Here is an 88,042-nt window from a genome sequence, read left to right as displayed (position 1 = left end):
AAGTAACCAGAAGCCGAACAAACAGTGAAGCTGACACCACATCATCGGACCGAAACCCTAGTGGCGCGATATACAGACGTTGATCCATCGAATGAACCAAACCGCCCACATATCTCTTCAGATATATATCAATGTCAAAGAGCGTAGAGACAAAAGTGACTGAGATGCGCCCTATCTTACCGGCGCGCCCCGCCTCAAATACCTCTGATTTTATCGTTCCGCCTCGTCTCGAAACTTCGCGTCTCCACTCCGTCCCGCCCGTCTGGCGCCCCCTTGGTGCATCTCTGCGCCGCCGGTGAGGGGCTATTTAGGGAAAGCCCGAGAGAGTCGCAAGCACCTTTTTCAACAAATCTCGAAAAAACTTCACCCCGCCGGTTTTTTCGGCAAATCACGCGACCTGTGCGACGGGCCTGCACCCCCCGCAGCGCGATGATAGCATGGTTCAGACGGGTGTTAGGCCCGTTTTTGTGACAGATCCCGGCAAGCCGCATTTTTTCCCGTCGCGGCCATTGCCCGACGCGCGGCGGCGCATGTGCGCCCCGTTCACCCCTGCCCCGCGAGAATCCCCTCGATGAGGATCTGCACCCGCAGCGCCTCTTGCGGGGTGGCCAGGAGATGATCGTGTCCCGCCATCATCCGCGCCACCTGATCAAGCTGCGCACGCAGGCTGTCGGCGCGCGGATCGGCCGGGTCCGCGCGCACCGGCTCCCAGGGGCCGCCGTCCGATACGGCCTCGCGGAAAAACTCCGATATCCGGTGCGACGTGGCGCTGCCCTTGATCGTCAGTTCCTGCCGGTCCGGCTGCGCGCCGCCGACGCTGACCATCAGCGTCACGGGCTGGCCAGACGCCGTTTCGAGCCGGGCGGCGACATGGGTTTCGCACAGCGCGGGATCGGCGGGATAGGTCGGGTGCGACCACGCCAGGCGCAGCGGCCCGAGGATACGTTCGGCGAAGAACACGAAATGCGAGACGACCTCGCGGGTCGGTCCGCCTTCGTCGCGAAAGCGTAGCCAGTCCGCTGCCGCCTGCCAGCCGCGGGGCCAATGAGCATAGGTGACCACGATGTCGGCCCCTGCCAGATCGCCCATCGCCCCGCTGTCGCGTGCCTCAACCACGCCCGCCATGGCCAGCCCCGCCGCCTGCACGAAGTTCACGGCGGCAGGCACGCCCGACTGCTCCAGCAGCGCGACCAGATCGCGGCTCTGCTCGATGTCCACGCCCAGCGGCTTTTCCAGAAACACCGCCTTGCCCTGCTCGGCCGCGGCAAGCGCGTAGGTCTTGCGCGGCGCGGGCGGGCAGGCAAGGTACACAAGGTCAGCCCCTGCGATCGCCGCCTCGGCGCTGTCGGTCACCGTGACGCCCGGCACCATGTCGCGCGCCAGCGCGCAGGCGGCGGCGTCCGGGTCCCAGACGGTGGCGGGGGCGAACCCCTCGTGCCGGTCCATGTGTTCGAGCATCCGGCGGCCCATGATGCCCAGGCCGATGATCGCGGTCGTGATGGTCATGTGTGTGACTTGTCCGTCTTGGGCCGCAGCGATGCGGCGGATTGATTGAACAGAACGGTGTTGTTGTCGGCCCGGTGCCGCCCGCCGTTCTGTTGGGATTTGTGCAGGTCGATGGCCCGCTGCACCGCAGGACGCGATTTGATCCGCGCCCGCCAGTCGGCCACGCGCGGGAAATCGTCAAGCGACGCGCCCAGCGGCTTGGCGATGAACGCCCAAGGGAAGGCCAGCATGTCGGCGATGGAATAGTCGCCGAGGATGTAATCACGCCCCTCCAGCCGGTTTTCAAGCACGCCCAGATTGCGGTCGTATTCGCCCAGGTAGCGTTTGAAGCCGTAGTCGCGCTGCCCGTCGGGCGCGTAATTGCGAAAATGGCTGAGCTGCCCGCCCATGGGCCCCTGGTTGCCGACCTGCCAGAACAGCCATTCCATCAGCGCCTTGCGCCCGCGCAGATCGTCCGGCGATGGCGCGAATTGCCCGGTCTTGTCCGCCAGATACAATAGTACCGCGCCGGATTCGAACACCGTCACGGGCGCGTCGCCCCAATCCGGCCCCGGCGCATGATCGACGATGGCCGGCATCTTCGCGTTGGGGCTGATCGACAGAAACCCGGGCGTGAACTGATCACCCTCGCTCAGCCGCATCAGGATCGCGCGATACTCCAGACCGCATTCCTCCAGCATGATGGCGGCCTTCCAGCCGTTCGGTGTGGGCGCGAAATACAGGTCGATCATTCGGGCGATCCTTGCGTGTCGGTGGCGACGCCTTCGGCGATCAGCGTGGCGATGGTGCCCGCGTCATAGCCCGCCTGCGCCAGAACGGCGGCGGTGTCCTCGCCCAGGCGCCGGGCGGGGAGCGGCACATCGACGGGCGTCGCGGTGAACCGCGCGGGGCTTCGGGTCTGACGGACGCGGCCGGCCTGCGGGTGGTCCAGTTCGATAACCGTGCCATTGGCCCGCACCTGCGGATGGTCAAAAACCTGATCGCGGGTCAGCACAGGCGCGCAGGGCACGTCATGCGCGCTCAGCCGCCGCATCCAGTTCTGCGTCGTATCCTCCAGCAGCGCCTCCTGCGTCAGCTCCAACCGGGCGGGTTTGTTGTCTTCGCGCGCGGCCACGGTGGCAAAGCGCGGATCGTCAAGCCATTCGGGCCGCCCCACCGCCGCGGACAGCCCCGTCCACGTGCTGTCGGTATGCGCCGACACCGCCATCCAGCCATCCGCCGTCTGATAGATCAGCTCGACGAAACTTTGCGCGTCGGCGCTTTTCTTCGGCTCGGCCTCGTCGCCGACAAAGGTGTAGCCCGCCATGTCCGAGCTCCACAAAAACGCCAGGACAGTGTCCAGCATGGAAACCTGCACGTGGCTTCCCTGCCCGCTGCGCGACCGCGCCAGCAGCGCGGCGGTGATCGCCTGGCTGGTCTGGATCGCGGTCAGCTTGTCGGGCAGGATCGTGCGCACCAGCCGGGGGCGGGCATCATCCGCGCCGCCCTGCACGCTGGCCAGCCCCGACAGCGCCTGGATCAGCGGGTCGTACACCGGCTTGCGCGCCCAGTCGCCCTCGAACCCGAAACCGGCGATCGAGGTATAGATGATATCGGGCCGCACCGCGCGCACCGCATCCTCGCCCAGGCCGATCCGCCCGGCCACGCCGGGGCGGAAATTCTGTACGAAGACATCCGCCGTTTCGCACAGTTTCAGCGCCGCCGCGACGCCGCGCGGATCCTTGAGGTTCAGCGTCACCGACCGCTTGCCCCGGTTGTTGTTGAGAAACGAGGCCGAAAAGCCGCCGCGCCGCCCTGTCACCTGGCGGCTGTGATCGCCGCCTTGCGGGTGTTCGATCTTGATCACCTCGGCCCCCTGATCGGCCAGCGTCATGGTGGCCAGCGGGCCAGAGATCATCGTGGTCAGATCGATGATGCGAAATCCGTGCAGGGGTCCTGCCATACTGGGGTCTCCGTCTTGGGGCGCGGGCGCGCGTTCGGGGGCACCCTAGCGGGCGATCCGCGGCATGGCCACCGCCCCCGCAGGCGCGGTTTTACAGGGCCTCGATGATCGTGACATTGGCGATTCCGCCGCCTTCGCACATGGTTTGCAGGCCATAGCGCTTTCCCCGGGCATGCAGGGCATGGACAAGCGTGGTCATCAGCCGTGCGCCCGATGCGCCCAACGGGTGGCCCAACGCGATCGCCCCGCCGTTGACATTAAGCCGCGCAGGATCGGCGCGGGTGTGTTTCAGCCAGGCCAGCGGCACCGACGCAAAGGCCTCGTTGACCTCGAAAAGATCGATGTCGTCGATGCTCATGCCGGCCCTTGCCAACGCCCGGTCTGTCGCGGGCAAGGGCTCTTCGAGCATGATCACCGGGTCGCCGGCCGTCACGGTCAGGTTCACGATCCGCGCACGCGGCCTGAGGCCAAGCCGTTTCAACGCCGCCCCGCTGACCACCATCACACCCGCCGCGCCGTCGCAGATCTGCGAGGCATTCGCCGCCGAGATCATGCCGTCCTCCTCCAAAAGCCGCACCGCGCCGATGCTGTCGGCCGTCGCGTCGGGGCGGATGCCCTCGTCGCGGGTATGCCGACCGCCGTCCACCGCAAGTGACACGATTTCATCGTCGAACGCCCCCGATGCCGTGGCCGCCGCGGCGCGCCGGTGGCTTTCCAGCGCAAAGGCATCCAGCTGCGCCCGGTCGAAGCCATGCTTGCGCGCAATCATCTCGGCGCCGCGAAACTGGCTGAAATCGCGTGTGCCATAGCGCGCCGCGATCCGGTCGCTGAAGGGCCCCTCGCCCAGCCCCGCCTTGGCGTGCAGCGCGACGTTGGAAAACATCGGCACGCGCGTCATGCTTTCCACGCCCATCGCGATCACCACGTCCTGGGTGCCCGACATCACCGCCTGCGCGGCGAATTGCACGGCCTGTTGCGAACTGCCGCATTGCCGGTCGATGGTCACCGCCGGCACGCTTTGCGGCAACGTCGACGCCAGCACGCAGTTGCGGCCAAAGGCAAAGGCCTGTTCGCCGCCCTGCGTCACGCAGCCCACGATCACGTCATCCACCGCCGCCGGATCGATGCCGCTGCGCGCGATCAGCGCGTCGATCACCTCGGCCCCCAGGTCGGCGGGGTGCCAGTCGCGCAGCGCGCCGCCCCGACGCCCTCCGGCGGTGCGGGCTGTCTCTACGATGTAGGCGTGCGGCATGGTCAGTGTCCCTGTCTGAAATCGGCGGCACGGCGTGCAATGACGGCGGCGATGCCGATCCGCCGCGGCCCAGTTTCGCGCGCCGCGGCGGCGGTCGCAAGCATGCGGTTCGCCCGGCGGTGGCCGCCGTCGCACTGGCAAGGCGCCCGCGCGCGCCCCGGCCCCGCGGTGCCGCGCGCCATGCCGGGCGCCGGTCTGCCCGTCACCGGCAGGCCTCCGCCGCCGCGACCGCAAGGCCGACCAGCCGCGGATACTGTTCCACCCGGGCCGCAGAATGGGCCGACGCCGCCGACCCGCGGATCACGCGCCCCTTGATGCCGTGAAAGATGGCGGCCATGCGGAAGAAATTGAACGCGATGTAGAAATCGTAATCGGGGATGCCGTCGCGGCCCGTGTTGGCGCAATATTGCGCTGTGTACTCCGCCTCGCCGGGAATGTTCAGATCGGCCGGCGTCACGTCGCCCAGCCCGGCAACGATGTCGGGCGGCATCCGGTACATCATCGCGTGATAGGCGAAATCCGCAAGCGGATGGCCCAGCGTGGACAACTCCCAGTCCAGCACCGCGATCACGCGCGGCCGGGTGGGATGAAAGATCAGGTTGTCACAGCGAAAATCGCCATGCACGATCGTCGTCTCGTCGCTGTCGGGGATGGCGGTGGGCAACCAGTCGATCAATTCGTCCATGCCCGGATCGCGGCCCGCGTCGGTGTCGGCCAGGTAGGATTTCGTCCAGCGGCTGATCTGGCGCGCGAAATAGTTGCCCGAACGGCCATAGTCGCCAAGCCCTGCCGCTTGCGGGTCGATCCGGTGCAACTGTGCCAGCGTCGCGTTCATCGCCGCGAAATACGCCGGGCGTTCGGATGCGGACACCTCGGGCAGCGCCGCGTTCCAGAAGATCCGGCCCTCGACCATCTCCATCACATAGAACCAACTGCCGATCACCGCGTCATCGGTGCACAGCCCATGAACATGCGCGACCGGAAAGCCCGCGCCGCCCAGCGCGGTCAGCACGCGCGCCTCGCGGTCCACGGCATGGGCCCCCCTTGCCAGATCGCCGGGCGGTTTGCGCCGCAGGACATAGGCGCGGCCCGGCGTGGACAGCTTGTAGGTCGGGTTGGATTGCCCGCCCTTGAACTGCATCACCGTCATCGGCCCGGCAAAACCGTCGACATGCTCCGCCATCCAGCGCGCCAGCGCCGCCTCGTCAAAGCGGAACCCGTCGCGCACCGGCGCCACCCCGAGGTTCGCGTCGGCGCTGGCGGCTCCCCTGGTCATGCTTCGGCCTGCGCCTTCCACTCGCGCTTGATCTTCTTGGCAAGGCTCCATTTGTGGACCTCGGTCGGGCCGTCGTAGATGCGGAAGGCACGGATTTCACGGAACACCTGTTCGACGATGGTGTCGGCGGTCACGCCCTGCCCGCCCATGCACTGCACGCAGCGGTCCGCGACACGCATCAGCGCCTCGCTGACGGCGACCTTTGCCATGGAGCTTTCGGTGGTCCCCGGCGCGCCGGTGTCCAGAACGTCGGCGCACCAGTAGATCATCAGCTCGGCCTGTTTCAGGTCGATCCGGTTTTCCGCCAGCATGAAGCCGACGCCCTCGTGATCGACCAGCGGCTTGCCGAAGGCCATCCGCCGGTTGGCGTAATCCGTGGCGATCTCATGCGCGCGGATGCAGGCCCCAAGCCAGCGCATGCAATGGCTGAGCCGCGCGGGCGCCAGCCGCACCTGCGCATATTTGAAGCCCTCGCCCGCCTCGCCCAGCATCTGATCGGCGGGCACGCGCAGGTTGTCGATGGCGATCACCGCATGTCCGCCGGGCATCGAGCTGTCGATGGTGTCGAGCACCCGTTCGATCCGGATCGCGGGGTCCGGCAGATCCACGAGGAACATGCAGGCGCCATCGCCGGATTTCGCCATGATGATTCCCATGCCCGCACCGTCCGCGCCGGTGATGTAGGTCTTGCGCCCGTTAATGACCCAGTGGTTGCCGTCCATCCTGCAGGTGGTCTGCATCATCGACGGGTCCGAGCCCGCGCCGCCCTCCTCGGCGGGTTCGGTCATGAAGAACGCGGACCGCATGGAGCCATCGACCATCCGCCCCAGAAAGCGCTCCTTGAGCTCGGGCGAGCCGACCTTGCCCAACAGGAACATGTTGCCCTCGTCGGGGGCGCAGGTGTGGCACGCGAGCGGCCCCAGCGGCGACAGGCCCGACCGGATCAGCACCGCCGCCGTCTCGCGCTGGGTCAGGTGGCCGCCCCCCTCGAGGATATGCGGCGTCATCACTCCCGCCGCGCGCCCCAGCGCCTTCAACTCATCGGCCAGCTCTTCCGATGGGCCATGCGCGCCCAACCGCGGGTCGCGCTCGAACGGCACGACCTCGGCCCGGACAAAGGCCTCGACCTTGTCGGCGATTTCGAGGGCGCGGGGCGATATGCCGGCGGTTTCCAGATGTGTATTCATTTCGGAGCCATCCTGATTGCGCCGTCCAGACGAATTGTTTCGCCGTTCAGCATTGGGTTGTCGATGATCGCCGCGACCATGCGGGCGTATTCGCGCGGATCGCCAAGGCGGTTGGGAAACGGCACCTGCGCGCCCAGCGACGTCTGCGCCTCGGGCGGCAGGGAGGCCAGCAGCGGAGTGAGGAACAACCCCGGCGCAATGGTCATCACGCGGATGCCGTGGCGGGCGAATTCGCGCGCGATGGGCAGGGTCATGCCGACGATGCCGCCCTTGGACGCGGAATAGGCGGCCTGGCCGATCTGCCCTTCGAAGGCGGCGACGGACGCCGTGTTGACGATCACGCCGCGTTCCTCGCCCAGCGGCTCGGCGCGGTGCAGGGCCGCGGCGAATTTTGACAGCACGTTGAAGGTGCCGATCAGGTTCACGTTGATGACGTTGGCGAATTCCCTCAGCGGGATGGCGTTGCCGTCGCGGCCCACGACCTTGGCGGGCGGGCCGATCCCGGCGCAATTGACCAGTATGCGCGCGGTGCCATGCGCGGCCTCGGCGCGGTCCACCGCCTTGCTCACCGCGGTCTCGTCGGTCACGTTGACGGGAAGAAACAGCCCGCCCAGCGCGCGCGCCTTCTGCGCGCCCAGGTCTTCGTTCATGTCGAAAATCGTGACCTTGGCGCCTGCCTGCGCCAGCATGTCGGCGGTTGCCCCGCCCAGCCCCGAAGCGCCACCAGTCACGATGGCGGATTGACCTTCGATGTTCATGTCACGCACTCCTTGGATATGGCGGGATCGGGTTGCACGCCGGGGTCACGGGGTCTCGAAGCCAAGCTCTTGCTTGATCTGGCGCTTGAGGATCTTTCCGTTGGCATTGCGCGGCAGCGGCTGCTCGCGCAGCGTATAGCTTTCGGGGCACTGGTAATCGGCCAGTTGCGCCGCGCAATGCGCCACCAGCGCGGCCTCGTCCACCGCGCCCGGGGTGATCGACACCACCGCGTGCACCCGCTCGCCCAGAATTGGGCAGGGCTTGGCGACCACCGCCGCTTCGATCACGCCGGAACAGGCGGTCAGAACGCTTTCCACCTCGGCCGTGAACACCTTGTGGCCGCCGCGGTTCACCAGGTCCTTCTTGCGGTCGTGGACATAGACGAACCCGTCGGCATCGACCGATCCGATGTCGCCCGATTTCCAGAACCCCGCCACGAATTCGCGTGCGTCCGCCTCGGGGTTGCGCCAGTAGCCCGGCACCACCATCGCGCCGCGGATCCAGATCTCTCCGGGCGCGCCCGCGGGCACCTCGCGGCCCGCGTCATCCATCACGCAGATCTCGGCGCCGGGCATGGGGCGGCCGACCGAAAGGCGGCGGTGCGCGGTCTGGTCTGCGGGCATGATCGTCGCGGGTGATGTGACCTCGGTCGCGCCATAGGCGTTCATCAGCCCCAGACCCGGCAGGGCCGCGGCCAGCCGTTCGATGGTGGCGGCGGGCATCGGCGCGCCGCCGTAGCCGCCCACCCGCCATGCGGACAGGTCATAGTCCGACAGGTCGGTCTGGTGCAGGCAAAGGTTGTACATCGCCGGCACCATCAGCGAACAGGTCATCCGCTCTGTCGCGGCACAGTCCAGGAAATGCGCCGCCTTGAACGCGCGCTGGATCACGATGGTGCCGCCCGCCCGGATCAGCGTGTGGATCCCCGCGATCAGGCCGGTGACATGGTTCATCGGCACCACGACGATGGTCCGGTCCTCTGGACCCAGCGCCATCGTGCGCACGAAATTGGTCGCGGAATGGACGATGCCCAGCCCGGTAAGGGTCGCGCCCTTGGGCACGCCGGTCGTGCCGGAGGTATAGAGGATCGTTGCCACGTCCTCTTCGTCCGCTTCGGCGGGCTCGGTCGCGGCGGGGTCGGCGGCGCGCAGGCTCTCGTAGTCGGAAAAGCCCGATGCCGGCCCCACGGCGATGCGCGCGCGCAAATCCGGCGTCTCGCCGGGCGGCGGCACGATGTCGGCCAGATCGCCTTCGGCAATCAGTGCCACGGCCTGTGAATTCACCAGCGCGTGGCGGATCCCCGGCCTCTGGTCGCGAATGCTCAGCGGGACGGTGATCGCGCCCAGACGCGCGGCGGCGAAGGTGACGACGACAAAGGGCACGCCGTTGCCCAGAAGCATCGCCACGCGGTCGCCCTGCGCCACGCCCAGCGCGGCAAGACCCGCGGCCACATGCGCGATCTCTGTGTCGAGCGCGGCATAGGTCAGCCGGGTGTCGCCACTGACCAGCGCGGTGTTCAGCGGGTGTGCGGCCACCGCCTCTTGCAGCATCGCGTGAACGGTGCGCGGGCGCGTGGCATAGCAGGCGACGACGCGATCGCCGAAGTGATGCTCGCGGCGCAACTGCGGATCGGCGCTCATGATGCGACGTCCCTGCGCAGGGTCCGGCGCGCCCGGCGTGGCAAAGCGGCGCGGCGCATCATGCCTCCCCCTGGCCAAGGTCGGCCAGGCGGGACGCGACCCCGTCGATAGGCGCATCGAGCGGCAGCCCAGCCTGAATGTAGCCGCGGCGGAAATCGTCGATGTGGCGGCGCATCCAGTCGCGCGCGCGGTTGGGGTCGCGGGCGCGGATCGCATCGATCACATGGGCGTGCGCCACCACCTGCCGCGCCATGGCCTGCGGCAATTCGGGGATCAGCGCGTCGATCCCGCTGTAGAGCAGGAACCCGATGGGCTCGCGCGCGAGTTGCAGTACACGGTTCTTGCTGGCGGCGGCCACCCGCGAATGAAAGGCGGTGTCGATCTCGACCGAGACGCGGCCTTCGCCCTCCGCCGCCTCGAGCGCGGCCTGCATCTCGTCGAGCGCGGCCAGGTCGTCCCGGTCGGCATGTTGCGCGGCTAGGGCCGCCGCCAGCGGTTCGGTCGCGACGGCCACATGCCACAATTCGTCAAAAGTGACATCCAGCATGCTCAGCGCGCGTGTCTGGCGCGACGACAGTTCGGCCATGCGTGGAATACTGACCGCCATCTTGCGCGGCGAGATGCGACGGACGAACCCTTCGCATTCCAACCGGCGGATCCCCTCGCGCACGGTGGATCGGTTGACGCCGAACATGCCCGCCATCTCGACCTCGCCCGGCAAAGTGTCGCCGGGCTTCAGCGAGCCGCTCAGGATCTGCGCCTCGATCTCGTTCGAGACCTGTTCATAGGCGTGCTGGACACGCAGGGCTTTGGGTTTAAGCGCCATCGTCACCGGGTCGCCTCTGTCTCGATGCGGTGCGGAGGGTCCTCGTGGCTTGCATCCTGGCTTGCATCGTGTCGCCGCCCCTTCGTCAGGCCTGCGCCGCCGGTTTGGCGTCGATCACGTTGACCTTGATGATCTCGCCACGCTCGATGACGCATTCGCGCTGCAACAGGTCCAGCGAATGGCTCAGTTCCGACTGCGCGATCAGCACCGAAAGCCCCTCGCCCCGCAGCGATGTGATCACTTCCGATATCCGCTTGGCCAGCGCGGGCGCGACGCCCTCGAACGGCTCGTCCAGCAGCAGCACCCGACGGCCCGCGATCAGCGCACGGCCCAGCGCGACCATCTTTTGCTGCCCGCCCGACAGCAACAACGCCTTGCGCGCGGCCATCTGCGTCAGTTCCGGCATCAGGTCATAAACGAAGGCAAGCCCGGTATCGCCGTCGATGTCGCTGTTGGCCCATGCGGGCAGCAGCATGTTTTCCTCGACCGTGAGGTCCGGCACCAGACGCCGATCCTCGGGCATGTAGCCGAACCCGAGGCGCGCGCGCTCGCGGGGCGGCATCTGGGATATGTCCTCGCCGTTCCACGACACGCGGCCCCCCGCCAGATTGGCCAGCCCGGTGATCGTGCGCATAACGGTGGTCTTGCCCGCGCCGTTGCGCCCCACCAGCCCGAGGCGTTCGCCATTGCCCAACTCAAAGCTGACGCCGCGCAGGATGGGCGCGGCCTGAATGGTGACTTCGACGTTCTCAAGGGTCAGGGTCATGCCGGCGCCCCCGTCACGTAGCGGCGCACATCGGCGTCCGACAGCACCTCGTCGGGGGCGTCGTCGGCGATGATGCGGCCATCGTAGAAGGCCAGAACCCGTTCGGAATAGCGCGTCACGATATCCATGTCATGCTCCACGAAGATCACTGTCACCCCCTCGGCGCGCAGGGCCTCTATCACCAGATCCATGATCGGGAATTTCTCGTCCGCCGCCACGCCCGAGGTGGGTTCATCGAGCAGCATCACCTTGGTGTCCCCGGCCATCGCCATCGCGATATCCAGCAGTTTCTTGACCCCGCCCGACAGTTCCGGGATCAGCCTGTGGCGGTGCTCGGCGATGCGGAATCGCTCCAGCGTGGCGACGGCGCGTTCGCGGGCCCGGGCGTCATGCGCGCTGCGCAGGAACGACGGGCGGCCGCTGGCGTGAATGGCGCCGGCCACCAGCATGTTTTCCTCGACCGTCAGTTCGTTGCAAAGCTGCGCGATCTGGAACGAGCGGTGAATGCCCAGCCGCGTGATCTGGCGCGGTGCGAGCCCGGTGATGTTGCGCCCGCCAAAGGTGATCGACCCGGAATCGGGTTTGATATAGCCGGTGACCATGTTGACGAAGGTCGTCTTGCCCGCGCCATTGGTCCCGATCAGCGAATAGACCGCTCCCTCGGGCACAGACACCGATATGTCCTGAGCCGCGGTGACCGCGCCGAAAGACTTCTGCACGTCGCGGACATCCAGTACCGATTGGCTCATGTCGCGTCCTCCTTGCGGCGGCGCACCAGCGATCCCAGCCCGTTGGGCAGCATGACGATGACCGCAAGCAGGAAGATGCCAAGCGCCAGTTGCCAGGTGTTGGGAAAGTAGAGGTTGGAAAACGACCGCACCATTTCGAGGATGATCGCCGCCACGAAGACCGCCGGGACCGACAGGTAGCCCGCGAGGATCGCCACGAAGACGAACTCGCCCGAGGTCGTCCAGAACGCGAACTCCGGATCGACGTGGCCCAGCGCCAGCACGGCGATGGTTCCGCCGATGCCGCCCAGGACCGCGCCGAAGACATAGGTATAGCTCATGACGTTGCGCACCGACGCGCCGAGGTATTCGACCCGCAGTTCGTTGTCGCGGGTGGCCAGCGTGATCAACCCCTGTTCGCTGTCGAAAAAGATCCGCATCAGGGTGCCCGCGATCACCACCAGCGCCGTGACATAGATGTAGAGCGCCGTCTGCAGCGGGCGGCCTTCGGGCGCCCAGCCCAGAAATGTGGGGGCCGCGATGTTCAGCCCGTCGGTGCCGCCGATAAAGGACATCTTGGACAGCGATCCGTACAGCACCATCGACAGCGCCAGCGACAGCATCGCAAAGAAGATCCCCCGGTAATTCGCCAGCAGGGGGCCGAAGGCCGCGCCCACCAGCAGGCAGACACCCGCGCTGAGCAGCGTCAGCAGGAAGATGTCGGAGACCCCGAAGCTGCCTGCGACGAGTGTCGCGGTATAGGCGCCGAGGCAATAGTAGAGCCCCTGCCCGAACGACACGAGGCCGCCGCGCATCATGCCGACGATACCGAGGCAGACCAGCCCCTTGGCCAGCGCCATCGCAAACAGGAACATCGCCCAGTCGGGCAGGATCACGGAGCCAGCGGCGAGCACGGCAAACGCCCCGAACGCACTGAGCAGGAGGTTGGAACGCATCATATCTTTCTCGCCTGTGTTTTCGCGAACAGTCCTTCGGGCCGGAACAGCAGCACGATGGCCATCACGAAATAGATGATGAACAGCTCGGCCTCGGGCACGAGGTGGACCGACGCCGCGCGGCTGATCCCGACCATCACGGCCCCGATGGCCGCGCCCGGCACGGACCCCAGCCCGCCGATGATGACCACCGCAAAGGCCACGATGATCACATTCACCCCAAGCCCCGGCGTGACCGAGATCATCGGCGCGGTCAGCGCGCCGCCAAGCGCCGCGAGGAACGCCCCGGCCATGAAGGCGCCCAGGTAGATGCGCGGCACGTTCACACCCATTGTCTCGCTCATTTCCGAATCGTGGATCACGGCCAGAACGATCTTGCCGATCTTGGTACGGTTGAGCGTGAGCCAGACCGCCAGCCCGACCACGATGGCCGCGCCGATCACCGCGAAGTCGTAGCCGACATAGAACAGCGGCCCGATCTCGACATCGCCCAGAAGGGTGTAAGGCTCATACACGAAATAGGGGTTCACGCCCCAGATCAGCTTCATCACGTCCTCGAGGATCAGGAACACGGCATAGGTCACCAGCACGTTCAGCACCTCGTCGCGACCGTAAAAGAACCGCAGCAGACCGCGTTCCAGCAGCGGCCCCAGCACCAGCGCCACGAGAACGGCGGCAAGGATCAGGGCGGCGTAGCTGCCCCACGGCACGGCGTCACCGCCCGCGGCGAAATACAGCCCGACCAGCGAAGCCGAGGCATAGGCGCCGATGGCGTAGAGGCTGCCGTGCGCGATGTTGAGAATATTGAGCACGCCGAAGACGAGCGTCAGGCCGACGGAGACGATGAACAGCCAACCGGCGTATATCAGCCCATCGACCAGGATGGTGGCGACTAAGTCCATAACTCGGGGATCCGTGGGTTTGGTCGGGAAGGAACGCCCGCCGCGACAGGGGTGGCGGCGGGCGGGTGGGTCAGGGCTTCAGGCCTCAGTCACACTTGGCGCCGGGGAACCCCTGGGCCAGCCATTCCTGCGCCTTCATACCCTCGGGCGGGTTGACGCACCGCGCATCAAAGTACTCCACGTCGACCAGTTCCATCCGCCCTTCCTCGGCATTCCACTTGGTCGTGCCGATGGCGTTGGGTTGGATCGCCTGGTGTCCGTCGGCCAGGGCCATCTCGATGTGACCCGAAGGCGCATCCCACTCCAGCCCCTTCATCGCCGCGGCCAGTTGCTCGTCCGTGGGCTTGGTGCCGCCATTGTCGGCCATCGCCTTTTCGACGGCCGTCTTGAGACCCAGCAGCGCCTGCCACATCCGGAACGGCGCCTGCACCGGGAACACGCCGTATTCCGCCTCGTAGGCGTCCCACAACGTGTCGGTCAGCTCCTGCAATTCGCCGCCGCGCGCCTTGGCCGCCAGGCCGTTGACGCCGCGCGCGCCAAGGATGACGCCGTCGGGCATCTTGTCCTGCAACTGCGGGATGACGTGATCGCCCGCCGCCAGCGCCAGTTGCGAGCGTTCATGCAGCCCGCGCGCCGTGGCCTGGATCAAGAACCCCTGCAGATCGCCGCCCCAGTTCGAGGAGTGCACGACCGCCGCGCGTTCGCGCAGCAAGGCGGAGATCTCGGTGCCGTACTGGCCCGCGCCGAATTTCGGGAACAGGGCGGTCTTGACCTCCGCATCCGGGAAAAGCTGCGCCATCGAGCCGGTGAAATCCGCCCAGCTGTCCTGGCCCCAGGCGTAGTCCTGGTTCAGGCCGGCAAAGCTCGGCACGTCGAAATTGCGCGACTTGAGGTAGCGCGCCAGGCTGACGTTATCCATGGTCGCGTGCGCCGCGGTGCGGAACACGTACTCGAAACTGCCGTCCTCGAACACGCGCGGCGTGCCGCAATCGTAGAGGATGGTGAAGGCCTTGAGTTCATCCGCCACCGGCGGGATCGCCAGGCAATCGCCCGAGGACACGTAGCCCACGACCGCATCGACCTCTTCGCGCTGCACCAGGTTGCGGAATTCCTGTACCTGCTTGGTCGCGCCGCCCGCCTCGTCCACGACGACGACTTCGATGTTCAACCCGCCAAAGCCCTTGGTGTCGTAGGGCGCGGGCATCTTGCCGCCTTCGTTCAACATCTCGACCAGCAGCTTGCCGCCGTTCCAGGCCGGCACGCCAAAGCTTTCCGCCGCCTGCCCCGACAGGAAGGTGATCACCCCGATCTTGAAGGTGTCGTCCTGTGCCGCCGCGGGCCCGGCCAGTCCGGCCGCCACGGTCAGTGCGGCCAATGCGCCGCCCATTCTTGTGCTCTTCATCGTCATTGTCTCCTCCCTAAGACAGTCACGGATGCCATGATCCGTTCCCAGTTGGTGCCGCGCCGCGCAACAGGTTGCGGGCACGGATCAATCGGTCTGCGGCCGGTGTCCTCCTCCCGGACTGGGCCGCGCCGATCGTTATTGTCTGTTTGTACGACACTGTTGCGCGGATGCCGTTGCGTCAACAAGATTCTTGCAGTGACCCCGCCGAACCGAAATGCCGAAACGCCGTGCCCGCAACCGCCCGCGACTGGACGCAGTCAATGCAGGATCGCAGTGTTGCATATTGATTTTCATCAATTTTTCGAAAAATTACGCCGGGTGCGCCCGGGCCTGCCATTGCGGGCCGCACCGAGCCCCAAAACGGTCGGGACGCGCACGCGCGCGCCATGCACACCCGTGCCCCTTGCCGCCGTCACAGCGCGGTCGCGGGCACGAGAATCACCATTCACCGTGCCGAACGCGCCGCCCCGTCGCTTAGCGTTGCCCGATCTTCATGTCCCGGAACAGCGTCTTGAATTCACGCGGTTGAGAACGCCAGTACTGCTTTGGAGCCGACACCTCCGCGCCCAGTTCGGCGGCGGCGTGCCACGGCCAACGCGGATCGTAGAGCATCCCGCGCGCCAGCGCCACGGCATCGGCCTTTCCGGTGGCCAGGATCTCTTCGGCCTGCGCAGGATCGGTGATCAGGCCAACGGCGATGGTCGCAAGACCGGTCTCGGCCTTGATCCGTTCGGCAAAGGGCACCTGATAGCCCGGCTCAAGCTTGATCTGCTGCCGGGGCGACACCCCGCCCGAGGTGACGTGGATCGCGGCCGCGCCCCGATCCCGGACCGCTGCCGACAGCGCCAGCGTGCCGTCCATGTCCCAGCCGCCCGGCACCCAGTCGGTGGCCGAGACACGGATCCAGACAGGAATTTCTGAGGGCACGGCCGCCTTGACCGCGTCGAACACCTCGAGCGGGAACCGCATCCGGTTGTCCAGACTGCCGCCGTAGGCATCGTCGCGCCGGTTCGCCAGCGGCGACAGGAACTGATGCAGCAGATAGCCATGCGCCATGTGAAGCTCGATGCCGCCAAGGCCAAGCCGGACCGCGCGCTGCGCCGCGCGCACGAAATCCGCCTTGACCCGCGCAAGCCCCGCCGCGTCCAGCGCCACGGGACTGTCCTCGCCCTCCGCATGGGGCAGCGCCGACGGCGCTTCGGTCTTCCAGCCGTCCGGCGCATCGGGCGCGATCTGCGCGCCGCCGTCCCAGGGGGCAAAGCTCGATCCCTTGCGCCCGGCGTGCGACAGCTGGATCGCGACCGGCATGTCGGAATACCGCGCGATGGCGGTCAGGACCCGCGCCAGCGCCGCTTCGTTGTCGTCCGAATAGAGCCCCAGGTCCTGCGGCGAAATCCGACCTTCCGGCGAGACCGCGGTCGCTTCGAGGATCAGCAGCCCGGCGCCGGACAACGCCAGGTGCCCCAGGTGGATCAGATGCCAGTCCTGGGCGTTGCCGTCGATGGCGGAATATTCGCACATCGGCGCGATGACGATACGGTTTTCCAGCGTCAGATCGCCAAGCGACAGCGGTTGAAAGAGGTGGTTCATTTGGGGGGAATCCTATTTCGGGGGTTGGGGCCGCGCGGTCGCGCGCGGGCCGGGTGAGAACGGTTTGGAGTGGGAGCGCGCGGCCCTGTGCGGACCTGGCGGTGCGCCTACCACGCGGCTTCGTAGATGGCGCGGGCATCGCGCTCGGACAGGGCGCGCGGGTTGTTCACCAGCAGCCGCCCCTGAAGCATCGCATCCGAGGCCATCTTGCCGATCGCGTCCTTGGGAATGTCGACGTCGCGCAACCGCGGCGGCAGGCCCAGCCGCCGCGCCAGATCCGCGAGGGCATCGATGAAGGCGACGGTGCGCGCCTGCGATCCCTCGACCCCGGCCAGATGCGGAAAGGCGTCCGCCGCGATCTCGGCATACAGCGCGCCGGCGTCGGGCGCATTGAAGCGCAGCACATGCGGCAGCACCAGCGCGTTCGACAGGCCGTGCGGGATGTGGAAGGTGCCGCCGATGGGATAGGCCAGCGCATGCACCGCGGCCACGGGCGAATTGGCAAAGGCCTGCCCCGCCAGCATCGAGCCCAGCAGCATCGCCTCGCGCGCGTTCCGGTCGCCGCCCTGCGCCACGGCGGTTTCTATGTTGGCCCCCAGCAGCCGCAGCGCCTCGCGCGCGAGCAGTTTCGACATCGGGTTGTTGTTGGCGTTCCGCGAGGCATAGGCCTCGATCGCGTGGACCATCGCATCGACGCCGGTGGCGGCCGTGATCGCGGCGGGCAGGCCCATCGTCAGCTCGGCATCCAGCACTGCGATGTCGGGCAGGATCACGGGCGACGACACGCCGCGCTTTTCCTCGGCGCCCACGGTGATGATCGACACCGGCGTCACCTCTGACCCGGTGCCGGCGGTGGTCGGCACCAGAACCAGCGGCAGGCGCGGCCCCTTGGCCTGCGCCACGCCCCAGGCTTCGTCCAGATCCTCGCCCGAGCCGAGCAGCAGCGCGGCCAGCTTGGCCACATCCTGCGAGGATCCGCCGCCAAAGCCCAGCACCCCGGTCACGCCCGCCGCGCGCCCCGCCTCGACCGCCGCCATCAGCGTCGCGCGCGAGGGGTCGGCCTCGACCGCGTCGAAGATCGTGACCGCGTGGCCCGCCGCGCGCAGCGATGCGATGGCCGGATCGCACAGACCCAGGTCGCGCAGCCCCGGATCGGTGACCAGCAGGCATGACGCCCCCAGGGTGGCCCCCGCCACGTCGGCAAGCCGCGCCGCCGCCCCGGTTTCAAAGACGATGGATTTCGTGGTGTTGAAGGTGAAGGGTGTCACGGCGGGGTCTCCTGTGGCTGTCTGCATCACGGCGGCCCGGCAAGGGCGCAGCCGTGCCACGATGGACCGTCGCGCGGCGCGAGGTCCAGAGGTAATTGCGGCCCGCCTGATCGGCCCATGCGGCACAACGCCCGGCGAACCCATAGAAAAAAGGGGCCCCGAAGGACCCCTCAAAGTTTCGCCGTTCAGGCTCAATGTGTTAACCGCTCGGTATTTTTCTGCCTGCGGCCTGAACGTCGTCGGGGGCGAGCGCACCCGCCCCGTGTCAGGTGGGAAGGAACAAAGTACCGTTCCCACCCATCTCGTCGGGGATCTGGCGCCTTGGGTCTGGCCAGATCCCCTGCACGCCCCCTCGTGGTACGGGGGCGCGTGATCTCTCTTAGCTACACCCCGACGTGCCGCCGCAGGTGTTGCACTTCATGCAGGTGCCGTTGCGCACCAGCGTGTAGTTGCCGCATTCGCCACAGGCCTCGCCCTCGTAGCCCTGCATCTTGGCCTTGGTGCGCGCATCCAGGCTGACCGCGCCCGACGACACCGAGGTGCTGGCCGCCATCGCCACCGCCACGTTGCCGGTGGCGACTTCGGGCACCAGCGTGTGCAGCGCGCTGGACGCGTCGATCGCCCCTGCCCCGCCTTGCAGCACCACCAGTTCCTGCGGCAGTCGGTTGCGCAGATAGCCGGTCGAGCTGATCTGGCGCAGCACTTCGAGCGACTTGCTCGCCGCGCTGTCGCTCAGCTCGGAGACGTTCTGCACGCCTTCCTCTTCCTCGCCGCGACCGATGCTGTCGAAGGACGCGCCCTCGGGCTGCACATGCGCCAGGTCGGTGCGGTCGAGGTAGCTGACCGCCAGTTCGCGGAAGATATAATCGAGGATCGAGGTCGCGTTCTTGATCGTCTCGTTGCCCTGCACCATGCCCGCCGGTTCGAACTTGGTAAAGGTGAAGGCGTCGACGAACTCCTCCAGCGGCACACCGTATTGCAGGCCGACGCTGACCGCGATGGCGAAGTTGTTCATCATCGCCCGGAACCCCGCGCCCTCCTTGTGCATGTCGATGAAGATCTCGCCAAGGTTGCCGTCTTCGTATTCGCCGGTGCGCAGATAGACCTTGTGCCCGCCGACCATCGCCTTCTGGGTATAGCCCTTGCGGCGCTGCGGCATCTTTTCGCGGTGCGACTTCACGATTTCCTTGACGATCACCTTCTCGACGATCTTCTCGGCCAGCACCGCAGCCTTTTCGTGCAGGGAGCCCGATTCCAGCGTCTCGGCCGCCTCGTCGTCGTCCTCGACCAATGCGGCCGCCAGCGGCTGGCTGAGCTTGGAGCCGTCGCGGTAGAGCGCGTTGGCCTTGACACCCAGCGACCAGCTGAGTTCGTAGGCTTTCTGGCAATCCTCGATCGTGGCGTCGTTGGGCATGTTGATCGTCTTGGAGATCGCACCCGAGATGAACGACTGCGCGGCGGCCATCATGTGGATGTGGCTGTTGACGCTCAGATACCGCTTGCCGGTCTTGCCGCAGGGATTGGCGCAATCGAAGATCGACAGGTGCGCCTCTTTCAGGTGCGGCGCCCCTTCGAGCGTCATCGTCCCGCAGACGTGATCGTTGGCCGCGTCGATGTCCTTTTTCGAGAACCCGAGGCTGCGCAGCAGATCGAAGGTGGGATCGTTCAGCTTGTCCGCCGGAATGCCCAGCACGTTGGTGCAGAATTCCTCGCCCAGCGTCCACTGGTTGAAGACAAAGCGGATGTCGAAGGCCTGCGCCAGCGCCGCGTCGACCTTGGCCAGTTCGTTGGGGCCGAACCCGTGGCCCGCCAGCGTGGTGTGATTGATCGACGGCGCGTTGCCGATACTGCCGTGACCCACGGCGTGGCTGACGATTTCCTCGATCTGGGCAGAGCCGTAGCCCAGCTTTTCCAGGGCCGCCGGAACCGACTGGTTGATGATCTTGAAGTATCCGCCGCCGGCGAGCTTCTTGAATTTGACCAGCGCGAAATCGGGCTCGATTCCGGTGGTGTCGCAATCCATCACGAGGCCGATGGTGCCGGTGGGCGCGATGACGGAGGTCTGCGCGTTGCGGTAGCCGTGCGCCTCGCCCAGCTTCAGCGCCTCGTCCCAGGCGGACATGGCGACATCGACCAGCCCCGGTTGCGGGCAGTTGCCATGATCGAGCGGCACCGGCTTGACCGCCAGCGCCTCGTAGCCCGCCGTTTCGCCATAGGCGGCGTTGCGGTGGTTGCGGATGACGCGCAGCATGTGCTCGGCGTTCCTGGCATACCCAGGGAAGGCGCCCAGTTCGCCCGCCATTTCGGCGGAGGTGGCATAGGACACGCCCGTCATGATCGCGGTCAGCGCACCGCAAAGCGCGCGGCCTTCGTCGCTGTCATAGGAATAGCCCATGTTCATCAGCAGCCCGCCGATGTTCGCATAACCCAGCCCCAGCGTGCGGAAGTCATAGGACCGCTGCGCGATCTCCTTGGAGGGGAACTGCGCCATCATCACGGAGATTTCCAGCGTCACGGTCCAAAGGCGGGCCGCGTGCATGTAATCCTCGACCATGAATTCGCCATCCCGCAGGAAGGTCAGCAGGTTCATCGATGCGAGGTTGCAGGCGGTATCATCGAGGAACATGTACTCCGAACAGGGGTTGGAGCCGCGGATCGCGCCATCTTCGGGGCAGGTGTGCCAGTCGTTGACGGTGTCGTGGTACTGAATGCCCGGATCGGCACAGGCCCAGGCGGCATGGCCGACCTGCTCCCACAGATCGCGGGCCCGGATCGTCTTGGAAACCTTGCCGTCAACCCGGTCGATCAACTGCCAGTCGGCATCCTTTTCCACCGCCGTCAGAAAGGCGTTGGTGACGCGGATCGAGTTGTTGGAGTTCTGACCCGAGACGGAGTTGTAGGCCTCGCTGTCCCAATCGGTGTCGTAGGTCGGGAATTCGATGCTGGTGTGGCCCTGCTTGGCGTAATCCAGCACGCGCTTGACGTAAGTCTCGGGGATCGCGACCTTTTTCGCTTCGCGGATCGCCTGCTTGAGCTGCTCGTTCTTGGCGGGGTCATAGGCGTCGGCCGCGGCACCGTCCCAGCCCTTGATCGCGGCGAACAGCAGGTTCAGCTTTTGCTCGTGCATCTTGGAGCCGGCGACGATGCTCGCCACCTTCTGCTCTTCGAGCACCTTCCAGTTGATGAAATCCTGAATATCGGGGTGGTCGGCATCCACGATCACCATCTTGGCCGCGCGGCGGGTGGTGCCGCCCGATTTGATGGCCCCTGCGGCACGATCGCCAATTTTCAGAAAGCCCATCAAACCGGACGACTTGCCGCCGCCCGACAGCTTCTCGCCCTCTCCGCGGAGCGATGAAAAGTTGGTGCCCGTACCTGAGCCATACTTGAAAAGACGTGCCTCGCGGACCCACAGGTCCATGATGCCGCCGTCGCCCACCAGATCGTCGCGCACCGATTGGATGAAGCAGGCGTGCGGCTGCGGATGCTCGTAGGAGGATTTCGACCGTGTCAGCTTGCCGGTCTTGTAGTCCACATAATAGTGGCCCTGCGCCGGACCGTCGATGCCGTAGGCCCAGTGCAGGCCGGTGTTGAACCACTGCGGGCTGTTGGGGGCTGCGCGCTGGCTGGCCAGCATGTGGCGCATCTCGTCGTAATAGGCCTGGGCGTCTTCCTCGGTGGTGAAATAGCCACCCTTCCAGCCCCAGTAGGCCCAGGCGCCGGCCAGTCGGTCGAACACCTGCTTGGAGGAAGTCTCGCCGCCCATCTCGGTGTCGTCGCCGTCGGGCACCGACCGCCACAGGAATTCGGGAACGCCCTTTTCCTTGACCTTTTTCAAGCGCGCGGGAACACCGGCCTTGCGGAAATACTTCTGCGCGATCACGTCGCTGGCGACCTGGCTCCAGCCCTGGGGCACTTCGACATTGTCGAGCTTGAACACGACGGTGCCATCGGGATTGCGGATTTCGGAGACCGTGGAGACGAAATCCAGATCCGCATAGGCGTCCTGACCGGCTTTTGTGAATTTACGTTCAATTTTCATGTCGCTGCCTCATTTCCAGCTTCTTCAACCCCAGAGCCGTTCCCGTCATTGCGGATCGTCCCCACCTTTTTCGCCCAATGACGCCCGGCCGCACGCTCCACCCCGGCCCCATGAAACATGAGACTGCGGTGTCATCAGATGTGATGTTATGGTCGTGTTTTTCGTCCCTGCGCCCCGGAGCCGCCCTGCGTGTTTTATCACTACATCTTGTGGCGTTACCGTCGGCCTCCACAACCTGACGTATTTGGACGGGTTGGGTCAACGCGTTTTTTGCGAAATTTTCAAAACTTCTGACTTGACCGGATTGCTTTCATCAATGCGCCCCGATGGTCACGTGATTCAGGCACAGGGCTATCCACATGCCACCGGTTGCGCCCCTGCCCCGGTCGCCATCGGAAAACCCAAACATAACTGGCGCTTTGGGGGGACGCGCTCGCCGTGGCACTGAAATTACCCACAGTCCGCACCCCGCGTCGCGGGGCCTATGGGGCGGGGTGCGGGCCGCGGACCGAAATGCGCAAAAATGTAACACCGGCGTGTCACCGGCCCTGCGCCGCGATGTTTGCGGCACACTCCATAGTGGCCGAGACCCCTTTGATGCCGAGAGTCAGCACAAGATGTAGTGGAGTTGTCATCGCGGGGGGATTCGGGTGACTCACGCTCCGGCGGTGCATTCGTGTCGTGCTGTCGCCTCGCGATCGCTCTGCCGAGGGGCGGATCCGTCCGGCCATGCCGCCGCGATCGGGGCGGGCGACCGGCAAGATCATCGCCACGCCCCCCGCCAATCGTCATGCCTTTGCAGCGTCGCGCGATGCCGGCCCGTATGGGTGACATCGCACGACAGGGCCAACGCCCCCAAACCGTCAGGTCACTGCGCGACGCAATCGGCAAAGTAGCGGGTCACGCCATCGCTGCCGACCTCTTGCACAAGGCCGTGGATATCGGTTTCGAACCCCGGACATTCGCGCGCGAACTCGCGGTTGAACTTCAGGTATTCGACGATCTTCCTGTTGAACACCTCGCCGGGGACCAGCAGCGGAATTCCCGGCGGATAGGGCGTGACGAGGCTGGTGGTGATGCGGCCCTCCAGTTCGTCGATCGGCACGCGCTGGGTCGTGCGCTGCGCAATATGCGCAAAGGCGTCGCTGGGCTTCATCGCCGGGGTATGGTCGCTCAGGTAGATGTCGGTGGACAGGATCGCGACATCGTACTTGGCATAAAGCGTATGCACATGCTGGCACAATTCGCGCAGGCCCATCCCCTCGTAGCGCGGGTGCTTGGCACAGAATTCCGGCATGGTGCGCCACATCGGCTGGTTCTTGGCATAGTCGTCCTTGAACTGCTGCAACGCCGTCAGCAACGTGTTCCAACGGCCCTTGGTGATGCCGATGGTGAACATGATGAAAAAGCTGTAGAGCCCGGTTTTCTCGACGACGACGCCATGTTCGGCCAGGTATTTCGTCACGATGGACGCGGGAATACCGGTGTCCTCGAACCGTCCGTCAAGGTTCAGTCCGGGCGTGATGATCGTGGCCTTGATCGGATCGAGCATGTTGAAGCCCGGCGCCATGTCGCCAAAACCGTGCCAGCTTTCCTCGCCGTCCGCTTCCTGCACCCCGTCGGCGTCGGTGCGCCTGAGCACCCAGGTCTTCGAATCGTATTCACCTTCGGTGCCCAGATCATCGGGCCCCCAGACCTGGAACCACCAGTCGTCCTCGCCGAATTCGTCGTCGACCTTGCGCATGGCGCGGCGGAAATCGAGCGCCTCGGCGATGCTTTCCTCGACCAGCGCGGTGCCGCCCGGCGGCTCCATCATCGCCGCGGCGACGTCGCAGCTTGCGATGATGCTGTATTGCGGGCTGGTGGAGGTGTGCATGAGATAGGATTCGTTGAACAGGTGGCGGTCGAGCTTGGTGTTCTGGCTGTCCTGCACCAGCACATGGCTCGCCTGGCTGATGCCCGCCAGCAGCTTGTGGATCGACTGTGTGGCATAGGTCACCGATTGCATCGGCCGCTCGCGCCTGCGCCCCATGGCATGAAAGCTGCCGTAGAATGGATGAAAGGCGGCATGCGGCAGCCAGGCCTCGTCAAAGTGCAAATTGTCCACATAGCCATCCAGGACATCCTTGATCGCTTCGGTGTTGTAGAGCACGCCATCGTAGGTGGATTGCGTGAGCGTCATGATCCGCGGCTTGACCGTATCGGCGTCGATGCCCTCAAGCAGCGGATTGGCGCGGATCTTGGCCTTGATCGAGTCGATTTCGAATTCGGCCTTCGGGATCGGGCCGATGATGCCGTAGTGGTTGCGCGTCGGCTTGAGGAACACCGGCACCGCGCCCGTCATGATGATGCTGTGCAAGATGGATTTGTGGCAATTGCGGTCCACCACGACCACGTCGCCGGGGGCCACCGTGTGGTGCCAGACCATCTTGTTGCTGGTCGAGGTGCCGTTGGTCACGAAATAGCAGTGATCGGCATTGAAGATCCGCGCGGCGTTGCGCTCGGACGCGCCGATGGCGCCGTTGTGATCCAGAAGCTGGCCCAGCTCCTCGACCGAATTGCACACGTCCGCGCGCAGCATGTTTTCGCCGTAGAACTGGTGATACATCTGCCCGATCGGGCTTTTGAGGAAGGCCACGCCCCCTGAATGCCCCGGACAATGCCAGGAATACGACCCGTCTTCGGCGTAATCCAGCAGCGCCTTGAAGAACGGCGGCTGGATCCCTTCGAGATAGCTCTTGGCCTCGCGGATGATGTGGCGCGCGACGAATTCGGGCGTGTCCTCGAACATGTGGATGAAGCCGTGAAGCTCGCGCAGGATGTCGTTGGGCAGGTGGCGGCTGGTCTTGGTCTCGCCATAGATATAGATCGGCACGTCGGCGTTCTTCCAACGCACTTCCTCGATGAAATTACGCAGGTTCAGCACCGCCGGATCGAGATCCGGGCCGGGGCTGAACTCCTCGTCGTCGATCGACAGCAAAAAGGCGCTGGCGCGCGACTGCTGCTGCGCGAACTGCGACAGATCCCCGTAGCTGGTCACCCCCAACACTTCGAAGCCTTCGGTCTCGATGGCCTGTGCCAGGGCGCGAATACCCAGACCCGACGAGTTTTCGGATCGGAAGTCTTCGTCGATGATAACGATCGGGAAACGGAACTTCATATCTTTCTCCTTACGGACGAGCGGCAGGGACGACGGCACATCACGATTGAGATTGCCGCGATGTCCGGACCGCAGGATGGCCGGACTATGCTGATATTTTCGGCGCAGTGTCCATACGTCCGCAGGGCCACCGCGCGCCGCCCACCCCGATTGCCCCTGTACGGCCGCGCCGCGCCGGGGCAGCCCGCGCCGGGGCACCGACCGTGCGAGAGGTCCGCGGCCCCCGACAGGGACGGAGCCCGCCCCCGACCGCGCCGGACCAGCCCCCTTGCCGCGATTCGTTTTGCCGCGACTTGGCGCAATCACCACGGCATCCGGCGGCTTTGACGCTGCGTCGCCTTGCGCGCCTGGTGATTTTGCCCCGCGCCGGAGCCGTAAACACGCCGACCCTGCCGCCACCGAAAGAGAACTGGTCGCAAAATCCGTTACCGCGCCGAGGTTTGCGACGTAGGATCGCCCCAAGCGGCGCGCAGCATGGCCCCGCCCGGATACAGACGAGCGAGGGACGCGGACAGATGAAAAGATTTGGCCTCGATGCGACCGATATTCGCATCCTCTGCGCGGTGCAGCAGCATGGGCAACTGAGCAAGACCCGGCTGGCCGAGATCGCCAATATCTCTGCGACGCCCTGCTGGGCGCGCCTGGACCGGCTCAAGGCGGCGGGCTTCATTCGGGGATACCACGCCGACATCGCGCTCGAGCGTATCTGCGACGTGACGCAGGTCATTGTCACGGTCTCGCTGGCGCATCACCGCAAGCCCGACTTCGACCGCTTCGAGGCATTCGTGAAACAGCACGACGAGATCACGGAATGCATCGCCACGGGCGGCGGCATGGATTACGTGCTCAAGGTGGTCAGCGCGACCCTGGGGTCGTTTCAGACCCTGATGCAGGCGATGCTGGATGCCGAACTCGGGGTCGATCGGTACATGACGTACATCGCGACCCGGACCGTCAAGGACAGCCGGCCCAACCTTGCCCGGCTGGCGGCCAAGACCGCCGGTTGACGCACCGCGACCGAACGGTCCGAAACCGGCCCGTAAAACAGCCCGTTCAGCCCGAAGCAGGCCGAAATTCAGTCCGCACCGCCGGCCGTTTCGGATCTAGATATGCGCCAGGTTCAATCACTCTCCGGCCAATGCGGCCGGCGACAAGCAAGGGCGAAAAAGATGCACGCAGATGACTTCGGCTTTGGGACGCAGATCCGGAAATCACCCTATTTCGACGCCACCGTCCGGTGGGGCGCGCAAGGGTTTTCCGTCTACAACCACATGTATATCCCGCGCGATTTCGGCAATCCGGAGCAGAACTTCTGGTCCCTCGTCAACGACGCCATCCTGTGCGACGTCGCCGTCGAGCGGCAGGTCGAAATCACCGGCCCGGATGCCGCGCGCTTTGTTCAGATGCTGACCCCGCGCGATTTGTCAAAGATGGCCGTGGGGCAGTGCAAGTACATCCTGATCACGAATGCGCAGGGCGGTATTCTCAACGATCCGATCCTCCTGCGGCTGGCGGATAACCACTTCTGGATCTCCTTGGCCGACAGCGACATCCTGCTTTGGGCGCAGGGCGTCGCGGTTCATTCGGGGCTCGACGTCGCGATCACCGAACCGGACGTGTCGCCCTTGCAGTTGCAGGGCCCGAAATCGGGCGCGATCATGCAGGCGCTGTTCGGCGACAGCATCATGGACCTGCGGTACTACTGGCTGCGCGAGCTTGATCTCGACGGTATTCCGCTGATCGTGTCGCGCACCGGCTGGTCGAGCGAACTGGGCTACGAGATCTATCTGCGCGACAGCGCCCAGGGCGACGCGCTGTGGGAACGCATCATGGCGACAGGGATGGAATTCGGCCTGAAGCCCGGCCACACGTCCTCCATCCGCCGGATCGAAGGCGGCATGCTGTCGTATCACGCCGACGCTGACATCAACACCAATCCCTACGAGCTTGGACTGGACCGGCTGGTGAACCTCGACATGGAGGCCGACTTTATCGGCAAGGCCGCGCTGCACCGCATCCGCGAGCAGGGTGTCAGCAAAAAGCAGGTCGGTCTGATCATCGACTGCGCGCCGCTGAAAGGCCCGAACACGACCTTCTGGCCGATCAACAAGGACGGGACGACCATCGGCAAGGTCACCTCGGCGGTCTATTCGCCCCGGCTGGAGCGGAACATCGCGTTGGCCATGGTTGCGGTGGATTTCGCGCATATCGGCGCGGAGATCGAGGTCGTGACGCCCTCGGGTCCGACGCGGGCGACCGTTGTCGAGCGTCCGTTCTACGACCCCAAGAAGCAGCTGGCCGCGGCCTGAGCGCCCGAGCCGATCCGGAGACCCGACAGATGTCCGACCTTTCGATCCAGTTGCACTGGCAGCGATCCGAACCCGTTCTGCACAGCGGTAAATATTCGAATGCCCACACCGTGCAGTTCAACGATGCCTACGATGTCCAGGTCGATGCCGCCCCCGATTGGGGCGGCAACCCGGCCAACACCAACCCCGAACAGGCCCTCGCGTCGGCATTGTCGAGCTGTCACATGATGACCTTTCTGGCGCTCGCGGCAAAGGCCGGCTGGCCGGTGGCGGGATACAGCGATCACGCGGTCGCGCACCTGGGCAAGAACGCGCGGGGGCAAATGTCGGTGACCCGTATCGACCTGCATCCGATCGTGCGCTTCGACACCGGGTTTTCGCCCGATGGCGGCGAACTGGACAAGATGCAACACCGCGCGCACCGCTACTGCTTCATCGCCAACACCCTGGCCGACAGCGTTGAAATCAACATCCTGTAACCTCATCAAAGGACCGGACCCGATGGTTACCAGCGACATCCTGCTTCGCCATCTTGATGGCGACGGCATCCTGCGCCTTACCCTGAACGACACCCCAAGGCGCAATGCCCTGTCCGAGGCGATGATGACGCAATTGGGCGCGGCCCTGGCCGAGGCCGGCGCGGACGCGGCGGTCCGTGTCGTCATCCTGGCCGCCGTTGGCCCGGCCTTCTGTGCGGGCCACGACCTCAGGGAGATGACGGCGGGCCGCGCGGCCCCTGACGGCGGCCGGGCCTATTTCACGCGGGTCATGGCGCAATGCTCGGGCGTCATGCAAGCGGTGGTCAGGTGCCCGAAACCGGTCATCGCCGAGGTCGCGGGGGTCGCGACCGCGGCAGGTTGCCAGCTTGTCGCCAGTTGCGATCTGGCCGTCGCGGCGCAGACCGCGCACTTCAGCACGCCGGGGGTGCACATCGGGTTGTTCTGCTCCACGCCCATGGTCGCGCTGTCGCGCAACGTCGGCAACAAGCACGCGATGGAAATGCTGCTGACCGGCGACATGATCCCGGCGAAACGCGCGGCGGACATCGGGCTGATCAACGAGGCGGTCCCCGCCGACGCCCTGCGCGATACCACCGAGGAAATGGCGCGCAAGATCGCATCGAAATCCAGCATGACACTGGCCACCGGCAAACGCGCCTTTCATGCGCAGCGCGAATTGCCGCTGGCCGAGGCCTACGTCCACGCTTCGGCCGTGATGGTCGAGAACATGCTGACGCGCGACGCCGAGGAAGGCATCGGCGCTTTCATCGAGAAACGCGCGCCCCACTGGCAGGATGCCTGACCCGATGGAGACGAACCCCTACAACACCGGGCTGGATCGCACCCCCGCGAATTTTCAGCCCCTGACGCCGCTGACCTTCCTCGAACGGGCGGCCAGCGTCTTTCCAGACCACATCGCGATCGTGCATGGCGCGATGCGCCGCCGCTACGCCGATTTCTACCGCCGGTCGCGACAGCTTGGCTCCGCCCTGACGCAAGCAGGCATCGGACGCGGCGACACGGTGTCCGCGCTGCTGGCGAACACGCCCGCGATGCTGGAGTGTCATTACGGCGTGCCGATGTGCGGCGCGGTCCTGCATTCGATCAACACCCGCCTGGATGCCAAGACCATCGCGTTCCAGCTCGATCATGCGCGGTCGAGGATCGTGATCGTGGATCGGGAATTCATGCCCGTGTTGGACGAGGCGCTGGCGCGTGTCAGTGTCGCCCCCCTTGTCATCCAATACGATGATCCTGAATTCACCGGACCCGACACAGGCCGCAGCGCGCCCGACTACGAGGCGTTCCTGTCCGGGGGCGACCCTGATTTCGCCTGGCTCATGCCCGAGGATGAATGGGACGCGATTTCGATCAACTACACCTCCGGCACCACTGGCGACCCCAAGGGCGTCGTGTCGCATCACCGTGGCGCGTACCTGCTGGCGCAGGGCAACGCGCTGACGACGTCGATGCGCAAACATGCCGTGTACCTTTGGACGCTGCCGATGTTTCACTGCAACGGATGGTGTTTTCCCTGGACGCTGTCCGCGATCGTCGGCACCCATGTCTGCCTGCGCCAGGTGCGGGCCGAACCGATCTGGAACGCGCTGGCAGACGAAGGCGTGACCCACCTGTGCGGTGCGCCGATCGTGATGTCGCTGATGATCTCGGCGCCCGCTGCCGTCAAACGCGACCTCGACCGCAGCGTGCAGGTCTTTACCGCGGCCGCGCCACCGCCCGAAAAGCTTCTGGCGGACATGAAGGCCGCGGGCTTTGACGTCACCCATCTCTACGGGCTGACCGAAACCTATGGCCCCGCCGTCGTCAACGACTGGCACGAAAGCTGGTCCGATCTGGCGCCCGCCGCGCAGGCCACGCTGAAATCCCGGCAGGGCGTGCGCTATCTGCCACTGGAACAACTTGACGTGCTCGACCCCGAAACGATGCGCCCGGTGCCGCGCGACGGCACGACGATGGGCGAGGTCATGTTTCGCGGAAACGTCGTGATGAAAGGCTATTTCCGCAATCCCAAGGCGACGCAGGAGGCCTTTGCGGGCGGCTGGTTTCACTCCGGCGACCTTGGCGTGATGCATCCCGACGGCTACATCCAGCTCAAGGACCGATCGAAAGACATCATCATCTCCGGCGGAGAGAATATTTCCTCCATCGAGGTGGAAGAGGTGCTTTACCGGCATCGCGCCGTGGAGGTCGCGGCGGTCGTAGCCATGCCCCATGATAAATGGGGCGAAGCGCCTTGCGCCTTTGTCGAACTTGCCGTCGGTGTGCAGGCGGATGCGAACATGCTGCGCGACTGGTGCCGGGAGCATCTGGCGCACTACAAGGTCCCCGGTCATTTCGTGTTCATGCAGATCCCCAGGACATCGACCGGCAAGATCCAGAAATTCGCCCTGCGCGAACAGGCGCGCGCATTCGCGGGCTGACGGCGCCGGGCCCAGGCTGGCGCAGCGATCCACCCCCGAAGGGTCCTGCGCCGCCGGTCGCTATGCCCAGTCCGCCGAGGTCAGCCCCAGCTTCTTGATCCGCGAATACAGCGTGGTCGCCTGAATGCCGAGAAGCGCGGCGGCGCCATCTTCTCCCGCGACCTTGCCGCCGGTTTCGCGCAGGCAGGCGATGAGGTTCGCGATCATGATGCCGTCAATGTCCGCTTGGGTCAGCAGCGTGCTGCGGCTGCGGTTGCTGGCGACGGGGGCGACATTGATTTCAACCTTGAGCTTGTCGACGGTCGAGACGATGGCGCCGCGTTCGATCACGTTGGCCAGTTCACGCACATTTCCCGGCCAGTCGTATTTCTTGAGGCGCCGTATCGTGCCTTCGGTGATGGACGGGGGCGCGCGGTTCAGGCGCTTGCAGGCCAGGCCGAGCAAATGCGCGCAAAGCGGCGGGATGTCGTCGGGACGATCGCGCAGCGGGGTGCAGTGTATGGGGAACACCGACAGGTAGAAGAACAGGTCCTGCCGGAAGCGGCCCGCCTGCACTTCGCGCTCCAGATTGCGGCTGGTCGAGGCGATGACACGCACGTTGACGTCGCGCGACCGGGTGTCGCCAAGGCGGCTGACCTCGTGAGACTGCAACGCGGTCAGCAGCTTGCCCTGAACCTCCAGGGGGATCTCCGTCACCTCGTCCAGAAACAGCGTGCCGCCATTTGCCAGCTCCAACGCGCCCGCCTTGTCCTGGCGGGCATTGGCGTTGGCGCCGCGGACATGCCCGAAAAGCTCGACTTCGGTCATGTCGTGGGTGACGGAACCGCATTGGAAGTGAATGAGCGGCCTGCGCCGCAGATCGCTGTCTTTATGGATCGCCGAGGCCACAAGCGACTTTCCGGTGCCCGGCTCTCCGGTGATCAGGATGTTGGCCGACGTCCGGGACACCAGTTCAACCCGCGCCAGCAGGGCGCGCGTCGCCGGAGACCCGCCAACGATGTCGTGATGGGCCCGCTCGATGCTGATCGCCTCCTGAAGATAGGTGTTCTCCTGTTCAAGCTGGTCGCGCAGCGCGGCAACCTCGTCCATCGCTTCGCGCAGACGCCGTTCGTTTTCCTTGCGTTCCGTGATATCGCGAAAGATCACGACGGCCCCGGCAAGCTGGGCGTGGTCGTAGATCGGCGTGGACACGTATTCGACCCGGATGGGTTTGCCGTCCTTGCGCCAGAACACCTCGTCCTCGATGCGGCTGACTTCCTCGTGGCGGAAGGATTGATAGATCGGGCAATCGTGCGAGGGGTAGTGATCGCCGTTCAGGTGATGGTGATGGATCATGGAATGGATGTCGCGCCCGAGCAGATCGTCGACGGTCCATCCCAGCATTTCCTGGGCCGCCCGGTTGACGAACGTGGTCTTGCCATCCGCGTTCACGCCATAGATCCCCTCTCCGGCGGCGTTCAGGATCAATTGATTCTGATGTTCGAGTTCGGAGAAAAACACCTGCGCGCGCTGCCACTCCATCAGGCCGCCGCGTTGTATCTTCGCATCTTCCATCCGCCGCGCCCGACGGTCGAGCTGATCGAGGTCGAGAAAGACAAGCATGACCCTGTCTTCGCGCTCAGACAGCTTTGCGCCCCTGATTTCGCAGTGCAAAGACTGGCCGCCTGCCGTCCTGAGATCCACGCTGCGCGTCCAGGCGGTGCCCCGGTACAGGATTTCCTCAAGAAAAAGCAGCATGCCCTGAAGCGCGTCGTCGAGGAAAGGGACGAAGGGCCGACCATCCAGCGCGGGCGCCTGGAACAGATGCACGGCTTGCGGGTTGGCCGCCGTGATCCTGTCATGCTCAAGATCGAGGATCAGCGCCGGCGCAACGTTCAGCCCAATCAGTGAATCGGTGTTTATCGATGCCGCACCCATGGGGTCAGAGTGTCTGTCGAAGGCTCAGACTTCAATACGAAATATCGTAAGTTACGAAATATCGTAATATTTTCTCAAAGGCGAGTTCACTTTATCTCATAATTACAGATAGTTAACATTGACGAAGATTTTTCACTTCCCTCTTTCCTCTGACGGCTCGCTGCCACACCATTGGCGGCAAGCACAACAGGAGATGGATGATGTCGTCGAAAAGCTTGGGTAATCCCTATTCCGAAAAAACCGACCTGCGCCATGGCGCGGAATGTGGATGTTCGTCTTGCGCGGGCGGCGGCACGCATGCCACATCCGCCGCCGGCCCGGACCTGGCCACACGCGAAGGCATGCTGGAACGCGCCGTCGAAAGCGCGATCGTCCGGTCGGTTTTCGGCCACAGCGACATCGGGCGCCGGTCGTTCATGGGCATGATGGGCGGAACCACGGTGGCCGCGGCGCTGGCGTCGGTCTTTCCCATGGACGCGGCCAAGGCGGCGATCCTCGACAATCTTGGGCCGCCCGAAAAGACCGACCTGAACATCGGCTTCGTTCCGATCACCTGCGCCACGCCGATCATCATGGCGCAGCCGCTCGGCTTTTACGAACGCTACGGCCTGAATGCACAGGTCATCAAGACTGCTGGCTGGGCCGTGGCCCGAGACAAGTCGCTGGCGGGCGAATACGACGCCAGTCACATGCTGACACCGATGCCGCTGGCGATGACGCTGGGTGCGGGATCGGTCGCCGAGCCCTACATCATGCCCGCCGTCGAGAACATCAACGGTCAGGCCATCGTCCTGTCGAACGAGCATCTGGACAAGCGCGACCCCAAGCAGTGGAAAGGCTTCACCTTCGGCGTGCCGTTCGAATATTCGATGCACAACTTCCTGTTGCGCTACTACGTGGCCGAATTCGGCCTGGACCCGGATGTCGATATCCAGATCCGCGTCGTGCCGCCGCCCGAGATGGTCGCGAACCTGCGCGCCGGGAACCTCGACGGGTATCTGTCGCCCGATCCCTTCAACCAGCGCGCGGTCTACGAGGGCATCGGCTTCCTGCACATCCTGACCAAGGAGATCTGGGAGGGCCACCCGTGCTGCGCATTCGCCGCGCCCCTGAGCTTTGCGACCGAATTGCCCAACACCTACGGCGCGCTGCTCAAGTCGATCATCGACGCGACGCAATACGCCTCCAAGGCCGAAAACCGCAAGGAAATCTCGGAAGCCATCGCGCCGACCAACTACCTGAACCAGCCGGTGACCGTGATCGAACAGGTCCTGACCGGGACCTATGCGGACGGGTTGGGCGAAGTGAAGCAGGTGCCCGACCGGATCGATTTCGATCCCTTCCCCTGGCACTCCATGGGGGTGTGGATCCTGACCCAGATGAAGCGGTGGGGCTATATCGAGGGGGATGTGGATTACAAGAGCGTGGCCGAGCAGGTGTACCTTGCCGCGGACGCCAAGAAGGTGATGGAAGACTTGGGCTACGACGCGCCCGACGTCACCTACAAGTCGCACACGATCATGGGCAAGACCTTCGATCCGGCAACGCCCGAAGACTACGTGAAAAGCTTTGCGATAGGAAAGGGCTGACCCATGGAACGGTTGTCACTCAACCAACGCGCGGCGATCCTGTCCATCCTGATGCTGGTGGTGGGGCTCCTTGTATGGGAGCTTTCCATCCCGGCGCAGAAAGCGGTCGGCGAGTTGACGGAATACGAAAGACTGACCGGGGGCGGTCAGCCCAAAGCCGGTGTGCCGCCCCCGAGCCAGGTGATCGCCAAGGCCTGGGAGCAGCTCTCCAATCCGTTCTACGACGCGGGCCCCAACGACAAGGGCATCGGGATCCAGATCGGGTACTCGATCTACCGGGTGCTGTCGGGATACATCCTCGCCGCGGCGCTGGCTATTCCGCTGGGCTTTCTCATCGGCATGTCGCCGGTCGCGTACAAGGCGCTGAACCCGTTCATCCAGGTTCTGCGGCCCATCTCGCCGCTGGCGTGGATGCCGCTGGCGCTTTTCATCATCCAGGACAGCGAGGCCTCCGCGATATTCGTGATCTTCATCTGTTCGATCTGGCCGATGCTGCTCAACACCGCCTTTGGCGTGGCGGCGGTCAGGTCGGACTGGGTGAATGTCGCCAGAACCCATGAACTGGGCCACTTGCGCACGGCCTTTCTGGTCATCCTGCCGGCCGCGGCGCCCACCATCGTGACCGGCATGCGCATTTCCATCGGGATCGCGTGGCTGGTGATCGTCGCCGCCGAGATGCTCGTTGGGGGAACCGGGATCGGCTATTACGTGTGGAACGAGTGGAACAACCTCGATCTTACCTCAGTCATCTTTTCAATCTTCATGATCGGCGTCGTCGGCATGGCTCTGGATTCGGCCTTTGGCCTGCTCCAGCGCGCCGTGTCCTACGTTGAATAGGAGCAGTCATGCCCAAACCTTTCCTCAGCATCGAGAACCTGACCCAAGTCTATCCTGACGGTCAGGGCGGTCAGATGACCGTGTTTGAAAACGCCACATTCGGCGTGGAAAAGGGTGAGTTCGTCGTCATCCTCGGCCACTCCGGCTGCGGCAAATCCACGATCATGAACATCCTGGCGGGACTGGCCGACCCAACCAGCGGCGTGGTCAAGATGAACGGCTACGAAGTGTCGGGGCCCAGCCTGGACCGCGGCGTGGTGTTTCAGAACTATTCCCTGCTGCCGTGGCTATCGACGTTGAAAAACGTGACTTTCGGCGTGTCGGCACGCCATCCCGACTGGTCCCGGCAGCAGGTGATCGATCACTCCAAGACATTCCTCGCGCTGGTCGGGCTGGAAGGGGACGTGGTTTACCGCAAACCAAGCCAGTTGTCGGGCGGCATGCGCCAGCGTGTGTCCATCGCGCGGGCCTTTGCCAATCACCCCGAGCTGCTGCTGCTCGACGAACCGTTCGGGGCGCTGGATGCCCTGACGCGGGGCACCATTCAGGATGAGCTGCTCAAGATCTGGAGCGGCACGGAGCAGACGGTGTTCATGATCACCCATGACATCGACGAGGCTATTCTGCTGGCCGACCGCATCCTGCTGATGACCAACGGCCCCTATGCGCGCGTGGCGGAATCGGTTGAAATCACCATTCCACGGCCCCGTGTCCGCAGCCAGATCGTCGAGCACCCGAATTACTACGCGATCCGAAATCACCTGGTGCACTTTTTGGCCGAACGCTCGAAAGAACTGGCGGGCCAGAACGATGACCGGTCGAACGCCCCCCAGACCATCAGGATCGACACGACCCAACCTTCCGGGACAGGCGATCCCGATACCCCCCGAAACCTGCGCGCCGTGAACACCTGATTACCTGCGCACACATCCAAGACCGAGAGGTAAGACCACCAATGAAAGATGCCGTTGAGATGACCGACATGATGACCAAGGAAGATGTCACCGCGATGATCCTGTCCGCCAAACGCAGTTCTGGCATGACCTGGGAGGACATCGCCGCGAAAATCGACATGTCGCCGGTCTGGACCCATTCCGCCGCGATGGGCATGAACGCGATGCCCAAGGACAAGGCCGAGGCCCTGTCGAGTGTGATGGGCCTGCCGCAGGAGGCCGCGCTTGTGCTGGCGGAAAGCCCGACGAAAATCTGGGAGCAGGCCGTACCGACAGACCCGTGCATTTACCGCCTCTACGAGATCGTGGGCGTGTACGGACCGACGATCAAGGCGATCATCCAGGAAAAATTCGGCGACGGGATCATGTCGGCGATCGATTTCGACATGCAGATCACACGCGTCGAACATCCCAAGGGCGACCGCGTCAAGATCGAGATGTCGGGGAAGTACCTTGGGTACAATTCCTGGTAGGTCAGCGATCTCATGCGCGCCGGGTTGCTGGCGCGCATGCCCCTTTGAGCACCGATTGACGCCACCCGCCGCCGGTGGACGACGCGACCCGTGCACCTGGGCTGCGACCGCCCGGCACAAACGCGGCGGCGCGTCGCCGGCAGGCTGAGCGCCGCGCAAATTGCTCTCGACGGGGGCTTTGCGCAGAGAAACGGCCTGCGCTGCGCCATTACGACAAGCTATTTCACCGCTCCGCCCGTCTCAGGCCCGATCGGCCAGACCGGCGACAGCAACCCCGCGTTGCCCTTGCACAATCGGCTGTGTTCAAGTTACTAATCGGTATCTTATCCTACCCTCCAAAACCGATTGTGACCCGATGCCCGCCGACCCCCGCTTTTTCACTCTGCCGGCGATCTGTCGCAAGACAGCCAGCCCGCCGCTGACGCATCCGGACAGGGGGCCGCGCGCGGCCCCGCACGGTCCGGATCCCGCCCGCTGCGCGGCGGGCATGCCGCGATGACGCTGACCGCGCGGGGGATGGGCCAGCAGCCGATCGGCCATCGGGGCACGCGGTGCGCCCACGCCCGTGAGGGCGCGCGCCGCCTGCGGGCGGCCCCCACCCCGAACACCACCGAAAGGAAGGCGTGACATGCCCCGCCAATTCATCGACATCTCCGTCGCGCTGGATGCAGACCTGATATCCGACCCGCCAATGATCCAACCCGACATCGAATACCTCGACCATCGTCAGACCGGCGATCAGGTGGCCTCGTTCTTTCCGGGCCTGCGCCGCGATCAACTGCCCGACGGCGAAGGCTGGGCCATCGAAAGGCTTCGGATCGCGACTCATAACGGCACCCATCTTGATGCGCCCTACCACCATCATTCGACGATGAACCGCGCCTTGACCGAGGGTGGCGAGCCCGCCGCCACCATCGATGAGGTGCCGCTGGAATGGTGTTTTTCGAACGGCGTCAAACTGGATTTCCGGCATTTTCCAGATGGCTATGTCGCGACGCCCGGCGACGTCGAAGCCGAGCTGAAACGCATCGGCCACGACATCGCGCCGCTTGACATCGTGGTGGTCAATACCTGCGCCGCCGCGCATTACGGGCAGGACGATTACATCCACCGCGGATGCGGCATGGGCCTAGACGCGACGCTTTGGCTGCTGGAGCGCGGCGTGCGGGTCACGGGCACGGACGCGTGGTCCTGGGACGCGCCGTTCTCGCTGACCGCGGCGCGATGGGCGCGCGATCACGATCCGTCGATCATCTGGGAGGGGCACCGCGCATCGATCGAAATCGGCTATTGCCACATGGAAAAGCTCGCCAACCTCGACCGGCTGCCCGATCACGGCTTCGAAATTTCGTGCTTTCCCTACAAGATCAAACGCGCCTCCGCCGGCTTCACCCGCGCTGTCGCCATCATCGAAGAGGCTTGAGATGCGGCTGGGCACGGTGGTTCGCGACGGACGGCAGATCGTGGTCGCCGCGACAAGGGACGGTCTGGTCGATCTGACCGGGGCCTGCGGATTTGCAGACATGATGGCGGTGATCGACGGCGGCGGTGCCGCGCTTGACGCCGCCCGCGCGGCGATGGCACAGGCCCCCCGGATCGACATCGCCTCGGCAGAGTTCCGCGCCCCGCTGCAACCGGCGCAGCTGCGCGACTGCCTTGCTTTCGAGGCGCATCTGCTGAACGCCTTTGCGCAGGCTCGCAAGTTGACGGGCCGCGCCTTCGACATTCCCCCGGTCTGGTACGAGCAGCCGATCTATTACAAATCCAACCGGTTTTCGGTGATCGGTCACGGTCAGGACGTGATCTGGCCCGGCTACAGCCGGATGATGGACCTCGAACTGGAACTGGCCGTGGTGATCGGCAAGGGCGGCCGCGACATCAGCGAGGCGCGGGCACCGGATCACATCTTCGGCTACACGATCTTCAACGACATGACCGCGCGCGATGCGCAGATGGCCGAAATGGCCGGGCAGCTTGGCCCCGCCAAGGGCAAGGATTTCGACACCGGCAACATCCTTGGCCCCTTCATCCTGACCGCGGACGAGGTGCCACACCCGGCGGCGCTGGATATGCGGGTGTCGGTGAACGGTACGCTTTGGGGCGGTGGCAATTCCCGTGACATGCACCACGATTTCGCCCGGATCATCGCCCATGTATCGGCCAGCGAAACGCTGCATCCCGGTGAGGTCATCGGATCCGGGACCGTCGGCACCGGCTGCGGGCTGGAACTGGGTCGATACCTCGACGACGGCGACAGGATGGACCTGACGATCGAGGGCATCGGAACATTGAGCAACCGTATCGTCAAACGGGCCGAAGTCAGCCGGCAGGACCGCGACCAGTCCTGATCGACCGATCGCGACTGCGCCCGGCGGCGGAGCATGCAACGTCGGACTTCGGTCTTGTGACGACCGCCCGTGGCCCCCGGCTGTCCCGAGCGTGCCGGCGGAGCGTGCAAGAGAGGAAGACGCGGGCCCTCTAGACCTCATGGTTCAGACCGCCCGGCGAAGTTGAAGGCGCAGCAGTGCCCTGTTCGCCAGGCCAACAAAAGGCTTGCGCGACTCATGCGATACCATTTATTAACTAACAGATGGTTATTAACTCAAACTCCAGCGCGACCCCTGCCAGCCTGCGGAAAACGCACCGCGGCATGATCCTGTCGCGCATCCAGTCGGAACCGGGCATCTCAAGAGCCGAGCTTGCGCGTATGTGCGGCTTTTCCGAAATGGCCGCGACCCGCATCGTCAGAGAGCTGCTGACTGCCAATATAATCGAGGAATCCAACGCCAAGGGCAAAGCCGCCAAGAAACACATCGGCAGGCCCAAGACCGGCCTGCGGATCAGAAAGGACGGGTTGTTTGCCGTTGGCATTACCGTGTCGGCCTATCACTCCGAGGTATCGATCTGCGACGCGGACGGCCGGCTTTGTGCCAGCGACCGGCTTGAGAATGTCTCGCTCGACAGCGTTTCCGAAGCCGCCCAGTTCTATGCGAAGGCCCTGCGCGATCTGATCGTTTCGTCCGGTGTGAACGTCGATCTCATCGTGGGCGTGGGCGTGGCGCTGTCGGCCATCACGGCCCCGGAACGCGGAGAGATCGTCGCGTCGGAGTATTTTGGCTGGGCGAACGACCAAGGGCAGTTCTGCCGGGAAATCCAGCAGATCATCCACCTGCCCGTCGAAATCGAAAACATCAGCAACGCACTGGCAATCGCTGAAATGCGGTTTGGCGCCGCGCGGGACGTTGCCGATTTCACGCTGATCCATGTCGCAACATTTGTCGGTGCCGGCATCGTCTCCGGCCACAGGCTGGTGCGAGGCGATACCAACGTATCCGGTCGCCTGGGGCATTTCCGATCCGACGAACGGCCGCTGATCTGCACCTGTGGGCGACGCGACTGCCTCAACCTGTCTGCCGCCGGTTTCGGCATCCTGTCGCGGATGGGACAACTGGACCACCTCACCTTCGATACGTCGAAACTGACATTCTATGCGGATTCGCTTCTGGCCGCGCTCGAAGACGAAACTGCGGCCGACCTGGTGGCAGAGGCCGGCGCACAGCTCGCGCCCGCGCTGGACTGCATCGGCAATCTGCTCAGGCCCACGATGATTGTCCTGAGCGGATACCTGGGTGCAAACAAGGACTACTACCGGTCCGTCAAGACAACATTGGCGACGCAGTTCGATCACAACCCAAAGACCTCCTTCAGGTTGGTCAGAGGGACGATATCATCGGTTGAAGCGGCCGCTTTGCTTGCGTTGCATTCCCTGTGCTACTCCGACCGGCTTGACTACGATCGCTTTGCCCGCGTCGCCGAGCAATCTCAGGGTGAAACTTATGGGTAACGCGCTGCGGTCGAGGCTGCTTCCCCTGGTCATAGCCGCCTGCGCGGTCGCACTGGTCGCCTTGACGCTTTATACTGCATTCTTCGGCGTCTTCCCGGATGGGCTGCAACGCAGTGCGCATCTGCTGCTGGTGATGATCATGGTCTTTGCCATGGCCTTTCAATCGACGCTCGCCTCCGAGACGCAGGCGCGCGGCGGACTGACGCTCATCATGCGCAGGGTCTGGGTGATCGCTGCGGCAACGGGTGGCGCGGTCGCCACGGGTCATCAGCTGTTCAATTTCGATGCGATCAACGACCGCTATGGGTCGATCACATCCTACGAGATCGTCTTTGGCGCTTTCCTGGTCGTGGCGCTGTTCGATGCCTGCCGCAGGACCATCGGCTGGCCGATCGTCATCCTGGCCAGCCTGTTCATATGCTATGGTCTGTTCGGGGCCTACCTGCCCGATCCGATCGCGCACCGGGGCTATTCCCTGAAACGGGTCGCGTCGCAGATATACCTGGGCGGCGGCGGCATTTTCGGCACGCCACTGGGGGTCAGCGCAACATTCGTGACCGGCGTGGTCGTGTTGGGCGCCTTGCTGGAAAAAACCGGCGCGGGACAGGTGTTGATGGATTTCGCCACCGCCCTGACGGGCCGGATGCGGGGTGGTCCTGCCAAGGCGGCAGTGGTGGGATCAAGCCTGATGGGCATGATCTCGGGCACGGCAGTGGCCAATGTTCTGACGACCGGCCCGATCTCGATCCCGCTGATGCGCAAAAGCGGCTACCGCAAGGAAGCGGCGGGCGCGATCGAGGCCGTCGCCTCGACCGGTGGTCAGCTCATGCCGCCGGTCATGGGCGCCGCCGCGTTCATCATGGCCGAGTTCACCGAGACCTCCTATCTGACGATTGCCAAGGCGGCCTTCCTGCCGGCCGTGATCTTTTATGCGGTGCTGCTGGCGATGGTCCATTTCGAAGCGGCCAGCCGAAAGATCCCGATCCTGCGGGACGCGGGCTCGGTGACGGACTGGGGATCGATCTTGCGCAGCTCCTATCTCCTGATCCCGCTGCCGGTGTTCATCAGCATGCTGCTGAACGGCTATTCGATCATGCTGTCGTCTTTCTGGGCAATCGTCGCCTCGACGCTGGTCAGCTACCTGAACCGTGCATCCGCCCTGACACCACGGCGCATGGTCGAGACCTGCATCGCCGCCGCGCATGCCGTCATTCCCGTGGCACTGGCCTGCGCCGCCGCGGGGGTGATCATCGGGATCATCACGCTGACGGGGGTCGGGTTGAAATTTTCGACCCTCGTGGTTCTGTTGTCGAACGGATCGCTGCCGCTGGCGCTGGTTCTGACCATGCTGACCTGCCTGGTCCTTGGCATGGGGTTGCCGACGGCAGCCGCGTATATCCTCGTGGCGACACTGGTGGCCCCTGCCCTTGTGGATCTCGGGGTCAGCCTGCTGGCGGCGCATCTTTTCGTGCTCTATTCGGCGATGCTTTCATCGATCACGCCCCCGGTGGCGCTGGCAGCCTATGCGGCGGCTTCGATCGCCAATGGCAATCCGCTCAAGATCGCGGTGCTGGCCTGCCAGTTCGGGATGGCCGCATTCGCGGTCCCGTATTTCTTTGTCTACGACCCCGCCATTCTCGGGATCGACGTGACCTACGCCGAAATCGCCGCGTCCTTCGTCACCGCCATCCTGGGGGGCATTTGCGCAAGCGCGGCGATGCTGGGCTATTTCAGCAACCGCCTGAACCTTCTGGAACGGCTGCTTTTCGCGGGCACCGCCATCTTGTTCATGAACTCGGACTGGCGGATCGACCTTGCCGCCTTTGCCTTGATGGCGGCCTTGGTGTTCTGGTCAAGGCGCGGCACCGCAGCGAAAGACATCACCGAAACGATGTCCGGACAGGATCCGGCAAAGACCATTCATCAGGGAGAGAGAGAATGAGACCAAATCTGAGACACACGCTGTTCGCAGCCGCGACGCTCGTTGCGCCCGCACTGGCGCAGGCCGCCGACTACCTGTCGATCGGGTCCTGCCCGGTGGGATGCGCCGCCTACACCTGGTCGGCGGGCATCGCGGATGTCATCAACAAGAACGTCGACGGCGTGGAGGCCACCGCCGAGGAAACCAAGGGCTATGTCGCCAATATCGCGCTGATGCAGGGCGGCGAGCTGGAAGCGTCGATGGCCACTTCGCTCTCTGCCTACGAGGCCTACACCGCCACCGGCAACTATGCCGGGACCGAGCCGGGCAAGATCATGGCCTGGATGGCGATTGCGCCGGTCGCCATGCACATCATCGCGCTCGATGGCGGGCCGATCAACACCATGGAGGACCTCAAGGGCAAGCGGGTCGGCATGGGCCAACCCGGCGGCGTGTCCATGCTGGACGCCAACGTGGTGATGAACATGATCGCGGGGGATGACTTCGAACCCTTCCGCATTCGCCTGGGCGACATGATCGACGGGCTGAGCGACGGCAACCTTGACGCGGCCCTGTGGAACGGATCGTTCCCGCTGCCGCCGGTCATCAAGCTGAGTGCGCAACGCGACATGAAACTGATCCCGGTCGAGGACGATTTCTTTGAGGCGTTGCGCGCCGAATATCCGCCGTACTTCCGGCTGACCATCCCCGCCGGCACCTACGAGGACGTGACGGTGGACACGCCGACATTCGGCCTGGCCAACGGCTTGGTCATTTCGGCCGACGTGCCCGAGGAACGGGTCTATCTGATGACCAAGGCGATCATGGAGAACCTGGATACGCTGGCCGGTATCCACCCTGCATTCGGCAACATGTCCGCCGACACGATCCTGAACGGTTTCGGGTCGCCCCTGCATCCGGGTGCGTTGCGCTACTACCGCGAAATCGGCGTGCCGGGCATCGAAGACTTCGTCGCCAGAACCGGCGGCTGACCGCACATTCGCCCGCCATCCGGGTTGCCGGGAACGCAGCCCGGATGAAAGATTTCCGAACCGAGGAACCTGCCATGTCCCGCCCCAATATCCTTGTCATTCAAGCCGATCAGATGACCGCGCTTTGCCTGTCGGCCTATGGCAAGCCCTACGCCATCACCCCCAATATCGACAAGCTGGCCGAGAATGGCACGACCTTCACCAACAGCTACTGCAACAACCCGGTGTGCGGCCCCTCGCGCGCCTCGATGATGACCGGGCGGCTGCCGTCAGACGTGGGCGTCTACGACAACGGCGCGGAATTCCTGCCGTCGGAGCCGACATTCGCCCACTACCTGCGCGCGCTTGGCTACAAGACCACCCTGTCGGGCAAGATGCATTTCGTCGGCCCCGACCAGCTGCACGGCTTCGAGGAACGTGTGACCACGGACATCTACCCCTCGGATTTCGCCTGGACCGCCGATTGGGACCAGACCGACGAGCCCTACGCCCCATCGGTCATGAGCCTGCTGAGCGTGGTCGAAGCAGGCCATTGCGAACGCAACCTCCAGATCGACTATGACGAAGAGGTCTTCGCCGCCGCCAAGCAGGAAATGTACAATCACGCCCGGTCGACCGACGACCGCCCCTTCATGCTGCATGTATCCTTTACCCAGCCGCACAACCCCTTTGTCGCCGGCAGGAAATACTGGGACATGTACGAAGGCGTCGATATCCCCGAACCGCAGGTGGCCCATATCCCCTATGAGGACCGCGACCCCTGGGCGCAGCGCTATTACCTGACCATCCGGCAGGACGAATTCGACATCACGCCCGAGCAGCTTTACAAAGCCCGGCGCGGCTATTTCGCGATGGTCACCCATTTCGACGAACTGGTCGGCGGACTGATCGAAACACTGCAAAGCATCGGTCAGCTGGACAACACCTATATCTTCATCACGTCCGACCACGGCGAAATGCTCGGCGAGCGCGGCATGTGGTTCAAGTTCAACCCTTTCGAGGCCTCGATCCGCGTGCCGCTGATCGCGCAGGGGCCGAAATTCAGGGCCGGGCACCGCGAAGAGGCGCTGGCGTCTCTAGTGGACCTTCTGCCGACCTTCACCGATATCGCCAGCGACGGAACCTTCGATGGCTACGCCGCTCCCCACGATGGGCGCAGCCTGCTGAACCTGCCCGAACGCGGCAGCCCGGAGGACAGGATATTCATCGAATTCAACGGCGAAGGGCTCTATGCCCCTGCCCTGATCCTGATCAGGGGCAACATGAAGCTGGTGCACAGCCGCACCGACCCCAAGATGCTCTTCGACCTCGCAGAGGATCCGCTTGAGCTCAATAACCTGGCAGCCGATCCCGCTTACCGACGTGAATTGGACGCCCTGTTCGCCGAGATGATGGCCCGGTGGGACGAAGACGATCTGGATCGGCGCATCAGGGCATCGCAGCGCAAGCGTATCTTTGTGCAATCCGCGATGAAACACGGCCGCTTCCCGTCGTGGGATTTCGGACCGCACTATGATCCCGCCAAGGTCTATGTGCGCGGTGGCAGCGACCCCAGCACGACCGCCACCAAACAGCGCGGGCGCTTTCCCTATGTTCCCGTCACGCCGCCGCAACACCCAAGGCACGCCAAGAAATAAGTGGCGGACCGCCCCCAAGCCGATCAAGATGGGTCGCGTCCTGGCCGAACGGAGCATTGCCGAGCCGTGAAATCCTGTTGCTCACCCAGCCGAAAGGCGCCGACAGACGCGGCAGCGCCGACGCCCCGACCCGTGCAACCAGGCAAGGCAGTCGTAGAGCGGCATGTCGCGGTCATTCCCGGCGGGCAGGCGCTTGTCGGGACCAATCGCCCGGTCTTTCCGCTTGATGGCGAAGGCCCGCTGCGCAGGAAGAAAATCAAGGCGTTCAGCGTGGATACGGCAGCCGTCACGACCGCCCGGTTTCAGGCTTTCGTGGCCGAAACCGGATATGTCACCGATGCAGAACGCATGGGGGATTCGCTGGTGTTTCAGGGCCTTCTGCCCAAGGGGTCACCGCCCAGCCGCGCCATCGCGGAGACGCCCTGGTGGCGGGTGATCGAAGGTGCGAACTGGCGCACTCCGTTCGGGCCGGGCAGCGCGGAGCGCCCCGACATGGATCATCCGGTCACGCATGTGTCCTGGAACGATGCGACCGCCTTTGCGCAATGGGCCGGTGGTCGCCTGCCGACCGAGGCGGAATGGGAACACGCAGCGCGCGGCGGTTTGGGCGACCATCCCTTTCCCTGGGGCGATACCGAACCCGATGACAGCGGGTTTTTCCCCTGCAACATCTGGCAGGGGCAGTTTCCACGGCAAAACACCGCGCGCGACGGCTACCTCGGGACAGCGCCCGCGCGATCCTTCGACCCGAATGGCTACGGGCTTTACAACATGGTCGGCAATGTCTGGGAGTTGACCAGCGAAACCTTCAAGGTTCAATCCCTCAAAAAGGCAGTTGCTGCGGCACATGCCGGCAAGACGGGATACAAGCTCAGCAAGGGCGGATCATTTCTATGCCACCGCAGCTATTGCTATCGCTACCGCATCGCCGCGCGCAACAGCACGTCACCGGACACTTCCACCTCTCATATCGGGTTCCGGTTGGTGTATCACGCAAGCCACGATTGAACGGCCTATCGGTGCATCGAAGCGGGGCCACTTCAATGCCGCTCGATCTGCAAGTCGAATTGGCGCCGGCCGCCGGTCTCATGCGGGTTTACAAGGCGCAGCTTGCCCGACTTGGCCTGCCCGCCCCCAGGATGGCCTCGCTCAACAGGATTTAGGCTTTGCCGAAATGCGTTTGCTTGCGAATTCCTTTTGCGAATTCGTCAGTTGGCCTTAAGCTAGCCTTCAACCAAGGTCGGAGTACGCATTTTTTCGCTGATATTTTTTTGGGCTATTTCGGGGAACACGCAAGATGATCAATCGAATTTCCCGGCGTTTGTTGATAACCGCCGTCAGCGTATGTTTGGGCGGCGGTGCGGTACAGGCGCAATCGGCGTCAGAGTGCGACCCGATCGATCAACTGGCCTGTTCGTGCAAGACCGCCGCCGTCAAACCAGTCAACAACACAGTCAATGCCTGTTTCATCGGTGATGTGAACACCATCACGGCCAATCAGGCCGACGGTTTCACGGCCAAGATATTCGCAGCCATCAATTGGCCGGTGAAGCTTGATGAAAATGGCAAGGCGATGCCGGGCGTTCCAGACTATCAGGCCAAGCTTGATGGCTCATGGACCGCGGTCTGGGAGACCTGGAAAAGCACCAACCAGATTTTTCGGGGCGACCAGCCGCCGCTGCCCTGGGACAGCACCGCCTATCCCCTGCCCGCCGCCTGCGCCGAGCTTGACCTGGAAGCCGCAATGGCTTCGGTCCCCTATGCCGCAGACATTCCCATGACCATGCAGCCACGCCTGCTGGACGAGTATTTGAACCCGGAGGGCCGTGCGCTTTTGGACCGAAACGGCGTGCCGGTTCGCTATGATGTGATCTTCAACAAGCAAGCTTATGACTACACGGTCGAGAACAAGCTTTTTGACGCGCGTGGCCTGGAAGGCTTTCTGCACAAGAACGGCAAACTGTCGATGCCAAAAGGGTTTTGGATCGCCCCCGCGAACGGCAAGCAGCGCGGGGCGATTGTCCTTAAATCATCATGGATGGTGCTGGATGCAAAGCACGATCCGATGCGCTTTCACAAGGCCTGGGCCTATATCACCCCCTTGGTCGAGAACGGCAAGGTGACCCATGACTGCGCACTTCGCCCGGTCGGGTTGGTTGGCCTGCACGTGATCTACAAGACGGACCAATTCAAGAAATGGGGCTGGGGCACGTTCGAGCACGATACCGTCGCTCCAACTTGGGCAGAGGTTGGCGACACCGCCGCCGGTGTCTATGCCGATGGCGCGTCGGTGCCGCAATGGCTCTTCTATTCCCGCGATCAGGACGGCGCCGCCAAGCTGAACACCCCGCCCAAACATGCCGCCGCAGGGATACCCTCCCGTGTCGTCGCCTTTTACCCGCCGGGTTACTATGCCGAGCCGATCGGCGTCGCGGTCAAGGAATGTTCCGCCTATGACCAGAACTTCCGTTGCATCAACGCGCGGCTCAAGAGCGGGTTCGCCAACAGCCCTTTGCGGAACTATCGCCTGCACGGCACCCAGTGGGAGTTGCTGGATTCCAACGGGCGCCTATTGCCCGAGATCCTGGGCAACGCGACCATGGAAACCTACACGCAGAACACATCAAGCTGTCAGTCCTGCCATTCCTTTGCGCGCCCCGATCAACCGGGTGCGGCGCGCGAGACACTCGATTTCATCTTTTCCTTCAACAGGGATGTTCTGCAACGCTCGTCTCCTGTTCAAGGCAACAAATGACCCCAGACACGCAATTTCGACAAACCTATAATAACAAAACAGAAAAGGAACATCCCATGGACGCCACAGATCGCAATCCGGCCTTTTATACGTGTGAGGTGATCACCAAGTGTTTCGTCAACGACGAGACCCGGAAGGAATTCATGGACGCGTATGGCGAAAGCCCCGAGGCCGCTCAGGCCTATCTGGAAAAGCTGGGCATGCCGGCCAAGCTGGCGGAGGACGTCAGCAAAAAGCAGGGCAACGATCTGAACCTGTTCATTGGAAAGAACGTCTGCGACTATCTTTGGTAGGCCATAAAGATCGCGCACCGCGTCGGAAACCTCTGTGATCTGCCGGCAAGAGACGCTCACTCACGCTGTTCATTCGTTGATCCCGGAGTTTGCGACGGCTGCGGGCGTCGTGGGGCTGACCGGGTTTTCCCGCGGGCTGCCCGATGCGGCCGTCGGGCACATTCTTGAATGTGCGTTGAACGGCCCTCCGGGCCGCATGGATTATTCCATTGCGCTGCTGCGGCGCGGGCCGTCATTTGCCCGCCTCCACGAGGCCCTGCTCTCCGGTTCAGCCAACCTTGGAAAGACAGCGCAGGTTCTTTCGCTGATCGATACTGATCTTGCCCTGGCTGATGTTCTCTGGCTCGAATTCGATATGGAGCGGCACGGCGGCATGAGCCTTCCCAGCTTCTTCGTGGGGTCTGCGTCTCCGGATCCGGAGGCGGCGGCCTCGATGGCTCGGTCCCTGTTCGGTGCGATCTGGCCCGGGATCGATGCCCCCGACGTGACCGCCTTGCTTCGCAAGCTTCCCTCCGGGGTGTTCTTGAGGCAGGCGGGGGTCATGGCCAGCCGCGACGCCGCCGACGGACCATGCCTGCGGCTGGTGCTCGACGGTGTTCCCGGCGATGGCGTTCGGGAGGTGCTCCGCCGCCTGCGCTGGCCCGGCCATGACGATGTCGCGCACGGCTTGGCCGGCTTCGCGGACCGTCATGTACGCGCCGGACCGTGCAGGATCGATGTGGATCTCGGCAACGGGCTCGCCCCGTCGCTGGGGGTCGAGCTTCCTTGCAGCAGCTTCTGCGCGGACCATACCGCAGGCCAAGACCTGCACGCAGCCGGACTGGCCAGCGGCGACAAGGCAAAGGCCCTGAACAAGCTGACCCCGCGCAGGACGATCGGACCCAAAACCGGGCCCGCAGGCGCGGAACGTTTGGACTTTGGTCTCAATCACATTAAGCTGAAAACCGACGGTGAGGCTGGCGTGCGGAAAATCGAAGCCAAAGCTTATTTCTCTCTCGTTGCGACGCCTGATTTCGAGAGCATGCGACCCGAACATGAAGGCCAAGAAAGGCTGACTGAAGAATGACACCGCACCAGCAGGACGAAGCCTCGGCTCCCGGACTTTACCGGACCGATGGCGGGCCCGACGGCACATCGGTCCTGATCTGGGAGGCGTCGCAGGCGCAGGGGGACGTATCCGAACGGATCGCCGCGCGCCTTGCCCTGTTTCAGGACCATCCCAGCCCGTACCTTGCCCGCCCCGTGGCGTTCGAACGCAACAAGGACGCCGTGAAACTTCTGATGGAGTACCCTTCGGGCAGCAGTCTTGGCCGGCTCATCCGCGTCGGACGGCAGCGGGCGGATCAATTCCTCGGCTTCGCGATGCAGATGGCCGAAGCCGTCGAACTGCTGCACAACCGGCAAACCGCGCACGGGCATTTGTCGCCCGCCGCCTTTTTCGTGAATACCGAGAAACGCACGCTGCGCCTTGCACTGCATCCGGACTGTCTGACCCGGCCGGCCGAGCGGCCGTCGGGAATCGAGGGGCGCGACATCGCGGAAATCCTGTATTGCGCGCCAGAGCAGAGCGGACGGACCGACGCGGTCGCCGACCTGCGCGCCGATCTCTATGCTTTGGGCGTCGTGTTTCACGAGATGCTGACCGGCGCCCCGCCCTTTGAGAGTATCGACAAGCTGGAGTTGCTGCATCTTCACCTTGCCGTGCCGCCGCCCGACGTGACCGAACTGCGCGCCGACATTCCGCCGATGGTGGTCAAGATCCTGCAAAAGCTGCTCGAGAAAGCGCCGGGAAGCCGGTATCAGACGGCCTTTGGCCTTTTGGCAGACCTCAGATTGTGCCGCGATGCATACGCCCGCGACCGGGCGATCCCGGATTTTGATCTGGGCGCGCGTGACGCGCAGGCCACGTTCCGCATTCCCGACAAACCGTACGGCCGGGACCGGATCTTTCAGAAACTCGAACGCCTTTATGGAAACATCGCTACCGGCGAGGTCGAGTTGCTGCTGGTGAGCGGACCTTCGGGGTCGGGCAAGTCGACCATCGCGGAAAAACTGCGTGACATGCGGCAGGGTGATGCAGATCCCGTCTTTGCCTCGGGGAAGTACGACGAAATTCAGGGATTTCCCTATCTGGGCCTGGTGCAGGCCTTGCGCGACTATGTGCTGGAAAAACTGGCCCGCGACGGCGACGAGGTCAATCGCCTGCGGCAGAGACTGCGCGAGGGATTGGGCGACAATCTGGCGGTGCTGACCGATTTCATTCCCGAATTGCAGCACCTCGTCGGCGATACCGGCCCGGCCCGCAAGGGTGACCAGACCGAAACCAACCAACGCTTCCGCCTGGCCATGCAAGCGTTCTTCGAGGTGCTGTCGGACGCTGAGGCGCCGCTCATCCTGTTTCTGGACGACCTGCAATGGGCCGACGGCGCTTCGATTTCGCTGATCGAGGACCTGCTGGTGAGCGCGTCACTGTCACATTTGATGATCGTCGGCGCCTTCCGCGACACCGAGGTCGGGGAAAACCACCGCCTCCGGCGCCTGTTCGACAGCCTGCAAGACAGCCGGATCGGCACGACATTGATCGAGGCGATGCCGCTTTCGATCGAGGACACACGCCAGATGATCGTCGACACGATGCATCTGGAATCGCAGGTCAAGGTGGATGATCTGGCCAAGGTGATCCAGTCCAAGACCCTTGGCAATCCGCTCTATGTCAGGCGCCTGTTGACCGAACTGTACAGCGAGGGCGCAATCCGTTTCGATGTGCGCACCGGACAGTGGCAATGGGTGATGGACGCGCTGACCGAACGCGTCGTCGAAGCCGATGTGGCCCAGTTGATGACCGAACGGATCAAGCAGCTTTCGGCCCCTGCCGTCGAGACGCTGCGCGTCGCCGCGATCTTTGGAACCCGGTTTCTGGCCCCGTCCCTTCGGATCGTGCTCGACATGAGCGATGACGAGATCATGCGCAACCTGAATGAAGCGGCGGCCGAAGGTTTCGTGATCCCGGTTTTGGGCGGCGATGCGGGCATGTACCGCTTTGGCCATGACATGGTGCGCAACGCGGCCTATCATTCATTGCCCGAGGCCGAACGGTCCCGGCGGCATTTCAGCATCGGCTCCTATCTTCTGAAGGACATCCGAGACCCGGCGACCGACGACCGCCTGTTCGGCGCGATGGACCAGATCGCCTTGGGCGCCGACCTGATCGACGAACCGGGGATCGGCCGACTGGTCACACGCGGCGCCATTTTCGGCGCGCGGCGGGCCAAGACGGTCGCCGCCTACGACATCGCCCAACGCTATCTGGCGCTGGTCGAAAGCATGCCGGCAAAGGTGACCGGGATCAATTGGGACACCGAGCCCGAGATCACTCAGGAACTGACGATGGAAGCGATGGAGATCGCCTTCATGACCGGAGGGTTTCCTGCGGCAAAAGCGTATTTCGACGATCTGATCGCCCATCTGGACACAAATGCGCAGAAGGCGTCGGTCTACCAGGTCCTGGTCACCCTGCACACCGCGCGGTCTGACTATGTCCGCGCCATCGAACTGGGCGTCGAGGGGTTGAAACTGCTGGGTGTGAACCTGTCCGGCGCGCCCGGTCCAAAAATCCTGGCACAGCTCACCGCGACCCAGTTGGAACTGCGCCGTCATGACGTCTTCGACTTCTCGATCCTGCCGGATATGGACGATCCGCAGGCCGAGCAGCTCATCGAGATGCTGATGATCGTCTCGACCCCGGCATTCCTGCAGAACAAGGACCTGTTCGTCCTGATCTCGTTGCGCATGTTGCGGCTGACCCTGAGCAAGGGCCTGACCAGCGCCGGAGTGTTTTCGATCCAGAACTACGCCATCGTGATCTATCTGGCCTTCAAGTCCGTCGACAAGGCCTACAAGATCGGCACCAACCTGTTCGACCTGCTCGAACCGCGCGATATCAGCCCGCTGGTTCAAGGGCGGTTCATCTATACCTACAGCGTCGTGGTTGCCTGGCATTTCCGGCGCTATGGCGAATTGCGCGACCTGCTGAGCAAAGGGCTGGTTCAAAGCTGGACGGCCGCCGATCTCGAATATGTCGGTTATTACTACTACAGCATCCTGAAATACTCTTGGCTGTTGTGCGACCCGCTCGACAGGGTGGCGGATCAGCTCGGTGAATTTGAACGCTATGACAAGCGGCTGCGCAACAAGGTGCTGAGCTCGATTGTCGAGATCTATACCCGCGCCGTCGATCGGTTGACCAATCCGGAGGTCTCGCCGCTCTGGACCCAGGACGATCGCCTGATCGAAGAGAGCATGACCGGCGAAGCCTCGGTCGGGACGTTCTGCACCACCGAATTGCTGCTGACCCATGTCTTTGGCGACTGGGCGATGGTCGAGGAGCTTTCCGGAAAGCTTCGCGCGCAGGAGGGTTTTGCGACACTGGGTCCGGAATTCGTCGACTATCACCTGCTTTTGGGTCTCAGCCTGACGCGGGCATCGGCGCAACTGGGGGCGCAATCGGAGCGGAAACGCAGATCCCATCTGAAAAAACATCTCGCGACCCTGCGCAAGATGGCCGAGAAATATCCGACCAACCACCGGTTCCAGTATCCATTGCTTGGCGCCGAATGCGCCCGTCTGGCCGGCAAGACCGAAGCGGCGATGGCGCTTTACGAAGAGGCCATCCGCAAGGCCGAGGATGAACGGGTCTGGAGCTATGCCGGGATCGCCTGCGAATGCGCGGCGGCGCTCAGCGCGGACGCGGGCGATGCCACGGCCCAGGCCGGGTTCATCGAACGGGCGCATGCCGCCTATGCGGCCTGGGGCGCCACCAACAAGGTCCGGATGATCGAACGCGACTGGCCGGACCTCGCACCCGCCGGGACCGATACCAAGGCCGACGCGGCAGGCGACGATGCGCTGGATGTCACCTCGATCATCAAGGCAAGCCAGATCATCCTCGAGGTCACCAATCTGGATACCCTGCTGACGCGGTTGATGCAGATCACCCTCGAAAACGCCGGCGCGGATGTCGGGTCACTCTATCTGGTGGGCGAGGATGGCAACCTGCGCCTGGCCGCCGAGGGGATCAAACAGGGCGTCGATGCGAAGGTGACGGTGTTCCGCGATGGCCCTGCGCTGACCACGCTCAAACCCTCCGACCACCCGCGCGAGATCGTCTCGCAGGTGGCTGCCTCGCTTGATCCGGTCATTCTGGCAGACGCGCGTGCGGCCCCGCGCTTTTTCCGGCTGAGGTATATCGAAGCCCGCGCACCAAAATCGCTCATGTGCCTGCCTGTGACCGGCTCGCGCGGTTTGCAGGCCGTTCTGCACCTGGAAAATTCGCTTGTAGAGGGCGTGTTTACCGCCGAGCGGCAGGAGATCCTCACGACGCTGGTGTCCCTGGCCGCGATTTCCCTGTCGAACGCGCAGCTTTATGCCCGGCAGAGCGAGGCGCTGAAGCTGGAAAAACGTGCCAGCGAGGAACTGGCCCGCGTCAACCGCCTGAAAGACGAATTCCTGGCCAATACCAGCCATGAACTGCGCACCCCGCTGAACGGCATAATCGGACTGGCAGACGCATTGATCGGCGGAGCCAAGGGAGAGGTGCCCGCGCCCGTGAAGGCGACGCTTTCGCTGATCGCCTCGTCCGGCCAGCGGCTGTCGTCCCTCGTGACCGACATCCTGGACCTGTCGCGTCTGCGCGAGGGCGAGTTGGAACTGCAAAATCGTCCGCTGGACCTGCACACTGTGGTCGATGTGGTCTTTGCCCTGATGGAGCCCCGCGCGTTGCAGGACGAAATCGACTTGCGAAACCTCGTGCCCAAGGAAGGGTCGAATGTTCTGGCAGACGAGAACCGTTTGCAGCAGATCCTTTTCAACCTCGTCGACAATGCCATGAAATTCTCCGAAGGCGGACAGGTGACGGTGTCCACGGCGCTGCGGGAGGACCGGGTTCACGTCACTGTCAGCGATACCGGCATCGGCATCCCCGAGGAGGCACAGGCGCGAATATTCAACAGTTTCGAGAAAGTCGACGCCTCGGACACGAGCGGCTTCCAGGGGGTCGGCCTGGGCCTGGCCATCACCAAGAGCCTGGTCGAAATGCACGGCGGCAAGATCACCGTGCTCTCTGACACGGGCAAGGGCGCGGCCTTTACCTTCGACCTGCTGTTGACGACCGCCGCGCCCGAGCAAAACCTGCGCGGGATCGCGCGGTTGGCGGATCATCGCGATCGCGGCCCCATATCCGGCCTTGGCACAGCCACCGCAGGTCCCGGCCTGTTCAAGCCGGGCGAGGTTGCGCGGGTCGACGTCTCGGGGCAACTGATCAAGGCGCAGATGCCCCTCTCTGACCAGCACCGCTATTCCACGTTGGTGATCGACGACGATCCGATCAACCTTGAGGTCTTGCGCAACTACCTTGAGATGGACGGGTTCGAGGTCGAGCTTGCCCGCGACGGCCGCGAGGGGCTGCGACGGATGGAGGAAGGGTATGATCCCGACATCGTGCTACTGGATGTCATGATGCCGGGCATGTCAGGCTACGAAGTCTGCCGGGCGATCCGCACCGCGCGCCCGGCAGCGTCCTTGCCTGTGGTCATGCTGACAGCGAAGAACCAGGTCGAAGACCTGCGCGCGGGGTTCGCCGCGGGCGCCACGGATTACCTGGCCAAACCCTTCTCGCGCGAGGAACTGTCGGCCCGGATGCATGCGCATATCGAACTGGCCCGTGTCTCGACCGCCTACGAGCGGTTCGTGCCGGTGGAGTTCCTGAAATTCCTCGATCGCGACAGCATTCTGGATATCGGCCTGGGCGACAACGTCGCGCGCCGCATGACCGTGATGTTCTCGGACATCCGGGGGTTCACAAGCATTGCTGAAAAATCCAACCCGTCGGAAACCTTCCGTTTTCTCAACGACTATTTCGGGCGGGTCGGGCCGGTGGTGAAGGCCAACAACGGCGTGGTCAACCAGTTCCTCGGCGATGGCATGATGTCGCTTTTCCCCGGCAATCCTGACGAAGGGGTCAAGGCGGCGGTGGAGATCCAGCGCGAGATCCGTCGCATCAATGTCGACCGAGAGGCGGTGAGGCATTCGCCCGTGGGCACCGGCATCGGATTGCACACCGGGGATCTGATCATGGGTATTATCGGCGATGCCCACCGCTTGAACGGAAATGTCATTTCGGACGCGGTCAACCTGGCGTCCCGGCTGGAGGGGGTGACCGCCATTTACGGCGCTGGCATTGCAGTCTCGGAAGATGTCATTTCGGCCATGTCCGAGCCAGACCGGTATCCGCATCGCATGCTTGATACAGTGCGGGTGATCGGGCGCGAGCTTCCTGTGGTCGTTTATGAGGTTTTCGCTGCCGACCCACCGGAAAGCGCACGCCTCAAGGCCGCGACCCGGGACGCGTTCGAGGGTGCCCATGCTGACCTGAGGAACGCGCGCTTTGGTCGAGCGGCCGAACAGTTTGCTCGCATCGCTGATCAAAACCCATTGGATGCAGGTGCGAAGCGATTGGCCGAGAGAGCGTCTCGGCTGGCGGAAAAGGGTGCGCCCGACGACTGGAGCGGAATCGAGATCCTGAAAACCAAGTGAAAGACCACTCTCGGCAATTCTGGATAGGGTGCTGTCAGACCAATGCGAACCAGTCTCAGTTCACCGGCAGATGCCTGAACCTATGCCGAACAAAGCTGGCGCCACTCGGCAAGGGCGGCGGTGCGGTTGAGCTTGAAATTGTCTCTGCTGTAGAAAGCGCGCTCCTGATTGAAATGGGTGCGGACGGAGGTATGAACGGCGGCGCATTTGTGTAAACTTCGCATGCTCCGGAACCGCGGCATGGCCCGTTCCCGTCGCCGAAACGGCAGGTGCGAATTCTCCGCGCGATTATTTGTCCAGCATCCCGTTTCCTGGCGGTCAGAATTGCCGATGACCTTCATCGCGGCACCATAGGAGCGGAGCTTGTCGGTCACGATTACGTCCGGATTGCCGTATCGCTTCATTGAATTCTTGAGGAATTTCAATGCTGCTATGCGATCCCGTCGCTTTGTGGCGAAGGACGCCAGCACCTCTCCCTCGTGACTCACGGCCCGCCACAGAAAGCGTCGCGCGCCGTTGATCCTCACGAAAAACCTCGTCCAGGCGCCTTTGCCAGTTCGAGTATGCACACATCCGACTGACAATGTTTCTGCGGATCTCTGCCGCGAACATCGGTCCGAATCTGTTCCACCAAAAGCACTCGGTTTCGTGCCTGATGTCGGTGCCGCGCTCGTGCGGCAGGTCCTCGACGTTGCGGTGCGAAAACGGAGATCGAACATGCACCATGACCGCCGGTCGGATGACCTCGGGGCTACTGTGACAGCCCTTGAAAGGGTCTGTTTTCGTCATCTGCAAAGGCCACGAAACCACCCTGCCCGCCTCAACTCAAACCCGTCTGACAAAGCCCGGACAAATGACTGCAACCTGCGACGATCAATTGCAGCTCAAATCTACCCTGGCAAAAAAGGCGTCGTCCACAAATGACGGCACCGCTCACCGCCTTGCCCGATCAGGCCGGACGGGAGTTGCATGTTTGGTGACGCATGGGATGCGCAATCTACCTTTTTGGTATTCGCGATGGCCTTTTGGATGACCCCGCGTGCGCAAGGCGGATGCCTGCGGCCCTCCCATCGACGCGATCAAACGAATTGATAGGCCCGGTTCTTCACGATGCGGCATCAGCATCGACCTGTCGGAACGGACAATTTCGACACCAGTGCTTTGAGGCGAAGCGCGGCTGCGCAGGACCTTGTCAGCATCTGTTCCAAGTCGGAGGGGTATCATGAACGTGCAGCCATTCGATCTTCTGCTCGTGTTTTTTGTAACACTGGTCGCGGTTCAGATTCTTCGGCCGCTTGCACCGCGCTTTGGATTCATCGACGCGCCGGGGGCCATCAAATTTCATGCAGAGGCGACGCCCAGTTGCGGCGGGTTGGCGATCGCGGCGGCGCTGGCCGTCGCCGTCGCCTTGGGCGTGATCTCTTCTCCGGCAATCGCCTGCATCTGGGTGGCGCTCATCGCCAGCCTTGGCGCGCTGGACGACCGGCACTGCCTCAGTCCTCGGATCCGGCTCGCCGCGCAGTTCCTAGCGGCTGCGATGTTGTTGTTGTCGACCCGATACGCAGTCCCGAACCTGGGTGAATTCTCCATCGGCGCCGGCGTGTTTCTTTTGGTCTGCGGTGCGGCAATCAGCCTGTTTTTCACGGTCGGACTGGTCAACAGCCTCAATCTCATCGACGGCGTCGACGGCCTGGCTGGCGCCGTGACGCTGGCGGGGCTGTTCTGGCTGGCAGCAATCGCGCATGTCACCGGCGACTTCGGCGTGGCCTCGGATGCGATGATCGCGATGGCGGCGACCGCGGGGTTTTTGGTGTTCAATCTTCGCCACCCCTGGCGGAGCCGCGCGGTGGTCTTTCTTGGGGATGCCGGCAGCACAGCGCTTGGCGCAACGCTTGCCGTCCTGATCCTAGCCATCGCCTCGCGGCCGGAGGGGGCGCATCTGCCTGCCCTGATCTGGCTTGTCGCGGTGCCGCTGATCGATATGGGCAGCCTGATCGTGCGCCGAATAATGGCGAGCAGGAGCCCTTTCTCGGGAGACAGGTGGCACCTTCACCATCTTCTGCTGGACTTCGGATTCTCGCCCGCGCTGACAACCGCGTTGATCACAGCTGCGGCGGGCCTGTGTGGCGCCGTCGGGTTCCTCGGCGTCTTGTACGGCGCTTCCGCGACTGTCATGGCGCTGGCCCTTCTGGTCCCGATCGGGGCACACAGCCTGATCGTCCTCGCCGCCCGGACTGACACCCGCTCGCGCCTTTCGGACCATCTTGCGCAGGTCAACGCGTCGCGGAAACTGGGCGCGCCCCCCGTTCTGCGCAAAGAAAGCCGGATGATCGTTCGGGGGAACTGGCCGTGAGCATCTCGACGTTGATCATGACGCTGAACGAGGAAGAGAACCTGGGCCGGTGTCTCGACTCCCTCAAGTGGTGCGATGATATCGTGGTGCTGGATTCCTGCAGCACCGACCGCACCGTCGAGATCGCCCGCGCCGCCGGAGCGCGCGTCGTCCAACACGCGTATGAAAGTGAACTGGAACAGCGGATGTTCGGTCTTACGCAGATCGAGTTTCGGCATAATTGGGTCTACACGCCCGATGCGGACGAGGTCACTCCAGACGATCTGCGTGAGGAAATGCTGGCGATCAGCGCGGACCCGACGCGCCGGGAGGCGATTTTTCAGGCGCGCTACAAGAATATGTTCATGGGCCGCTGGATAAGGCGCAGTTCCCTTTATCCGACATGGATCACGCGCATGGTCCGGCCCGAATTGGTGCGATTTGAACGCAAGGTCCATTCCCGCTGTGTCAGTGATCACCCCACCGGACGCCTGAAGTCGCATTTCATCCACTATAGCTTCAACAAGGGGCTAAGCGCCTGGTACGACAAGCACAATCGCTATTCCTCAGTCGAAGCGTCGCTGGCTCTTTCGCAAGGAAACCACCCGCGTATCGCATGGGAGGGCCTGGTCTCCGGCGATCCGGCGGACCGGCGTGCCAGCATCAAGGCGATTGCCGCACGTCTGCCGTTTCGCCCGACCTTGCGCTTTGTGTACATGTATCTGTTGCGCGGTGGGTTCCTCGACGGTTGGGCCGGCTATACCTATTGCCGGATGATCGCAAGTTACGAACTGATGATCGAAATCAAGACGGAGGAGCGCCGTCGGCGGGACGAAGGGTTGCCGATATGATCGGCGACGCAACCGAATGAACGAGGTCCTGACAGCCGTTCTTTTTGCCATGACCGCGGGCTGTTTGCTTTGGGGGGTCGTCAAGCCGCAGAAAGCCTACACCTTTCCCTTTCTTGCCGGTCTGATTGTCCTGTCTTTCGTGCTGCCTCAGCTGCCGAGCCTCATGAATGCGCCGTTCCTGCCGCAGGGTGGCTACAAAAAAACGGTTCTGATGACGTGCCTTTGCCTCGCCTGTGCAATGCTGGGTTGGCGGGCGACCAGTGCGCCAGTCGCCGTTCTGCGCGTGCAATTCAGCGAGCGACGCTTGAACATCGTTGCGACTGCTTTCGCGATCGTCGGATCGTATTTCTATTACGCGCTTTCACAGCTTCCGGGCGATCAGATCGTCGGCGTGCAAATCTCAGGTGCGCCGGTGGTCTATCTCTTTTTCGGCCGCCTTCTGACCTATAGCCTCGCCATTGCCTGCCTGTGTTACGCGCGGCGTCCCTGCCAGTGGATGCTCCTGGTTATCCTGTTCGATCTTGCCTTTTACTTCGACAGGATCGTAGTGACCGGAAAACGTGCAGAGGCCGCCGAACTCCTGCTGATCTTCGCGCTCGCCTTCTGGTTCACGCGCGGATGGACGATTCCGCGCGGTTTTCTCGTGCTGGGTTTCGTGGCTGCGATAATCGGGTCCACCAGCATGTCCGATTACAGACAGGTAACCCGCGAACACAGCTCGTTCGTATGGAGCGAGATCGCAGAGATCGATCCCGGAGGAAATTTGGTCGATTTGCTGAAGAAGGGCGGGCCGGAAATGCGAAATGCGATCGTGCTGATCAGCGACACGGACCGGACCGCCCAATTCGACTATGGCGCATTCCACTGGAATCAGGTGATCCGCAACTACGTGCCGACCGGCCTTACCGGTGCCGCCTTCAAGGAGGCGCTGATGTTCAAGACGCCGAAAGATCCGCGGGATTTCAATCCGCTTACCGGAACGACGATGACCGGGATGGTCGATGCGTTCCGGTCATTCTGGTATCTGGGGGCCGCGAAGTTCTTTCTTCTCGCTTATGTCCTGAGGCGGCTTTGGAACTCTGCGATCGAGGGCCAGGTGCTTGGCCAGTTTCTTTATATGCTGAGCGCGGTTCCCGCCATGCACGCATTTTCGCATACGACCGACTGGGTGATGTCTGCATGGACCCACATGATATTCTTCTGCATTCCGGTGTTCGCCTATGCCCGGATTCGACCGACCCTGACGACGTTCGCCACGACGGCCCGTCGCGCGACCCTGCTGCCAGGAGCGGAAATGCGAAAGGAACCGTGATGGACTCCCGCTTCGCTCAAGCGAAAGACATCGAAGCGCCGTTGCCGATAAACGGTGGCCCGACATTCGCGTTCAGCCACCGCCTCAAGCGGGTGATATGGCGCGTGACCTGGGCAATATTGGCCGCATGGACGCCGCCGCCCTGGATGCCGTTCCGTCGGTTGGTGCTGACGGCGTTCGGCGCGCGGATTCATCCCACCGCCATGGTTCGCGGAGGCGCGCGGATCTGGTGGCCCGGGCATCTGTCCATGGGGGCGCATGCCTCGATCGGGCCCGACGTCATCTGCTACAATGTCGCTCCGGTCTCACTGGGTGACGGGGCGATCGTATCCCAGCGAGCCCATTTGTGCGCTGCCGGCCACGACGTCGATGACCCGGAGTTCCCGCTTCGGCCAAACCCGATCACGATCGGCGAAGGGGCTTGGATCGCGGCGGAAGCATATGTTGGGCCGGGAGTGAGCGTCGGCGCGGGTGCCGTGCTTGGCGCGCGCGGCGTCGCTGTCACGAAGCTTGATCCCTGGACGATTTATGGCGGCAATCCGGCGCGGGCGATCAGAAAGCGTGGGATCGCCTGATCACAGCGCCGCCCGCAGCGCCGAGGCCCGTTTCGCGACCGTGGCCTCGCTGTACGCGCGTAGCATCATGGCTGCAATCGCGGGCCAGGTGTAGCGCTCGTGGACCAGTTGGCGCCCCGCGGCACCCATTGCCGCCGCCGCCTCCGGATCGTCGAGGACCTCTCCCATCGCGTTGGCAAAGGCGTCCGCGTCAAGCGGCAGGACGCGCCCGGCGCGGGCAGCTCCGACCTGCGGAAAATGGCAGCCCTCCGAGATGAGGGCCGGAGCGCCGCAGGCAAGCGCCTCGATGATCGCGACACTGAACCCCTCCTGACGGCTGGGAAGGCAGAAACAGGCACAATCCGCCATCGCCTCAAACTTCCTTGCGCCGAACACCGGTCCCAGCAGATGAACCCTGGAGCCGAGCCCCGAAGCCGCGATCCGGGCGCGAAAGTCCTGCTCTGCTCCACCGTCGGGCCCGATCACGACCAGATCCACATCCGGGCGGTTCTTGGTGACCTCGGCGAAGGCCGAAGCCAGAACATCCAAGCCCTTCTTGCGATGGAGACGGGACAAGAACAGGACAAAGGAACGATCGCCAAGGGCCGGGAACGACGCCCTGAACCGCCCGGGAACCGCGCGCGCGATGATATCTCCGAGGTTTACGCCGTTCGCAATCGTCACCATCGACGAGTTCAAGCCAAGCGGCGCAATCAGGGCGCGTTCGTCGCTGTTCAGCATGTGCAGAAAGCAGGCGCCATGCAACATCCGCCGGTGGGTCGCGAAGAGGGCGATCCGCTTCTTCAGGCGCTTCTGACTGAGGCTCCACGGATCGAGCATGCCGTGCGCCGTCAGGCAATAGGGCTTGCCGAGGCGGCGGGCGATCCGTGCAGCCTGGAGCAGGACAGGTTCCCAGACACCGTGCAGATGCACGAAATCCGCATGCGCGATCAGCGGACCGAGCGCCCGGGCGGCGGCAAGCGCGAACGGTCTTCCGACAGCGCTTTCCCGCGGCAAGGGGTGAAGGGAAAAACGTGCATGAGCCGGGGTCCCGTCAAGTTCTTCGGCCACGTGGGCCTTGGCCGCATCGTCCATGTAGCTTGCGATCCCGACATCCGCGTCCAGCATACCCTGCGCAGCCGCATGATGCAGGATGCTGCATTGGGGACCGCCTTGGCTGGGATCGATCGACTCAATGACGTGAAGAACCTTCATCGGACCGGATTCGCCGGACCGCGGGGGCTCGATGTCTTGCGCCGGGGTGGCGGCAGTGCCGCGAGGAGCCGATCGCCGTAGCGTTCGACGCTGAACTCCAGTGCCCGGCGTCGCGCCCGTATGCTCATCGCCTTGACAAGATCGGAATCCGACGCGAGCAGGTTCAGCTTCTCGATGATGGTGGCCGTGTCGCCAGGCGGCGTCACGAACCCTTCCTCGCCGTTGCGCACGACGCTGCCCGTGCTCGAAGTCACGACCGCCGGCAGGCCGGCCGCAAGCGCTTCGTAGACGACGGTCGCCGACCCCTCGCAAACGGATGGAAGGAGAAAGACATCTGCCCATTCGTACTGTGCGCGCATCGCGCTTCGCGGAAGGACCCCCGGTGCCTCGGCCACGCTGTCGAGCCTGCGAAGCTGCGCGTTCGGAATAGCCCGGGGTCCCACAAGGCGAAAGCTCGCCGTCCCGCGCATCTTCTCGGCTGCTTCAAGGACGTAGGGTGATCCTTTCCGCAAACCGATCGCACCCGCCGTCAGGACCCGCAACGGCCCTGTTCTTGGCCCCCGCTCGGGCGGTGCGTCACCAGGATCGACACCATAGGGAACCACGACACATTTTTCGACCGGCCCACCGCAGGTACGCACGCTTTCGAGCACGAAGTCCGACGGGCACACGATAAGATCCGCAAGCGCCCATTCGGCACGCTCGCGTTGTGCGAACGCTTCGGCGAATCTACTGGATTCGGGTATGCCCGCGACCCAGTCCGGGAAACGCGCCTGCTCGCGATTGACGAGGACGTCAAGCACCTCTCGGGGGGCGTTCATCTGCTCCACCGCCACCCAAAGCCCTTTATGTTTCGCCGCTTCGATCTGTTCGAGCCCGTCACCCGCGAAAGTGTAGAGCCCAGACGCCCCCGCGTACCCGCGGCGCGCGACAAGCATCGAAAACCGCCGCCCGGCCCAAAGAGCGTGCCGGGTGACCGCGGCATCGTCGTGATTGCGCAGTCGGATCAGCGCCGAACGCAGGCCAAACCAAGGAAAGGTGACGATCCGGTCCTTCGGAACACCTTCGGGAATGCGCCCCGCGAGCCGGGTGATCGCGGGAATGGCATTGCCGAACGGAAGCTTGCCGATCTGCGATGTCCATCCGTCCGTCGCACAGATATCCGTATAGAACCGCGACAGCCGGCCGGCCGAAGCGAGGATTCGCGGCAAGGCATAATGCATCCGCGCGCCGAGTTGACTGACGATGACATCCGCGCTCATGACACCGGCCTCGCTCCCGAGGACGCGGGTGCCGCATCCCTGCCGTCTGTCAGCATCGCGATAACGGAGCGCCATTCCGACAACCCCCTGCATCCGCGATATTCAGCCATGAAAAGCCGACGCGCGCGGTGGCCCATCCCCTCTCGGAGAGCGACGTCATCCCGCAGCAGGAGGATCTGCTCGACGAGGCCCGGCGCATCGCCGATCTCGATGCTCGCGCCGCATTCCGCCGTGTCGGCGACCCGCGCGACCTCGCCACGACAGTCGCCGATGAACAGGGTCGGGCGACCGGCGGCCAGAACGCCATAGAACTTGCTCGGCACGATGCAGGATTCAAGCTTCGGCAACAGGGACACGACATGCACGTCCGCGGCGCACATGCTCTGGCTCAGAACATCGCGTGGTTGCAGGGGCTTGAAGATGACGTTGTCCAGGCTCCGTCGCGCGACTTCGGCTTCGACGCTCGCACGCCTCGCACCATCGCCGATCAGGAGGAACTTGATATCCCGCGCGGTGGCCAGCGCCTGCGCCGCATCGATCAGGGTGGTGAAGTCGTGGGCGCGGCCAAAATTGCCCGAATATCCGACGACCAGCTCATCGCCGAATCCCCATTCCCGGCGAAGCGCATTGTCGGCGCGCGCCACGGGAGCGATTTCGTTCTCGTCCGACCAGTGTCGCACCACGGCGAGGCGCGCGGGATCGCAGCCCTGCGCCGCAAGCCGATCCTTCATGGCCCCGATCGGACAGACGATGAGTGCTGCGGCGCGCAAGGATGCGTCCCGAAGCGCCAGCGCGACACGCGTTGCGATGCCGCGACGACCGACAAGTCCAAGTTCGATGGCGACTTCCGGAAAGAGATCCATGACCCAATTCACCATTCTGCCCCCGCGGAGCGCAATCGCCGGTGCCGCGCTCACGCTGTGCAGAGGCGGATCGGTGCAGACGACGCAAATGTCCCCGCGCCGCGTGATCAGGGCCAGCCGAAACGCCGTCAGGACATGGAACAGCACATCGTCGACAAGTCGTCCGAGCAGGTGGTTGCGATCGAAACCGGTGGACGGCACGCGAACGACGTCCACGCCCTGGATACACTCGCGTACGGGGGACAATTCGGGCGCACCGTCGCGCCGACCCTGCCCGCTCAGCGCGGCAACCTTGTACCCTTCCGCCGCGAGCATGAAGGCGAGATTGGAAACCATGCGACTTGTCGCGGATTGGTCCGGATGGAAGTAGCGGTTGACGAATACGATCTTCATCAGAATCCCTTCTGTACTTGGTCCGTTGAACCGGCGGCGGGGAAGGTGCACGTTCTCTTTCAAATTGAAGCCATAAGGGCGAACGGCGCAGATCGGCAAATTGATGAACCCCTCATCCGATCTGCCTATTTCCCGCTCAAATGGAGGGTGCCTTGGCTGCCGCACTTCGCGCCATGCTTGCACAGCATTCAGATGGCCGTCGCCGACAGGGACGCCATTGTGCAACCGGATCGTGAGTTGGCATAAACCGGAGGTCGAGGCATGAGCGGAAAGACGGCGTTGACCATCAGCGTGACCGGTCAGGACGGAGCATACGGCATGCACGCTTCGAACTGGATCCTTTTCAACCAAGAAAGTCCATTGCGCGGCGGGACTTCGGTGCCCCCCAAGATCACTTGCGGCGTTGCCGCGATCACCCGCGGATTCCAGAATCATCTCAGGCTTGGCACTCTGAGCGCCCAGCAGGACGGGGGCCACGCCAGCGACTATGTCGACGAAAATTGGTGCATCCTGCCGCAGGACGAACCCGAGGACTATGTGCTTGCACCGGGGGAATGCCAAACCGTCCGCGACGTCGTCGAGCGTTTCTTTGAAATCACCGGTACTTCCCTGGAATGGGACGGAAACGACGTGGAAAAGTTCGATCGTCGCAAACGCTCAGGCGAAGCGATCATCGTTTTTGACCCAAGCCATTTCCGACCGACGAAGGTCGATTTCTCGCAGGGCTGCGCGGACAAGGCGCGCGACAAATTCGGCTGGCAGCCGAAAATCTCGCTCGACTGTCTGGTCGCCGAAATGGTCGAGGCGGACCTTGCATCGGCGCGACAAGCAATGAAAGGAACCCTCCATGCCGAGTGTTGAAAAGGCGCGAACGCGCTGCAAGGTTGCGGAAAAGCTGGTGTGGATCGCCGGTCATCGGGGCCTCGTCGGTTCCGCAATTGCGCGGGAACTGCGGCGGCGCGGCTGTGATCCGATCACGGCGGACAGAGGTGAACTTGACCTGCTGCGTCAGGCACAGGTCGAGACCTGGATGCGCAAGCACCGGCCAGAAGTCATCTTTATCGCCGCCGGGAAGGTTGGCGGGATCATGGGAAACAGCGCGGCACCGGCGGATTTCCTTTACGAAAACCTGATGATCAACGCCAACATCATTTCCGCGGCGCATGAATGTGACGTCGAGAAGGTGGTCATCCTCGGATCGAGCTGCATCTACCCGCGCGATGCGGCCCAGCCGATGGCAGAATGCGCCTTGCTGACGGGGCCGTTCGAGCCGACCAACGAAGGATATGCCGTCGCCAAGGTCGCTGCGCTGAAACTCGGACAGTTTTACGCGCGGCAGTATGGCCGTCGGTACATCGGTCTGATGCCCACCAATCTTTACGGTCCGAATGACAATTTCGACACGGTGACGTCACATGTGATGCCGGCGCTGGTTCGACGGTTCGCCGAAGCGTCCCGCACCGGGGCAGAAACCGTGACGATCTGGGGCAGTGGTACGCCGTTGCGGGAGTTCCTGCATGTGGACGATCTTGCGAGAGCCTGCGTGTTTCTGGCGGAAGTCTACGAGGGCGAGGATCTGATGAATATCGGCTCGGGCGAGGAAATCTCCATCGGGGGACTTGCGAGGCTGATTGCCGAAGTGGCTGGCTTCGAAGGCGAAATCATCTTTGACCGCTCAAAGCCGGACGGCGCGCCACGCAAGAAGATCGACGCATCGCGCCTGAGGTCCCTTGGATGGCGACCGCGCGTTTCGCTCAGACAAGGCGTGAGCGAACTGCACGCTCACTGGTTGTCCCGCGTCGAAACCATGTCCAGCGCAGATACACATCATATCACTGCAGCTGCTGGCTGAGGGTCGTCAGAACCCGCCGTTCGACCCGCAGGACATCCCCCGGTTCCAACTGCGCGTTTTCCGACACGATCCGTTCCACCAGCCCGTCGTCGCCCGCGCGCAGGACGCTCAGTTCGAGGTCTGGCGTGCCTGGGGCAGCGCGGGACGTATCCGGCACCCCGGCATAGGTCGCAAGTGTCTTTTCAACGACGTCGAGGGCGAGTTGCAACGACGCAATCTGAAGCTCCGTCTGACGCAGTCCCTCACCGGCCGCGCTCCGGAAGGCCGCGGCCGCATCGTTCCTGCGGCGCTGGACATCAAGACTTCCCTGCCGGGCGCGCGCAAGGGCAGCCTGCAGGTCCAGAGCGTCGCGCCGTGTTGCGGATTGCGTCCTTTGGACATCGCGCAGCCGCGTCGGCGTAGACAGCCCACGCTCGACCAGTTGCGCCACCGCTTGCACGTCTTCCGCAAGGAGTTCCAGTTCCTCATCATGAAGCGAGATGCCTTGTTCCAACAGATCTATCTCGCCCTGATAGCTTTGGACCTGTGCTTCCAATCCGGCGTCCTCGGACAGCCGCGCTGCAACGCGTAGGTCGAACAGCTTGCGCTCGTTCTGAACGATGAAGTCGGAGTCCGCCTTGGCGACAACACGGGGCGGCGTTGCATCGAATTCGAAATCTCCGGAGTTGAGCTCGGCCCTGTACCGGGCCAGCGCCACTTGGCTGCTGAACAATCTCAGTGAGAATTCGGCGTAATCACGCTCTGCGGCGATGATGGCAAAGACACCTTCGCGGTCGGGTCTGATTTCCCGTCTCGGACCGCCGGACATCGCGAGAAGTTGCAGCGCTGTCATGCCCGGTCGAAAGGCATATTCACCGTTGCGCTCGACATCGCCGACAACGAAGACCGGCGAATAGGCCGTGATGCCGACGGTGAGTGTGGGGCTGGGCAAATATGCGCCAAGTCGCTCGGACAGTTCGGCACGAAGTTCATCCAGTGTTTGCCCTACTGCCACCACATCTCCGGCCAAAGGATGCGTCAGCGTCCCGTCGATATTGACCGCATATTCGCCCGAAATATCGGGTTCGCCCAAGATCGCGATCCCGATGCGGTCGCCCTGGTGTACGCGATATGTCGCCTCTGCGGCGACCGCGCGTCCGATCAGCGGGCAGATCGCGAGCAGGACGATTGCAATCATCTTGGCCGACAAGATCAAGGGACAGCGGTTCTGCAAAGGCCGCCCGATGATGAATCCGTATATCTGCCGCATTTCATCAGACCTCCGCTAGCTGTCCGGTATTGCCGTTCATAACCCGGAACGGGTGATTGTCATGATCCAACCCCACGAACACGGTGCCCACCCGCTGCTCGGGAACGATCGTCGCCAATTGTGCAAGCGCGGTCCGGACATCGGACATCCGCGAACGGGGCCAGCGCACAACCTGGATCGCAAGATCGGACAGGGCCGCCAAATGTGTCGTTTCGGGGTGATCGCCCATGGCCGGACAATCCAGGATGACGACGTCGTATTTTTCGCGCGCCTCCTGTATCACCGCCTTGATTTGGCGTATCTGAACCGAGAACGACACCGGCGCATCGGTATTTCCAAGCCTCAGAACATCATCATTCCAAGGCGTCTTCTTGAGGTTCTCGGGAGTAAGCATAGGCGCGTCGGCATTCGATTTCACCGACGCCTTCTGACCGGAAACGCGATGGCTGGGCGAGATTTGCGGCTCTCGTGTGCAGCAGTCTACCAGCAGGGAACGCACGCCCGAGGTCGCAAGGGCCTGCGCCAGACCGTTCGAAACGGTGGTCTTGCCGTCGCCCTTCGCCAAGGATGTGATGGCGACGACCGAACAAGCCTTGTTCTTGAGAGGCAGCATGGAATTCATCTGAATGAGGGAAAATGCCGAACTCCAGGCGGCGCTCGACTGACGCAGCTTTGCAGCAGAAAGCCGCGGAATGAACCCGAGAACCGCGGCGCCGGTTTCGGCGACGACCCCTTCCGGGCTCGCCTTCTTTGCGTCGATCGCGCTGCGGCCAAGCGCGCCGACACCGCCAACCGACGCCCCGATCACAACGCTGGCCATCAGCCATTTCGCCAGTCTTCCGGCCCCGTCCCGTACGCCCGGCTCTGCGGCAGAGATCAGGCGCGCGTCGGGAACCGCTATGCCATCCTGTTCGATCGTCTCCTTGTAGCGCGACAGGTAGCTTTCGTAGATGGCGCTGGATGCCTCTACTTCGCGGTCAAGTTGCGCCACCTCGATCACGAAACCGGCGTTTCTCTCCAACGCGTCGCGCATCCGTTCAATCTCTGCTTCGATGATTGTCTTCTTGCGCTCCTGTACCACGATCTCCTGTTCGAAACGGCCCAATATCCTCAGGAATTCTTCGTTCATCTTCTCATCGACGGCATTGAGGCTCCGTTCGATCTCGACCAGTGTCTGGCTTCTCAGAGCGCCGTGTTGGATCAGATTGGCGCGCTCGCGCTCAAGGTTGGATTTTTCGACCACCAATGCCTGGATTTGCGGAGAATCGACACTCGTCCCCGCCGCGGGCGAGCTGTTTCTGGCCGTTTCGAGGCGCGCGCGCGCCTCAGCGACCGCTGCGCGCACCGCTGCCAGTTCCTTGCTGAGATCGGCGAGCCGCTGCACGAGGAGCGTTCCATCCCCGGCCGGCGTCAACCCTGCCTTTTGGCGGCGATCCTGGCGATTGAGTTCCGCTTGCTCGAGCTGGGCGCGAAGGCTCTCGACGCGCGGCCCCAGAAAATCACGGGCCTTCGCGGCGGCGTCGTTGTAGATTTCAAGCTGTTTATGCAGATAGGCGTCCGCGAAAGCGTTAGCAGCCTCTGCGGCGAACACCCTGTCGGGCGAAACATATTCGATGAACATTGTGTAGGATCTGCCGTCGTTGGAGACCCGCAAGCCCGCGAGAAGATCGTCGATCTTGGAGCGGTCGCTTTCAGCGGTCAGCCGAGTTTTCGAAGGCATTTGGCCGATCGGCTGGGCCGAGGCCGTGGAGGCGCCAATGATGTCGCCAATCGCGCGCCCCAGCAGAACGAAGGGACTGACCTTTTCGGACGGCGGCGTCACCTCGATACCGCGATCCGAAAGCAGATCAACGACGTAAGCGGCCGTATTTCGGGACGAGATTATGTCAAGTTCGGTCTTAATGACCGGATTGTCCTTTATCAGCGGAGAAATAAAGGATTCTCCCGGCAATACCTGCCGCTGACGAACGTCCATTATGAGGACCGCCTGCGACGTATATTGTGGAGGCACGTAGGTAAAAGATGTGATCGCAAGAAACACGCTGATCAGCGTCGGAGTGAGAAGGGTAAATTTCCATTCCCATGCCCAACGAAGGAAATTCGAAATACCATCTTCGGATTCATTGGTAGACGGCATGATCATATTAACCCCCAAGATCCATAAGGACTCATTCAATTTCGAGCATCAGAATGTCTTATTGGCCATTCTGCATTTCATGGAGCTTGTAGGCCGCTTCGGTTCGATTGCTTGCTTTCAATCGCTTCATGATCGTTCGAATGTGAACCTTGACCGTGCTTTCACACATACCCAATTCGTAGGCGATGACCTTGTTGGCCTTGCCCCGCCGCAATGCATCCGCCACCGAGGCCTGACGCTTGGTGAACATCGCGCCTTCGTTGGCGTGATCGTCGGCGGCGGCCCTGAGCTGTTCGCGCATTGCACAGACCGCCATCGCCGGCAGGAAAACGCCACCACTCGCCGCCAGTCTGGTCGCGTCAAGCATTACGGCGACCCCGACGCTTGCGGGAATGTAGCCTTTGGCACCGTATTCCACCGCATCCAGCATATCTTCCAGAATTTCGGATATCGCCAGAACGATCACGGGTGTCTTGCCGGCCAGCCGAACAAGATTGGTCAGGTCGGCACGAACGGATGCGTCGCCGATCCTTTGGCCGCCGATATTGAAAAGCACCACCCGCGAAGTCCCATCGGACCGCTCGGCCGACTTCCACTCATCCACCGACTCGAATGTTTCGAATATCATGTCCGACGCGAACGATCTGACCGAGCATTCAAAGCACTCACGCTCAAATGTCCGCGGTTCGATCAGTTCCGCTGTCAGCGCATCCCCAGGCACATTTCGGTCTTTGATTTGGTGGAACGCTCCGTTTTTATTACTCACGATTTCCGCCGTATCATGTCGCGGAAAACCGACCTTAGAATAAGTCATTTTATGCCCCCACATAAATTTTAACTCGAATGAAAAGTTAATCTTGCCGATAGACAGAAATGCCCCATTCCCTCCAGATCTCCGACGACTTACTCAAAATTATAGAAACTTTTTCACATGCCTCTGGATATCGCCGAAACGGCGACAGAGAAATTGTACTCCGCTACTTTACCCAGACAGATCAAAGCTGCATTATTGCAGTCTTGGCATTCTACGAATTCAGGACTTGACAAACTCGCGCAGAATTAAAATCACCCAAACAGCTGTCTTTAAGGCTCCGTGGGCAATCAACATAAGCGACAATCAGCATAAGCGAAGATTCGCCCAAAAAAATGACATTTATCATACCCATTTGTGATAATAGTACATTAAATTGAACTGATTTTGAACGGTAATTTTCGCGTGGATCGGCTTATGGTGGAAGCAAAATTCACCGTGTCAGACTATGCCTTGAGCTTGATACATCTGAGATTTGCTCAAATATGAGCCGCCGTACACGAAGGCAACGCATCTGATCAAAATCGTACAAGTCGAAATCGGCAAAATTTTACCAACTTTTCCGGATTCTGAATCTCGAAAATACTATTGTGAAAGACAACTGGCCCGGATTCTTTCAACCAGCCGAGCACACAATTGAATTTTGTCGGGTTTAATCCGAGCGCATCAGCGCGCAACCATTGCGTCTGTGGTCATTTGAAACACGTCCTGCCCCCGAGGCCAATCAACTAAAGACGTACGCCCAACTCAAGAAGCAGATGCCCCGTTTGGTCCTTGGGTTCACGTCGACCGATATTGACAAGATGTTCCCAAATGGTTCCGGCATCTCGCACCACTTCCCGGATCAGGGCCGCGACGACCTCCGGCGAACTCCGACGCAGAATGACGTCTGTCGGCTTCCGCAACTCGCTTACCTCGACTTCGGTGACCGGAATCAGTTCATGGCCGACGTGTTCATCGACGGATCCGTGAGCGTAGAACGAATTACCCGGCAGACGTATGTCCCGTTTCTGACTCCTATTATTGGTGAGCGAAGTCGAGCGCCCCATCCATCCTTCTGCGAGGACGAGAAACAACAAGCCGAGAGGATCGTCGTGAGTAATCAACGCTCCGCCTGGGAATTTTCAGGATCGATCCAGCAATTCGTTGAGCGCCTCGAATTCCACAATCGGTTTTGATTTTGCCGTCAGAAGTTTATGAAAAGACATCGCATTCGGATACCATTTCTCGCTTTGAACAGATTCAACATCCAACGGTAGCACGCACAAAGCTAAAGCGTCGGTTCGCCGCTTGTGGCGTGCGCAACGCGCTTTGATAAAATTCCGGCGTTCAGATGATCCGCAGTTTCCGAGCGACGAAAGCCTCCGCAAAGCGCTCGGGCGCCCGGCATTCCATACCGCGCAAGCGCGCAAGCCCGCGGAACGTCTCCGGATCGAACCAGTCCTTGGAACGCTGGCTGCCAAAATGTCGGACCAACAACTCGATCTTGCGACCCATCACCGCGGCCTCCATCGCCGCGTAGATATTGGGACGACCAAGATCGCCGTCCCATTTCGGAATCTCGTATTCGAGGATCGCCTGATCGCGGAACAGGTTCCACGCGAGCGCCGCAAGTTCCCGGTGATCCTGATGGGCGTCGTCCCGACCATGGACCAATACCACATCGGGCGAAAATCGACTTCGCACGTCAATCAGCCAGGATTTGATCGCCGGGCTCTGGCTTGGGAACAAAGAATCCTGGAATGCACCGCAATCGACATGATGGGAGGCAGCGCCCGCGAGGAAATCCGCAGCAGATGCGCGAGCCTCCTCGCCTCGCACGCCTTGCGCACTGAGCACGCACCAGTGAACATCGACCGGGACACCGACGCGCATCAGCGTGAGGATCAGACCGCCGGCGCCGATCTCAATGTCGTCCGAGTGCGCGCCGATGCACAGAAGCGACAGCCGTTCACGACCTCCAAGCAGATCCAGCCGGATCAAGAGAACCCGACCCTCTGGGCCGGGCTACCGGGGGCTCCGTCGTTCTTCGTCAGCCAGGGCGTCTCGCCGCGCTCGACCATGTCCTGAAGGGACTGCCAGTCACGAAGCGTGTCCATCGAACGCCAGAATCCTTCGTATCTGTAGGCAAGCAACTGATCCTCGGCAATCAGACGCGTGAACGGCTCGAGGACAAGTTCTTCGCCATCGCGCATATAGTCGAAAATTTCGGAGCGGAAGATGAAGAAGCCGCCATTGATCCAGATATCAGACGAACTCGAAGACCGGAATTCCCGCACCCTGCCATCCTCATCCGCATCGACCAGATGATAGGTGAGTGGCGGGCGCACGGCGAGAAAGCAGGCCACCTTGCCGCTTTCCTCGAACCGTCGGATCATGCCGTCAAGATCGAGGTCACTCAGTCCGTCGCTGTAGTTCGCAAGGAACATCGGTTCCTTTTCCACCTGGCTGCGCACCGCCCAGAGGCGTTGCCCGATGTTGCGCCAGATGCCTGTGTCGATCAGCGAAACGCGCCAGTCAAGCTCCGCCTCCCCCAGGACCTCGACCTTTTGCCCGCCCGCTGACACGACGCAATCGGTGAATGTCTGCGGTCGGCTCTGGAGGAAGAAATCCTTGATCACATTCCCCTTGTAGCCCAGGCACAGCACGAAATCCGTGTGACCGCGCTCCGAATAATATTGCATGAGATGCCGGATGATCGGCTGATGGCCGATCGGGATCATCGGTTTCGGCACATTTTCGGAATACTCGCGAATCCGTGTTCCGAGACCACCGCAAAACAGCACGACCTTCATAGCGATCTCCCTTCAGGAGTTACAATTTCGACACGGGGAATTGGCACAACGAACGAACCGCCCCAGTCCGCGACATGGCCCATCTGAGAGACGATCTCGTCACGCAGGTTCCACGGCAGGATCAGGATGTAGTCCGGCTTTGCCGCGTCGATAGCCTCTACCGGCTGGATCGGAATCCGCATTCCGGGTGTGAACCGGCCATGCTTGTAAGGATTGCGATCAACGGTGAAGTCGAGGAAATCCGTCCCGATGCCGCAGTAATTGAGAAGCGTGTTGCCCTTGCCGGGCGCACCGTAGCCGCAGATCGTCTTGCCTTGATCTTTCGCCGTGATGAGGAAGGCCAGAAGCTCCCGCTTCGTGCGCCGCGCGCTTTCTTCGAATGCCTGGTAGGTGGCAAGTTCATAAAGACCTTCCGCGCGTTCGGACGCGCGAAAATCGGCCACGGCAGGGGTGGGTGCATGCGCCGCACCGATCTTGGCCAGGTACACGCGCAGCGAGCCACCATGCGTCGGCAGCGTCTCGACGTCAAAGACGTGGAGCCCGTGATTTGCGGCCATCCGCTCTATGGTCAAAAGAGAGAAGTACGAATAATGTTCATGGTAGATCGTATCGAACTGGTTTTCCGACAGCAGCCGCCCCACATGCGGAAACTCGAACGTCGCTACCCCATCGGGTTTCAGCAACCGCGACGCGCCTTGCACGAAATCGTTCAGATCCGGCACCTGCGCCAGCACGTTGTTGCCGATGATCAGATCCGCCGCGAGGCCTTCGCCAAGCATCCGGTCGGCCAGCGCGGTGCCGAAGAATTCGACACGGGTCGGGACCCCCCGGCGCTCCGCAGCGGCGGCGACATTCGCCGCCGGTTCAACACCCAGCACCGGCACGCCAAGCGGACCGAAATGCTGGAGAAGGTATCCGTCGTTGCTTGCCAGTTCTACGACGAAGCTTTGCGGACCGAGGCCGAAACGCTCTGTCGCCATGACCGTGAACTGGCGCGCATGCTCGACCCAACTCGTCGAGAAGGAGGAGAAATAGGCATACTCGGTAAAGATATCCTCCGGCTGGACGTAGTCGCGAAGCTGGACAAGCATGCAGTCCTCGCAGACCATCACATGCAGCGGATAGTAGAGCTCGGCGGCGTCGACGAGTTCGCGCGGCAGGAAGCTTTCGCAGGGTGGGGACATTCCGAGGTCGACGACGGAATGGCGAAGCGCCGCGCCGCAGAGCCGACAGAGCGACGTATGTGTCGCATCTGCGTATTGGCCGAGTTCATTTTGAACGTTCATTGATATTTTTCCCTATGCCGCAGCGTCCGGCTTTTCGCTTGACCGGTGATCAAGCGCCGTACCCAACCGACGGTACGGTGCGGCCGGGCGCACCAGAACTTGGCGATACGGCGGGGGGTAACTCCAATTGGGTAGGGCGGCCTACGCCCTTGGGACATTGCAACCCTCCTAAGAGGAAGGAGTTGAAGCCTCTGCCCCCTTGGGTACAGTATGATGTTCTGCCAGACGTCGGGTGCACAGCAAGGGCGCGAGACATGAAATTCATGGAAACCGGAATAGATGGGCTGTTCGTGACAGAGCAGGAACCCTTCACGGACGAGCGGGGGGCGTTCGCCCGAACCTTTTGCGCCCGGGAGTTCGCCGAGCACGGCCTGGAAACGCAGTTCGTCCAGCACAGTCGCTCCATGTCGAAACGCAAGGGCACATTGCGGGGACTGCATTTTCAGCGCCCCCCCGATGGCGAGGTAAAGCTGGTCTCTTGCGTCTCCGGCGCGATCTGGGATGTTGCGGTCGATCTCAGAAGCGGTTCGCAAAGCTATGGCCACTGGCGCGCGTTCGAGTTGAGCGCCGAGAACGGCCGCCAGTTTTATATTCCCGCCGGCTTCGCGCACGGCTTCCAGTCGCTCACGGACCATGCGGTGACGCACTACCTGATCTCATGCGCCTACGCGCCCGGTTCTGCCAATGGCATTCGGTTCGACGATTCCGACATCGGCATCACTTGGCCACGACCCGTTACCGCGATCAGCGAAAAGGATCTGTCGTGGCCGCGTCTTTGTGACAGCGATCCTGCGGATGCCGCCCAAAGCGCGCAGCCCGTCTTCTAGGTGAGCAACCGGGCCTGCCGAAGCCGCTCTGCGGCGGCGGCCACCACGCGAAAGCGAAGGCCGGAGCGCTCGGCGATGTCCAACAGGGAATGACACCCGTCAGCGAGGTTGAGCACCCAGCGGATCGCGTCGATATCGAAAATCTGCGCGCCGCCTCCGACCGGACCATAAAGACCTCGTCGTCCTAGCTGAGGCTCGCCCATCGGCGACAGGTTCAAGGGGCAATAGTCTGCCTCGATGATCTCGATCGCTTCGAGGATCGTGTCGTGAGAGGCAGCGAGATATTCGGGGCGGATGAAATCGAGATTGTCCGCAGAGGTGTGATATTGCGGAAAAGTGGCGTGGATGCTTCGTTGTAGAAGGCCGAATGGCAGGTCGTACCCGGGGGAACAGAACTGCCTTTCGTCGTAACCTTCGGGCGCGAAATCGCGGATCGTGCCGGTTGAAGCAGCCCCCGTCATCACATGCGCCATCGCGCGGTCGATCGGCGCGTCGCCGCGTCGACTGCGTTTGTAATTCGGCCCACCCGCATCGCCCAGGCAGGACACGACGAGGCCGTGATCGATCCTGTCCACGACCTCGGGGTTTCGCGCCAGCCAGGCAAGCGCCCCGATCGTCGCCGGAGCAAAGATAAAACGATAACTCCAACGCAGATCGCGCCCGGCGAGGGTCTTGGCCAGTTCGGTCAGCACGGCGATGCCGGAGCAATTGTCGTTTGCGAGTGACGGATGACAGATATGCGTGGTGAGAACAAACTCGCGGTCCGTGTCGCCACGGATCAGGTGTTCGCCGTGGCTCATCGCGCCGACGACATGCTCGGCGTCGATGCAGACGTCGTAAAGCCCCTCGGCGGGCAGCTTTTCGACGTCGGCGTACCGCATGCAGAACCCCCATTGATCTTCGTAGTAGGATGTCCGGTAGGGGATCAGGTCCGGCTGCTCGGGAAGGGTAAAGATATGGCTGCGCAGGGCATCAAGCGTCATCCGTCCGCGAAAAGCGACGCTGTAGTTCAGAACATGCAGATTGCAGTCGCTGAAATCCACGACGACGCGCCCGGAAGGATCTCGGATCCAGGCGTCGTGCACGCGCCATTCCAGCGGTGTCGCCCAGTCGTGCGCCGGTGTGCCGGTCGGCGTTTCGACCCGCTTCAGCGCAATTTGCCTTTCGACAACATCGAGCGTCGCGCGCGCGCCGGGTCCCGCAAGGCTCCGGCAGATCGGATACAACTCGGCAGCGATCGCGTGGATCCGCGCCCCGAGGGTCGGTGCGGCGGTGTCCCTCTCCATCCCGGTCGGAGTCAAATCCATCTCAGACCGCAGCAGTGACTGCCGACTCCCTGAACCGGAGGTCCTTGTCGATCACGCCGGATGCGATCAGGTTCCGAATACAACCAATGCGCTGATACCTCGGACCCTCGAACGCCTCGACGTCGGCAGGCGCGGTCTTGTAGGCTGCGTAAAGCTCCTGCGCACCCAACCGGGCATCCCACTGCGGACGCGCGCCCGGTAGAACGCGCTCCAACTTGCCGAAGTCAACGCGGTACGACCGTGTGTCGGGGCCCGCATCGGCGGCGAATTCCACCCTGCAGTTCGGCACGACTTCGGAAACGATTTCGGCGATATCCTTGATCCGGTAGTTCTGGGTCGTCGAACCGACGTTGAAGGCTTCGCCGCAGACCTTGGCAACCGGTGCCTCCAGCACTGCGAGGAAAGCACGCGAGATGTCCTCGATATGAACGATGGGCCTGAGCGGACTACCATCCGACTTGAGCAGAATGACCCCCTTCGCCACCGCCCAGGCGACCAGGTTGTTCAAGACGATGTCAAAGCGCAGCCGTGGCGAAAGCCCGTAGGCCGTCGCGGGCCGCAGGAACGTCGGGCAAAAGGTTTCGTCCGCCAGGGGCGCGATGTCGCGTTCGCTCATGACCTTGGAGCGCCCGTAGGCCGTGACCGGGGAAAGCGCGCTGTCCTCGTTGACCATTCCGTCGCCGGCCCGACCGTAATTGCTGCACGATGATGCAAAGAGGAACCGCTTGACGCCGGCCGACTTTGCCAGCTTGGCAAGTCTAACGCTGCCCTGGTGATTGATACTGTAGGTGACACTTTCATCCAGATCGCCGAGCGGATCGTTCGACAGCGCTGCGAGGTGTATGATCGCGTCGAAGCCCTGGAGGTCGGCCGCGACAACGTCACGGACATCCTTGATGATGGTGGGCGTATCGGGAAGTGCGCCGCCGGGCGCATAGCCGCAGTTCCGGTAAAGATCGACGTCCAGCCCGACGACATCATGCCCGGCACTGCTGAGGATTGGAGTCATAAGCGAACCGATATATCCTCGGTTTCCGGTAACGAGAACACGCATCTTGTGGACCTTTCTAAACGGTAAATGACGTTATCGCGTATCGCCGCGAATGGCATCTGTGAACGTGGGCGGCGCGCCTGCCAACACGGGGGGCGGCGATGGTGCAAAGCGCGGTGTCTCATGTTCCTCGGCGGCGTCGCGATATCCCTGCGGGTTCAAGACACGAAACCGCCACATGTCGCGGCACATCGCATCCAGATCGCGGCGGGGGCGCCAGCCCAGCAGTGCTGCGGCACGCGACGGATCGGCAATACTTGCGGCAACGTCGCCGGGCCGCTGAGGCGCGTCGATCGTCGGCACGGTGCGGCCCGATGCCACCTCGAACGCGGCGACCGCCTGCCGAACGCTGGCGCCGTGACCGTTACCGAGATTGATCGGAAGCGCGACACCGCGCGCCAGGTCCGTCGAGAGGAGCGCGCTGAGGGCAGCGATGTGACCATCCGCCAGATCCTGGACATGGATGTAGTCGCGAATGCAGGTTCCGTCCGGCGTCGGATAATCCGTGCCGAATATCCTGAGCGGCTGCCCGGCAAGTCCCACGCTGCGTGCGATGAGCGGAAAAAGATTTGTCGGCTCCCCGATGGGATCCTCGCCCAACATGCCGCTCGGATGTGCGCCGACCGGGTTGAAATAACGCAGCATGACAATCTGCGTCTGCGTTCGCGCGGCGGCGACATCCGCCAGAAGCGTCTCGACGATGAGCTTTGTCCGGCCGTAAGGGTTGGTCGGGTCCAGCGGGGCGTCTTCCGCAATAGGAACCTTTTCCGCCAGACCGTAGACGGTCGCGGAGGATGAAAAGACAAAACGGCTCACATCATGCTCGGCCATCGTCGCGAGCAGTCGCGCCGATCCCGAGACATTCACATCGTAGTACCGTTCGGGCGCTGCGACGGATTCCCCCACCGCCTTCAATCCGGCAAAATGTATGACCGCGTCGAAACGGTGCGTCCGGAAGAGGTCGCGAAGCGTGCGCAGATCGGCAACGTCACCGCGCACGAACTTGGCCCTGCGGCCGCCGGCGAGTTTGTTGATCCGCCGCGCCGCCTCGACTTGCGAATTGCTGAAATCGTCGAGCACGACGACGTCGAAACCGCAGGTCAGCAACGAGACGACGACGTGGGAGCCGACAAATCCAGCGCCCCCGGTCGCCAATACCAGCGGCGAAATCGGTTTCGGTGCAGTCAACGCAACTTCCTCCTGTCTAACATTCGCGATCCGCCTGACCTTTTTACCGCCGTCCGTTCGATGCGGTGTGCCACTAGGACGGTGCACTGGCGGCGGGCGGCACCTGACCCCGCAATTTGAACCTCCGACTAAGCCTTTCAGCCGATCTGACGCCCGCGCGTTCAAATGGGCGCGCCGCGCACTCACGACACCCTTCACGGTGGACCCGTATCAGCCATTCAATCGCCCCCTCTCCGCCATTTGGCGTAGGACCTGACCGAACGGCGCTGCCCTGCCCTGCCCGGGATCTGCTAGGTTCGGAGCGTGTGGATGTGACGGCACCGCTGTTGCAACGCGCGTCGGCGCGCCCGGCGGCGCATCATTGGAGGGCGGACCGGATGCGCCGTGCATTTTTTTTCGCGAGCATCGAACAATACATTGTTGCGATTGTAGGTCTGGCGAGTATCGCCGCAGTTTCGCGATTGCTGACCGCCGCCGAAATCGGCGTTGCGGCGATCGGCATCGGTGTCTCGACCATCGCCTTCGCGGCGAAAGAGTTCGCAAGCGCGGATTTTCTGATTCAACGCCGCGCGCTCGACAGAAGCGATATCAACACGGCATTCACGATCGCGGCCTCGGCCAGCGCGGCGGTCTCCGCCATCCTCTTCGGCGCGGCCGGCCTCATTGAGGCCGCCTATGCAGCACCGGGCATCGCTGTCTTTCTCTATGTAATGTGCCTGGCCGGCCTCGCCGACGCCGTATCCTCGCCGACCCAGGCGCTTTTGCGTCGAGAGATGGCGTTCTCCGTTCTGGCTCGCGTCAATGTGGCAGCAGCGGTGGCCACGGCGGGCACCACCATCCTTCTCGCCGATGCGGGATTCGGGCTGATCAGCGTTGCGTGGGGCCAGGCGGTCGGTGCGGCGACGAAAGCGGCTCTGTCGGTTGCGTGGGCACCGATGCGTCTGCCGATCCGCCCCTCCCTTGCCACATGGCGGGCCGTGCTGTCCTTCGGCGGGAGCAAGGGCGCCATGACCGTGATCGACCGCGTCTACGAGGCGCTCCCCCAGCTCGTGCTTGGTCGGACGATGTCGCACGCCGCAGTCGGCATCTACAACCGATCGACCGTGCTGAGCGGGATCCCCGACCGCTTCATGATGTCGGCGGTTTTCTCGTTCACGTTTCCTGCACTTGCGGCGCGCGTTCGGGAAGGCGGCGACCTGAAGTCGGCATATTTGAAAGCGTTCAGCTATATCGCTGCGGTCTATTGCCCGGCGCTCGCCCTTGTCGCACTCATTGCAGATCCCATCGTCTCCTTCACGCTTGGCGAAGGCTGGGAGCCTGTCGTACCGCTCCTGCGGTTGCTCTCTGTCGCTGCGATCTTCTGGGTGCCGATGATCATCACGACGCCAACCCTTTTCGCCCTCGGCGCGAACCGGGAGGCCTTTCTTGCAAGCCTTTACGGGCGTGGGTTCGGCGCTGTGATCATCGTGGGAGCAAGCTTTTTCAGCCTGACGGCGATGGCCGCCAGCCAGTTCATCACGCTCCCGTTCTATGCCTGGATCTCGCTGCGGATCGCGCGAAAGCGGATAGGTTTCGCGTGGGGCGAACTGGCGCTGGAAACACTGCGAAACGCCGCGGTGCTCGTCTCGTCGCTTGTTCTGCCGTGTGCCTTTGTCCTGCGGTCCGAGAGCGGTCTTGGAATGATGCCGCTCGAGGCGGTTCTTTGCGGCGTCCTCACCGTTCCGGGCTGGCTTGCGGGACTTTGGGTATGTCGCCATCCGCTGCGCAAGGAGGTCGAGTTGATGTGTGTTCAGATGCGGAACAGAGGATACGAAATGCGTGGGATTTCCCCGCTAAGGGCGGGCGCGCGGCGATGACCAGCTTCGATGTCGCCATCCCGAACTACAATTACGGTCGATATCTGCACGACTGCGTGGCCAGCGTCGCGAGCCAGGATGTCGATGCTCTGCGGATCCTGATCATCGACAATGCGTCCACTGATGACAGCGCCCGTATTGCAAGGGAGATCGCCGATGCCGATCCGCGCGTCGAATTGCGGCTTCACCCCCGCAATCTCGGGCCGCATTCATCCTTCAACGAAGCCGTGGACTGGGCCGCATCCGATTGCTTCCTGATCCTGTGCTCGGATGACCTGCTGTCACCGGGCGCGCTGCGCCGCGCCGGGGAAGTTTTGGCGCAGGACCCGACCCTCGCCTTTTGCTACGGACGCGATGTCGGTTTCCTGCGGGACCAGCCAGTACCGCAACTGGCCACCGGTCTGGAGCGGGCGCGCTGGCACAGGCTGTCAGGTCAAGACTTCATTGAACGTTTCTGTCGCCTGGGCGTGTTCCAGATCCCCGGTCCGACGCTCGTCACGCGCACTTCGGCACACAAGGAGACGGGGCATTACCGCGAGGAGCTTTTGCACAGTGACGATTACGAACTATGGCTGCGCCTTGCACTGCTCGGTGATGTTGCGGTGCTGGACAACGTGCAGGGCATGATCGGCAATCATGCCGACAATCGCTCCGGCACGCTGCGGGCACGGCAGGTGCTGCATATCCGCCAGACCGAGGCGGCAGCCGAGTCTTTCTTTTCGCGCGAAGGCGTTGCGCTTGCCGGGGTCCGCAATCTGCGACGTCTCGCCCGCCGCGGGTTTGCCGCACGCGCCTACTGGGCGGCACTCGGGGCATGGTCGCGGGGCGATCCCGGCGGTTGGAGCCTCATGCGTTATGCTCTCGGCAAGGCGCCGGAGATGGCGGTGCTGCCGCCGTTCGACTACCTGCTCAAGCGTCCTGACGCCCGTGCAAGGCTGGCTCAGTCTCTCGCTGCCGTGGTGCGGCGTACGTCTCCCAGATGTGACTGACGGGAGACCTGCCGTCGGAATCGGTGGTTTCGGTCCTGCCGTGAGGATCGCTAGGCGTCTTTCAGGAACCGGAGCAAACTCGCGTCCTGCTGGGCGAGCTGACGCTCCGCTTCCGTCAGAAATTCATCGATCCGGGGGATGAGGTTGCATTTTTCCGAGCGGAGCGCCAAAAACCGCGACTTGAGTGTTTCGAGATCCAGGCTGTCGATGTCCAGACAGAACGGACCAAGCCCAGCGGCTGTAAGCAGCGCGCGGTTCTTCTCGGCATAGCCGATGGACAGGGTCGGGCGGCGGACCCGAAGGGCGCAGAGCACATTGTGGAACCGGGAGGCGACAACCATGTCGCAATGCGTCAGCTCCTCCATCACGCCCTCGAGCGATCTCCCGGTGCCGATGGTCACCGCGCCCGAGCCGCGGAGCGCCTGATCGCCGTCGATACGGTCGAGCAAAGCGGTGACGGCCCGGGCATCGCTGTCATCGCCGCCGAGAAGATGAACATGGCACCCTTGGCAGCGCAGCCACTCGACAAAGGCGACCATCTTCTCGAGGTATGCCTCAAAGATTGCCTCACTGTCGGTGCCGTCTTTCACCCAGCCGAAATAGCTGATCAGTCCGACAGCGACAGTTGTCTGAGCAACCTTCACGAGAGAGCGCGGGGGGGGCGAAAGGCCGAGCGCAAGATCAGGAAAAATAAGGTCATGACTTGCGTCCAGGCCGACCGACACCATGAAATCCCGCGAACCTTCGTCCCTGTAGGTCCGATGATGGGCCAGAGCAGCGGCCCAGGTCAGGTACCGCCGGCTGAGCCGACCCCGGATTGGACCGGCGCCGACACTGATGAACGCGATCCGCGCGCCGGCAAGACGCGCGGCGATGCACCACCGCAACAGGACAAATGGCCATCCGGAGGCGCGGTCGTGGAAATCGTCAAGGATCCCCGTCCCCGGAACGATCACTGCATCGACGCCGCGGCAGGCCGACAAGGCCGCCAAAAGCCCCCGTATGCGGTTCGGGATCCGGAAGGCGTAGCGATCCAACGCGCGGGCCCGCGCCGAAACGAACGCCGGCGCGCCGATCGACACGGAAGGCACGCCCAGACGCCTGCGCACCTCAGTCGGTCCGGAGCAAATACACAAAAGTTCAGCCTCCGGCACCAATCTGCGAAGCGACGCGACCATTGCCGTCAGCGATCCATCATTGCCATAGTTTCCGGACCCAAACTGACCGAGTAGCGCGACCCTCATGGTGCCTCCTTCCTGGAACGAGTGCCTTGATACCATGAGAGAGCCGAAACAGCCTCGGCCAGCCTGAATTTCTCGATGGCTCGCCTACTCCAATCGGGTATCGCGCTACCGCTTTCGTCTGTGCGCCTATCAAAGGCACCAATACCGGGGATGCTGCGGCGCGGTAAACTCCGGGAAAGCAACCTTCGAAAACGCACCTTCGGTCCACGGACTTTCGGCGTGCTGCGCGGGCTGTTCATCTTCTTGGGGGTGTGACGATGAAATTCGCATTTTTGGTCACTCCTCATGTCGGTGGCACCTTTACGGTCTACTCCAGTCTTCGCGCGGAACTGCGCGCCCATGACATCGAGTTGCGCTGGATGGGCCCCGCCGATGAAAGGGCCCTCCTCGCGGACGCACGGTGGGCCGATGAAATGAAGTCGGGCGAGGCGATCGGCAGTTCTGGCGCGGATCCCGGCGAGGCGCAGGCCAGAGAGATGGCCGCGCGGCTCGATGCAGGCGGTTACGACGGCGTGTTCGTGAACGTGCTGAGCGATCAGGCTTCGACAAATCTCATCCGCCATATTCCGGCGCGGTATCTTCGCATCATGATCGTGCACAATATCACCCCCGGAACCTATGCGGCTGCGTCCGCAATTCGCGACCATGTTCATGCAATCGTCTGCGTCTGCGACCGAGCCCGCGATGACCTTTGCCGACGTCGCGGCTTTGCGCCGGATCGGATTTCGGTCATTCGCAACGCTGTGACGATGCCAAAGCTGAGCGTCGATACGCCGGCACGGGGCACCGCGACCGGGCTTCGCACCCTGTTCCTGGGCCGGATCGAGGATGCGTCGAAAGGCGTGCTTCTTCTGCCCGCCATACTGAAACGCGTCCACGACGACGTGACGCTGACAGTAGCGGGCGATGGACCGGACTCGAAACGTCTGAAGATTGCGCTCTCAGTGCTGGAACACCGCGCCGCGATGATTGGCGCAACACCGCAAACCGAGGTGCCGACACTCCTTGCGCGGCACGATGCGCTGATCATGCCCTCGCGGTTCGAAGGCATGCCGATGGCGCTGATCGAAGCGATGGCGATGGGCTGCATTCCCGTCGCGTCCTGGATCGACGGTGTCACCAACACGATCGTCGAAAACGAACGCAACGGACTGCTTTTCCCGGTCGGAAATGCGACGGCCGCGGCAGAAGCCCTCGACGCGCTCAGAGCCGATCCGGCTTGGCGAGCGGAACTGAGCGCAGCCGCGCGCGCAACAGCGGCAGACCACTTTGGAGGGGCGCGCATGGGACAGGAATATGGAAAGTTGATCCACGCCTTGAAGTTGCACCGGCCTCCCATCGCCCCCCCTGTATCCTTCGCAGAATGGCGCCTGCCTCGCGGGCTTCACCCCGGTTTGCGGACTTATCTGCCAAGACCGGTCAAGAACGCGCTGCGTGTCGCGCAAGAGCGACTAAAACTGCGCTTTCGCGCGGAAGGCAGGTTGCAATGAAAAACCATGTCGGCGGACTTAAGGGCAGGCTTGCACAGTCGGACGCGGGGCGCTTTGCCGCATCCGACGCATTGCGCCAGCGTGCACACGCCATGATACCGGGCGGGGCGCACACCTACGCGAAAGGCGACGATCAATATCCCGCCCTTGCACCCGGCTTCCTTCGCCGCGGGTACGGCTGCCGCGTCTGGGATGTCGATGGCACCGAATACATCGAATACGGCATGGGAAACCGGGCGGTCGGTCTCGGGCACTGCTACCCGTCCGTTGTGGAAGCGGCGCGGCGCGCACTCGACTTCGGTTGCAACTTCACCCGTCCAACGCCGTTCGAGACGGACTGCGCGGAAATGTTTCTCGACTCCATCCCGGCGGCGGAAATGGTCAAATTCTGCAAGGACGGATCGGACGCCACATCCGCGGCGGTGCGCCTCGCCCGCGCCTATACCGGAAGGGAGTTGATCGCGATCTGCGCGGATCATCCGTTCTTCTCGACGGACGACTGGTTCATCGGAACGACGCCGGTGAACGACGGCGTGCCCAAATCCGTGCGTGATCTGACGGTCAGCTTTCGCTACGACGACATCGCGGACGCGCGCGCCCTCTTTGCGCGATACAGCGGTCGCATCGCCGCGGTCATTCTCGAACCCGCGCGGGGGGAGGATCCGGCGCCCGGCTATCTCGCGGCTTTGCGGGATCTCACGCACCGCGACGGTGCGCTTTTCATTCTGGACGAGATGATCACCGGTTTTCGCTGGAGCCGCGGCGGCGGTCAGCAGGTCTATGGAATCGAGCCGGACCTTGCCACCTTCGGAAAAGCGATGGGCAACGGCTTTTCCGTCTCGGCGCTCTGCGGAAAACGGGAATTCATGCGCCTTGGCGGGCTGGAACACACGGACCGCAAGCGGGTATTCCTGCTGTCCACGACCCACGGAGCGGAGACTCACGCTCTGGCCGCGACGACGGAGACGATGCGAGTCTACCGTGACGAGCCGGTGATTGACCATCTGCACGATATCGGTGCGGCGCTGCGCAGGGGACTTGACGACGCGATCGCAGGGCACGGATTGCAGTCACATGTGCGGCTGACGGGGCGTGACTGCTGTATCGCCTACCAGACGCTGGATACGGAGGGCGTTGCGTCCCAGCCCTTTCGCTCGCTCCTTCTTCAAGAGACGATCCGGCGCGGCGTACTCGCGCCGTCGCTCGTGGTCAGCTACAGCCATCAAACGGCGGACATCGACGCGACCGTGGCGGCGTTCGATGGCGCGCTCAAGGTCTACCGCGACGCTCTCGAAGACGGGGTCGAACGGTATCTGGTCGGCCGCCCCTCCCAGGTCGTTTACCGCAGCTACAACACCCCACCCGGCCCTGCCGCCGCCGTTCGAGCGGAAAGGGCGTGATGGGACCTACGGGTCGCACGCTCATGGCGCTGGCCATGATCGTGGCCTTGTTCAGCTTGGGCGGCAGCACCCTTCCCTGGCGATCTCTCGTGTTTCCGCTGTCGGTCTCGACCGACCAGAGCCATCTTCTGGACGCCGAAGGCCGACCAGTGCTGATCGTCGGCGATGCGGCCTGGTCGCTTATGGTTCAGCTGAGAAGGGAAGATGTCGAACTCTATCTGGAAGATCGCAAGGCGCGTGGCTTCAATGCGCTGCTGGTGAGTATCATCGAACACCAGTTCAGCTCAAACCCGCCTGCCAACGCCTATGGTATGCTGCCTTTCAATGGCGACACGCCCTTCGCCGAAACCAACGAGGACTATTTCGATCATGTCCACTGGGTGCTCCGGCGCGCCGAGGCACTGGGGTTCGCGGTGTTCCTGACGCCCGCCTACATCGGCACCGGCGGCGGTGGGCAGGGGTGGTACGGCGAGATCAGAAAGGCCGGACCGGACCAGCTGCGCAGCTACGGGCAATATCTCGGTCGCCGTTTCGGTGATCTTGAGAACATCATCTGGACCCAGGGGGGCGACGAGGATTCCCCTGATCCTTCGCTGGTTTCCGCCATCGCGGAGGGGATCCGTGCAACCGACCCGAACGCATTGCAGACTGTCCATTCCCGTCGCGACACCGTCACCGCCGCTCTGTGGGAGGACGCTTCATGGCTCGATCTCGATACCGCATACACCTACCAAGACGTCTTCGAAAAGGTCGCGACGCGGAAGCGGGACAGATATGCCCTGCCCGTGATCATGATAGAGAGCCTTTACGAAAACGAACACGGAACGACCGAGCAATTCCTGCGTGAAGCGGCCTACGGCGCGATCATGGCGGGCGCCGCGGGATATGTCTTCGGCAACAATCCGATCTGGCATTTCAGCAGTGGTGGTCTGTTTGACGCGCCGGGCGGATGGAAGGAAGAACTGTCCGGCGCCGGGTCCGTGAGCATGAGCCACATGCGCGCCTTTTTCGAACCGTTAGACTGGTGGTTGTTGATGGACGACGCCGATGGCGCACTCTGTGGGTGGCGCACATCGCTCAGCGACGTGAAATGCGCCGTTGCACGCAATGGCGCGTTCGCGATCGCCTATTTGCCATCCGGCGGAACCCTGCGTCTCAAGACCGGCGCGCTGACCGCAGGCCCGATTTGCGCGGCCTGGTATGACCCCAGCAACGGCACTGAATACCAAGTGCCCAAAACCCCCTTGAGCCTTGGCGAGGACTTCGTCGCGGAACCGCCACGGTCGCAGAATTTCAACGGATCACGCGACTGGCTTCTGCGTCTGACCGCGTGCGACGACCAATGAGCTTTGTGCCATCGGCACCAACCTGAAATCGGTCCGGCCAGCACGACGGCAACGGGAGGCTCCCGCGATGGTGCTGTCAGACAAATGCGAACCAGTCTCTGTTCTTCAGCAACCTCAATCTGTCAGGCTGCGCAGAGGCCGCGCCACTCGTCCAGAGCGGCAGCACGGTTCAGCTTGAAGTTTGATCGGCTGTGAAGATGGCGCTCCGCGTTGAAATGGTTGTAGACTGAGCCATGGACGGCGACGAATTTTTGCAAGGTTCGCATCCGCCTAAATCGAAGCATAGCCCGCTCTCGTCGTCTAAATGGCTGGTGTGAGTTCTCGGCTCGATTGTTGAGCCAGCGGCCAGTTTCCTGTTTGTCCACATTGCCGATGACCTTCAGCGCCGCGCCATAGGAACGCAGCATGTCAGTAACTAAAATATGTGCGCGGCCATGGCGTTTCATGGTTTTCCTGATAAATTTCAAGGCTGCCTTGCGATCACGGCGCTTTGTGACAAAGCTTTCCAGGACCTCCCCTTCGTGATCCACAGCCCGCCAAAGATAGTGCATCTCGCCGTTGATCTTCACGAACACCTCGTCCAAGTGCCACTGCCAGTTCGAATACCGCGCGTTCCGTCTGTGTCGCCATCGAGGTCGTTCGGATCGCGCGTTTGGGTTTTGGCGGGGTTCGAAGTCAGGCCATTGAAAATGCGTAAAAAAAGAGGACCTAACCGCAACGGGCGAGGTTCGCCCAAACTGAGACTGAGGGCCATTCTGAGCCCAGCCTCGGCCTGGCAGCGCGTCTATGAGGTTCGGTCAGTTCCTGCAAACCCCTTTGATAACACGGAAAAATCCGTGACCGTCAGGGCGGTGTCACTGGTTCGCAATGGGGATAATGGCGGTGCTGTCAGACCAATTCGAACCAGTCTCAGTTCACCGCCAGATGTCTGAACCTATGCCGAACAAAGCTGGCGCCACTCGGCGAGGGCGGCGGCGCGGTTCAGCTTGAAATCGTCACGTGTGTAGAGGTGGCGTTCCTGGTTGAAGTGGTTGCAGACAAAAGCATGAACGGCGGCGAATTTCTGCAGACATCGCATCTGCCGGAAGCGGAGCATCGCGCGTTCCCGTCGTCGGAAAGGTAGATGCGAATTCTCTGCCCGGTTGTTCTGCCAACGGCCTGTTTCCTGTCGACTGG

General features: G+C 63.0%; 67 protein-coding genes and 2 pseudogenes. 34 read left to right on the top strand and 35 right to left on the bottom strand.

Annotated elements, in window-relative coordinates:
• Positions 1-543 precede the first annotated feature (543 nt).
• From FDT80_RS17760 to FDT80_RS17675, 18 genes are all read right to left on the bottom strand, one after another.
• Complete coding sequence (locus FDT80_RS17760) at positions 544-1,506, bottom strand: Gfo/Idh/MocA family protein (RefSeq protein ID WP_138663674.1); 963 nt, start codon at positions 1,504-1,506, stop codon at positions 544-546.
• Positions 1,503-2,237: a glutathione binding-like protein gene (locus FDT80_RS17755; RefSeq protein ID WP_138663673.1), complete on the bottom strand. Its 735-nt coding sequence runs from the start codon at positions 2,235-2,237 to the stop codon at positions 1,503-1,505. The genes FDT80_RS17760 and FDT80_RS17755 overlap by 4 nt, the downstream gene beginning before the upstream one ends.
• Complete coding sequence (locus FDT80_RS17750) at positions 2,234-3,448, bottom strand: CaiB/BaiF CoA transferase family protein (protein ID WP_138663672.1); 1,215 nt, start codon at positions 3,446-3,448, stop codon at positions 2,234-2,236. Before FDT80_RS17750 ends, FDT80_RS17755 begins: the two co-directional genes overlap by 4 nt.
• A 91-nt stretch (positions 3,449-3,539) precedes the next feature.
• On the bottom strand, positions 3,540-4,700 hold the full coding sequence (locus tag FDT80_RS17745; protein WP_138663671.1) for an acetyl-CoA C-acetyltransferase: 1,161 nt from the start codon (positions 4,698-4,700) through the stop codon (positions 3,540-3,542).
• 202 nt (positions 4,701-4,902) lie between these two features.
• Positions 4,903-5,976: a phosphotransferase gene (locus FDT80_RS17740; protein ID WP_212733879.1), complete on the bottom strand. Its 1,074-nt coding sequence runs from the start codon at positions 5,974-5,976 to the stop codon at positions 4,903-4,905.
• Positions 5,973-7,163: an acyl-CoA dehydrogenase family protein gene (locus tag FDT80_RS17735; RefSeq protein WP_138663669.1), complete on the bottom strand. Its 1,191-nt coding sequence runs from the start codon at positions 7,161-7,163 to the stop codon at positions 5,973-5,975. The genes FDT80_RS17740 and FDT80_RS17735 overlap by 4 nt, the downstream gene beginning before the upstream one ends.
• On the bottom strand, positions 7,160-7,921 hold the full coding sequence (locus FDT80_RS17730; RefSeq protein WP_138663668.1) for an SDR family NAD(P)-dependent oxidoreductase: 762 nt from the start codon (positions 7,919-7,921) through the stop codon (positions 7,160-7,162). Before FDT80_RS17730 ends, FDT80_RS17735 begins: the two co-directional genes overlap by 4 nt.
• A gap of 45 nt (positions 7,922-7,966) precedes the next feature.
• Positions 7,967-9,562: a class I adenylate-forming enzyme family protein gene (locus tag FDT80_RS17725; RefSeq protein ID WP_138663667.1), complete on the bottom strand. Its 1,596-nt coding sequence runs from the start codon at positions 9,560-9,562 to the stop codon at positions 7,967-7,969.
• A gap of 58 nt (positions 9,563-9,620) precedes the next feature.
• Positions 9,621-10,388: a FadR/GntR family transcriptional regulator gene (locus FDT80_RS17720; RefSeq protein WP_138663666.1), complete on the bottom strand. Its 768-nt coding sequence runs from the start codon at positions 10,386-10,388 to the stop codon at positions 9,621-9,623.
• An 85-nt stretch (positions 10,389-10,473) separates the two neighbouring features.
• Positions 10,474-11,154: an ABC transporter ATP-binding protein gene (locus tag FDT80_RS17715; protein WP_138663665.1), complete on the bottom strand. Its 681-nt coding sequence runs from the start codon at positions 11,152-11,154 to the stop codon at positions 10,474-10,476.
• Positions 11,151-11,903 (bottom strand): ABC transporter ATP-binding protein, encoded by a 753-nt coding sequence (locus tag FDT80_RS17710; RefSeq protein WP_138663664.1) that lies wholly within the window; start codon positions 11,901-11,903, stop codon positions 11,151-11,153. The genes FDT80_RS17715 and FDT80_RS17710 overlap by 4 nt, the downstream gene beginning before the upstream one ends.
• Positions 11,900-12,841, bottom strand: a complete 942-nt coding sequence (locus FDT80_RS17705) for a branched-chain amino acid ABC transporter permease (protein WP_212733878.1) — start codon at positions 12,839-12,841, stop codon at positions 11,900-11,902. Before FDT80_RS17705 ends, FDT80_RS17710 begins: the two co-directional genes overlap by 4 nt.
• Positions 12,838-13,740 (bottom strand): branched-chain amino acid ABC transporter permease, encoded by a 903-nt coding sequence (locus tag FDT80_RS17700; protein ID WP_138663663.1) that lies wholly within the window; start codon positions 13,738-13,740, stop codon positions 12,838-12,840. Before FDT80_RS17700 ends, FDT80_RS17705 begins: the two co-directional genes overlap by 4 nt.
• Positions 13,741-13,825: 85 nt before the next feature.
• Positions 13,826-15,142 carry an ABC transporter substrate-binding protein gene (locus FDT80_RS17695; RefSeq protein ID WP_212733877.1) on the bottom strand — a complete coding sequence of 439 codons (1,317 nt, stop codon included), beginning with the start codon at positions 15,140-15,142 and terminating at the stop codon, positions 13,826-13,828.
• Between the two features lie 477 nt (positions 15,143-15,619).
• Positions 15,620-16,735 carry an NADH:flavin oxidoreductase/NADH oxidase gene (locus FDT80_RS17690; RefSeq protein ID WP_138663661.1) on the bottom strand — a complete coding sequence of 372 codons (1,116 nt, stop codon included), beginning with the start codon at positions 16,733-16,735 and terminating at the stop codon, positions 15,620-15,622.
• 107 nt (positions 16,736-16,842) lie between these two features.
• The gene (locus FDT80_RS17685) at positions 16,843-18,003 is read right to left on the bottom strand and encodes an iron-containing alcohol dehydrogenase (protein ID WP_138663660.1); all 1,161 of its coding nucleotides are present in this window, start codon (positions 18,001-18,003) and stop codon (positions 16,843-16,845) included.
• Between the two features lie 379 nt (positions 18,004-18,382).
• Positions 18,383-22,045, bottom strand: coding sequence for a vitamin B12-dependent ribonucleotide reductase (locus FDT80_RS17680; protein ID WP_138663659.1), 3,663 nt, complete (start codon positions 22,043-22,045; stop codon positions 18,383-18,385).
• An 868-nt stretch (positions 22,046-22,913) separates the two neighbouring features.
• Positions 22,914-25,205 carry an arginine/lysine/ornithine decarboxylase gene (locus FDT80_RS17675; protein WP_138663658.1) on the bottom strand — a complete coding sequence of 764 codons (2,292 nt, stop codon included), beginning with the start codon at positions 25,203-25,205 and terminating at the stop codon, positions 22,914-22,916.
• Positions 25,206-25,720: 515 nt separating this feature from the next.
• Here FDT80_RS17675 and FDT80_RS17670 point away from each other — a divergent pair.
• From FDT80_RS17670 to FDT80_RS17650, 5 genes are all read left to right on the top strand, one after another.
• Positions 25,721-26,212: an Lrp/AsnC family transcriptional regulator gene (locus tag FDT80_RS17670; protein ID WP_138663657.1), complete on the top strand. Its 492-nt coding sequence runs from the start codon at positions 25,721-25,723 to the stop codon at positions 26,210-26,212.
• 162 nt (positions 26,213-26,374) lie between these two features.
• Positions 26,375-27,514, top strand: a complete 1,140-nt coding sequence (locus FDT80_RS17665; RefSeq protein WP_138663656.1) for a glycine cleavage T C-terminal barrel domain-containing protein — start codon at positions 26,375-26,377, stop codon at positions 27,512-27,514.
• Positions 27,515-27,543: 29 nt separating this feature from the next.
• On the top strand, positions 27,544-27,993 hold the full coding sequence (locus FDT80_RS17660; protein ID WP_138663655.1) for an OsmC family protein: 450 nt from the start codon (positions 27,544-27,546) through the stop codon (positions 27,991-27,993).
• Between the two features lie 22 nt (positions 27,994-28,015).
• Positions 28,016-28,816, top strand: a complete 801-nt coding sequence (locus FDT80_RS17655; RefSeq protein ID WP_138663654.1) for an enoyl-CoA hydratase — start codon at positions 28,016-28,018, stop codon at positions 28,814-28,816.
• A gap of 4 nt (positions 28,817-28,820) precedes the next feature.
• Entirely contained in the window at positions 28,821-30,455 is a 1,635-nt protein-coding gene (locus tag FDT80_RS17650) for an acyl-CoA synthetase (RefSeq protein WP_138663679.1), read from the top strand.
• A gap of 60 nt (positions 30,456-30,515) precedes the next feature.
• On the opposite strand, the gene FDT80_RS17645 is transcribed toward FDT80_RS17650, so the two are convergent.
• Positions 30,516-31,976: a sigma-54 interaction domain-containing protein gene (locus tag FDT80_RS17645; protein ID WP_246039996.1), complete on the bottom strand. Its 1,461-nt coding sequence runs from the start codon at positions 31,974-31,976 to the stop codon at positions 30,516-30,518.
• On the opposite strand from FDT80_RS17645, the gene FDT80_RS19120 reads away from it, so the two are divergent.
• The 16 genes from FDT80_RS19120 to FDT80_RS17570 all read left to right on the top strand — a co-directional run bounded on the left by FDT80_RS19120 (position 31,932) and on the right by FDT80_RS17570 (position 55,256).
• Positions 31,932-32,345, top strand: a complete 414-nt coding sequence (locus FDT80_RS19120) for a hypothetical protein (protein WP_246039995.1) — start codon at positions 31,932-31,934, stop codon at positions 32,343-32,345. The genes FDT80_RS17645 and FDT80_RS19120 overlap by 45 nt on opposite strands.
• A 224-nt stretch (positions 32,346-32,569) precedes the next feature.
• Positions 32,570-33,961, top strand: a complete 1,392-nt coding sequence (locus FDT80_RS17640) for a CmpA/NrtA family ABC transporter substrate-binding protein (protein ID WP_246039994.1) — start codon at positions 32,570-32,572, stop codon at positions 33,959-33,961.
• A 3-nt stretch (positions 33,962-33,964) separates the two neighbouring features.
• A complete protein-coding gene (gene ntrB / locus FDT80_RS17635; protein ID WP_138663652.1) occupies positions 33,965-34,798 on the top strand; it encodes a nitrate ABC transporter permease in 834 nt (277 codons plus the stop codon).
• An 8-nt stretch (positions 34,799-34,806) separates the two neighbouring features.
• The gene (locus tag FDT80_RS17630; RefSeq protein WP_138663651.1) at positions 34,807-35,712 is read left to right on the top strand and encodes an ABC transporter ATP-binding protein; all 906 of its coding nucleotides are present in this window, start codon (positions 34,807-34,809) and stop codon (positions 35,710-35,712) included.
• Positions 35,713-35,753: 41 nt separating this feature from the next.
• Positions 35,754-36,224, top strand: coding sequence for a cyanase (gene cynS / locus FDT80_RS17625; RefSeq protein ID WP_246039993.1), 471 nt, complete (start codon positions 35,754-35,756; stop codon positions 36,222-36,224).
• A 628-nt stretch (positions 36,225-36,852) separates the two neighbouring features.
• On the top strand, positions 36,853-37,647 hold the full coding sequence (locus tag FDT80_RS17620) for a cyclase family protein (RefSeq protein WP_138663650.1): 795 nt from the start codon (positions 36,853-36,855) through the stop codon (positions 37,645-37,647).
• Position 37,648: 1 nt separating this feature from the next.
• Positions 37,649-38,572: a fumarylacetoacetate hydrolase family protein gene (locus FDT80_RS17615; protein ID WP_138663649.1), complete on the top strand. Its 924-nt coding sequence runs from the start codon at positions 37,649-37,651 to the stop codon at positions 38,570-38,572.
• Positions 38,573-38,874: 302 nt separating this feature from the next.
• Positions 38,875-40,068 carry an ROK family transcriptional regulator gene (locus tag FDT80_RS17610; protein ID WP_170311934.1) on the top strand — a complete coding sequence of 398 codons (1,194 nt, stop codon included), beginning with the start codon at positions 38,875-38,877 and terminating at the stop codon, positions 40,066-40,068.
• Entirely contained in the window at positions 40,061-42,010 is a 1,950-nt protein-coding gene (locus FDT80_RS17605; RefSeq protein WP_138663647.1) for a TRAP transporter permease, read from the top strand. The genes FDT80_RS17610 and FDT80_RS17605 overlap by 8 nt, the downstream gene beginning before the upstream one ends.
• Positions 42,007-42,981 (top strand): TAXI family TRAP transporter solute-binding subunit, encoded by a 975-nt coding sequence (locus FDT80_RS17600; protein WP_138663646.1) that lies wholly within the window; start codon positions 42,007-42,009, stop codon positions 42,979-42,981. The genes FDT80_RS17605 and FDT80_RS17600 overlap by 4 nt, the downstream gene beginning before the upstream one ends.
• A 74-nt stretch (positions 42,982-43,055) precedes the next feature.
• Positions 43,056-44,618, top strand: coding sequence for a choline-sulfatase (gene betC, locus FDT80_RS17595; RefSeq protein WP_170311933.1), 1,563 nt, complete (start codon positions 43,056-43,058; stop codon positions 44,616-44,618).
• A gap of 132 nt (positions 44,619-44,750) precedes the next feature.
• Entirely contained in the window at positions 44,751-45,626 is an 876-nt protein-coding gene (locus FDT80_RS17590) for a formylglycine-generating enzyme family protein (protein ID WP_170311932.1), read from the top strand.
• A gap of 289 nt (positions 45,627-45,915) precedes the next feature.
• On the top strand, positions 45,916-47,373 hold the full coding sequence (locus tag FDT80_RS17585) for a hypothetical protein (RefSeq protein WP_170311931.1): 1,458 nt from the start codon (positions 45,916-45,918) through the stop codon (positions 47,371-47,373).
• 56 nt (positions 47,374-47,429) lie between these two features.
• Positions 47,430-47,666, top strand: coding sequence for a hypothetical protein (locus FDT80_RS17580; protein ID WP_138663642.1), 237 nt, complete (start codon positions 47,430-47,432; stop codon positions 47,664-47,666).
• A 34-nt stretch (positions 47,667-47,700) separates the two neighbouring features.
• A complete protein-coding gene (locus FDT80_RS17575; protein ID WP_170311930.1) occupies positions 47,701-48,732 on the top strand; it encodes an acylphosphatase in 1,032 nt (343 codons plus the stop codon).
• Positions 48,729-55,256 carry an AAA family ATPase gene (locus tag FDT80_RS17570; RefSeq protein ID WP_138663640.1) on the top strand — a complete coding sequence of 2,176 codons (6,528 nt, stop codon included), beginning with the start codon at positions 48,729-48,731 and terminating at the stop codon, positions 55,254-55,256. The genes FDT80_RS17575 and FDT80_RS17570 overlap by 4 nt, the downstream gene beginning before the upstream one ends.
• An 80-nt stretch (positions 55,257-55,336) precedes the next feature.
• Here the strand turns inward: FDT80_RS17570 and FDT80_RS17565 are convergent.
• Positions 55,337-56,045: pseudogene (locus FDT80_RS17565) on the bottom strand (IS6 family transposase).
• A 433-nt stretch (positions 56,046-56,478) separates the two neighbouring features.
• Here FDT80_RS17565 and FDT80_RS17560 point away from each other — a divergent pair.
• From FDT80_RS17560 to FDT80_RS17545, 4 genes are read left to right on the top strand one after another with little or no spacing between them, the layout of a single operon-like run.
• A complete protein-coding gene (locus FDT80_RS17560; protein ID WP_138663639.1) occupies positions 56,479-57,609 on the top strand; it encodes an MraY family glycosyltransferase in 1,131 nt (376 codons plus the stop codon).
• On the top strand, positions 57,606-58,439 hold the full coding sequence (locus FDT80_RS17555; protein WP_138663638.1) for a glycosyltransferase family 2 protein: 834 nt from the start codon (positions 57,606-57,608) through the stop codon (positions 58,437-58,439). The genes FDT80_RS17560 and FDT80_RS17555 overlap by 4 nt, the downstream gene beginning before the upstream one ends.
• A 16-nt stretch (positions 58,440-58,455) precedes the next feature.
• Positions 58,456-59,751: a hypothetical protein gene (locus tag FDT80_RS17550; RefSeq protein WP_212733876.1), complete on the top strand. Its 1,296-nt coding sequence runs from the start codon at positions 58,456-58,458 to the stop codon at positions 59,749-59,751.
• Positions 59,751-60,326, top strand: coding sequence for a DapH/DapD/GlmU-related protein (locus FDT80_RS17545; protein ID WP_138663637.1), 576 nt, complete (start codon positions 59,751-59,753; stop codon positions 60,324-60,326). The genes FDT80_RS17550 and FDT80_RS17545 overlap by 1 nt, the downstream gene beginning before the upstream one ends.
• On the opposite strand, the gene FDT80_RS17540 is transcribed toward FDT80_RS17545, so the two are convergent.
• From FDT80_RS17540 to FDT80_RS17530, 3 genes are read right to left on the bottom strand one after another with little or no spacing between them, the layout of a single operon-like run.
• Positions 60,327-61,520: a glycosyltransferase gene (locus FDT80_RS17540; protein ID WP_138663636.1), complete on the bottom strand. Its 1,194-nt coding sequence runs from the start codon at positions 61,518-61,520 to the stop codon at positions 60,327-60,329.
• The gene (locus tag FDT80_RS17535; protein ID WP_138663676.1) at positions 61,517-62,782 is read right to left on the bottom strand and encodes a glycosyltransferase family 4 protein; all 1,266 of its coding nucleotides are present in this window, start codon (positions 62,780-62,782) and stop codon (positions 61,517-61,519) included. Before FDT80_RS17535 ends, FDT80_RS17540 begins: the two co-directional genes overlap by 4 nt.
• A complete protein-coding gene (locus tag FDT80_RS17530; protein WP_138663635.1) occupies positions 62,779-64,038 on the bottom strand; it encodes a glycosyltransferase family 4 protein in 1,260 nt (419 codons plus the stop codon). Before FDT80_RS17530 ends, FDT80_RS17535 begins: the two co-directional genes overlap by 4 nt.
• Before the next feature lie 261 nt (positions 64,039-64,299).
• Between FDT80_RS17530 and FDT80_RS17525 the strand changes: the two genes are divergently transcribed.
• Positions 64,300-64,899 carry a GDP-mannose 4,6-dehydratase gene (locus tag FDT80_RS17525; protein WP_138663634.1) on the top strand — a complete coding sequence of 200 codons (600 nt, stop codon included), beginning with the start codon at positions 64,300-64,302 and terminating at the stop codon, positions 64,897-64,899.
• Positions 64,886-65,890 carry a GDP-L-fucose synthase family protein gene (locus FDT80_RS17520; protein ID WP_138663633.1) on the top strand — a complete coding sequence of 335 codons (1,005 nt, stop codon included), beginning with the start codon at positions 64,886-64,888 and terminating at the stop codon, positions 65,888-65,890. The genes FDT80_RS17525 and FDT80_RS17520 overlap by 14 nt, the downstream gene beginning before the upstream one ends.
• On the opposite strand, the gene FDT80_RS17515 is transcribed toward FDT80_RS17520, so the two are convergent.
• The 3 genes from FDT80_RS17515 to FDT80_RS17505 all read right to left on the bottom strand — a co-directional run bounded on the left by FDT80_RS17515 (position 65,871) and on the right by FDT80_RS17505 (position 70,090).
• Positions 65,871-67,079: a polysaccharide biosynthesis/export family protein gene (locus FDT80_RS17515; protein ID WP_170311929.1), complete on the bottom strand. Its 1,209-nt coding sequence runs from the start codon at positions 67,077-67,079 to the stop codon at positions 65,871-65,873. The two genes, FDT80_RS17520 and FDT80_RS17515, sit on opposite strands and share 20 nt — an antisense overlap.
• 64 nt (positions 67,080-67,143) lie before the next feature.
• Positions 67,144-69,282 (bottom strand): GumC family protein, encoded by a 2,139-nt coding sequence (locus tag FDT80_RS17510; RefSeq protein WP_138663631.1) that lies wholly within the window; start codon positions 69,280-69,282, stop codon positions 67,144-67,146.
• Positions 69,283-69,334: 52 nt separating this feature from the next.
• A complete protein-coding gene (locus FDT80_RS17505; RefSeq protein ID WP_170311928.1) occupies positions 69,335-70,090 on the bottom strand; it encodes a LuxR C-terminal-related transcriptional regulator in 756 nt (251 codons plus the stop codon).
• A 755-nt stretch (positions 70,091-70,845) separates the two neighbouring features.
• Here FDT80_RS17505 and FDT80_RS17500 point away from each other — a divergent pair.
• Positions 70,846-71,265: a hypothetical protein gene (locus tag FDT80_RS17500; RefSeq protein WP_138663629.1), complete on the top strand. Its 420-nt coding sequence runs from the start codon at positions 70,846-70,848 to the stop codon at positions 71,263-71,265.
• Between the two features lie 151 nt (positions 71,266-71,416).
• Here the strand turns inward: FDT80_RS17500 and FDT80_RS17495 are convergent, their stop codons facing one another.
• The 3 genes from FDT80_RS17495 to FDT80_RS17485 are packed head-to-tail and all read right to left on the bottom strand — an operon-like array spanning position 71,417 to position 74,168.
• The gene (locus tag FDT80_RS17495; protein WP_138663628.1) at positions 71,417-72,070 is read right to left on the bottom strand and encodes a PIG-L deacetylase family protein; all 654 of its coding nucleotides are present in this window, start codon (positions 72,068-72,070) and stop codon (positions 71,417-71,419) included.
• The gene (locus tag FDT80_RS17490; protein WP_138663627.1) at positions 72,067-72,882 is read right to left on the bottom strand and encodes a sugar phosphate nucleotidyltransferase; all 816 of its coding nucleotides are present in this window, start codon (positions 72,880-72,882) and stop codon (positions 72,067-72,069) included. The genes FDT80_RS17495 and FDT80_RS17490 overlap by 4 nt, the downstream gene beginning before the upstream one ends.
• Positions 72,879-74,168, bottom strand: coding sequence for a class I SAM-dependent methyltransferase (locus FDT80_RS17485; protein ID WP_138663626.1), 1,290 nt, complete (start codon positions 74,166-74,168; stop codon positions 72,879-72,881). Before FDT80_RS17485 ends, FDT80_RS17490 begins: the two co-directional genes overlap by 4 nt.
• Before the next feature lie 254 nt (positions 74,169-74,422).
• Here FDT80_RS17485 and rfbC point away from each other — a divergent pair, with 254 nt between their 5' ends.
• Positions 74,423-74,995, top strand: coding sequence for a dTDP-4-dehydrorhamnose 3,5-epimerase (gene rfbC / locus FDT80_RS17480; RefSeq protein WP_138663625.1), 573 nt, complete (start codon positions 74,423-74,425; stop codon positions 74,993-74,995).
• Here the strand turns inward: rfbC and FDT80_RS17475 are convergent.
• The 3 genes from FDT80_RS17475 to galE are packed head-to-tail and all read right to left on the bottom strand — an operon-like array spanning position 74,992 to position 78,739.
• Entirely contained in the window at positions 74,992-76,302 is a 1,311-nt protein-coding gene (locus FDT80_RS17475) for a DUF4910 domain-containing protein (protein WP_138663624.1), read from the bottom strand. The two genes, rfbC and FDT80_RS17475, sit on opposite strands and share 4 nt — an antisense overlap.
• Before the next feature lies 1 nt (position 76,303).
• Positions 76,304-77,356, bottom strand: coding sequence for an NAD-dependent epimerase/dehydratase family protein (locus FDT80_RS17470; protein ID WP_138663623.1), 1,053 nt, complete (start codon positions 77,354-77,356; stop codon positions 76,304-76,306).
• A 30-nt stretch (positions 77,357-77,386) separates the two neighbouring features.
• Positions 77,387-78,739 (bottom strand): UDP-glucose 4-epimerase GalE, encoded by a 1,353-nt coding sequence (gene galE, locus FDT80_RS17465; protein ID WP_246039992.1) that lies wholly within the window; start codon positions 78,737-78,739, stop codon positions 77,387-77,389.
• A 113-nt stretch (positions 78,740-78,852) separates the two neighbouring features.
• Here galE and FDT80_RS17460 point away from each other — a divergent pair, with 113 nt between their 5' ends.
• Together FDT80_RS17460 and FDT80_RS17455 are read left to right on the top strand one after the other, a co-directional pair.
• Positions 78,853-80,397, top strand: coding sequence for an oligosaccharide flippase family protein (locus FDT80_RS17460; RefSeq protein WP_170311927.1), 1,545 nt, complete (start codon positions 78,853-78,855; stop codon positions 80,395-80,397).
• Positions 80,394-81,386 (top strand): glycosyltransferase family A protein, encoded by a 993-nt coding sequence (locus FDT80_RS17455; RefSeq protein WP_170311926.1) that lies wholly within the window; start codon positions 80,394-80,396, stop codon positions 81,384-81,386. The genes FDT80_RS17460 and FDT80_RS17455 overlap by 4 nt, the downstream gene beginning before the upstream one ends.
• A gap of 50 nt (positions 81,387-81,436) precedes the next feature.
• On the opposite strand, the gene FDT80_RS17450 is transcribed toward FDT80_RS17455, so the two are convergent.
• The gene (locus FDT80_RS17450) at positions 81,437-82,630 is read right to left on the bottom strand and encodes a polysaccharide pyruvyl transferase family protein (RefSeq protein ID WP_170311925.1); all 1,194 of its coding nucleotides are present in this window, start codon (positions 82,628-82,630) and stop codon (positions 81,437-81,439) included.
• Between the two features lie 257 nt (positions 82,631-82,887).
• On the opposite strand from FDT80_RS17450, the gene FDT80_RS17445 reads away from it, so the two are divergent.
• The 3 genes from FDT80_RS17445 to FDT80_RS17435 are packed head-to-tail and all read left to right on the top strand — an operon-like array spanning position 82,888 to position 86,866.
• Positions 82,888-84,120 (top strand): glycosyltransferase family 4 protein, encoded by a 1,233-nt coding sequence (locus FDT80_RS17445; RefSeq protein WP_138663619.1) that lies wholly within the window; start codon positions 82,888-82,890, stop codon positions 84,118-84,120.
• A complete protein-coding gene (locus FDT80_RS17440; RefSeq protein WP_138663618.1) occupies positions 84,117-85,520 on the top strand; it encodes a glutamate-1-semialdehyde 2,1-aminomutase in 1,404 nt (467 codons plus the stop codon). The genes FDT80_RS17445 and FDT80_RS17440 overlap by 4 nt, the downstream gene beginning before the upstream one ends.
• A complete protein-coding gene (locus FDT80_RS17435) occupies positions 85,520-86,866 on the top strand; it encodes a glycoside hydrolase family 140 protein (RefSeq protein ID WP_138663617.1) in 1,347 nt (448 codons plus the stop codon). The genes FDT80_RS17440 and FDT80_RS17435 overlap by 1 nt, the downstream gene beginning before the upstream one ends.
• 122 nt (positions 86,867-86,988) lie before the next feature.
• On the opposite strand, the pseudogene FDT80_RS17430 reads toward FDT80_RS17435, so the two are convergent.
• Together FDT80_RS17430 and FDT80_RS17425 are read right to left on the bottom strand one after the other, a co-directional pair.
• A pseudogene (locus FDT80_RS17430) lies at positions 86,989-87,474 on the bottom strand (IS6 family transposase); the annotation flags it as partial.
• A 326-nt stretch (positions 87,475-87,800) separates the two neighbouring features.
• On the bottom strand, positions 87,801-88,042 hold a 242-nt coding region (locus FDT80_RS17425; RefSeq protein ID WP_246039991.1), incomplete at its 5' end, for a DDE-type integrase/transposase/recombinase.

It is taken from the genome of Sulfitobacter sabulilitoris, assembly GCF_005887615.1.
Taxonomy (GTDB): domain Bacteria; phylum Pseudomonadota; class Alphaproteobacteria; order Rhodobacterales; family Rhodobacteraceae; genus Sulfitobacter_E; species Sulfitobacter_E sabulilitoris.
This window is presented reverse-complemented; position numbering and strand designations above follow the sequence as displayed.

Coding starts and splice junctions, on each gene's coding strand:
- rfbC (WP_138663625.1), top strand. CDS start 74,423: ATGAAATTCATGGAAACCGGAATAGATGGGCTGTTCGTGACAGAGCAG.
- FDT80_RS17535 (WP_138663676.1), bottom strand. CDS start 62,782: ATGAGCGCGGATGTCATCGTCAGTCAACTCGGCGCGCGGATGCATTAT.
- FDT80_RS17745 (WP_138663671.1), bottom strand. CDS start 4,700: ATGCCGCACGCCTACATCGTAGAGACAGCCCGCACCGCCGGAGGGCGT.
- FDT80_RS17540 (WP_138663636.1), bottom strand. CDS start 61,520: ATGAAGGTTCTTCACGTCATTGAGTCGATCGATCCCAGCCAAGGCGGT.
- FDT80_RS17660 (WP_138663655.1), top strand. CDS start 27,544: ATGTCCGACCTTTCGATCCAGTTGCACTGGCAGCGATCCGAACCCGTT.
- FDT80_RS17585 (WP_170311931.1), top strand. CDS start 45,916: ATGATCAATCGAATTTCCCGGCGTTTGTTGATAACCGCCGTCAGCGTA.
- FDT80_RS17445 (WP_138663619.1), top strand. CDS start 82,888: ATGAAATTCGCATTTTTGGTCACTCCTCATGTCGGTGGCACCTTTACG.
- FDT80_RS17670 (WP_138663657.1), top strand. CDS start 25,721: ATGAAAAGATTTGGCCTCGATGCGACCGATATTCGCATCCTCTGCGCG.
- FDT80_RS17450 (WP_170311925.1), bottom strand. CDS start 82,630: ATGAGGGTCGCGCTACTCGGTCAGTTTGGGTCCGGAAACTATGGCAAT.
- FDT80_RS17760 (WP_138663674.1), bottom strand. CDS start 1,506: ATGACCATCACGACCGCGATCATCGGCCTGGGCATCATGGGCCGCCGG.
- FDT80_RS17695 (WP_212733877.1), bottom strand. CDS start 15,142: ATGAAGAGCACAAGAATGGGCGGCGCATTGGCCGCACTGACCGTGGCG.
- FDT80_RS17645 (WP_246039996.1), bottom strand. CDS start 31,976: ATGGAGTGGCAGCGCGCGCAGGTGTTTTTCTCCGAACTCGAACATCAG.
- FDT80_RS17735 (WP_138663669.1), bottom strand. CDS start 7,163: ATGAATACACATCTGGAAACCGCCGGCATATCGCCCCGCGCCCTCGAA.
- FDT80_RS17440 (WP_138663618.1), top strand. CDS start 84,117: ATGAAAAACCATGTCGGCGGACTTAAGGGCAGGCTTGCACAGTCGGAC.
- FDT80_RS17665 (WP_138663656.1), top strand. CDS start 26,375: ATGCACGCAGATGACTTCGGCTTTGGGACGCAGATCCGGAAATCACCC.
- FDT80_RS19120 (WP_246039995.1), top strand. CDS start 31,932: ATGTTCGAGTTCGGAGAAAAACACCTGCGCGCGCTGCCACTCCATCAG.
- FDT80_RS17545 (WP_138663637.1), top strand. CDS start 59,751: ATGGACTCCCGCTTCGCTCAAGCGAAAGACATCGAAGCGCCGTTGCCG.
- FDT80_RS17620 (WP_138663650.1), top strand. CDS start 36,853: ATGCCCCGCCAATTCATCGACATCTCCGTCGCGCTGGATGCAGACCTG.
- FDT80_RS17755 (WP_138663673.1), bottom strand. CDS start 2,237: ATGATCGACCTGTATTTCGCGCCCACACCGAACGGCTGGAAGGCCGCC.
- FDT80_RS17510 (WP_138663631.1), bottom strand. CDS start 69,282: ATGATCATGCCGTCTACCAATGAATCCGAAGATGGTATTTCGAATTTC.
- FDT80_RS17650 (WP_138663679.1), top strand. CDS start 28,821: ATGGAGACGAACCCCTACAACACCGGGCTGGATCGCACCCCCGCGAAT.
- FDT80_RS17580 (WP_138663642.1), top strand. CDS start 47,430: ATGGACGCCACAGATCGCAATCCGGCCTTTTATACGTGTGAGGTGATC.
- FDT80_RS17675 (WP_138663658.1), bottom strand. CDS start 25,205: ATGAAGTTCCGTTTCCCGATCGTTATCATCGACGAAGACTTCCGATCC.
- FDT80_RS17640 (WP_246039994.1), top strand. CDS start 32,570: ATGATGTCGTCGAAAAGCTTGGGTAATCCCTATTCCGAAAAAACCGAC.
- FDT80_RS17605 (WP_138663647.1), top strand. CDS start 40,061: ATGGGTAACGCGCTGCGGTCGAGGCTGCTTCCCCTGGTCATAGCCGCC.
- FDT80_RS17600 (WP_138663646.1), top strand. CDS start 42,007: ATGAGACCAAATCTGAGACACACGCTGTTCGCAGCCGCGACGCTCGTT.
- FDT80_RS17705 (WP_212733878.1), bottom strand. CDS start 12,841: ATGATGCGTTCCAACCTCCTGCTCAGTGCGTTCGGGGCGTTTGCCGTG.
- FDT80_RS17630 (WP_138663651.1), top strand. CDS start 34,807: ATGCCCAAACCTTTCCTCAGCATCGAGAACCTGACCCAAGTCTATCCT.
- FDT80_RS17500 (WP_138663629.1), top strand. CDS start 70,846: ATGCCCCGTTTGGTCCTTGGGTTCACGTCGACCGATATTGACAAGATG.
- FDT80_RS17730 (WP_138663668.1), bottom strand. CDS start 7,921: ATGAACATCGAAGGTCAATCCGCCATCGTGACTGGTGGCGCTTCGGGG.
- FDT80_RS17655 (WP_138663654.1), top strand. CDS start 28,016: ATGGTTACCAGCGACATCCTGCTTCGCCATCTTGATGGCGACGGCATC.
- FDT80_RS17520 (WP_138663633.1), top strand. CDS start 64,886: ATGCCGAGTGTTGAAAAGGCGCGAACGCGCTGCAAGGTTGCGGAAAAG.
- ntrB (WP_138663652.1), top strand. CDS start 33,965: ATGGAACGGTTGTCACTCAACCAACGCGCGGCGATCCTGTCCATCCTG.
- FDT80_RS17435 (WP_138663617.1), top strand. CDS start 85,520: ATGGGACCTACGGGTCGCACGCTCATGGCGCTGGCCATGATCGTGGCC.
- FDT80_RS17680 (WP_138663659.1), bottom strand. CDS start 22,045: ATGAAAATTGAACGTAAATTCACAAAAGCCGGTCAGGACGCCTATGCG.
- FDT80_RS17505 (WP_170311928.1), bottom strand. CDS start 70,090: ATGACTTATTCTAAGGTCGGTTTTCCGCGACATGATACGGCGGAAATC.
- FDT80_RS17485 (WP_138663626.1), bottom strand. CDS start 74,168: ATGAACGTTCAAAATGAACTCGGCCAATACGCAGATGCGACACATACG.
- FDT80_RS17475 (WP_138663624.1), bottom strand. CDS start 76,302: ATGGATTTGACTCCGACCGGGATGGAGAGGGACACCGCCGCACCGACC.
- FDT80_RS17490 (WP_138663627.1), bottom strand. CDS start 72,882: ATGAAGGTCGTGCTGTTTTGCGGTGGTCTCGGAACACGGATTCGCGAG.
- FDT80_RS17715 (WP_138663665.1), bottom strand. CDS start 11,154: ATGACCCTGACCCTTGAGAACGTCGAAGTCACCATTCAGGCCGCGCCC.
- FDT80_RS17550 (WP_212733876.1), top strand. CDS start 58,456: ATGAACGAGGTCCTGACAGCCGTTCTTTTTGCCATGACCGCGGGCTGT.
- FDT80_RS17750 (WP_138663672.1), bottom strand. CDS start 3,448: ATGGCAGGACCCCTGCACGGATTTCGCATCATCGATCTGACCACGATG.
- FDT80_RS17530 (WP_138663635.1), bottom strand. CDS start 64,038: ATGAAGATCGTATTCGTCAACCGCTACTTCCATCCGGACCAATCCGCG.
- FDT80_RS17525 (WP_138663634.1), top strand. CDS start 64,300: ATGAGCGGAAAGACGGCGTTGACCATCAGCGTGACCGGTCAGGACGGA.
- FDT80_RS17700 (WP_138663663.1), bottom strand. CDS start 13,740: ATGGACTTAGTCGCCACCATCCTGGTCGATGGGCTGATATACGCCGGT.
- FDT80_RS17610 (WP_170311934.1), top strand. CDS start 38,875: ATGATCCTGTCGCGCATCCAGTCGGAACCGGGCATCTCAAGAGCCGAG.
- betC (WP_170311933.1), top strand. CDS start 43,056: ATGTCCCGCCCCAATATCCTTGTCATTCAAGCCGATCAGATGACCGCG.
- FDT80_RS17725 (WP_138663667.1), bottom strand. CDS start 9,562: ATGAGCGCCGATCCGCAGTTGCGCCGCGAGCATCACTTCGGCGATCGC.
- FDT80_RS17740 (WP_212733879.1), bottom strand. CDS start 5,976: ATGACCAGGGGAGCCGCCAGCGCCGACGCGAACCTCGGGGTGGCGCCG.
- FDT80_RS17690 (WP_138663661.1), bottom strand. CDS start 16,735: ATGAACCACCTCTTTCAACCGCTGTCGCTTGGCGATCTGACGCTGGAA.
- cynS (WP_246039993.1), top strand. CDS start 35,754: ATGAAAGATGCCGTTGAGATGACCGACATGATGACCAAGGAAGATGTC.
- FDT80_RS17570 (WP_138663640.1), top strand. CDS start 48,729: ATGACACCGCACCAGCAGGACGAAGCCTCGGCTCCCGGACTTTACCGG.
- FDT80_RS17470 (WP_138663623.1), bottom strand. CDS start 77,356: ATGCGTGTTCTCGTTACCGGAAACCGAGGATATATCGGTTCGCTTATG.
- FDT80_RS17720 (WP_138663666.1), bottom strand. CDS start 10,388: ATGGCGCTTAAACCCAAAGCCCTGCGTGTCCAGCACGCCTATGAACAG.
- FDT80_RS17710 (WP_138663664.1), bottom strand. CDS start 11,903: ATGAGCCAATCGGTACTGGATGTCCGCGACGTGCAGAAGTCTTTCGGC.
- FDT80_RS17615 (WP_138663649.1), top strand. CDS start 37,649: ATGCGGCTGGGCACGGTGGTTCGCGACGGACGGCAGATCGTGGTCGCC.
- FDT80_RS17455 (WP_170311926.1), top strand. CDS start 80,394: ATGACCAGCTTCGATGTCGCCATCCCGAACTACAATTACGGTCGATAT.
- FDT80_RS17560 (WP_138663639.1), top strand. CDS start 56,479: ATGAACGTGCAGCCATTCGATCTTCTGCTCGTGTTTTTTGTAACACTG.